The following is an 88,575-nucleotide window of genomic DNA, read 5'->3' on the forward strand; positions in this document are numbered from 1 at the left end:
CGTCATTCCCGCGCAGGCGGGAATCCAGACCTATCGGCGTATAAACCTGTCAAGGAAAAAGGCTTCCTAAAATCTACGTTCTGGATTCCCGCCTGCGCGGGAATGACGGGATTTAATAAACAGTTGTATTGACAGGTTTATCTAGATACAGAATCAAAGAGACGCGAAAATGCCCGACACGCACACCATCCGCTCCGCCGAATTTACCGCTTCCCGCGCATGGGGCGCACTCAACATCGCCAATATGAACGGCACCATCGTGCGCCTGCACTGGACGGACCAGCCCTACAAATGGCACGTCAACGACGGCGAGGAAGTGTTTGCCGTGATGGACGGCGAAGTCGATATGCACTACCGAGAAAACGGCGAAGAACACATCGTTCGGTTGATAAGCGGCGATATCTTCTACGCAGGAATCGGCACGGAACACGTCGCCCATCCATGCGGCGAAGCACGGATTTTGGTGATTGAGAAAGAAGGCAGTGTTTGAGGTCGTCTGAAAAGAGGTTTCAGGCTGCAATGGAATTGTAGGTTGGAGTAAGAAGAGATGACGCAGTTGTTTTTACATTCAGATACATCAAATGATAAGGCACTGATTTCAATATATGAGAAAGCTGTTTCAGAGGCAGTAGAGCTGTATATTTTCTCTGCGTATCTCACTCATTGGGATGTAAAAAATAAGCTCAATAGCAAATTGCAAGAGTTTAAATTTATTTTTGGACAAGATTTCGGATTGTCTAAAAAAGAGGCTATTCGGAAAGTGTTGAAATGGCTTCCGTCCCATTTGAAATTCACATTGATGGTAGCTCAAGGCATTCAGGGTTTTCATCCTAAAGCTGTATTTTGGAAGAATGATAAGAATGAGTATTATGCTTTAATCGGTTCTTCAAATTTGACTCATGCTGCGTTTAATAGCAATTATGAAGCAAATATTTTGACTAAAATTTCTGAGCAGGATTTTATAAAAGTCAAATCTTGGGCTAATGAAATTGCGATGAAATCTATTCCAGTATCGGAAGATTGGCTTAAGGGATATAAAGAAGCTGAAATTAGCTATAAGAAATCAGCTTCTAGTAGATCAGCAATAGACGGATTATCTTTGAAAATACCACCTTATAATCACGAATTGATTAAAGCACGGAGAGAACAGATGAGAAAACATCAAACTGTGCGTGAAGAATTAAAAAATCTTATTAATCAATGTGCTAGTGGAGGGATAGGAAATGATGATTTTTATGTGGAATTTAATAAATTATGGTCTTTAGGTAATCGTTTTCAAGATAAAACATGGACGAGGAAGGGTAAGTCTTCAGATTTTCGAAAATTATGTTGCGCTATCCAAGCAGTTTTTGATGCACCATCTGCTGATAAAGATAGTGTTGTTGCCAAACAAATTGATTGGCTAAAAGAATGTGGAGTTTCTACTCGTCGTTCGGTTTTTTCTGAAATGCTTTGCCAAGAGTATCCTGATAAATATCCATTACTCAATGACCCCGTAGAAAAATTTTTAAGAGACAAAGACAACAAGTTTCGTTCGGCGCATGGAGCAAGTGAAGGTTCCAAATATATTGATTTGAGTATGAAGTTAAGAGCTGTATTGGTCAAACAATCAAAAATTAAAAATTTGGCTGAATTAGATGTTTTAATCCAAGACAAGTATCGGAAATAATCCTTGATTGGATGAAGTTAAGGTGGAGGTGGGCTAGGTTGGATCTAGAACCAACCTACCTGCTGGATTCCTGCCTACACGGGAATGACAGCAGATATATGTTTTTATTGATTCCGCCATACACAAAATACACATAAATACACATAATCTTTTTCAGACGACCTCTTAAAACGTCGTCTGAAAAACCAACCCACACAACTATATTTTTATTTTAACCACAGGTTAACCACTATGTTTTCCAACTACCTACTCAGCTTGGCAATATGGATACCCATCGCTGCGGGCGTGCTGGTTTTGGCGACGGGGCCGGACAGCCGTGCGCCGCTTGCCCGCGTGCTCGCTTTAATCGGTGCGCTTGCCGGTTTCTTGGTAACGCTGCCCTTGTTTACGGGTTTCGACCGTTTGAGCGGCGGCTATCAGTTTACCGAGTTCCACGAGTGGATTCCGCTTTTGCGAATCAACTACTCGCTGGGGGTGGACGGTATTTCGGTGCTGTTTGTCATTCTGAACGCGTTTATCACGCTGATGGTGGTGCTGGCGGGTTGGGAAGTGATTCAGAAGCGTCCGGCGCAGTATATGGCGGCGTTTTTAATCATGTCGGGCCTGATTAACGGCGCGTTTTCAGCGCGGGATGCCCTGCTGTTTTATGTGTTCTTCGAGGGTATGCTGATTCCGCTCTACCTGATTATCGGCGTGTGGGGCGGTCCGCGCCGCGTGTATGCGTCGGTGAAGCTGTTTCTCTATACGCTGATGGGTTCGTTGTTGATGCTGGTGGCGATTGTGTATCTGTCTTACCAAGTCGGCGGCTTTTCGATTGAGGATTTCCAAAACATCAAACAGATTCCGCTGGGCGTGCAACAGCTTTTGTTTGTGGCGTTTTTCCTGTCGTTTGCGGTGAAAGTGCCGATGTTCCCCGTGCACACTTGGCTGCCGGATGCCCACGTTGAGGCGCCGACGGGCGGTTCGATGGTATTGGCGGCGATTACGCTGAAATTGGGCGCATACGGCTTTTTGCGCTTCATTCTGCCGATTCTGCCCGATGCGTCGCGCTATTTCGCGCCGGTCATCATTGTGTTGAGCCTGATTGCGGTGGTGTATATCGGCATGGTTGCGCTGGTGCAGACCGATATGAAAAAACTGGTGGCGTATTCGTCCATCAGCCATATGGGTTTCGTTACCTTGGGGATGTTCTTATTCATTAACGGCCAGTTGAACGACTGGGCGTTGAAAGGCGCGGTCATCCAGATGATTTCGCACGGTTTCGTGTCGGCGGCGATGTTTATGTGTATCGGTGTGATGTACGACCGCCTGCACACGCGCAATATCGCCGATTACGGCGGCGTGGTGAACGTGATGCCCAAGTTTGCGGCTTTTATGATGCTGTTTGCGATGGCGAATGCGGGTCTGCCGGCGACTTCGGGCTTCGTGGGCGAGTTTATGGTGATTATGGGCGCGGTCAAAGTGAATTTCTGGGTGGGCGCGCTGGCGGCGCTGACGCTGATTTACGGCGCGTCTTACACGCTGTGGATGTATAAGCGCGTGATTTTCGGCGTGGTCGGCAATCCGCACGTTGCCGATATGAAAGACATCAACTGCCGCGAATTTGCGATTCTGGCGATTTTGGCGGTTGCGGTATTGGGTATGGGCCTGTATCCGCAGGCGTTTATCGAAGTGGTGCATCAGGCGGCAAACGATTTGATTGCCCATGTGGCGCAAAGCAAGATTTGAGGTGTGCGAATGAACTTGATTGATTTGAACTTAATGCCTGCCATGCCCGAAATCGTGCTGTTTGCGCTGCTGTTGGTGGTGTTGCTGGCGGACTTGTGGATTAGCGATGAAAACCGCTATCTGACCCATCTGATGAGCTTGGGCACCATTATTGTCGTGACAGGTGCGCAGCTTGCAGTGTGGGAGCAGGGCAGTGTGTTGGCATTTAACGGAATGTATGTCGCCGACGGTATGTCGCGCCTGTCCAAGCTGGTGCTGTACGGGCTGACCTTCGGGCTGTTTATTTACAGCAAGCCCTACAATCAGGCGCGCGGTATTTTTAAAGGCGAGTTTTACACTTTGTCGCTGTTTGCGCTCTTAGGCATGAGCGTGATGGTGAGCGCGGCGCATTTCCTGACCGCCTATATCGGTCTGGAACTTTTGTCGCTGTCGCTTTACGCCATGATTGCCCTGCGCCGGGATTCCGGACGCTCCGCCGAAGCCGCGCTCAAATATTTCGTCTTGGGTGCGCTGGCTTCCGGTCTGCTGCTCTACGGTATTTCGATGGTGTACGGCGCGACGCATTCGCTCGACTTCGCCACTGTTTTGGCATCGTCTTATAGCGAAATTGCCAACGAGTGGCTGTTGAAACTGGGGTTGGTGTTTATCGTTGTGGCGGTGGCGTTCAAACTGGGCGCAGTGCCGTTTCATATGTGGGTGCCCGACGTGTACCATGGCGCGCCGACATCCGTCGCCGCGTTTATCGGTACGGCGCCTAAAATCGCCGCTGTGATGTTTGCTTTCCGTATTTTGCTGACCGGCTTTGGCGAAGTGCATCAATACTGGGCGCCTATGTTTGCCGTTCTTGCCGTCGCATCGCTTGTGGTCGGTAATCTTGCCGCGATTATGCAGACCAATATCAAGCGTATGCTTGCTTATTCGACCGTGTCGCACATGGGCTTTATCCTGCTGGCGTTTATGGCAGGCTCAATCGGTGCTACCGCAGGTCTGTATTACGCCATTACTTATGCGTTGATGGCGGCTGCGGGCTTTGGCATATTGATGGTCTTGTCCAACGATAATATCGAGTGTGAAGAAATCAAAGATTTGGCAGGTTTGAACCAACGCCATGCTTGGTTTGCCTTACTGATGCTGCTGGTTATGTTCTCTATGGCAGGTATCCCGCCGCTGATGGGTTTCTATGCCAAATTCGGTGTGATTATGGTGTTGCTGAAATTCCATCACGTTTGGTTGTCGGTTTTCGCCGTCGTTATGTCCTTAATCGGCGCGTTCTACTACCTGCGTGTGGTTAAAGTCATGTATTTCGACGAACCCGCCCATGACCAGCCCGTCGGCAGCAATTACGCCGCCAAACTCTTCCTAAGCGTCAACGCGTTCTTGCTGGTTTTGTGGGGTGTGATGCCGCAAACGATGATTGACTGGTGCGCAAGAGCTTTGGAAAACACTTTGTAAGGCGATGAACCGAAACGGCAGCCGTGTCAGAGGCTGCCGTTTTTGTTAAGATACGCCGTCCCACTATTATTTTTCAGACGACCCTTTGAAGCAAAGAGGTCGTCTGAAAACAGAAAGACACATACATCATGACCGCATCCATGTACATCCTTTTGGTATTGGCACTCATCTTCGCCAATGCCCCCTTCGTGACCACCAAGTTTTTCGGCGTGATTCCGCTCAAGCGCAAACATTTCGGGCATCACCTCGTCGAATTGGCGGCAGGCTTCATCCTGACCGCTATCCTCGCCTACATCCTCGAATCCCGCGCCGGCGCGGTACAGCATCAAGACTGGGAGTTTTACGCTACCGTAGTCTGCCTTTACCTGATATTCGCCTTCCCCTGTTTCGTATGGCGTTATTTCTGGCACGCGCGCAACCGCGAATAAGCTTTTCAGACGACCTTAGCGTTATTTTTGACCTAAGACTTCGCTGTCTTATCAGAATGTTGGTCAACCATGCTGTTCATCGGGTTTGTGTTAAAACAGCTTTTTAGAATCCAGCAGCAGGGTAACGGGGCCGTCGTTGCAGAGTGAAACCTGCATATGGGTTTGGAAGCGGCCGGTTTCTACCGTCAGACCGTGGGTGCGTAATAATTCTGCGGTGCGTTGATACAGGGATTCTGCCTGTTGGGCGGGGGCGGCAGCGGAAAAAGAGGGGCGGCGGCCGCTGCGCGCATCAGCGTGGAGGGTGAACTGTGAAACGAGCAAGACGGATCCGCCCGTGTCTTTAAGCGACAGATTTAATTTTCCGGCTTCATCTTCAAAAATGCGCAGATTGGCTATCTTGTCGGCGATATAAGAGGCATCGGTTTCGTTGTCATCGTGTGTAATGCCTAAAAGAATCAAGAAGCCGTGACTGATTTTGCCGCTGGTTTCGCGGTGTCCTTCGCTCAGGACGTCAACTTGGGCATGGCTTACTTTTTGAATAACGGCGCGCATGTGGTTTCCTTGAATAAGATAATGCAGCAAGGTGGATGGTTTCGCTGCCTGATGTTGATTTGTCTGGGAAAGGTCGTCTGAAAACGATTGGCTCTAATCTAACAGAATATTTCTGTTGGTCTAGAGCCATTTGTTTTATAGTGGATTAACTTTAAACCAGTACGGCGTTGACTCGCCTTAGCTCAAAGAGAACGATTCTCTAAGGTGCTTAAAGCACCAAGTGAATCGGTTCCGTACTATCTGTACTATCTGCGGCTTCGTCGCCTTGTCCTGATTTAGTACTATCTGCGGCTTCGTCGCCTTGTCCTGATTTAAAGTTAATCCACTATAACAGTTTGGATTTGATAGCGGGATGCCGTCAGGTTTAACGGCTTGCTTCTTTCTGCCATTTTGCTAACAGGGGGCGCAAAGCATCGGGATTTTCATAACAGCCGTTGATGGCTGCCTGCAACCAGCGGCAGGCAGTAGGAATATGGCTGGTGACGCCTTGCCCGTGGTAATAGAGTCGTGCCAAATAGTATTGCGCTTCGGTATGGCCTTGTTCCGCCGCGATTTCAAACCAGTGGGCAGCAGATTGGAAATCGGTTTCGACGCCTTGACCGTAATAATACAATTTGCCCAATGCGGCGGCGGCATTTTTGTGATGGAATTCGGCGGCTTTCAAATACAGTTTTCTGGCGCGGTCGTAATCCACTGCTGTCTCTATGCCGTAATGACATGCTTCGGCATCGCGGAAGGTTTGTTCCGTTTTTTGGAAAAACAGGGCAGCTTCCCTGATTTGTTCATACTGCTGGGGATTGTGCAGCGCGGCATCACTGAGTAGCTTTTGGATGGCGGTGGCGCAGCCGAGTGTTGCAGCGCGGTGGTAATAGTCGTGCGCTGCGTGCGGGTCGGCTTTGACGCCGAGTCCGTAGCGGTAGAGGTCGCCCATTATGCGCAAGGCTTCCGGATGGCGGCGGTCTGCAGCAAAACGGGTGTGGCGCATGGCTTGGAGCGGGTCGCGTCCGATCAGTTTGCCTGTCAGACTGTGTTGTGCCAAGGCAGCCGCGGCGTCTCCACTGCCTTTCGTGGCAGCTTTCCGATACCAAATCATGGATTCCGCATGATTTTGCGCAGCAAGCAAGTCGCCCAACATAACTTGTGCAGCGATAAATCCTGCATCCGCTGCCTGCCGTAAATGGATTTCGGCCTGGGCGGCGTTGGCTTTTACGCCGATACCGCGGTAGTACATTTTCCCCAATTGCCAATGTGCGGGGGCAAAGCCTTGTTCTGCCGCTTGTCGGTATAACTTGATCGCGTTTTCAAAATCAGGTTTCAGGCTGTGGCGGTAGGCAAGGCAGTATTGGGCTTCGGCGGAATTTTGCGTCAAGGCAAGCTGCGCCCAGTAGCGCATTTGGGACTCGTTTCGATCTTGGTAAAAGTGCATCAGGATGTGCTGCGCTTCCAGCATGCCTGCCTCTCCCAAGCGGATATATGCGGATAAATGGTGAGCGGTCGGGATGCCTTGCTGTTCGCGGCTTTGCAATAGCGAGAATTCTTCCTCGGGTGTCAACTCGACAGGTTTGGGTTGCGGTTTGGGTGCGGTTAAGCGCGTCAGACCGGAGGCGTAGGTGATTTTGTTGACTTGATAGGCAGTACCGGCGTACCGATTGCCTGCTGTCTGTTGGGACAGCAGTGCAGGGCTGACTGTGTCGGCGGTCATTCTGTTTGCCGGCTTGACAGAGAGCGTACGGGAAGAGTCGGGTACTGCGGTCATAAGGTGAGATCGGAAAACGGACTGGGATGGTTATTATACTGTTTTCTGTAATTTATTGTTAATAATATGACGAGAATATCGTTAGTTATTTGCAATCGTGGGAAATGGAATAAATACAGTGAGTTATATTTTCTTTTGATATTTTATGATGGGGACGTCAGGTTGTAGGGTGAATATTTGGGTGTGTTGTAAAATTCAAATATAAACAATAAGATAAATCGGTTTTGATTTGAAAGGGAACTAGGTGTAATTGGCAATGGGTAGGGGGTGTGGTCGGAGCAGTGTGAAGCTGTTGGAGGTGTCGGCTTCAATCAATTGTAAAGATGGAAAGGGGCTGTCTTTTGTTTACAACAATCCGAAGGCTGCGGAGATGGGAATATTGTACGGCGAATAGGGGAGCGGACTTTAAAGCGATACGCCATTCTCTTGTTTAAGCCCCAAAGAGTGTATAGTGGATTAAATTTAAATCAGGACAAGGCGACGAAGCCGCAGATAGTACAGATAGAGACCTTTGCAAAATTCCCCAAAATCCAGATAGTACGGAAAGGCGAGGCAGCGCCGTACTGGTTTAAAGTTAATCCACTATAATTTTTATCGCGTCTGTCACCAGTGATGACAAAAGGTCGTCTGAAACTTGATTTTTCAGTTTCAGACGACCTTTTTAGCAGAAGAAAGGCTTATTCGACTTTAAGCTTTGTTTTCCGGGGTTTCTTTTTTAACTGGTTTCTTGCCATCCTGCGGGGAATGGTAAGCGTAGTAGTCATACATACTGTTGGCTTCACGCTTCATGCCGTTTAGGATGACGCCTTTGATATTGATCTTGTTCTGACGCAGACGGTCGGCACTGATCTCAAGCTCTCTGGTGGTGGTGTTGCCGTAGCGGCTGACCAGCAGAACCGTACCTGCATGTTGTCCGACGATGGTTGAATCGGTAACCGCGAGAACAGGCGGGGTGTCGATGATTACATAGTCGTAACGTTTTTGAGCGTGTGTCAGCAGTTCTGTGAAACGGCTGTCCATCAGCAGCTCGGACGGATTTTTCGGATAACCGCCGTTGCTGATGAGATGCAGGTTTTCAATGTGCGTCTCGCAGACGGCTTTGGCAGGGGAGGCATGGCCGGAAAGGATGTCTGCCAAGCCGTATTCGGGTGTCAGTTTGAACAGTTGGTCCAAATAACCTTTACGCATGTCGGTATCGATCAGCAACACGCGTTTGCCTGATTGTGCCATTACGGTGGCGAGGTTGGCGGAAATAAAGGATTTACCCGCTTCAGGGGCTGCACCGGTAATCATGAGGACATTGTTGCGCGCATCCAGCATGGAGAAGTAGATGTTGGTACGCAGGGCGCGGATGGCTTCGACGGCGACGTCGGAGGCATCTTCGTTTGCCAGCAGATAATTGGAGCGGCCGTTCAGGGATTTGAATTTGCGTTTCAACAGGTCGCGTTTTTGCTGGGTTTTGGAGTAGGGTACGAGGGCGGCGACTTCGAGATTGAGGTTTTCAATCTCTTCAGACGACGTGATGCCTCGGCGCATACGGCCTTGCAGCATGACCCACATGGAGGCGAGCGCACCTGCGGCAAGTGCGCTTAATGCGGTAATGACGGCTTTGCGCGGGGCGATCGGTTGTTCCGGCGTGTAGGCATGGTCAACGACGCGGACGTTGCCTTGCGCGCTGGCTTTCATGATGTTGAGTTCTTGTTGTTTCGCCAAGAGTTGGACGTAGGTCGCTTGGTTGGTTTCTACGTCGCGGGTCAGGCGGATGACTTCCTGTTGGGTGTTAGGCAGACCGGCAATTTGCTGGTTGATTTTGCTCTTGGCTCGTTCGAGTACCGCCAGTTTGTCCAAAACGGCTTTATAGGAAGGGTGTTCCGGAGTGTACAGTTCTGCCAAACCTGCTTCTTCGGTTTTGAGCAGGGTAATTTGGGTTTCGATGCTGGTCAGGCTTTCAAGCGCGCCTTTGGACTCAAGCGGAATGTCGAGCGAGCCGGCGCGTTCGCGGTAGGCATTGAGTTTGTTTTCTGCTTCTTGCAGGGTCTCTTTCAGACGAGGCAATTCTTCGCTGATGAACGCCAAGCCGCTGGAGGCGACTTGAATGTCGCGTTCGCGGTTTTGCGCGACGTAGTTGTCAGCAATGCTGTTGAGGACGGCGCTGGTTTTTTTCGGATCAACATCGGTGTAGGCAAGATTGATGATGGGGCTGGTTTTGCCTTTGCTGATCACCGAGAGTTGGTTTTTGATGTTTTCGATGGCGCTGAGTTTGGAAAACTTGGTCAACTCGAAATCCTGATCTGTTTCGGCAAGGATTTGGTCGACTTTCAGAACGGTTTCGTTATTGATTTTCAGCGGCGTGCCGACGCGGCCTTCTTTGGCTGTACCGTTTGGGAGCGTCAGGATATAGTTTTTGCTGTCTTTGACGGTCAGTTTGAAGGGTTTGTTGATCCATTCTTCAGACACGGTAAATGTACCGATTTTTAAAATCGGATCGTCGTTGCCGCTGAGGTTGTGAACCATGTTGCCGAAAACCGGGAAGTAGGTGGCTTTGACTTCTTGGTCAAGCTGAAGCTCGTCAACGGTTTTGCCAATTACCATGCGCGATTGGACCAATTCGATTTCGGCTTCGGAAGGCGCCGGCTCGTTGGAAAGCATATTGTTGATTTCGGACAGAATCTGGTTTTGTTTGGTTTCAATTTCCAACATGGCGTCAGCACGGTAAACAGGTGTGGACGCAAAGCTGAAAACGGCACCGAGCAAGCCGCCCGCAATCAATGCGGTGGCGATTTTGGATTTGTGCAGCCACAGATTGTGCAGTTGTTGGCCGAAATCGATTTCGTCGTTGTTGGAGGATGCTGATGACGGATATTGTTTATACATCAGTAGGCTTTCTGTTTGGATTTAATTGATTGAATCCGGCATAAGTGAGTGTTATGCCGGGGTTGGTCCGTTCAATTTTTCAGCCCAAGTCTCGGCTGCGCTTTGTATTTGTTGGAATACGGCTTCAAACATTTCGCTGCTTTGTTTGAACGGGTCGGGTATGTTTTTCTTGGGCAGCCATTGGGCGAGCAGGATGGTTTTCCCGCGCGCGGAAGGCAGGATATCGGCAACCATGTCGATATGCGCCGGCTCCATCACCAAAATCAGGTCTGCTGTATCGCACATTTCAGGGGTCAGCTGGCGGGCGGTGTGACCGGCAACGACTACGCCGTGCTTAAGGGCTGTTTTGATGGCTTGGAAGTCGGCATCTTTCCCCGCCAATGCATTGATGCCGGCGGAGCTGACGCGGAGTCCGGGCAGTTTCTTCTGCAAAATGCGCTCCGCTATCGGGGAGCGGCAGATATTGCCCATGCATACTACTAAAATATTTTGAAACATAAGAGAAGCGATATTTTTTTCTTGTGTATGGTCAAATCATTATAAAACGGTTTGCGGTCGGTATTTTGTCGGCCTGAAAGGATTTTGTTTATACGTCATCAGACGATAAATAACCGACCCGCCGTTTTGCCTGACAGCAGGTGCTGTCAGGCGTCGTCAGGTTATTTGAAAGTGCTGTCGATAGCGTTGACGTTGCTGACGAAGCTGGTCAATTGCGACACTACGCGGTTCCAACGGGTAACCGGAGCGGCAGTCACATAAACAACGTCGTTCGGACGCAGGTCGAAGTCGCTGCTCAAGGCGTAAGCGGTCGCGTCTTTCAGGTTAAGTTGGTAAATGTGGATAGGTTTAACCGCATCTTCAGGCGCACGGCGGATGACGAATACGCCGGTTGCGTCTGCCAAGGCTTGATTCATGCCGCCGGTTTCACCCAAGGCTTGAGTGAGGTTCAGACCGTGGTTGCCGATAGGCAGGGTGGCTTGGCGGCCGACTTCGCCCATAACGTACACTTTGCTGTTGCTGTTGTTCGGCACGTAAACGATGTCGCCGTTGCTTAAGAGGTGGTTTTGCGACATATCGCCGTACTGCATGATGCTTTGCAGGGAAATGGTGCGGTCAACGCCGTTGTGCGTCCATTTGATGTGGTGGGTGTCGGCATTTTGCGCCACGCCGCCCGCTTGGTTGACGGCATCGAGGATGGTCATGGGGACGTTGGTAATCGGCAGTTGTCCGGCTTGTCCGACCGCCCCGGCAACGGATACGCGTTGCGAGCGGAATTCGGTTACGTTGATGGTAACTTGGGGATTTTTAAGATAGCGTTTCAGACGACCTGTCAGGATGTTTTGCAGCTCGTCTATGGTTTTGCCTTGCGCTTGGATTTTGCCGACCAGCGGATAGGTGATGTAGCCGCCTTCGTCCACCCAGGCACCGCGGCTGACTTGGTTGGTTTGCGGGTTGCTTTGTTGTACGGGTGAATTGAGGTCGTTATGCGCCCAAACCATGATGTTCAATACGTCACCTTTGCCGATGTGGTAGCGGTAGGCGGCTTTGCTGCGCTCAAGCGCACCGTTGTTTTGTGACAACACCGGCGGTCTGCGCATTTTTTCAACGAGGCCGAAGGTGATCGGATAGATGGCGACGCGCTTGTCGAATTTGGTGTCTGCTACGGTTTCGCCGTTTTCGTAAACGATGGTTTTGTTGCGTGTGTTGATGGTGGAGCCGGGGATGACGGTGCTGCTGTTGCAGGCGGTCAGTGCCATCAGAGACAGGCTGATGAGGGCAAGCTGTTTTTTCATGTCGGTATCCTTGTCAGTCTTATCGGGGTCGTCTGAAAACTTTCAGACGACCTTTTTGTGGAATGTTTTGCTTTATCGGTAGGGTGTTTAATGTGTCTGCTGCCAAACCAAATCGCAAATATCGTCTTTGGGATTAAAGCCGGTAGGGGCTTCGAGCAGCAGGGCGCGCAGGGTTTGTTGGTCTGAATTTGAGCACGCTAAGTCCATACGCATAATTATGTCATTTAATTGCGCCCATGGCAGCATTACTTCGCTGGCGGTCATAATTCGGGGATGAGTGGTTTTTTGTACTTCGTCTCCAATAAGCAACTCTTCGTAAAGTTTTTCGCCCGGACGCAGTCCTGTAATTTTAATTTCGATATCGCCGTCGGGATGTTGGGCATCTTTCAATTTCAGGCCGCTAAGCGTAATCATTTGTTTGGCTAAGTCAATGATTTTAACAGATTCGCCCATATCCAACACGAATACGTCGCCTCCTTTGCCCATTGCGCCCGCTTGAATGACGAGTTGGGCGGCTTCTGGGATGGTCATAAAGTAGCGGGTGATGTCTTGGTGGGTCAGGGTGATGGGACCGCCTTCAGCGATCTGTTTTTCAAACACGGGAACGACGGAGCCGGAGGAACCTAAAACGTTGCCAAAACGAACCATACAGAAGCGGGTGTATTGGTTGGGCTCGGCGGCAAGCGCCTGCAGGCACAGTTCCGCCATGCGTTTGCTCGCGCCCATGGTGTTGGTCGGGCGCACGGCTTTGTCGGTGGAGATGAGCACGAAGGTGCTGACGCCGGATTCGACGGCGGCTTGGGCGCACAAGAGCGTGCCGAAGACGTTGTTGCGGATGCCTTCGACGGTGTTGAACTCGACCATGGGGACATGTTTGTAGGCGGCGGCGTGATAGACGGTTTCAACGCCGTACGCGGTCATGACGCTGATCAGGCGTTCTTTGTTTTGTACAGAACCAAGCAGGGGCACAACTTCGATTTGACTGCCGGCGGCTGCCTGAGTTTCACGCAATTCTTTGTCTATACTGTATAGGGAGAACTCGGACAGTTCGAACAGCAGTAATTTGGACGGGCGGCATTTCAGGATTTGGCGGCAGAGCTCGGAGCCGATGGAACCGCCTGCACCTGTCACCATGACGGTTTTGCCGGTGATGTCTGCGCCCATGAGTTCGGGGCGTGGGGCTACCGGGTCGCGGCCGAGCAAATCGACGACGGAGATTTTTTTCAATGCGCTGACTTTGATTTTGCCCTCTACCAAGTCTTTCATGCCGGGAATGGTCAGCACTTCGCATGTGTATTGTTCCAGATTTTGGATGATGCGGCGGCGTTCTTCCTGAGTGGAGCTGGGGATGGCGAGCAGGATTTTTTCCACGCCGTAGCGGTCGATGAGCGATTGGATGTCGTCAGGACCATAGACGGTCAGGTCGTAGATGACGGTGTGGCGGATTTTGGGGTTGTCGTCAACGAAGGCGACGGCGGAATATTCGTTGACCTGTTTGATGGCTTCCAGCAGTTGGCGACCGGATTGTCCTGCGCCGTAAATGATGACGGGCGCCATTTGTTTCTTATGTCGGTCGGTCAGGATGGCGCGCAGAATCATACGCGAACTGGTGATACAGACGACCAGCAGCAAGAAATAAACGACAGGCAGGGCAAGGTGTAGCTTACGTTCGAAAACCAAGGTGGTCAGGCAGAACAAGACGGCTGAAATCAGGCTGCCGAATGCGGCGGCGGTCAGGACACGGGTGCTGACGAAGCGGGTAACGGCGCGGTACAGCCCCAGTCTGACGAATAGGGCGATGGTCAGTACGGCAGTCGAGCCGAACGCCAGCCAGTTTGCCAGACTTGCCCATTCGTCGGAGTATTGGATTCGGAGGCTTTGCGCAAACCAAAAGGCGATGAAAATCATCAAAACGTCGTGGATGACGAAGAAGGTTTTTTTGACGTTGCGGGGCAGGGATAACAGGGTTTCCAAATTCATTTTGGTATGTTCTGAATAATGTTATGGGTGGGTTTCAGACGACCTCGGTCATGCAAAGGTCGTCTGAAAAGACGTTTGTTGCTACGGAGCATTGGTTTTCCGTATGTGTCGGCTGTTTGCCGATTCCCTTTTTTATAGTGGATTAACTTTAAACCAGTACGGCGTTGCCTCGCCTTAGCTCAAAGAGAACGATTCTCTAAGGTGCTTAAAGCACCAAGTGAATCGGTTCCGTACTATCTGTACTATCTGCGGCTTCATCGCCTTGTCCTGATGTACTATCTGCGGCTTCGTCGCCTTGTCCTGATTTAAAGTTAATCCACTATAACCGGCTGAAGCAGTAAACCGCCGCCGTCCCGATGATACGGGCGCGGCGGTTTTTACTTTACGCCGTGGCTTCTGACAATACGGCTTCGATGTGTTCTTTGCAGAACGCGATTTCGTCGTCGGTCAGCGTCGGATGCACCAAAAACATCAGGCTGGTGTCGCCCAGTTCGACGGCGTTTTTCAGTCGCTCTTTGGGTCGCCACGGCGTGTTGTCGAAGGCTTTTTCTAAATAGACTTCGGAGCAGCTGCCTTGATAGCAGGGGACTTTGCGTGCGTTCAGTTCGTTCACGATGCGGTCGCGTGTCCAGCCTTCTTTGAGGTGTTCGGGTTTGACGAAGGCGTAGAACTTGTATTGTGCGTGTTCGATGTAGTCAGCGATTTCAATCAGGCGGATGCTGGCGAACTTGCCCAAACTTTCTGCCAGCTTGGCAGCGTGTGCTTGGCGGCGAGCCGTCCATTCGGGCATGCGTTTGAGCTGGATGCGGCCAATGACCGCCTGCATTTCCATCATGCGCCAGTTGGTGCCGAAACTTTCGTGCAGCCAGCGGAAGCCGGGGGCGTGTTCGCGGTGGTACACGGCGTCATAGCTTTTGCCGTGGTCTTTGTACGACCACATTTTGCTCCACAGCTCTTTGTCGTTGGTGGTCACCATGCCGCCCTCGCCGCCGGTGGTCATGATTTTGTCTTGGCAGAACGACCATGCGCCGACGTGTCCGATGGAGCCGACGGATTTGCCTTTGTATTTCGCGCCGTGCGCTTGGGCGCAGTCTTCGATCACCCACAAATCATGTTCTTTTGCCAAGTCCATGATGCCGTCCATTTCGGCGGGCATACCGGCGAGGTGGACGACGATGATGGCTTTAGTATTCGGCGTCAGCGCGGCTTTGATGGTTTCGGCGCTGATGTTTTGGCTGTTCAAATCCACATCGGCAAACACGGGGTTTGCGCCTGCGGTAACGATGCAGGAAGCGGAGGCGAGGAAGGTGCGCGAGGTAACGATGACGTCGTCGCCTGCGCCTATGCCCATTGCTTTGAGCGCGACATCGAGTGCCAGCGTGCCGTTGGAAAGGGCGACGGCGTATTGCGTACCGGCAAAGGCGGCAAATTCTTTTTCAAATTCGCGGCATTCGGTGCCCGTCCAATAATTGACTTTGTTGGACAGCAGGACTTTGGAAACGGCATCGGCTTCTTCTTGGGTGAAGCTCGGCCATGGGGAAAGGGATGTGTTAAGCATTGGCTTTTCCTGCGAAAAGGCTGGTGGAGTCTTTGGGGGCGACATCTTCCAGCAGTTGGCGGTTGATTAAGGTGTATTTTTGACCGTCGATTTCGACGTATGCGCCGTCGTAAGGCGGGAACCAGAATGCGCGGATTTTTTTCTCCACATCGTCGCCGTCACGGATTTGCTTCATGGCTTCCATCTCGTCGCGGCTGACGTAGCGGCCGCCGATGTTGGGCATGGTCGGCAGTTTGGCTTGCGCTTCGATGGCGCGGGCGATAATGCGTTGTGCGAACGGCTCCAATGCCTGCATGGTTTTGCGTTCGAGCGATTGGGCGGTTTCGGCGGCGGGGTCAATGGGGAAACGGTCCACTTCGATGATTTCGCCGGTGTCGATGGAGGCATCGACGTAGTGGGCAGTGCTGCCCCACTCGGACAATTCGTCCATGATGGCGAGGTTGTAGCCGCCCGTGCCTTTGTATTCGGGCAACAGGGCAGGGTGGAAGTTGATCGTGCCTAAGCTCGGGATGGTCAGGAATTCGTCGCGAAGTTTGCGCCAGTAGAGTACGGACAAGCCCAAATCGTATTTCAGACGACCTTCCTTCATCGCTTCCAAGGCGGTATCGAAAGTATAGAGCGGTAAGCCCAATTCTTTGGCGGCGGCGGTCGTCGGCGAGCCTTGCAGGTGGCTGTCGGTCAGAACGCCGACGATTTCGATGCCGTCTTGTGAGGATAATAGTCGGAGCAGGTTGGCGGAAATCTGTTTACGCCCCATGAATAATATTTTTGTCATGAAATAGTCCTTTTTAGTATCGTGAGTGTACGTTTGATTATGTAATGTTTAAATGCTTGAATTGCCCAAAGATGCTAAATCTTGAAGGGAGTCAATCCAAAAGTTGGGATGGTATTCTGTGCTAAAACTTTCAGGCAGGTGACGGTGGATGTTTTGTCCGGAGGGACGCAATCCTATGGTTATCCAGCCCAAAGCGTTCGGCGCGATAAAGTCTTTGGAAATGTTGTCGCCGATATAGATGAAGCAGTCTGCCTTTGCGGCATATTTGTCTTGTAAATAGCGGAAGCGTTTGTCATCGGGCTTTTCCGAAGCGCAGGCTTCGGAGACGAGGATGTTGTCAAACAGGGAATACAGACCCAAGGCTTCCAGTTTCAGACGCTGGGTCAGGCTTCTGCCGTCGGTAATCAGTGCGCGTGCGGCGAAGGGCGCGGTCAGCTCGGACAGGAAATCCTGCGAGGCATACGGCGTCAGCGTCGGGCGGTGCAGCCGGTATTGCCACAGAAGAACCTGTTTCTCTGATTCGTTGAAACCGCAGTGGCGGCACAATCTGTCCAGCCAGTCTTTGCCGTCGGGGTCGATGCTGCGCCATAGGTCGTCTGAATTCCAATCGGGATACAGTGCGACAATGGTATCGACGACCGAACGGATGCCGGACAGCTTGTATTCGTATTCCGAATACAGGGTATCGTCCAAGTCGAAGACAATGACGGCGGTTTCGGGATTAATCGTTTTCATGAACCAAGACCTTGGCATCGTAGCGCAGCATGATGAGGTTGTTTTCCCAGTCGTCTGAAAACGGGATTTCTCCGTCGCCGAGATATTCGCGCATCAGCCAGCCCGGATAATTGCCGCCTGCGGCATACGTCAGCGGGAAGCCGCCGCCGAAGCGGGGGTTGATTTCCACGCCGTAGAATTCGCCGGTTTCTTCGTTGCAGAAGAACTGCGCCGTGATGCAGCCGCGCGCGCCTTCCAATACCGACATTTTTTCCAGCAGCGTTTGGTAGAGGCTGTTTTTGCGGGTAACGCCTTTGCTGACTTCGCCGGAGCGCACTTCCAAGCGTTTTCGCGGGATGGCGCATTTCAGACGACCTTCATGGTCGTAATACATATCGACGGTAAACTCGGCAAATTCGTTTTCGATGTTGATAAGTTCGCAGAACATCAGCTTGGGGTCGTCCACGATTTCAGGTGTCAGGCAGGCGGGCGTGTCGATTCTTTTGGCACCGATGGCGCGGCTGCCGTCGTAAGGCTTGGCGAAGCAAGGGAAAACCAAATTCTCGCGGTCGTAAATTTCGGGCGAGCGTATGCCGTAGCGTGCAAACAGGTCGGCGGTTTTCCGTTTGTCGCGGCATTGCGCGATGAAGTCCGAATCGGAAACGACGATGTGGATACCTGCCGCTTCGAAGCGTTCGCGTTCGTCTGCCAGCTTTTGCAGTTCGGTGTCTATGGTGGGGATGATTAAACCGATGTTTTCGCGTACCGCCAAATTGAAAATGCTGTCGATATACGAATCGTCATTGATCAACGGTACTTCAAACGAACCATCCGAAACATGGCAGGCGGAAGACATGCGTGGTACCAAATCCGTCGTCAAAATCTTGACGTCGTCTGAAAACTTGGCAGCTTCAGTTTGAAAATCCTGTACCAATTCGACGCGCCTTCCCGCGGAAAGGATAAGTACGTTATTTTTTCGCATCAGTGTCATTTCCTGTGAAATAGGGCATGGTGGCTTCCCCTTCCGCCGAAATGCCTTCTTTGATAAAGACTTTTTTGACTGTCAAAAACAGGATTTTCATATCCAGCCAAAAACTGTAATGGTCGATATACCAAATATCGTGTGCGAACTTTTCGTCCCACGAAAGCGCGTTGCGCCCGTTAACCTGCGCCCAACCCGTTACGCCCGGTTTCATTTCGTGGCGGCGGTTTTGAAATTCGTTGTAAAGCGGCAGGTAGCTCATCAAAAGCGGTCGCGGACCGACCAAGCTCATCTCTCCTTTTAGAACGTTCCAAAGCTCTGGAAGTTCGTCCAAACTCGTCGCGCGCAGTTTCTTGCCGAAAGGGGTCAGCCGCTCGCTGTCGGGCAGCGGGTTGCCGTCTTTATCGACCGCATCGCGCATGGAGCGGAATTTGATCATTTTGAACGGTTTACCGTCTTTACCCGGCCGCTCTTGGGTGAAGAATACCGGTTCGCCCAGGTTTTTGCGGATGAGGTAGATTAAAATCAAAAATACGGGCGAGAGGAAAATCAGTCCCGAGGCGGAGGCGACGATGTCAAACAGGCGTTTGAAGAATTTACTCATGGGCTAATCTTTCAATCAGGTTGACGATTTTTTGATACGCCACATCGCGCTTGAAGCGGCGGACGATTTCGTCGGATTGAACGGGGTCGTTTTTGCGCGCCAGAATGTCTTTGGCGGCTTGGACGAAGCTGTCCACATCGCCGGAACGGTAGTCCGCATGCGGCAGCAGGGGCAGGACTTCGGCAACTTCGTCGTTGACCTGGCTGTTTAAAATCGGTTTTTGCAATGCCATGTAGTCGGACAGTTTGTTGGTTATCGACGCCATGGAGTAGGAATGGATGGCATTGACGGAGATGTCGCAACCTTTGGCAACCGACATCATCTCGGCGTAGGGAATGTAGCCGTAAAACTTGATGCCGTCGCAGGCGTATTGTTTGAGCCTGTCCAAATCGGGGCCGCCGCCCATGATGTGCAGCTCTACATTTTCGCCGTCGTCCAACAGTTTGCGGATGCCTTTGCACACGGTTTCCACGTCATAGCTGTAACTGAGCGTACCCAAGTAGAAGAAACGGGTTTTGTTGTCGCCGAAGTCTTTTGCCGGTGCAGCATCGAGTTTTGGAAAATCCGCACCGATATAGACGACTTCGCCGGGCACGTTCGGATTGGCTTCTTTGGCGCGGTCGAGGTAGGTCTGCGACACGGCAACCAATGCGTCGGCGTAGCGGTAGGCTCGGTTGGCGCGGGAGGAGAAGGGCAGCAGGTTGTGCGGGATTTTTTTCAAAAACGGTACGACCGAGGAGAAGGATTCCGGCCATACGTCCTGCACGTCGATAATCAGTTTGTAGCCCAAACGCGCTTTGTGTTCGCCCAAAAGCAGGTTGGTGGCAATCAGCGGGTAGGCGGAAAAGACGACGTCTTGTTCGCCCGGACGGCAGTTGTTCAGCCATTGCTCAAAATTTTTGACGAACACATGATGGCTTTTGACGCGGTCTAGCGAGACGTTTTTGCCGTAGCCGCTCTCTTCCAGCAGCATGACTTTCAGACGACCTCTTGAGGCGGATTCGGCATCTTCAGGTCGTCTGAAAGATTTGTCGTAGTGTTTGAAATTGCTGGTAATCAGCAGCACGTCATGAGACTGCGACAACAGCTCGGCAAGATACCAGAAGCGGTTGAAATGCGGCTCGGACGGCAGCGAACAGTAGGGGGCGACGATGGTGATGTTCATATTTTCAGACGACCTCACATATCGTAAGCGGCCATTGTGGTGCGATAGATTTCATCATCGGAACACAAGGTCTCAACGTGTTTATGCAGGGCTTTGCCCATTTTCTCGCGCAGCTCGGGCTGCTTGATGAGTTTATCGACGGCTTCGATAAAGGCTTCGTCTTCGCCGAAGGGGAAACAGTATCCGGTTTCGCCGGTAATGACCATTTCGGAAATGCCGCCCATGTTGTAGGTAACGACGGGCGTGTCGTAGAGGCCGGCTTCAAGGATGTTGTTGCCGACGCCTGCGCCGTGGTCGCCGATACAGTGCGGCGTGTTCACCAAAATATCCACGTCTTTGAAATAGCCGGTCAAATCGCGCACGCCGCCGAGGAAGGTAACTTTGTCGTCTATGCTCAGACGCTTCGCTTGCGCCTTCAGATTGTCCATCTCTTCGCCTATGCCCGCCACGTTCAGGCGTACGGGCATATTGCGGTCAATCATTTTCTTAAAGATGTCCAACATCACATGCACGGCGCGGACGGTATCCAAGCGCGACAGGGTGCCGAGCATGACGTAGTCTTTGGCGGTTTTTTCAGGAACGTAATCGACTTTGTGCAGGGCGTTGTAGGTGTAGGCAATGCGGTTGGCGGGGAAGCCGTGACGGATCAGTTTTTCCTGCTCGTGTCTGCAGTTGCCGATAATATATACGCCCAGTTTGTCGAAAAGTTTGGCGATTTTGGGATAGGTTTCCGCTTCCAAGCCGCGCGCGTGGTAGAACACTTTGGTTTTGGGCGAGGAAATTTTCGCGGCAATGGCGCAGGCGGGAACAATACGCGCCATTTGGCAGTGGATGATATCGGGTTTTTCTTGTTTCAACATCTTCATGTAGGCGAACATGCCCTTGATGTAGCCCAAGATGCCGCCCTGATAAAAATCAATAGGACGCCATTGAATGCCCAAGGCTTGGGCTTCTTTGATCAGAGGGCCATCGGAAGAGGCAAGGACGACCTCGTGGCCGCGCTGCCTGAGCAACCGTCCTAAGCGGAAGGTCGCGTTTTCAGTGCCGCCGAGGCCAGACATGGAAGTAGTCAAAACAATTTTTTTCATAGCGTGTTTTCTATTAATGGGTATATCGGTACGCGTTATACGCCGCATCGCGCTGCGGCAGGACGCTGTACAGGAAAATCAAAAAGCAGGGCAGCCAAATGAAGGGCATACGCAAAATGGTGGACGGGATGAAGCCCGCCAAAATAAACAGACCGATTGCCGCCAAGCCGATGGCTTTTTGTTTGTTTCGCAGGTTTTGGCTTAAAAAGACGTTCATTGCATACCAAATGATGTAGCAGATGAAGCCGATTAAGGAAATGATGCCGAAGCCCAAATACAGTTCGATGATGAAACTGTGCGGATTTTCAAAACCGAGGCTGTCGCTCAAATGCCCGCCGAAGTATTCCTGAAAGTTTTTAGGACCGTAGCCGTAAAGCAAAAGCGGCGGATTGCTCCAGAAGTAGTTGTAAATTTCTTGGCGGTAGCCGACCGAGTTGTCGCTTTCCAAGTCGAACAGGAATAAATACAGGCGGGAAGAAATGTTTTCCAAAAAGACGTTGCTGTTCATTGAAAGCAGAAAGTCGGCAATGTATTGCTTCGGAATCATCGACAAAATCGCGCCTGCAACGCCGACGGTCAGCAGGGAGAACAGTCCGTTATTGCGGTAAATCAGGTTCAATAAGAACAAAATGATGTAACACATCGTCGCCGTGCGTGACGCACTGGCAAAAATAATCGCACCCAAACTCAAAAACAAAATCCAGCCGAACAGATGTTCTCTTTTGCTGACGCCGATATTGAAAAATATCAAAACGGCAGGGGCGAAGCAGAGGGCGGTTGTGCCCAAGTTGTTGGGGTTGAAGAAAAAGCCCTTAATAATACCTGCTTCAATCGCCAAAATTTCGTTTGAGTTGACAAACTGTGTGCCGGTCAATACTTCGATAACGGGCGGAATAATGATAAAGGCGCAAAAGAAAATCAACAGCCTGCGTATGAAGCGCAAGGGGTTTTCGTGTCGGTTCAAAATCAGATACAGCAGATAAAACAAGCCGGCAACCGACAGGAAGAAAAAGCTATCCATGACCCTGACCGAATCCATCGGCGTGATGAGCAGATGGATCGCGCTCCAGCCGGTCATCAGCCCGACAGCCACCAGCATGAGTCCTGCCTTGCTGTTGAATGTTTTGTTTTCTATGAAAAAAATCAGCAGGGTGGCAGGTACCAGTAAGAGGGTCAGCGGATTGTCGATACGCGGAATCCCCAGTTTATACGACAGCATCGGTCCTAACATGTAGGCGGTAACCATCGTATAAAGCATAGTAATGTATATATTTTGTTTTTTAATTTTCACGTTGCTTCCTGAAATTTAGGTCGTTCCAAGAGCTTTATTATATGCAGAAATGATTTGTTCGGTAACAGGACGCTCTCCAAATTCTTTCAGACAGTTTTCGCGCAACAGGCGCGGGAGGTATTTTTTTCGGTTTCGATAGAGGGAGATAAGCGCCTCTGTCAGCGATTTTTGGTCTCCGACGTCAACCAAAAGTCCATTGGAAGGATTCACAATAGTCTCGGGTCCGCCACAGCGTGTCGCGATGACGGGCAATCCTTGCGCCAAAGCCTCGATGAAAACGACGCCGAAAGTTTCGTGGCGGCTTGCCAATACGAAAGCATCGCTGTGATGCATCAAATCCAAGACTTCTTCGTTTTTCAGACGACCTTCAAAGATAACGTTGTCTTCCAAGCCCAAATCTTTTGCCAAACGGTGTAGCTTGAATTCTTCGTAGCCGCCCCCGCCGATTTTCAGCTTCAGGTTCGGATAGGCTTTGACTGCTTCGGCAAAGGCGGGCAACAGAATGTCGTAGCCTTTTTTATGTTGCAGGTGTGCGACCGAGCAGAAGGTAAAGTCTTCGTTGGCGGGTTTGTCGGCAAGGTCGATAGGCGCTTCAAAGCTGGCGGACAGGATATTGGGAACATATTGCCACTCCAATCCGCGGTATTCTTCTTTCAACAGTTCGGCAAAGTCGCGGCTGACGGCCAAGCGGCAGGCGGCGTTTTGGGCGGCGGCATACATCAGCGGGCGCTGCCAGTTGCGGATAAGTTTGCGGGCATAGGTGGTGCTGTGTTCGGTAATGACATACGGGATGCCGGTGGCTTTGTGGATCTCGTAAGCAATAATGCCGCCGCTGTTGACGCAGTGTGCATGCAGGACGTCGGGCATACCGTGGTCTGCGACATATTGGCGGAACAGTTTCATACTGGCGGCGATTTCCCGTTTGCGGTCGATATACGGAATGCGCGGGAAGAAAAACATGCTGTCGTACACATAAGTCGGTACGTCTTTTTCGATGTAGGTCCTTATTCCGTAATTTTTCGGGTTGAACGCAGTTTTCGCCTGAGTTCTGAACGAACGGAATATCGGTGCGATAACGCCCACTTTGACTCCGGACCTTTGCAAGGCTTGTGCCTGCAGGCGGAAGAAGATTCCGTTGACGTCGTCCGGAGTGGATGGATACCAAGAAGGAATGATTAATGTATGCATGATAATACCTGTGTCAGATGTGTCAGCGTACAAGCCGCATAGGTTGCGGACAGAGCACAAAATCAAAGATTCTCGGTGAGTAAGCGTTTTGTGGCGGCAGAATCAAAACTGCGCGCGATATGGTTGTTATTGTGTTGAATGTTTTTTATTCAGACGACCTTTCACTGCCGATAAAGCGGAAGAAAGTTGCGTTTTGTATTTCAAAGTCAGGGCAATCAAACCTGCCAGCCAGATTAAAGCAAAAATGTAATAGTTGCCGGTGTTGCCGAAGTAGGTATAGCTCAGGCACAAAAGCAGGCAGAGTGCGGTATTGATATAAATTTGCCGGCAGGGCAGCTTTTGCCACATCCTTGAAGACAATTCGGTCTTAATGAGCATAAACACCCAAAAAGAAGTCGCGCTTGCCATTGCGGCGCCCCGTGCGCCCAGTATTGGAACCAGCCAATACAGCAGGCCGAAGTTCAGCAGGAATGTCGCAATATTGACTGCGGTAATCAGCCAGGTTTTTTTGACGACGTTCAAACCGATGCCGGTCACTTCCGTCAGCGTATAAAACAAAGGAAACATCATGCACGACAGTAAAATAAACTGTACCGATGCATATTTCCCGGGAAGAATCCAAGTGACCACCGGCGAAAAAATACCGATAAAGCAAACCATCGCGCTGATGAGCGCAGTCATCGACAGGGTAATGCCGCCGATTTTGTCGAGGTTGGTGTTGTCTTCAACCCATTTGAACACCAATGGCGCCCATATGGTCGAGAATACGCTTTGGAAAATCAGGGCGACAGCGCCGAAGCTGACCGCCATCGAGTAAATACCCAGTTGCTCCAAACTTGCCATCTGTTTCAACACAAAGCGGTCGATGGAAGTCAGTCCCCAGTAGGCGAGATTGCCGAAGGCTAAAGGCAGTCCGTATTTCAACCCCATTTTGTGCAGCTTTGCCGACCAAGGCGAACGGATGGCGGCGGCCAAATCGGTTCGGGTTTGGTAGATCAAGACAGCGACGGTCAGTATTTGGGCAACGGTATAGGCAAAGACCAAGCTGGTGGTGTGGGTGGGGATGCCGATTAGGATGAAGAGCAAAACCAAAACCAAAATCAGGAATTTCGGTGTCAGCTGGCTGAGCGAGAAAGCAATTGCCTTTTCCTGCATCCGTAGGATGAGCGAGAAAAAGCGGGTAAACAGGGTGGTCAGTAAGAAGACCAAAAATAGAATACCCAGTTTGGCATTGTTCAAGTCAAAAATGATTTCAGACGGCCAAGAGGGATTCCACAAAAGTATCAGCAATCCCCCAACAATGCTCAAAACAAACGGAGACAGGCTGAAGGATTTGAACAGCGCAGCTTTGTCTTCTGCAGCGTAGTATTCGCGGATATACGCCTGATCCAAACCCAGCCCCAAAATCAGGATGGTCAGAGCGGATATGGTTTGCAGTAAGACGATACGGCCGATGTCTTCCGCAGGGTAGTACCATGAAATCAGCGGAAGCGAGAGGATGCCGAAAGCCGCGCTGCCTATCGGGCCTAAGGCATAGCCGAGTATTTTTTTTATATTCATAAATAGGAGGGATTTGTTGCAGCCAAGATTTTCAGACGACCTGAAAACGCAGCCGCATCATGCAAATAAGAGCTTTCTTAGGTCGTCTGAAAACAAACGACCTAAGAAAGCCGACTGCCTGCCGAAACTTGTCGGCAAGCAGTCTGCCTGAATCGTCAAAGGTGTTACGCCTTCACGACTTTCGGGTTTTTCGCAGGGAATTTGCCGCGCGTATCGACAATCAGTTTGGCGTGTTCGGCAATCATGTCGTAGTCAAACTTGTCGTGGTCGGTCGTCAGCACCACGCAGTCGTATTTCGCCACGGTTTCCGGCGTCAGCGGTTCGCTCTTCAGGTCGAAGTAGTGATGGCCGGGGATGTATGGGAATTCAAGCACGTGCGGGTCAGAGTAGGAGATGTTTGCGCCCAGTTTGTGCAGGCGATCCATCACTTCCACAGACGGGCTTTCGCGCATGTCGTCCACGTTTTTCTTGTAGGCGATACCCAAAATCAGGATTTTGCTGTCTTTGATGGAACGGTTGTGTTCGTTCAAAGCCAGTCCTACTTTGCCGATGACGTAGTCGGGCATGTGGGAGTTCACTTCGCCTGCCAACTCGATGAAGCGGGTGTTCACGCCGTATTCGCGCGCTTTCCAAGTCAGGTAGAACGGATCGATGGGGATACAGTGTCCGCCCAAGCCCGGACCGGGATAGTAGGCAACGAAACCGAACGGTTTGGTTGCTGCAGCGGCGATGACTTCGTGAATATCGACATCCATTTTGTCGGCGACGATTTTCATCTCGTTCACCAAACCGATGTTCACGGCGCGGTGGATGTTTTCCAGAAGTTTGGTCAGTTCGGCAGCTTTGGTGGAGCTTACCGGTACGACTTTGTCGATGGCTGGCTGATACAGCGCGATACCGACTTCCAAACAAGCAGGGGTATGACCGCCGATGACTTTCGGGATAGTACGGGTTTCAAAATTCGGGTTACCCGGGTCTTCGCGTTCCGGAGAGTACACCAAGAACACGTCTTTACCGACTTTCAAGCCGCCTTCTTCAACGCGCGGCAGCAATTCTTCTTCGGTTGTGCCGGGGTAGGTGGTAGATTCCAAAGACAACACTTGACCGGCGCGCAGGTAAGGTTTCACCGCGTCGGTGGTGTCGATAACGAAGCTCATGTCCGGCTCGCGGTATTTGTTCAACGGAGTCGGTACGCACAAAATCACGGCTTCCACTTCGCCGATGCGGGAAAAGTCGGTGGTGGCTTCAAAAAGGCTGTTTGAGGCGGCGGCGATTTTTTCGGCAGGAATATGCTCGATGTAGGTTTCGCCTTTGTTGAGTTTGTCGACTTTGGTTTTGTCGATGTCGAAGCCCAAAACCTGATAACCGATGTCTACATAGCGGAGCATCAGCGGCAGGCCGACGTAGCCCAAGCCGACGATGCCGATTTTGGCGGTTTTATCTGCAAATTTCTGAATGGTAATATTTTTCATGACAAGTCTCATGTGATGGAAAAGGGCGTGCTGCACAATGCGAAATGCCGCAGCAGAACCCCGACCGGCAGTCATAAAAACAGCGTGGTCGGAATCCGTTTTGTCGGTGTCAAAAATAAATCTTTCCCTAAGATTGGTTTGGGACGTAAAAGTTTAGTATGCGCAAATGCAGCATTGCCCGACTATGATGGAGTGTTGGGAAATGTTTATGCAAATATTATAATCAACCTGAGCTGTAAGATTTTGAATTGTATTATTTTTAAAAATAACTATACCTTCCGTGATTAAATATAATCTCGGAAATACAAATAATTAATAAAAGTTGATCTTAATATATTTGCGTAATTTAACCTAAAATTAATATTACTAGGGTATATGTTGATGCGGTATTTGTAACGCTGGCAAGCAGATCGGGCGATACGGTCAAATATCGTTGTTTCTGACAAAAAGGTTATCTGAAAACCGAAAATCAGTTTTCAGACGACCTTTGTTGTTTATGAATCAGCTTATTTTTTACGCAAAACCCATTTTACGTCCTGTCCGATCAGCTCTACCGAACGGCTTTCCCACTCGCCTTCCGAAGTCAAAACGGCAGGGTTGGCGGGGAGGGCGAGCAGGCTTCTGCCTTCGCCTAAGATTTTCGGCGCTTGGTACAACACGATTTCGTCTGCCAAGCCTGTTTCGATAAAGGCGGAGGTCAACGTCGCGCCCGCTTCGACCATAATCTCGCCGTAGCCCAGTTCTGCCAACCGGGGCAGCAGTGCGGAGAGGTCTATGCGCCCGTCTGCGTTTTCAGACGACCTCAAGATGCGGATATGATTGAACGCGCGGTATGGTTTGAGGCCTTCTTCGTCATCGACGGCGGTTACGATGACGGTGGGACTGAGGTCGTCTGAAACCATGTGGCTGCCAAACGGCGTTTGCAGTTTGCTGTCCAACACGATACGCGCAGGTTGGCGCAGCGTCGGGAAGGCGCGGACATTAAGGCGCGGATTGTCGGCGAGCACTGTGCCGATGCCGGTCAAGACAGCGCAGCTTTCCGCACGTAAGGTTTGTACGTCCGCCCTTGCGGCTTCGCCGGTAATCCAGTAGCTGCGTCCGTCTGCAAGCGCGGTTTTGCCGTCCAAGCTGGCGGCGCATTTGACGCGGACAAACGGGCGGCCGCGTTCGATACGGGAGAGAAAGCCGCGGTTGAGTTCACGCGCTTCGGTTTCCAATAAGCCGCTTTCGGTACGGATGCCTGCGGCTTCCAGCATTGCCAAACCTTTGCCTGCCACCAGCGGATTGGGATCGGTCATGGCGGCGACCACGCGCGATACGCCCGAGCCGACAAGGGCTTCGGCGCAGGGCGGTGTGCGACCGTAATGGCTGCATGGTTCGAGCGTCACATAAGCCGTCGCCCCGCGTGCCATTTCGCCTGCCTGCCGCAGCGCATGCACTTCGGCATGCGGTTCGCCCGCTTTGACATGAAATCCCTGCCCGACGATTTGGCTGCCGTGTGCAATCACGCAGCCGACGCGCGGGTTGGGTGAAGTGGAAAAACGCCCGAGCCGCGCAAGGGCAAGGGCGTTTTGCATCATTTGGGTATCAATACAATCAAACATAATGTGGATTTCTTAAAGTTTTCCGTTTTCAGACGACCTTTTTTCGCCGTATTCCGTTCGTCGAAGCATTAACGCGACAAACTCAATTCTTTCAATACTTCCGACAATTCCTTCTGACCCGCGTGATGGCTGTACGCGCAAACGGTATAGATATTGGCTTCGTGAATAGCGATGCAGTATTGGTTGAACTTTCCTTGCCGGTCTTCGCGGTCGGTTTGGTAATTCATGCGGTTGTCGGTGGCGATGCCGACGCGGACATTTTGAGTCTCGTCCGATTGCAGCGCGGTTTTGAGTTCGGCGAAATAGGCTTTGGCATCCGTTTGGGCAGGACCGTTGTTTGCCGCATAAATGGTAATGCGCGCTTCAGGGTCGTGTTGGAGCAGAATCAGGCTGGAGGCGGGAACATTTTTCGGATGGCGGGCGGAATCGGCGATGATGTCGGTGAAGTGGCTGTTGTGAACGGAGATGGAAATTTTGCCGTCCATGCTCGTCAGCGTTTGGACCGTATCGGAGGCGGCTTTCGACACCGCATCGCCCTGCTCGGGGCTGCAGGCGGCAAGGCAGAATAATGCGGCGGCTACGGATAACACTCTTTTCATAAACATCCTCTTCATCATCAACACACCGCTTTCAGACGACCTATTTCCCGTCGGTCTGCACCAGCGTGGCGATTGCCTGAGTAAACTCGGACACGTCGTTGAAACTTTTATAAACGGAAGCAAAACGGACATAAGCGACCTGATCGATTTTTGCCAATTCCTCCATCGCCATTTCGCCCACCATGCGCGACGGCACTTCCTTTTTACCCGACTGATACAGACGCTGCTCAATCAGCGCGACCGTTTCGTCGATTTTTTCCTGAGCAATCGGACGTTTGTGCAAAGCCCGTTCCAAACTGGTTTTCAGCTTGTGCGGATTAAACGCCACGCGCGTACCGTTGGATTTGATGACCTGCGGCATCCGCATTTCGACCGTTTCAAACGTACTGAACCGCTGCCCGCACTCCACGCAACGGCGGCGGCGGCGGATACTGTTCGTCTCTTCCAAGAGCCGCGAATCGGTGACTTGAGTATTGGGATGCTGACAAAACGGACATTTCATAAGTTTTTGAATTTATTTGTTTGTGAAACGGAATTGTAGCCGATTGAGCTATTCCCGTATAGTCGGTGGGTTTATTATGGGTTGAAGAGGTCGTCTGAAAACCGTTTTCTGCTTTTCAGACGACCTTTTGCGTTTTATACGGATACGCCGACGGCGCGGGCGATTGCCAAGCCTTCTTCTGCGCTCATGTAGACGGGGTGTTCAGGACGGTCGCTGCGGACGATGTCGCCTTGTCGGAACATGACCAGTTCGTCCACTGCCAATTGCGACCAGGTTTCGTCGCGGGTCAGCGGTAATGTGGCGATGACGGCGACTTTGTCGTTGGGGGTGGTGACTTCGGAAAAATCGACCATGACGTCGTCGTCCAAAAGCCGTGCTTTGCCGAACGGGGCTTTGCGTACGATGTAGTGCAAAAGCGTGCTGGCGTGGGCAAACAGGTTGTCGCCGTTGGACATAACGAAGTTGAACAATCCGAAACGGCGGATTTCGTGGGTCAGCGCGGCGAGGGCGTCGAATAGGGTGTCTGGATCGGGTTGGGTGGCGAAGCGGCTGCGCAGACGGTTGAGGATGTAGCAGAAGGCGCGTTCGGAATCGGTGGTGCCGACGGCATGGTAATACTCGCCTTGCTCGGGGTAGAAATCCATCAAATGTCCGTTGTGTGCAAACAGCCAGTATTCGCCCCACATTTCGCGCATGAAGGGATGGGTGTTTGCCAGCGAGGTTTGTCCTTGCGAGGCTTTGCGGATGTGGGCGATGACGTTTTCGGATTTGATTTGGTAGGCACGGACGAGGTCGGCGACGGGCGAATCGGCGCTGGGCTTGTCGTCGTGGAACAGGCGTACGCCTTTGCCTTCGAAGAAGCCGATGCCGAAACCGTCTGCATGGTGGTCGGTAATGCCGCCGCGACGGCGGAAGCCTTCAAAGGAAAAGACGATGTCTGTGGGGGTGTTGCAGTTCATGCCGAGCAGTTGGCACATGGTGTTGACCTTTGTTATTTTGATATGGGGATTGGGCAAAACAGGGGGAAATCGGCGCAATGTATAAGTGTTTTGCGTGATAGATGGGATTATGGTCTATCGGAAGGGGTGTTTCAATAGGAAAGGGAGGGATATTGGGGGTAAATTCGGTGTGATTGTCTTTTGCTGCGTCTGATGGTGCGGAAAGGTCGTCTGAAAATGGGAAACTGTTTTCAGACGACCTTTGTTTAAGGAAGATGCTTCGTTCTTTATTGCGTGAGCTGCCTTTGTTTTAAACGGAAGCCATCAAGATAAAAGGGATACAAACATGATCGGTATTTAAAAAAGGTCGTCTGAAAACCGTATGGGCTTTCAGACGACCTTTCAATATTGTGCCTTGATGCTTACAAGGTGCCGTAAGAGTGCAGGCCGCTCAGGAACATGTTGACGCCGATGAAGGCGAAGGCGGTAACGAAGAGTCCGATGACTGCCCACCATGCGAGGATTTTGCCGCGCCAGCCTGCGACAAGGCGCAGGTGCAGCCAGACGGCGTAGTTGAGCCAGACGATGAATGCCCAAGTTTCTTTCGGGTCCCAGCTCCAGTAACGTCCCCATGCTTTGGCAGCCCACAGTGCGCCGAGGATGGTGGCGATGGTGAAGAATAGAAAGCCGACGGCGATAGCTTTATACATGACTTCTTCGATGACTTGCGAATGCGGCAGCCATGATTTTTTGCCGGCGTTTTCGGTTCTCAATGCCCAAAGTTCGGCGATGCCGAGCATGGCGGCGATACAGAATGCGCCGTAGCCGATAAAGTTGGCGGGGACGTGGATTTTCATCCACCATGATTGCAGGGCGGGAATCAGGGGTTGGATGGTGTGCGCTTCGCGGGAAAAGCTGTACCAAAGGACGAAGCCGACAACGATCGCCATGAAGCTGAAGACGAAGCCGCCGAGTTTTTGTACGGCGAAACGGGCTTCGTAGTAGAGATACATCAGGGCGGTGATGACGAGGAAGAGGATGAAGACTTCGTAAAGGTTGGAAACGGGGATGTGTCCTGCGTCAGGGCGCAGGAGGTAGCTTTCGTGCCAGCGCACTAAAAGTCCGGTAAAGCCTGCGACGGCGGATACCCAAGCGAATACAGAACCCATGCCGAGCAGGGTGTTGGTGGCGACGTTTTTGCGTTGTGCCAACACGGCGCCGGAGATGTAGGCAAAAAGTGCGAAGAAGATGAAGGCGCATTGCCACATAATCGCGGACTGGCTGCTGAGGAAGTATTTGAGCAGGAAGTCGTCGGCATGTTTGATTTCGCCATCGTAGAGCATGACTGCGCCGTATGCGAGGACGGCACACAAAGGTACAAACCAGCGCATGGGTTTGAAAAACCAGCCTAAAAAGACGGTAATGCCCGCGCTTGCCCACAAAATCACCATTTCGTAGATGTCCATGGTGTGCTGGATGCGGGTTTGGGCGAAGAATGCGCCGGCTGCGGTCAAGAGGGCGAATATGCAGTCGACCGTATTCAGGGACTTGAGGAACGATTTGTGCGTCAGCAGTTCGTGTTCGGGTAGGGGGTTATGGTTATGCGTCATGGTTCAAATCTTTCGCCAGTCGTTGCAGGCTTTGTGTATGTTGCGGAAACTCTTTTTGCAGGTCGCGCTCGTTGCGGCTGGAAGACATGGCAAAGCGGATACGGTCGTCTGAAAACAGAACCCACGCGCGTTTCTCGCGGATGTAGAACATAAATATCGTGCCGAGAACCAGCAAAACAGAGCCTAAATAGACTAAAAATGCACCGGGCGAACGGGTCATTTGCAAGCCGGAGGAGCGGACTTCTTCAAAGCCGTCCAGTTGTAGGAGCATGGGGGCGGGGTATTCGGTCAGGCCGGTATAGGCGTCCATGCTGTGCAGCAGGAAGCGGTTGCGCGCTTCGTCTTGAGGCCATGCGGGCAGCTTGTATTTTTGGATGGTTTCTTCCAATACGGCGTTCATGACGCCGAACAGCATTTCGTAAAAATATCCCTGCATTTTTTCCTGTTGCTCTTTGGGGATGTTTTTGGTGATAAATTCGTCCAACGCCAAATAGCCGCCTTTCGCAAAAATGCCCAAGGTGTTTTCGGCGGCAAGGGTGAATTGCTCGCGAATGTTGTCGGGCGCGTTCAAGGTCGCGTTGCGGATGACGGCTTTGCGTGCGGCTTCGTCTTTCAAGAGTTCGCGCATCGCCATGAAGGTATCGGGTTTGGAGGTTCTATCGGCAGGAATGCGCAGCCAACGGTATTGTTGTTCCAGACCTGTGCGCGTGCCGGTAATGAAGAAATAATCCTGTTCTTGTTTAACAGGCAGCATGTAGTTTTTATATTCCACAGCCTGACCCGCTTTGTCGCGGATTCGGTAAACAACGGACGGACCGATGTTGGTGTATTTTTTGTTCTCTTGGGACACGGCGCGCACGTCGTTAATCGCTGATTGCAGGGTTTGCTCTTTTTCAGACGACTTGCTCATGTCTTCCACGTTCATAGACGTGAATTGGTCAAACTCCAGTTTGTAGGACGTATTACCGATGTCAAGCGGGAAATCGCGCATAGATGTCGCCCTGAGCGTTACCGGTTCGCGGCTTGGGTTGCCCAAATTCCAGGCTTTGAACTTCAAATCGGAGCCGCCGTCGGCAAAGCTCGCTTGATAGATGGTAATGCCGTGCAGCGTCAGCGGATGGTTGACGCGGATGGTGTGTTCGGATTTTTTGCCACTTTCCTTGTCGGTAATTTCCAAATCGCTGGCAAAATCACGCGGCATCCCGGTATTGTAAAAGTCGATGTGGAATTTCTTCAGCTTCACTTCAAACGGCAAATCCTGAACCAGCATCCCGTTGTCGGCATTGAGGAAGACCACGTCCGCACTTTGCCCTTCGGTAATGTTTACATTGCCGCGGAACGACAGGTTCGACGTACCCAAAATGCTTTCCGGTTTGAAGTCTTTGGCATAGACGGAATGGTTGTCCGGCACGATTCGTCCGGTCAGCATACCGATTTTCAGCAGCAGGTTGCTGTCTATCAAGCCGCCCAAACAAATCACAATCAGCGCGGCATGGGCAAAAATATAGCCCCACTTGTTCATCGCCCCTTTTTTGGCGGCAACCAAAACCGAACCGTCTTCGCGCGTTACGGTTTTGCAGTTGAAGCCTTGTACTTCGAGATAACGCTGGGCGATTTCAGACGACATCTTGCCTTCCAACACAGTCGAATGGCGCATCGCCGCCAATGATTTTTCTTTAGCGTTTTCACGGAATGATTTGATTTCACGGAGAAAAGGCGGAACATTGCGAATCAGGCACAAGCTGGTCGATATCACCAAAAACATCATGATGACCACAAACCAAGCGGACGCATAAACATCGTACAAGCCTAAAAAGTTGAAAATCTGCGACCAAAACGGACCGAATTTCACAACATAATTGACCTGCGGCTGGTTTTGCTGCAACACCGTCCCGATAACCGAAGCGACGCCCAAAAGGCTGAGCAAGGCAACGGCAAAACGCATGGAGCTTAAAAAAGCGAACCAAGGTTTGTGGATAAGGGGGACGGATGAAGGGGATTTGCTCATAGCGGTTTGATTCTATATGGAATACAAAGACTGTCAGGATTCGGAAGAATCCAAACATTGGAAACGACGCGGACAGGCAGATATGATGGAGTAAAAAGCCCGGAGCCGCCATTTGAAAAAACTTATTGCCTTAAGAGCGGCAGCTACCATCGCACAAGGTCGTCTGAAAACAACCCAGCCCGGAAGAGCAGGAGTTTTCAGACGACCTCTTATTCACGTTTGCCGCAAAAGCGGACAAACAGTATAAATCCGGCAGAAATCAATGCAGACCTTGGATAAAGTTGGCAACTGAATTCAACTCTTCTTCGGTCATGCGTTTGGCGATGTCTTCCATAATCGCATTTTTGCGTTGTCCGGTTTTATACGCCTTCATTTGATCGACCACATAAGCCATATGTTGGCCGCCTAAGCGTGGATAAGCGACGATTTCAGTGCCGCCGCCCGGAATACCTGCGCCGCTAGGACCGTGGCAGGACATACATGCAGGGATCTTTTTATCCACCAAACCGCCGCGGTAGATTTTGCCGCCCAAAACAGGATCATTTTGTTTAGGGTTGGCTTCACCGGGTTTAGGCTGCTGTTTGGCATAGAATGCAGACACATTCAGGATGTCTTGTTCGGACAGGTTCATCACCATAGGTTTCATCACAGCGGCAGAGCCGTGTGTACGTTTGCCTTCTTTAATGTCCAAGGTTTGACGGTAGATATAGCCAGTATGTTGTGCGGCAAGCTTAGGATATGCAGCAATACCGCTGTTACCGTCTGCTGCATGACATGCCGCACAAATGGTAGTAGCCACTTCTTTGCCTTTTGCAATATCCGCTTTCGGGGCAGCGACAGCCGCACCGGCAGCCAAAACCAAGGCCGCTAAAGTCAATCGTTTCATGGAGTGCTCCTGATTACAGCATTGCATACCGCGACAATGCCTTTTTTATACTCAAAACGCCGGATAAATTTTACCCGATAAAAACCGATAATTCTATAAACGTGCTATTCTATACTAGATTTACATTAAATTACTACCATGTTTCGCAACATGGACACGGCAAATTCTGCCACTCCATCCTAGGAAACAAGGAAATACGGATGAACCTCTTTCAGAACGCCAAATTCTTCACCACCGTCAACCATCTCAAAGACCTGCCCGACACGCCCGCAGAAATCGCATTTGTCGGACGAAGCAATGCAGGCAAATCCAGCGCGATTAATACCCTGACCAACCATGTCCGGCTCGCTTACGTCTCCAAAACGCCGGGGCGTACCCAACACATCAATTTTTTCGAATTGAGCAACGGCAGCTTCATGGTTGATTTGCCGGGCTACGGTTATGCACAAGTTCCAGAAGCCATCCGTACGCATTGGGTAAAACTCTTGGGCGACTACCTTCAACAACGACGCCAACTTATCGGCTTGGTGTTGATTATGGATGCGCGCCACCCGTTAAAAGAGCTGGATTTGCGGATGCTGGACTTTTTTCACATCACCGGCCGTCCCGTTCATATTTTGTTGTCGAAAGCCGACAAGCTGTCGAAAAACGATCAAATCAAAACTTTGGGCGCAGTTAAAAAATCGCTCAAACCCTATATGACCCGTCAGCGCATCAGCGTGCAGCTGTTCTCCAGCCTTAAAAAGCAAGGCATAGAAGAAGTCAACCAAGTTGTCGGAGAATGGTTTGCTATGCATCAAGAAGAAATCGACAACTTAAATATTGAAAATCCGGAAAATTCTGAGTTATTGTAATCGGTCGTAGTATTCTCTGTATTGACGGGACGCAAATCCGTTCGTTGTAAGGTGGGGTGGATGAACAAAAATCATCTTAATACTGCTCATGTTGTGAACGATATAAACCCGAAAGGTCGTCTGAAAATGGTTGAATCATTTTCAGACGACCTTGTTGTTTTTACAATCTATGGTTTGATTGATGGAGTGAGTGGAAAGGGTAAATTTTAGCGTGGTGTGAGATAGTTTGAAATCAAGGGGTAGGGGGGGTGAGTTTGATGAGTAGTGTAGATGGTATGAAACTGATTTTCAGCATTTGAAAAGACTCTCCGTTTTGAACTCGAACGAGGCGATGCCATACCGGTTTAAAGTGAAATTTTCTATTTTGTTTAACATGACAGTGAATTGAGATTGCGCTTCCTCATATAAAAAGGTCGTCTGAAATTCCTGATTCGGGTTTCAGACGACCTTTTGACGGGTTCAATTAGAACAGCGAGTCTAATTGTCGGTTGTTATTAACATTGCTTGGCTGTACCGGTGTTTCCTGCAAATCATTGCGACCGCGGCTGCCGCTGTCCCGATCGTTGTCAGGTGTCGGTGCAGTGTTTGCATTGGCCGGACGTTGTGGGCGCGGAGTTTGTTGTGCAGGACGTGGAACGGTACCGCTATTGTCCAACGTGATATCGGAGCTGGTGGTCATGCGTTCCTTCATATAGTATTCGCCGCCGCTGTTCACGATGCCTGAAGGTGCTTTCATGCCTTTGATTTCCACGCCTTTGAGTGCGAAGCGCATGTACTCCACCCATACCGGCACGGCAATCGTACCGCCGTAACCTGCGCGACCCATGCTGCGCGGTTTGTCGAAGCCGATATATACGGCGGTAACAACATTCGGGTTGAAGCCGACAAACCATGCATCTTTATTGTCGTTCGTCGTACCGGTTTTACCGGCGATATCGGAACGACCGAGTGCGGAGGCACCTCGTGCTGTACCGACGCGGACGACGTCCTGCATGATTTTATACATGATGTATGCGTTGCGCGGGTCGATGGCTTGAGGGGCGTTTTCACCTGCAACAAGAGGCTGCATTTGCGCTCTTAGGCGACCTTCGCTGTCATAAATCTTGTCAATGACGTATGCGGAAATTTTGTAACCGCCATTGGCAAAGACACTATATGCTTCAGCGACACGCAATGGTGTTGTTTCACCAGTACCGAGCGCCATAGACAGGCTGGCTGGAATTTCGGACGGTTTGAAGCCGAAACGTTGGATGTATTGTTGCGCGTATCCAATGCCGATAGACATCAAGATTCGGATAGAAACCATGTTTTTAGAGGCTGTTAATGCTTGGCGCAGGGTAATATAGCCTGCATAACGACCATCTGAGTTTTTAGGATTCCAAGCAGAACCATTGGCACCTTTACCCGGCAGGGAGAGTGGTGCGTCGTTGATCATGGTTGACGCAGTCATACCTTTGGCGAGTGCCGCTGAGTACACGAAAGGCTTGAAGGTAGAACCTGGTTGGCGCATGGCTTGGGTGGCTCGGTTAAATGTTTTGCTGTGGAAGTCATAACCGCCAACCAATGCACGCACGGCACCTGTTTTCGCGTCTAATGAGACCAGAGCGCCTTGCAGTAGAGGCTCCTGAACGACAGACCAATTGTTGCCGCCGCCTTTGACACGGATCACGGAACCGCGACGAATACGGTCGTCCCCCATTTTTTCGTTATTGACTGCACGCGCGGCAAAACCGAGTGCATAGCTGTTCAGATTGAAGCGTTTCCCGCTAGGTAGTTGAATCAGAACACCTTTCTTAGAGGCTTCTAAAACAACTGCCGGAACCATTTTGTCGACTGTATATAAAGTAGAAAGATACTGGCTGACAGTTTCTTCTACGTCATCTGTTTTGCTGAGGTCGATGTAGTTCTCTGCACCGCGATAACTGCTGCCTCTGTCGAAATTACGCAACGTTTTTCTAAGCGCTTCAGTGGCAACACGTTGGTTGGCGGTATTGACGGTTGTGTAGACTTTAAAGCCTTGGGTGTAGGCATCCTCGCCATATTTTTCATACAACTCTTGGCGTGCCATTTCAGCAACATATAAAGCGTTTTGATCGATGTTTTGCACAAAACGTTCATAATGCAGCTCTTCTTTCAAAGCCTGCTCGCGTTGTTGCTCAGAAATCATATTTTCTTCCTGCATATTTCGCAGGATGTAAGCTTGGCGTTGTTTTGCACGCTCAGGGTTAACGATGGGGTTGTATGCCGAAGGCGCTTTGGGTAAGCCTGCCAGCATGGATGCTTCAGCCAAAGTCAAATCTTTCACGTTTTTGTTGAAATAGATTTGAGCGGCAGAGGCAAAGCCGTAAGCCCGTTGCCCCAAATAAATTTGGTTGAAATAGAGTTCTAAAATCTGATCTTTGCTGAGCGTCTGTTCAATTTTATAAGCCAATAAGGCTTCATTGAATTTACGGGTAAACGTACGTTCGTTACTCAAGTAGAAGTTCTTTGCTACCTGTTGAGTAATGGTACTGGCACCTGATTGCAAGCCGCCGGCGACTACGTTACCGATGGCGGCACGGGCAACACCTACTACGTCTACGCCCCAGTGGTCGTAGAAACGTTTATCTTCTGCGGCGATAACAGCATCTTTCAAAACCTTTGGAAAATCTCCGATTTTCGTGAACTCCCGGCGCTGTTCGCCATAAACCCCAATAATCTGACCGTCGGCAGAATATACTGTGAGAGGCATTTTGGGTTGGTAGTGTTGTAAAGAATCAAGAGCAGGCAACTTGGGGTATGTGACCAAAATCGCAATAGCGAGCAAGCCGACACCGAAGAGTGCCAATCCTAATATCAAACCAAGACAGGTCGTTATAATCTTTTTAATCATGACTAAGTAATAATTTTTGCCATCACTGGCATTAAATAAAGTAAAATAGAAACCGATTTCTGTGAAACACAGTATTTACTGTGCAAAGAAAAAGAAATCCTTTACGGATATCGAAACAGTTACTCACTCCTAACAATACAGGGAAATTATATGATTAGCTTATCAAAAAGCCCTAAAAGCAAAACCAGCAAAGCAAGTAAAGCTTCCGGAGGGTTAAGCAACCGTGCCGCTATCGGCATCGACATCAGTCAGCATGCCATTAAGATGGTTCAGCTGACAGGTCGTAGTTTAAACCAAATTCAGCTAGAAAAATACGTTATTACCAAATTACCTAAAAATATTGTAAAAGGTAACAAAATCCAAGATTACGACCAACTTGTCACCTATTTGCAACATACTTATACGCAATTGCGCAGCTCTTGCAAGAACTTTGTTGCAGCTGTGCCACAAAGCTTGGCTACGATAGAGAACATCACTTACAACCCACGCGACACCGAACTTGATTTGGATGCGTTTGCCGAATCTGAAATTTCAGCAATCGGTCCTATTGATGAAATGAGTTATGATTATCAGGTGACTGGTGTGTCCGTTTCTCCTGCCGGTCAGCAGATTACGACAGTGGCTGCTAGAAAAGACGATATTGAGCCTGTTATTGAAATGTTTGAAAGTGCGGGGCTTGATCTGTCTGCGTTGGATTTGGATCTTCTGGCTCAGAGAAATGCGTATGCTTTTTGGATTAATAACCATGCGCCTGAATTAATCAATGAGAAGGTTGCTGTATTTGGTATTCATGCTACCCAAATGTACGCATTGGTGATGCAGAACGGGCAGATTTTGTATAAACAAGAGACTCCTGTCAGTACGGAGCAATTGAATCAACTGATTCAGCGTACTTATCAAGTTACGGAAGAAAAAGCGGCACAGATGATAGCTTCGGCCAGCAAACCATCTGATTATCAAACCCAAGTCGCAGATCGCTTTAACATTCAGGTTGCACAAGAAGTCCAACGCGTATTGCAGTTTTACTACACTACGCAGACAACAGAGACTTTCTCAAACATTAAACATATTTTATTGACGGGGTTTGCATCACAACAACCTGGATTGGCAGAGAGTATTTTTTCCCAAACCAATACTGCGACACAGTGCGTTCACCCAGTTTTATATGCTGAACGAAACAATAAAATTGATTTGCCACAGCTGCAAATTGATGCGCCGTCTTTAACATTAGCATTCGGATTGGCATTAAGGGGACTGTAATATGATTGAATTTGTTAAGATTAACCTTCTTCCTTATAGGGAAGAAATCAAACAGCGCAAAAAGCAACAATTCAAAGTATTGATGCTTTCGGCATTGTTGATTGGTGCAGGCATGTCGGCATTGACATATTTGACGATTAATAATGCGATCAGCAGGCAGGAAGATCGTAATGCTCTTCTAGAGGGGGAAATTAAAAAGCTGGATGAATCTTTAGGAGAAATCCTAAAACTGCAGCAAGAAAAAGAAAATTTCCTATCAAAAAAACAAAAAGTAGAAGAGTTGCAGGACAAACGTTCGCAAGCTGCTTATATCATCGACAGCTTAAATGTAGTTACTCCCGATAACTCTTATTTGACAGCCTTAGAAGCGGAAAGTTCGACATCTTATAAAATGACGGGTCGAGCAAATAGCGATAATAAGATCGCGATGCTTATGCGTTCTTTGCCAAGTACAGGAGTGTTTGCTCAGCCAGAACTTTTGAGTATTAAGAAAATTGATAATTATCAGGAATTTACTCTGAAGGTTTTGTTGAATAGTTCAAGTCGCCCATCAGTACCCGCACAAAATCCAGTCATTAACGCGACTGAGGCTGGCGAACAGAAGCAAGAGGTAAAATAAATGTCTGTAAATAAATCAAAAAATATTGATATCCAAAACCTCTATTTATTAAATATGCCTGCTAAGTTGTTTATTGCAGGGTTGGCAATAGCGGGGGTCTTGGCGATAGGGTATGTTGGTATTTTCAAAGAGCAACTCGAAACACTTTCTACGCAGGAAGCTAAAGAAGCCGAACTAAAGGAAACATATACGAAAAAAAGTATTGAGGCTGTTAATTTGCATAATCTTCAGGCGGAATTGGCATCTATCCGTTCAGCTTTTGATGTTTTGTTGAAGCAATTGCCAACAGATGCAGAGATTCCTAATTTGATCCAGGAATTGCATCAGGCTGGTTCTGCTAATGGTTTGCGTTTGGATAGCGTTACCCCGCAAGCGCCGGTTAATGATGGTCCAATTCAAAAGTTACCCTATGAAATTTCCATTACGGGTAAGCATAATCAGATTAGCCAGTTCGCTCGCGATGTCGGAGGTTTATCGCGAATTATTACTTTGGAATCTTTAAAGCTTTCCCAAGCAGCAGATGGAAAAGGTGGTAAAGAGGGTAAAAGTGATATCTTAACGCTTAGCGCTACGGCAACAACTTACAAGGCTCGTCCTGCGGAAGAAGTTGCGGCTGAGCTTGCTGCCAAACAGAAAGAAGCTCAGGCTAATGGTAGCGAGACGCAGAACGGTGCTGAAGTTGACAATAAATAAAAGTTATTAGGGAAATCATGAAAAATACTATCTTACTCGTAGGTGTTTTATCTTTAGCAGCATGTTCCCCCACTCATGATGATTTAAATATGTGGATAAAACAGACGCAAGATAAAGCTAAAACTAAGGTTACTCCATTTCAAGCGCCGACGATTACTCCGCCGGCCGCATATACGCCTCCAGCATATAATGGATTAAATGCGTTTGACTATCGACGTTTGGAAAATGCTCCTAAGGGGAATAATGCTCCTAATCTGAATCGTCAGAAAGAAACATTGGAGGCATTCAGTTTAGAAAATATGCGCTATGTCGGTATTTTACGCGGCAATAACAAGACATCTGGCTTTATTGATGTAAATGGACATGTTTATACCGTTATGCCGGGCAACTATATCGGTCAAAATTACGGTAAAATCCAAACGATTACCGAGGATAAAATTACTTTGACTGAATTAATAGAGGATAGTTCTGGTAACTGGATATATCGAAAGGCAGAATTGCCATTAAGTACACAGTCAGATGAAGGTTCAAGTGGTGCTTCGACAGCTGAATCTCGAAGCGAATCTGCCGCAATTCCAAATTAAATTTAAGGGGTCTCACTTTATGAAAACTAAGCACATGACAAAATTTTTTGCCAGTATTGGTGTAGCCATGGCTGTGCAAACTGCTTTTGCAGGTAATATTACTGATATTAATGTATCTACTCTTCCTGATAGCCAAAAAATTATCAAAATCCGTTTTGATCGTGACGTAACCAGTCCGAGCGGTTTTGTTACTTCAGCTCCGGCAAGAATCGCACTTGATTTTGCGAATACTACAATTCGATTGCCTCAATCAGTATTAGAGTATGCTGATCCGTTGTTAAATCAGATTACGGCCGCGCAAAATAATGACCGTTCCCGTATTGTGTTGGGTTTGAATAAAACTGCCCAATACAATACTGAAATTCATGGTAATGAAGTTTGGGTTTTTGTCAGCGAGTCAGCTGACCGAAATTCAGCAATGTCTGTATCAAATAATAAACCTTCTATGCAGGATTCTGTTCCGTCAGAAAAAGCAAAGCAAGTCGCTAATTCTGCGAATATCGACTTCCGTAAAGGCTCACGCAATTCAGGTGTTGTTGAATTAAGCGTTCCGACTTTTACTGGGCAGCCTGATATCAAGCAACAGCGTGATCGTGTCATCATTACATTGAAAAACTACCCGTTACCAACACAAGCACAACGTAGTTTGGATGTAGGTGATTTCAACACGCCGGTAAAAAATATCACTTTAAAACGTATCGGTAATGATACTCAGCTGATCATTCGAAATAGTACAAACTGGGAAGTTCGCACTAAGCCAGCGGCAGGACATTTCACTTTTGAAATTTTACCTAAAGCTGCTGACACAGAGTCACGTGGTTTGAAGGGCAGTAATTCAAATAAATCGTTCAATGGTCGTAAAATTTCTTTAGATTTCCAAGATGTTGAAGTCCGCACTATTCTGCAGATTCTTGCAAAAGAGTCAGGTGTCAATATTGTGGCTAGCGATACAGTAAACGGTAAAATGACTTTATCGCTCAAAGATGTACCTTGGGACCAGGCATTGGACTTGGTGATGCAAGCCCGCAATTTGGATATGCGTCGCCAAGGTAACATCATCAATATTGCGCCGCGTGATGAGTTGTTGGCAAAAGATAAGGCATTCTTGCAAGCGGAAAAAGAAATTGCAGAACTTGGTCCTTTGTATTCACAAACTTTCCAATTGAAGTATAAAAATGTGGAGGAGTTCCGTAAAATTCTTCGTTTGGAAGACAATGGAAGTAGCAATTCCAATGGTCGCAATACCTTGTTGAGCGGCCGAGGTAGTGCTTTGATTGATCCTGCAACAAATACTTTGATTGTTACAGATAATCGAAATGTCATCGAGAAATTCCGTAAATTGATTGATGAGTTGGATGTTCCTACGCGTCAAGTTATGGTTGAAGCACGTATTGTAGAAGCAAAAGACGGATTCTCACGCGATTTGGGTGTTAAGTTTGGTGCTGCCGGTGCAAGAGGACGAAACTCTTGGGGTAATGATTGGTCAGCTGCTCAGGGTAACCACAATACTAACGCTTCAGTATTCCGCGGAGAGTCTGCTTACCCAACTTGGTCTTTGCAGCCTAACGTGAGCCTGCCAGCTACGGCAGCAACAAATAGCATTGCCTTGGTACGAGCCTTGTCATCTGGTGCATTAGGTTTGGAAATCTCTGCTTCTGAAGCAACTGGTAAGAGCAAAACCATTTCTAATCCGCGCGTTCTGACTCAGGATCGTCGAGAAGCTACGATTGAATCCGGTACCGAAATTCCTTACCAAGAAGCTTCTTCAAGTGGTGCGACTTCGGTTTCATTCAAAAAAGCGGTTTTGGGTCTGACAGTTACCCCTAATGTAACTCCGGATGGTCAAATCATTATGACCGTTAAGATAACTAAAGATACTCCGGTCGACTGTACTGTAGATTCTTTGATAACCAAATGTATTCAGACTAAGAACTTGAATACTCAGGCTATGGTTGAAGATGGTGGTACTTTGATTGTTGGTGGTATCTATGAAGAAGACAATAGCGATACTATCAATAAAGTTCCATTGCTTGGCGATATTCCTGTAGTAGGAAACTTGTTTAAATCACGAGCTAAGAAAGAAGAACGACGCGAATTGTTGATTTTCATAACGCCTCGCATCATGGATGGCGTGGGTAGTAATTTGCGTTATTAAGTAAATGAGTTAAAAACGGGCAGATATCTTTTTGATATCTGCCCGTTTTTTTATTTATTCGATTTGGGAATCGGGATTTGTACGTCTAATATAACAGTCAAAGAATTTTAGGAATTTGAAATAAAAAACGATTAAGGTCAATGGGTTACAAATTGATGCGTGGTGCTGGTAGGCATGAGTTTGGATGTGTACCACAAATGGTCCTTAGTATCGTATAAAATGCTTTTATGGAAAAAATCAACGGTAATTTAATATTAATTGGTTTGATGGGTGCAGGTAAGACCACTTTGGGTCGGTATATTGCCCAAATGTTGGATCGCCCGTTTTATGATAGCGATCATGAAATTTGTACCGCATCAGGTGTCCCAATTCCTCTCATTTTTGAAATGGAAGGGGAGCAAGGGTTTCGTAATCGAGAGTCTGCTATGCTAAAGAAGCTGACTGAAATGAAGAATATTGTCCTTTCGACAGGAGGAGGGGCGGTTTTGCGTGAGGAAAACAGGCAAAATATGCGTCGGAATGGTACGGTCGTGTATCTTCATGCTTCGCCTGAAGTTTTGTTAGAGCGAACCCGTTATGACAATAGCCGCCCTTTGTTGCAGGTAGAGAACCCGCTTGCTAAGTTGCAGGAACTCTATAATACCCGTGATCCTTTATATCGAAATACTGCACACATTGTGATTGAGTCCGATAGTTGTGCCAAAACTGTGAAGCGCTTATTTGAGGCATTAAATCAATAATGGATTTGTGATCAATAACTCAACGATAAAGTCTTTTCAGACGACCTTAAATGATGCCGGTGTCTAGAGAATAACAAGGAATCAAGATGCGAACCCTGACTGTCCAAACTCCTTCACATCAATATCCCATTTTTATTGGGAATCATCTTATTGAACAGGCTGATGTTTTATTAAAGCCATATTTAAGTAACAAAGTGGCCATTGTTACGAATGAGACGATTGCGCCCTTATATTTAAAATCTTTTCAGACGACCTTGGATAGATTGGGTATTCCTAGTTTCAGTATTATTCTGCTAGATGGGGAAGAATATAAAAATTGGCAAACGCTCAATCTTATTTTTGATGGCTTAATGCAAAATAGGGCAGAGCGCAAAACGACCTTGATTGCATTAGGGGGAGGGGTTATCGGCGATATGGTTGGCTTTGCTGCGGCGACTTATCAACGAGGCGCGCCATTTATCCAAGTGCCGACTACATTATTAAGTCAAGTTGATTCTTCAGTTGGCGGTAAGACGGCAATTAATCATCCGCTTGGAAAAAATATGATAGGTGCCTTTTATCAGCCTCAGGCAGTGTTAGCGGACTTATCTACACTCCAAACGCTTCCGCAGCGCGAATTATCTGCCGGTATGGCGGAAGTCATTAAATACGGTGCGCTTGGCGATATTGAGTTTTTTGAGTGGTTAGAACAGAACATGACCGATTTGATGATGCAAGATCAGGAGAAACTTGCGCAGGCTGTGTATCATTGTTGCAAAATGAAAGCGGAGATTGTGGCTCAAGATGAGACAGAGCAAGGTATCCGTGCATGGTTGAATCTGGGGCATACTTTTGGGCACGCTATCGAGGCAGAAATGGGTTATGGCGTGTGGTTGCATGGAGAGGCGGTGGCAGCAGGATGCGTGTTGGCCGGAAGATTATCGGAGAAACTGGGTAAAATCCATGAGACGGATACGCATCGTATTGCGGCATTGCTTGAGGCTGCAAAATTACCGTCAGCACCGCCGAAGTTTGAATTTGAAAAATGGATAGAGCACATGAGTCATGATAAAAAAGTGAGTGGTGGTGTCATGCGCTTTATTGGTTTGGATCGTTTGGGTAAGGCAAATATTACGAAGGTTACGGACATGGAAATTTTGCGTCAAACCTTGAGTCCGTATCTATGAAGGTTAAGTAATATCTTCAGAATTAGTCCATAACTTCATATGAAACAGAACAAGTGAAAACTACGATATAAGAGGCTGCCAAAATAATTTCGCTATGGCAGCCTCTTAAAAATAAGGGGAATGTGATGAAGTTGTGAACAAAGAGGATTGAGTGAGACAGATTTGTTTTTTGTATCGGGCACTTGGAAAATTGATTATTTGGAACGTATGCAGAGTTGTTAATCTACGCTGACGTTAATAAATACAAAAAAAGACCTTGTTTTAACAAGGTCTTTTTTATCTGGTGGAGGTAAGCGGGATCGAACCGCTGACCTCTTGCATGCCATGCAAGCGCTCTACCAACTGAGCTATACCCCCGAAATTTGGTGGCGAATCAGGGACTCGAACCCCGGACACAAGGATTATGATTCCTCTGCTCTAACCGACTGAGCTAATTCGCCGTTTCGTGAAGTCGCTATTATATGTTGTTTTGAGTTTTTGGCAAGTTTTATTTTGTGCTTTATGTTTTGTTTTTGTTTTTTAATGGAATAAAACATAGATGAGGTCGTCTGAAACTGTGTTTCAGACGACCTTTGTGTTGTTAAGGGAGGGCGGCGGGAAGTGGTCAGAGTTTGTGGCAGATGTCGCCGAAGCGGAAACCTGTCCAGTCTATGTCGATGTTTTTGCCAAAGGCGATGACTTTGAAGAGTTCACCCATTTCGTGCTGGTCGGTCAGTTTTTGTACGGCAGTGCTGACACGGAGGTAGTCTGCTGTGCCTGGAGGTGCGGTTTGTGCCAGCAGGTCGGTAATGCCTAGGTTGAATAGGAAATGGGACTGAGGTAGGTAGCCGATGAGGTCTAGTCCGCCGTCAGTGCCTGCTTGGGCAATGTCGGTAAAGTTGACATGGGCGGTCAGATCGGTCAGACCGATATGGAAAAACGGATCGTGAATGGTGTGGTGGCGGTAGTGGGCGATGAGCGTGCCTTCGTCGCGTTGCGGGTGGTAATACTGGGCGGCGTCAAAACCGTAGTCGATAAATATCATGCTGCCGCGTGTGATTTTCTGCGCGAGGGTGAGAATAAAGGCGTATTGGGCGGGGTGTAGCTCGCTGGTGTAGGGGTGTTTGGTTTTGGGAAAATAGGTGGCGGTTAACTGGAGGAGGTCGGGTTGTTTCAATGGTCGCGGGCTTTGTTCAAGTTGTCCGTCGGGGTTAATGGAGACGCCGATGTGTTGAAAGGTGTTTTGGGTGCGGCAGATGATTTCGACAGGCATGGCATCGAGGACTTCATTGCCGATGATGATGCCGTCGAAGGATTCGGGCAGTTCGGTCAGGTGAATGACTTTTTGTGCCAGTTGCGGGGTGGTGTGTTCGGCGATGAATTGGCGTTGGCGCTCGGCAAGCTCGGGGGAAAGTTCGATGATGTAGTAATGCTTGAGGTCGTCTGAAAGGCTTTTCAATAAGGTGGCAGCGAGATGACCTGTACCTGCACCGAATTCGTAGATGTTGCCGGCGGTTTGCGGGAGTAGTTCGGCAAGTTGTCGGGCGAAGGTTTGTCCGAACAATGGGGTGAGGGTGGGGGCGGTAATGAAATCGCCGTCTGTGCCGATTTTATGGCTGCCTCCGGTGTAGTAACCGTATTCGGATGTGTAGAGTGCAAGCTCCATGAATCGTGAGAAAGGAATCCAGTTATTTTGGGCTTTTATTTCCTGTGTGATGATTTCAAATAGTTTGGAACTTGAGGCTTGTGCGGCAGGGGAGGGGAGGGGGAGGTGTGCCTTCATAACTGTTAGATAATGTAAAATTTGTGAATTTATTTGTCTATTATAACGTGAACGGAAAAGGGGCGTTTTTTCATTTTTTTATACCATATATTGTGTATAAATGAGATTTTTAATACTACATATTGTGTTTTTAAAAACCAAATCGGGTAAAATGGGTGGTTCGGCTTGTGTGCTTGTTTGGTTAAAATACTGTTTTTTAATGATTTTGTTGTTGCATATGTACTGGGATTTTAGAGTAAGGCGATTTGACCGAGGCGTTAAAATTTTTTATAGTGTGGGCTAGTGGGGCGATGTGGGTAAAAGTGTCTGCATTGCCCAAAAAATTCCGATTTAAACCGATAGGACGAAATTGTGTTTGGTGGCGCTCACGAATTGAGTATTGACAGCAAAGGGCGGTTGGCAATTCCTGCCAAGTTCCGCGATATTTTGCTGCGCCATTATACGCCGTCGATTGTGGTTACTTTGGATTCCCGTGAAAAATTGTTGATGTATCCGGAAGCTGAATGGGCAAAGGTTGTCGAGCAGCTTTTGCGCCTGAAAACAGCGGGGAACCAGATGTTGCAGCGCTACCAAAATTTGCTGCTGCACAATGCGGATACGCTGGAATGGGATAGTGCCGGTCGTGTGCTGATTCCTGCCAATCTGCGCAAACGAGTGGATTTTGAAAAAGACGTTACCTTGGTTGGTCGCGCCAACCGTTTGGAATTGTGGGGTCGTGATCAATGGGAAGCTGAAATGACTCAGGCTTTGGATGATGATCCTGAAGAGTTGGCATTCCAATTAAGTCAAACGGATTTGCAATTGTGAGTAATGCTAAATATCAACATATCACCGTTTTATTAAACGAGGCGGTTGATGCTCTGGCGGTTCGTGAAGACGGTATTTATGTGGATGGGACGTTCGGCAGAGGAGGGCACTCCCGATTGATTTTGTCCCGTCTGGGCAGTCAAGGTCGTCTGATTGTGTTTGATAAAGACCCGCAAGCGATTGAGGCGGCGCAAAAGCTGGCTGAGCAGGATGGGCGCGTTACAGTAGTCCATGACGGATTTTCCAGTTTTCAGACGACCTTGGATAAGCTGGGTATTGAAGAGATAGACGGTGCGTTGTTTGATTTGGGGATTTCGTCCCCGCAGATAGATGACGGCGCACGGGGTTTCAGTTTCCGTTTTGATGCACCTTTGGATATGCGTATGGATCCGACGCGCGGAATGTCCGCTGCAGAATGGATTGCAACAGCATCAGAACAGGATTTGCACGAGGTTATCAAGAATTATGGTGAAGAGCGGTTTAGTCGCCAGATTGCGCGCGCCATTGTTGCGCAACGGACAGAAAGTCCGATCGATACAACCCGCAAGCTGGCGCAGCTCGTGGCGCAAAACGTCCGTACTCGTGAGCGGGGGCAAGACCCTGCGACGCGCACCTTCCAGGCAGTTCGCATCTTTATTAACCGCGAGCTCGAAGAGGTAGAGGCGGTTCTGCCGCAAGTGATGGGTCGTCTGAAACCAGGCGGGCGTTTGGCGGTTATCGCGTTCCATTCGCTTGAAGACCGCATCGTGAAACAGTTTGTCAAAAAGTATTCGCAACATCCTCCTTTGCCGCGTTGGGCGGCAGTGAAAGAAGCGGATTTGCCTCTGCCGCTGTTAAAGGCGGTGGGAAAGGCGATAAAGCCGGGTGTTGAGGAAACCGCTTTCAACCCGCGGGCGCGCAGTGCAGTTTTACGAGTCGCGGAGCGGACGGGCGGTGAGATTACAGAATAAGCATTATGTGGGGCAGGTGTCCTCGGAACAAACAGATTGAGGTCGTCTGAAAATAATGAATAAATTAAATATCCTTTTGTTGGTCTTGGTATCGGTATCTGCTTTTGCGGTGGTCACTGTGCAAGACCAATCGCGTTTGCACTTCATCGCTTTGGATAAAGCGCAAAAGCAGGAAATCAAGCTTGATCAGGACTATGCACGCTTGAAATTGGATCAGGCGCGGCTGGCAAACCACAAGCTGATTAAGGTGGCGGCTGAGAAGCAGCGCCTCAAACCGCCCGGCGCGGATAATACCGTGATGGTGGAACGAAAAAAATAATATAGCCGGCTTATCCGGTACTGTAAAACTGGTGCCGTTAGATAAAGACACGGTTCGGGTGATTATGAATTGAGAATTTAAGATGTTGATTAAAAACGAATATAAACCGAGCATGCTGCCCAAGGCCGCCAAAGCTAAAAAACCCATCACAAGTGATGGGCGGATTTCTTTGGTTTTGTGGCTGATTGCGGCCGCGTTTGTCGGACTGCTGGCTCGCGGCATCTATTTGCAAACCACACAGCATGAATTTTTGAAAAATCAGGGTGACCAACGTTTTGTCCGCACCCTGACACTGCCTGCGTCACGCGGCATGATTACAGACCGTAACGGTGCGACTTTGGCGTTGAGTGCGCCGACTGAATCCTTGTATGCCATGCCTTCCGGTATGGAAGAAATGCCGACTGCCGAACAATTGACCAAGCTGGCAGCAATTGTTGATATGCCTGTTGAAACATTGCAGGACAAATTGGCGAAAAAAGATAAAGACTTTATCTATTTGAAACGTCAGCTCAGCCAAGAAAAAGCCGAAGAAATCAAAGTCTTGGGTATTAAAGGCTTGGCATTCCAGAAAGAACTGAAACGCCATTATCCGATGGGCAACCTGTTCGCGCACGTTATCGGTTTCACCAATATCGACGGTAAAGGTCAGGAAGGTTTGGAATTGTCGCGTGAAGACAGTCTGCATGGTGCGGACGGTGCGAAAGTAGTTCTTCGCGACAATAAAGGCAATATCGTTGATAGCTTAGATTCGCCACGCAACAGCGATCCGAAAAACGGTCAGGACATGGTTTTGTCTTTGGATCAACGCATCCAGACGCTTGCCTATGATGAGTTGAATAAAGCAGTGGCTTATCACAAAGCCAAAGCCGGTACTGTTGTGGTATTGGATGCGCAAACCGGCGAAATCTTGGCTCTGGTCAACAGCCCTGCCTACGATCCTAACCAACCGGGCAGCGCAGATAGCGAACAGCGCCGTAACCGCGCCGTTACCGATATGATCGAGCCGGGTTCTGCCATGAAGCCGTTTACGATTGCAAAAGCATTGGATTCCGGCAAAGTCAGTTTGGCTGATCGCTTTAACACTATGCCTTACAAAATTGGTCCGGCTACTGTACGCGATACCCATGTATATCCTACTTTGGATGTGCGCGGCATCATGCAAAAATCTTCCAACGTCGGTACCAGCAAACTGTCTGCAAAATTCACTCCTAAAGAAATGTATGATTTTTATCATGATTTGGGTGTGGGCGTGCGGATGCACTCCGGTTTCCCGGGTGAGACAGCTGGTCTTTTGAGAAGCTGGCGCAGATGGCAGCCGATTGAACAGGCAACCATGTCTTTCGGTTACGGCTTGCAATTGAGCCTACTGCAGTTGGCGCGTGCTTATACCATGCTGACACATGACGGCGAATTGTTGCCGGTCAGCTTTGAGAAACAGGCGGTTGCGCCCAAAGGCAAACGCGTGATTAAAGCTTCGACTGCGCGTGAAGTTCGTGATTTGATGGTTTCTGTAACCGAGCCCGGTGGTACGGGTACGGCGGGTGCGGTAGATGGTTTCGACGTCGGTGCGAAAACCGGTACGGCGCGTAAGTTGGTCAACGGTCGTTACGTCGATAACAAACACGTTGCCACTTTCATCGGTTTTGCCCCTGCCAAAAATCCCCGTGTGATTGTGGCGGTAACCATCGATGAACCGACTGCAAACGGTTACTACGGCGGTGTAGTGGCAGGTCCGGTCTTCAAGCAAGTCATGGGCGGTAGCCTGAACATCTTGGGCGTTTCTCCGACCAAACCTCTGACTAATGTTGCAGCCGTCAAAACACCGTCTTAATCCGAGTATCAACGAGATTATTTTATGTTCAGCAAGTTAACCCCTTTAGCTGAAACCAACATTCCGCCTCTGCTGTGTGCAAACGCAGCAGGGCGTTTGTTGCATTCAGACAGCCGTCAAATTAAACAAGGTGATATTTTCGTTGCCTGTCAGGGCGAATATACGGACGGTCGCAGTTATATCCCCGCTGCCATTGCCAACGGCGCGGCTTTTGTTTTTTGGGACGACGACGGCAAATTTGCGTGGAATCCCGAATGGAAAGTCCCCAATCAAGGCATCAAAGATTTGAAACACCGTGCCGGTATATTAGCGGCGCAAGTGTACGGCAACGTTTCAGACGACCTCAAAGTCTGGGGTGTAACCGGCACCAACGGCAAAACCTCCATCACACAATGGCTGGCGCAAGCCGCCGATTTGTTGGGCGAAAAAACCACCATCATCGGTACGGTCGGCAACGGCTTTTGGGGCGCATTGGAAGAAACCACGCACACCACCCCCGCCCCCGTCGATGTCCAAACCCTGCTCTACCGTTTCCGTCAACAAGGCGCAACAGCCGCCGCGATGGAAGTCTCCAGCCACGGTCTTGACCAGTCGCGCGTCAACGGCGTGCCATTCCGCAGCACAATCTTCACTAACCTCACCCGAGACCACCTCGACTACCACGGCACGATGGAAGCCTATGGCGCCATTAAGTCGCGCCTGTTTTACTGGCACGGTTTGAAACACGCCGTCATCAACGTAGATGACGAATATGGCGCAGAACTCGCAGGTCGTCTGAAAAAAGACTGTCCTGATTTGGCCGTTTACAGCTACGGCTTTAGAGAACACGCCGACATCCGCATTGTTCATTTCACCGCCTCTTCAGACGGCATGGAAGCCGTATTCCAAACCCCGTGGGGCGAAGGCCGCTGCCGCACTCGCCTGCTCGGACGCTTCAACGCGCAAAACCTTGCCGCCTGCATCGCCTTGCTTTGTGCAAACGGCTATCCGCTTGATAAAGTATTGGATGTGCTGGCAAAAATCCGTCCCGCCTCAGGCCGCATGGACTGCATTATGAACAGCGGCAAGCCCTTGGTCGTCGTCGATTACGCCCATACACCTGACGCATTGGAAAAAGCACTCTCTACCTTGCAGGAAATCAAACCACAGGGTGCGGCTTTGTGGTGCGTATTCGGCTGCGGCGGCAACCGCGACCGCGGCAAACGCCCACTGATGGGCGCAGCAGCCGTACAGGGTGCAGACAAAGTCGTCGTAACCAGCGACAACCCGCGCTTGGAAAATCCGCAAGATATCATCAACGACATCCTGCCTGCCGTGCCCGCGCCCGAATGCGTCGAAGCCGACCGTGCCGTAGCTATCCGTTACGCAGTCGAACGTGCTGCTTCAAGCGACATCATCCTGATTGCCGGTAAAGGACATGAAAACTATCAGGATGTACAAGGCGTGAAGCACCATTTCTCCGATTTTGAAATCGCAGAAAAAGCATTGGCAGAACTCAGGTAAAAATATTTTCCAGATAATTCCTTAAGGCCATTGGCAAATAGGAAATTACACATTACTCCATCTCACTTTTAATAGGCAAAAATATGCAACGTTATACTCCTTTATTCAATGCCTTGCTTGCAGCCGTCCCTTACTTAACCCGTGAAGATTTACCCAAAGCTCCTCCGGCTGAAGATGAGGATTTGGTATGTCATTGGTTATTTAAGCATTTAGGTTGGTATCACGAATCAGGTGAATGGCATTATGCTGATCATCAATTTATGGAGTATATGGAGTGGAAAGAACCGCATTTAAAATTAGGGAAGTTTTATCCTATACAAAAGCTAGGCATTGAAATAGATGCGACAGGAATTGATGACGAAGTATGCAAACGTACATTAGCAGAATTTTGCGCTCACGAAGGTATTCCCGTGCCGGATGATCAAGGTGAATTGGAAGATCTTTTTGAGAGTGAAGAGATGGAAATGTTTGCAATGTTCAATGATAGTAACTATGTCTTAGAGGCTTACGATGCATTACTTAAGCCTCATGGGCTTCGGTTAATAGACATTGGTTATACCGAAAATGCCTTCCTACTGATGGTAAAAGATGATGAGGCAGTGGGAAATGTGGAGCAGGCACTGATCGATTTGGGATATGTCGATGTTGAAGAGTAATTTTTGAGTATATACAGACAGAGAGGAGTCACCTTAGGGCAGAGAAGTTTTGCTGTACTTCGTATTCGACTTATCGATTCCACTATAAATTTGACAACAATGTAATCAATTTTCAGACGGCCCGGCAGCCTTAAGGTCGTCTGAAAACGTTTATCCCCCACAAAATAAAAGCAACACAACCCACGCATTACGGCACGTCAGCCATTAAACCCATCACAGTTGTTTCAGACGACCCTGATTTGGAATTTTAAAGGTCGTCTGAAAAACAAGGAGACCGATTTGATGCTGAAAATGCCGATAAAAACCTTTTTAATCAGTGCAGCCATGATTTTATTTGCGGGCTGTACCACCAAACAACTGCCGCGCCCGAACGCCGAAATTGCCGAGCTGAGGGCGAAAGAACCGCCGTCGGCGCAAAGCCTGCCCAATCCTGTTAAAGGCAAGCGTTTTGACGACACTTGGGGCGCGGCGCGCAGCCAGGGGCGCAGACATGAAGGTGTGGATATTTTCGCCAAGAAAAACACGCCGATACGCAGCACGACGCCCGGTATCGTAACCAAAATCGGGCGCAATCGATTGGGTGGCAAAGTCATCGGCATCCAAGGGCCGGGCGCATGGCACTACTATGCCCACCTCAACAAATTCGCCAGCATCCGCCTGTATGAACGCGTGAAAGAAGGACAGGTCATCGGCTATGTCGGTAAAACCGGCAATGCCAAAACTACGCCCGCCCATTTGCATTACGGCGTTTATTTGCCAAGTGGTGCGATTAATCCGTATCCGTTGATTAATCAGGACAAATAGGTCGTCTGAAAAAAGAGTGAAGAGATGAACGCAAAGATAAAAGCAGCGAACATTATAGGTATGGAGGCAGTGTTGGCTGCTGATGTACTGGGTGTTTGTTCTGATTTTATCGAATGTTTTCGGACGTAAAGTATTTCGCGAATAATTACGTAAATATTTCTGATGGGTATTCTGGGGATTTTGCCGTGATGGCGGGTGACTCAATACTGAGCCTAAACTGCATGATGAGGCGAATACAGTAGCCTTTCAGGCTGCCTGAAAATTTGTTTAGCTATATAAATAAGGAAAATTCAGATGAACGTCAAATCTCTCATTCTTAGTGCTGCAGCTGTTTTTATGCTCAACGGCTGTACTGGTCTACTGTGGGAACAGGAAGGCTTCTTTGCCGGCAGCCGCGGCATGACTCACAAGGAGCAGAAAATAACAGTTAAAAAAGCAGGGACAGACCAAATCCGTGCTTTTGCAAAAACCCAATCTGAGAGTAAAACCCTGCCGCCCAACCGTCTGTTAATGATGGGTGACAAATACTGGTATCTTGTTGATGAAGATGATTCCAAAGCACTGGTGCCGGTTTTGGGTAGCAAGCTCTCCCAACGTTTTACCATCAGTCAAATACATCCCAAAACAGGCAAATCGGTAAATCAAATCAAAGAGCTGCATGTCGGTATAGAGGAAGACAAATTTACTATAGATAGTCTATGTTTGAATTACAGCATCAGTCCTAACCTTCCTGATTCAGAGCAACAGCGGGAGCAAAATATGTTGGAACAGCAATCGTTCAAACATGAGGGAAATAACTACCAACGCTGTTTCGGTCAGGTCTGGGGTCAAGTATACAACAAACCAGACAATCTACCAGCCGAATATCGTTTTGAACAAAGCATACCCGTCCAGCTCTATACTGTTTCCAAAAAGGACGTTAAGAAAGTAAACGGTAAAATCGTTGCACGCAATATCGTCCTTACGCCTTTGACCTTGGCAGGTGATATTGTTATGTTTCCATTATATGTCGTACTTTTGATTTCTGAGTTTTAACTGACTGCAATTATACCCTCCGCGCTACTCTGACTGAAAAAACGGCAAACCTATGGTGTTGTGTTTCTCCGATTATCAGGAGGGTGAAAAACGGTGGTTGAGTGTAATCAGGTCGTCTGAAACAAGAGTGAAGCAATGAACGCAAAAAAATTGGTCAAGGCAACGAACATCATCGGTATGGTGGCAGTAACACTGCTGGTGTACTGGGTGTTCGCGTTGATATTGATTCAAGTTTTCGGACTCAAGGTGTTCCGCGAACACATTACAGAAATTTTCCTGATGAGTATTCTGGGGATTTTTGCTGTCATGGGCGGTACGTTGATGTTGAACATCATGTTGAATCTGACCCGTATTGCCGAGCGCGGGCAGGAAGAAGAAGTCCGTGGCGGTAGGAAAACCTTATATCTGCTGTTGGCGGTATTTCCTTTGTTAGCGGCATTGTTGTTCGGTGGCAATTACCTGACAATTCAACAAAAACGCGATATCTTGATCCAATCGTCGGAGCGTATCGTCAAAGACAATCCTGCTCAAATAGATGCGTTGATAGATTACCGTTTCGACTTGGCGTATATCAGAAAAACGTCGGAAATCCTGGATTTGATGGCTAAAGACGATTCATCTTTTAAGTCTGCCGTGATTATCGTGCCGGATAAGATCGACAACAAACCGGTTTATCTAGCTTTTTCAGCCGACTCCTCCCGTCTTACCCTGAGTGACGAAGCCGTGCCTGCCGCCAATCAGAATGCAGAAGGTAGCGATAATTTTGTCGTGAATCGAAATGGTGAGAAAGTAGCGGTCAAGAAAACCGACTATGTCTATTCCCCGGATTTGAAAGAGCGTGAATACCTGCAAAAAGTATTTGCCGGACAAACACAGGAAATGCGCTATGAAGCGGAAGATGGTCATTACAGCCTCTGCCACCCTTACCGTAAAAACGGTAAAACCATCATCTTGTGTTTCTCCGATTATCAAGAGTATGGAAAAATCGGTAGTTGAGTGTGGGAAAATCGGTTTCAATAGTAAAGGAATACGTCAAGTGAATGATTTACAAGAAGTATTGCTGAATAAGTATGTAGAGATTTTAAACAAACCGGAACATCAGAACTTGTTGCGTGCAATTAGCAATAAAGACAATAAATTATCCAATATCCATTTGGGCTTTGTCCCTGAGCATTATGAAAGCGCAGAACATAAAATTCTGATTGTCGGTCGAGAAACACGAAGTTGGTACGATAGCAAGAAATTTGATGAATATCATGCCGAAAATGTAAGGCAACTGATGTCGTTAAGCAAAGATTTTATTTGGCGGAATTTGACTGGGGATTTAAAAAGAAACACAAAAGGAGCAACATTTTTCAATTTCGTCCGCAAGGTTGCCAAGCGAAGTGGGAATGAAGGCATCTTGTGGGCTAATATTTTTGCGGTGGACTATAAAACTAAACATCCTAAACATTCGGATTGGTTCGAAGATATAAAAACACTTTCCTGTAAATTGTTACGTGCCCAAATTGAAATTTTAAAGCCACAGATTATTCTTTTCGTGAGCGGAGACGGCGGCGTAGCGGCGCGGAGGGAGTGCTTTCCTGATTTGTCCGGCTCAGGTCAAGGCATAAACGGCTTGAATAAGGGAAAACTGGAAAAATTTTCTTTTGAAGGTAATAAGGAAATAATATGTTACCGAGCACCTCATCCCAGTACCAGAAATCGAGAAGGAAGGCGTGCTTTAAAGGTGCTCGTCGAAGAGTTGCTGCCTTCTGCCAAAGTGTAAAATGCCTTTGCAACAAAATGCCTGTTTGAAAAAAACAAACGAAAGAAACCATGAAACCACTAGACCTAAATTTCATCTGCCAAACCCTCAATCTTCCGACGTCGTCTGAAAACAAACCTGTTTCGCGCATCGTAACCGACAGCCGCGACATCCGCGCGGGCGATGTGTTTTTCGCATTGGCGGGCGAGCGGTTTGACGCGCATGATTTCGTTGAAGACGTATTGGCTGAGGGTGCGGCGGCGGTTGTGATTTCGCGCGAAGATTGCGCTGCTTTGGACGGCGCGTTGAAAGTCGATGACACGCTTGCCGCCTTGCAAACGCTGGCGAAGGAGTGGCGTGATAATGTGAATCCGTTTGTGTTCGGCATTACCGGTTCGGGTGGCAAGACGACGGTGAAGGAGATGCTGGCCGCGGTATTGCGCCGCCGTTTCGGCGATGATGCTGTGTTGGCGACGGCGGGTAATTTCAACAACCATATCGGGCTGCCGTTGACTTTGTTGAAATTAAACGAAAAACACCGCTATGCCGTGATCGAAATGGGTATGAACCATTTCGGCGAACTGGCAGTTTTGACGCAAATCGCCAAACCCGATGCCGCCTTGGTCAACAACGCTTTGCGCGCCCATGTCGGCTGCGGTTTTGACGGTATGCTCGATATTGCCAAAGCGAAAAGCGAGATTTATCAAGGCTTGGGCGAAGATGGATTGGCTTTGATTCCGTGCGAAGACGAACATGCCGCAGTGTTTCAGACGAGCTCCCAAGGTCATCAACAACAGACATTTGGCGTCGATAGCGGCGATGTCCACGCGGAAAATATCGTGCTGAAACCTTTGTCGTGCGAATTTGATTTGGTGTGCGGCGACGAACGCGCCGCCGTGGTGCTGCCTGTTCCCGGCCGCCACAATGTCCATAACGCCGCTGCTGCTGCCGCGCTGGCTTTGGCGGCTGGTTTGAGTTTGAACGATGTGGCGGAAGGTCTGAAAGACTTCAGCAATATCAAAGGTCGTCTGAACGTCAAAGCCGGCATCAAAGGCGCGACCCTGATTGACGATACTTACAACGCGAACCCCGACAGCATGAAAGCCGCGATTGACGTGTTGGCGCGTATGCCTGCGCCGCGTATTTTTGTGATGGGAGATATGGGCGAATTGGGCGAGGACGAGGCCGCAGCCATGCACGCCGAAGTCGGCGCGTACGCCCGAGACCAAGGCATCGAAGCAGCCTATTTTGTCGGTGATAACAGCGTCGAAGCGGCGGAAACATTTGGTGCGGACGGTTTGTGGTTCGCCGCCAAAGACCCGTTGATTCAAGTGTTGAGCCACGATTTGCCCGAACGCGCCACCGTGTTGGTGAAAGGTTCGCGCTTTATGAAGATGGAAGAAGTGGTCGAGGCATTGCTCGATAAAGAGGTCGTCTGAAAATGAACAGGAGCGGCTTTGTGAAAGCCTTATTGCTGATTGTCGCGCTGGTTGGTGCGTTTTATGCCGGAATGCGGACGCAGGCGTATCTTTATGAAGACCTTTGTCTGGATTTGGGCGGCGGCAAGCATCCGGGCAATTATCCGATTTGCGTGATTGAGAAAGACGCGAACGCCGCCTCCGCTCCATAACGCCGCCAGCGGTCTGGATAACGGATAAAAGTTCCCTAAAAACTTGAATATAAAGTGAACTTCATTAAGCCCTGACTGTCATAACCTGCTTGATAATCTACAAAGGTCGTCTGAAAATTTTCAGACGACCCCAAAACCAAACTTTAAAACGGGCGATAAGCCCAATGTAACAACAAAAACAAAAGGAAGCCCCATGTTTTTATGGCTTGCACATTTCAGTAACTGGTTGTCCGGTCTGAATGTCTTTCAATACACCACATTCCGCGCCGTCATGGCAGCCTTGACCGCCTTGGCGTTTTCCCTGCTGCTCGGCCCATGGACCATCCGCAAACTGACGCAATTAAAAGTCGGGCAGGCAGTGCGCACCGACGGGCCGCAAACCCACCTCATCAAAAACGGCACGCCAACCATGGGCGGTTCGCTGATTCTGACCGCCATCACCGTGTCCACAATCTTGTGGGGCAACTGGGCAAACCCGTATATTTGGATTCTTTTGGGCGTATTGCTCGCCACGGGCGCACTCGGTTTTTACGACGACTGGCGCAAAGTCGTCTATAAAGACCCCAACGGCGTTTCTCCCAAATTCAAAATGGTGTGGCAGTCGAGCGTCGCCATTGTCGCCGCGCTTGCCCTGTTTTACCTTGCGTCCAATAGCTCCAACAACATCCTGATCGTTCCCTTCTTCAAACAAGTTGCCTTGCCGCTGGGCGTAGTCGGCTTTGTCGTCCTGACCTATCTGACCATCGTCGGTACTTCCAACGCCGTCAACCTGACCGACGGCCTTGACGGACTTGCCGCCTTCCCCGTCGTCCTCGTTGCCGCCGGTCTCGCCATCTTCGCCTACGCCAGCGGACATTCGCAATTCGCCCAATACCTGCAACTGCCTTATGTCGCAGGCGCGAACGAAGTCGTGATTTTTTGTACCGCCATGTGCGGCGCGTGTCTTGGATTTTTGTGGTTTAACGCCTATCCTGCGCAAGTTTTCATGGGCGACGTCGGCGCGCTGGCTCTGGGTGCGGCACTCGGTACCGTTGCCGTCATCGTCCGCCAAGAGTTCGTCCTCGTCATCATGGGCGGTCTGTTCGTCGTCGAAGCCGTGTCCGTCATGCTTCAGGTCGGCTGGTATAAGAAAACCAAAAAACGCATCTTCCTGATGGCGCCTATCCACCACCACTACGAACAAAAAGGCTGGAAAGAAACCCAAGTCGTCGTCCGCTTCTGGATTATCACCATCGTCTTGGTGCTAATCGGATTGAGTACGCTGAAAATCCGCTAAGTTTCTTCCCTTTTCCAACGTTCACATTTTCAGACGACCTGATGAGATTCATCGGGTCGTCTGAATTTTTAAGCGGATAGGGCAGATGAATGGATGCCACGAGTCCATGCGGTGTCGGGGCGGTGGTGACTAAAATCCGCCACATTCATTTTCAGACGACCCCTTGCCATATCAAGCTGATATAATCCCCGCCAATCATAATTTACATGGAGTCATCATGCAGTTCTCGGCATTCGGCGAAAAATTCACGCAACACAGCGGCATCCTGCAACTTATGGACGACCTCGGCGACGCGCTTAAAAGCGACAAGCCCGTCAACATGCTCGGCGGCGGCAATCCGGCGCGAATTGCCGAAGTCAACGCCGTGTTCGCCGACGTATTTTCCAAGCTGGCAGCGGAACACGCCGTCGAGAACATCGGCAACTACTCCAATCCCCAAGGCGATGCCGCGCTAATTGACGCGCTGACCGCCTTCCTCAACCGCGAATACGGCTGGAACCTGACCGCCGACAATATCGCTCTGACCAACGGTTCGCAAAACGCGTTTTTCTATCTTTTCAACCTTTTCGGCGGCAAATTCAAGGTTTCAGACGACCTTTCCGTAGAGAAAGCCATCCTGCTGCCGCTCGCGCCCGAGTACATCGGCTATGCCGACGTGCATGTCGAAGGGCAGCACTTTGTTTCCGTGAAACCCAAAATCGAAGCTGTCGAACACGAAGGCGAAGCAGGTTTCTTCAAATACCGCGTGGACTTTGACTCATTGGAAAGCATGCCCGAGCTGAAAGAAGGCAAAATCGGCGCGATTTGTTGTTCGCGCCCGACCAACCCGACCGGCAACGTGCTGACCGACGGTGAAATGGCGCGGCTGGACGCTTTGGCGCAAGAACACGGCATTCCGCTGATTATCGACAACGCCTACGGAATGCCGTTCCCCAACATCATTTACAGCGACGTGACGCTGAATTGGCACGAAAACATCATCCTCTGCTTCAGCTTTTCCAAAGTCGGCTTACCGGGCGTGCGCACCGGCATCATCGTCGCAGCCCCCGAAGTCGTCAAAGCCGTCAGCAGCCTGAACGCGATTGTGAACCTGTCGCCCACCCGTTTCGGCGCAGCCATCGCAACACCCCTATTGCAAGACGGTCGTCTGAAACAGCTTTCAGACGACGTCATCCGACCGTTTTACCGCAATCAGGCGCAAACTGCCGTCTCGCTGCTCAAGCGCGAGTTGGGCGCGTATCCGCTGAAAATCCACAAGCCCGAAGGCGCGATTTTCCTGTGGCTCTGGTTTGAAAACCTGCCCGTTTCGTCGCAAACCCTGTACGAAATGCTCAAAGCCGAAGGTACGCTGATTATTCCGGGCGAACATTTCTTCGTCGGCATCGACACACAAGATTACCCGCATGCCCACGAGTGCATCCGCATGAGCATCGCGCAGGACGCGGAAACGCTGGAAAAAGGCATCGCCGCCATCGGCAGGGTGGTGCGCGGGTTGTATGATGCGGGTAAACAGTAAAGTTGAGAGCCATTCAGTCAAAAGGTCGTCTGAAAACAGTTTCAGACGACCTTTTTCTATTTCATGTGTCGAATAATAATAAAAATCTAACAAAAATAAAAATTCAATTAATAATAACAATATTAAATTGAAGTCATAGTTTTAATAGGCAAAATCTTTCTGTATAGTCTTATTCATAGCTTAAGAAAAAGGAAAAACAAATGTCGATACAAGAAATTTATGAATGCCAAGAAACCAGCTACGAATATGCCTTTCGGCAAATCGTTTTATAAACCACCAACCATTTCACAAAGGAAATCATCATGACTACCTCCAAATGCCCTGTAACCCACCTGACCATGAACAACGGCGCGCCCGTTGCCGACAATCAAAACAGCTTGACCGCAGGCGCGCGCGGCCCGTTGCTGGCGCAGGATTTGTGGCTGAATGAAAAACTTGCCGACTTCGTGCGCGAAGTCATCCCCGAACGCCGTATGCATGCCAAAGGTTCGGGCGCGTTCGGTACGTTCACCGTAACGCACGACATCACGAAATACACCCGCGCCAAAATTTTCAGCGAAGTCGGCAAGCAAACCGAGATGTTCGCCCGTTTCACCACCGTGGCAGGCGAGCGCGGCGCAGCTGATGCGGAACGCGACATCCGCGGCTTTGCGTTGAAGTTCTACACCGAAGAAGGCAACTGGGACATGGTCGGCAACAATACGCCCGTTTTCTTCATGCGCGACCCGCGCAAATTCCCCGACCTGAACAAAGCCGTCAAACGCGACCCGCGCACCAATATGCGCTCCGCTACGAACAACTGGGACTTCTGGACGCTGTTGCCCGAAGCCCTGCACCAAGTTACCATCGTCATGAGTGACCGCGGCATCCCCGCCAGTTATCGCCATATGCACGGCTTCGGTTCGCATACTTACAGCTTCTGGAACGAAGCGGGCGAGCGTTTTTGGGTGAAATTCCATTTCCGCAGCCAGCAAGGCATTAAAAACCTGACCAACGAAGAGGCCGCAAAAATCATTGCCGACGACCGCGAAAGCCACCAGCGCGACCTGTACGAAGCCATCGAACGCGGCGAGTTTCCGAAATGGACGATGTACATCCAAGTCATGCCTGAAGCCGATGCGGAAAAAGTGCCGTATCATCCCTTCGACCTGACCAAAGTTTGGCCGAAAAAAGACTATCCGCTGATTGAAGTGGGCGAATTCGAGTTGAACCGCAATCCCGAAAACTTCTTCGCCGATGTGGAACAATCCGCCTTTGCACCGAGCAACCTGGTGCCCGGTATCGGCGCCAGCCCCGACAAAATGCTGCAAGCCCGTTTGTTCAATTACGCCGACGCGCAACGCTACCGCCTAGGCGTGAACTTCCGCCAAATCCCCGTCAACCGCCCGCGTTGCCCCGTCCACAGCAACCAGCGCGACGGACAAGGCCGCGCCGACGGCAACTACGGCAGCCTGCCGCACTACGAACCCAACAGCTTCGGCCAATGGCAGCAACAGCCCGACTTCGCCGAACCGCCTTTGAAAATCAACGGCGACGCGGCGCACTGGGACTACCGCCAAGACGATGACGACTACTTCAGCCAACCGCGTGCCTTGTTCAAGCTGATGAACGACGCGCAGAAACAGGCTTTGTTCGACAACACTGCCGCCGCCATGGGCGACGCACCTGACTTCATCAAATACCGCCATATCCGCAACTGCCAACGTTGCGACCCTGCCTACGGCGAAGGCGTGGCGAAAGCCTTTGGACTGACCGTTGAAGACGCACAAGCCGCCCGCGCGACCGACCCGGCATTGGGTCAGCCCGGTTTGCTGTAAATGGGAGGAGCTATGTGGATAGAGATTGAAGAATTGTTATCCCACGCAATCCGATACCGTAAACCGTAAACCGTAAACCGTAAACCGTAAATTATTAATATCAGAGAGATACGCAAAACAAAAAGGTCGTCTGAAAATTTTCAGACGACCTTTTATTTCAAATCTTCAAAAGATTATTTTTTGTTCAGCGAGTCGCGGATTTCGCGCAACAGCAATACTTCTTCGCTAGGCTCTGCAGGTGCTTCTTCAGCAGGCACTTCGGCTTTTTTCATAGAGTTCAATGCTTTGATAACGGCGAAAATCGCAGCAGCAATGATCAGGAAGCTGATAACGGAGTTGATGAACAGGCCGAGGTTCAGGGTAACGGCACCGGCTGCTTGAGCGGCTGCCAAGTTGGCATAGCCTTCTGCGGGCGCTTGCGCACCGTTTTTCAGGGTGATGAACAGGTTGGAGAAGTCAACGCCGCCGATCAACAGGCCGATAGGGGGCATGATTACGTCGTCAACCAAAGATTTAACGATGCCGCTGAATGCAGTACCGACGACCATACCGACTGCCAAGTCGATAACGTTGCCGCGCATAATAAACTGTTTAAATTCTGAAGCAATAGACATAAATGTCCTCCTGTATGTTTGTGGATAATAAAGTGAAATTTTTAAAAAAGCGCATCCGAAGCGACGGACAAGCTTTTCCAAACCGGCAGGCATGGTATCGTGTTATTCGTTAAACAAATTTTATAAAAGTTAAAATTTGTATATATGACAAAATTCCCGAAATATGCCGCCTTTTATATGAAAAAAGAACCGTCTGAAATCGGAGTGTAACTTTTTTACACCACTTATTCAGACGGATTTTTGCGTAATAAGTTGTCTTTTTCTACGAAATATTACAAATAATTACGCCTCTTCATCGTTCAGGGCGTTGATGCTGTAACCGCCGTCAACGTAAGTGATTTCGCCGGTAATGCCTGAAGAAAGTTCGGAGAGCAGGAAGGCGGCAGTGTTGCCGACTTCGTCGATGGTTACGTTGCGGCCGAGCGGGTTGTGGGAAGCGACGTGTCCCAAGAGTTTGCTGAAATCGGCAATGCCGGAAGCAGCGAGGGTTTTGATCGGACCGGCGGAAATACCGTTGCAGCGGATGCCTTCTTTACCCAAGCAGGCGGCGGTAAAACGGATGCCTGCTTCGAGGCTGGCTTTTGCCATGCCCATGACGTTGTAGTTTGGAATCGCACGAACCGCGCCCAAGTAGCTCAGGGCGACGATGGCGGAGTTTCTGCCGCGCATCATCGGACGGGCGGCTTTTGCCAATGCGGGCAGGCTGTATGCGGAGATTTCGTGTGCGGTGTTAAAGGCTTCGCGGCTGATGCTGTCGAGGAAGTCGCCGCTCAAGGCTTCTTTTGGTGCGAAACCGATGGAGTGGACGAGGCCGTCCAAGCCGTCCCAGTGTTTGCCCAAATCGGCGAAAACTTGGTTGATTTCGTCATCGCTGGCGACATCGCAGCGGAACACGAGTTCAGAACCCAATTCGGCGGCCATTTTGCGGACGCGCTCTTCCAGTTTGTCGACAACGTAGGTAAACGCCAAATCCGCGCCTTGTTCGCGGCAGGCTTTGGCAATGCCGTAAGCGATGGAACGCTCGGAAATCATGCCGGTGATCAGGATTTTTTTACCTTGCAGAAAACCCATTTTTTGTCCTTTAAAGTGTGGTATTGCGGTTTGATGAAATTGGGCATTATAGCAAACTGGGGCGGTTTCGGTATAGAAAACAAGAGATAACCTGTCGTCCTGACGGTTTTTGCATTTTTTCAGACGACCTCTTTGTGCTGTTTGCTCCTGCTTTCGAATGCCCGTTTAGTGCCTTATGTTCAAACTTGCTTGTCCGCTTCATGCCGCTTCAGGCGCATAGCGAAAAACACCATCACCGCGCCCAACACCAGCGCGCTGCCCATCGCCAGATGGATGCCGTCGAGTATGGCTTGTTGCGGCGAGGCTGCGGAGGACAGTTTTTCGCCGATATTGGTTGCGCCGACGAAAAATGCCGCGCCGATTGCACCGGCAATCGGGTTGATGGTAGTCAGAATCGCCGCGCCGTGGGGATTGAGTTTTTTCGGCAGCGCGTTCAAGCCGTGGGTTTCGCCCGTTACGCAGGCGGAGACGGACACCGCCATCAGCGTGAACATGGCAGTCAGCATCATGACTTGCGTGTCAATCCGCAAAAACAGCCACAACACCGCCAGCGACACCGTCAGCATCACCGTGGCGGGCAACACGACAAACCGTCCGCCCTTCTTGTCCAGCAGTTTGCCGAACAAAGGCGCGGCAACCGCTTGGGCGATGCTCGCGGGCATCAGAATCAGCCCCGTCGCCGTGCCCGTCAGCATCAGCACCTGCTGCGTATACATCGGCATCATCAGTTCCAAACCTAAAAACAGGAACACCGCGCCCGCTAGAATCACGACGCAGTGGCGGAACTGCTTATATTCAAACGCCCGAAGGTTCAGCAGCGGCGTCGCCAAGCGGGACTGACGGTATGCGAACCAGCCCACCAGCGCGACGGAGGCGGCAAACAGCAGGATAAATTCCGCCAGCGGCAGACGGGCGAAATTACTGCTCGCATACACCAGCCCGCCCAAGCCCGCAATCGACAGTACGGCAGACAAAATATCAATCTTCGGACGGCTGATGTTGCTCAAATTGACCGTCAGATACTTGCCCACCAACGCCATCGCCGCCAGCATAAACGGCGCGGTAAAGCCGAACAGCACGCGCCAATGCGTGTGGTCGATGATGATGCCCGACAGCGTCGGCCCTATCGCGGGCGCAGCGGTGAACATCATGGTAATCACGCCCATCGCCGTCCCGCGTTTGTTCGGCGGGTAAATCGACAAAATGCCGTTAAACAGAAGCGGCACGAAAAACGCGGCAGACACCGCCTGCACCATCCGCCCCGCGACCAGAATCCCGAAAGTCGGCGCAAACGCGCAAATCAGCGAACCCGCCAGAAACGTCGCCTGCGTAAACAACACCATCTTGCGCGTTTCAAACCACTGAATCACGCCCGCCGTAATCGGCGTGAACGCACCCATCACCAGCAAAAAGCCCGTCGTCAGCCATTGGACGGTGGTCTTGTCGACACCGAAATCCTTCATAATCGGCGTGAGCGCAACATTTAAAAGCGTGTCGTTGAGATAGCCGAAAAACGCGCCGATAAACAGCGTCGCCACAATGGTTTTAGAAGGGAAATCGGGATTGTCGGCGTGGTATTCGTGAGCCGTATCGTCTGTGTCAATATCGGAAGTAGGCATAGCATCATATTGAAATATTTGAAGAATGCGGATTTTAACATGGGATATGTAAAAAAATGTTTATTTGGTTTTCCGCAAAACTTTTATATTCCGATATAATGACGTTTTCAAAAAATCATATTTCAAATAATTACGTTACGGACAAACATTATGGAAAATACTCAACACGTTTCGCGATGGCGTTTTGCTGTCAAAAGCGCCTCGCTGCATCTGCTTGTCAGTCTTGTTTTAGCGGGCTTGGCGGCATTGCTGGTTTTTGAAGTCTGGTATCCCTTTCCCTATGCTGAGCTGACCGGCGGCTTGGATTTGTATAAGTTGGTCGTATCGGTTGACATCGTATGCGGTCCGCTGTTGACCCTGATTCTTGCCAGCCCCAAGAAAAAAATGCGCGAGCGCGTGGTCGATTATTCCTTAATCGGCGCCATTCAGCTTGCCGCTTTGATTTACGGCTTGTACAGCGTATCCCTTGCCCGTCCTGTTGCCGCAGCTTTTGAGCGCGACCGTATCAATATTGTGACTGCCGCTGAAATCGATAAGGCGGATTTGGCAAAAGCCAAAGATGGCTTCAAAACCCTGCCTTGGTTCGGTATAGAGCGCGTAGGCGTACGCGAGGCTGCCAATGTCGATGAAGGCAATGAAAGCTTGAGCTTGTCGCTGACGGGTATCGAACCGAGTATGCGTCCGAATTGGTGGCTGCCCGACGGCCCTGCCGAGCGCGAAAAAATCCGCCGCGTGATGAAGCCGTTGTCCGAATTGGCTGCCGCCCGCAATATGTCTGAAGCGGATATCGTCAAATCAGCCAAAGTATCTGCATCCGGCAAACCTTTGTTCTTCCTGCCCCTGACCAGCGGGCGCACGAAAGATTGGGTAGTCATCATGGATGAAAACGCAGATTTTGTGGGTTATGCGCCGATAGACGGTTTTATGACGAAAAACGCCGCTACGGCCAAAAACAAAGAGCAGGTTATTTAAAGCCGATTGGGAGGTCGTCTGAAAGCCAATTTCCTTGTTTTCAGACGACCTTTTGCCATCCGTCTTCCAAACTGTTAAACTATTTACATTACTTTTACTTGAGACATACGCACACATGAAAGACCCAGAGCAGAGCAGCATGACCGCCCGCCATTTTTCGTGCGTATCGATATGAATCAGGCAGCTTGAGCGTTTCAGGCTGCCTTTTCGCGTTTGAACACAAAGGAATACAAAAATCATGGATTTCAGTTGGTTGGCAGAGCCGCATACTTGGATAGGCTTTGCCACGCTTCTGGTACTCGAAGTCGTCTTGGGGATAGACAACCTCGTTTTCGTCGCCATTTTGGCGAATAAGGTCAAACCTGCCCAACGCGACCGCGCGCGTATTACCGGTTTGGGGCTTGCGGTCGTTATCCGCATCATCATGCTCGGCTTCATGGCGCACATCATGACCCTGACGCGTCCCCTGTTTCATATCCGCGGGTTGGACGTTTCCGGCAAAGACATGATTATGCTCGCGGGCGGTATCTTCCTGCTCTACAAAGCCACCACCGAGCTGCACGAACGCCTTGAAGGGCATAACCAGTTTGCCGTTGCCGACAGCCAGAAAAAACACGCGCCGTTTTGGGGCGTGGTTGCCCAAATCCTGATTCTTGATGCAGTATTTTCCATCGATTCGGTTATCACGGCCGTCGCGATGGTCGATCACATCGTCGTTGCTATGGGCGCCGTTGCCGTTGCCATGACCGTCATGATTTCCGCCAGCAAACCGTTGACTGAGTTTGTGGACAGACATCCTACCGTCGTCATGCTCTGTTTGGGTTTCCTGTTGATGATCGGTTTCAGTCTTATTGCCGAAGCCTTCCATTTCCATATCCCCAAAGGTTACCTCTACGCCGCTATCGGCTTCTCCATCCTGATTGAAGCGTTCAACCAAATTTCGCAGCGCAACAGCCGAAAAAACGACTACATCAGCAGCTCGTGGCGCAAACGAACCGCCGAGAACGTCTTGGGTATGATGGGCATACGCGAAAGCGTGCTCGCCAAAGCGGGCGACGAAGCGGAGGACGACGGGCATTTTGAGGAAAACGAAAAATCCATGATACGTAGCGTCCTGACGCTTGCGGAACGTCCCATCCTCGGCGTCATGATTCCGCGTCGCGACATCGAACGGCTGGACATCTCTCAAAGCCGCGAAGAGCAAAACGCCCAGCTGCAAAATACCCCATACAGCCGCCTGCTTGTTGTCGGTAAGGCTGGTGTGGATGAACCGTTGGGCTACATCAACAAAAAAGACCTGCTCGCCCAACTGCTCGAAACAGGCGAGCTGAATATCCAAGCCGTCCTGCGTCAGCCGCTAGTCCTGCCGGACAGTACGACTGCGTTAGGCGCGATTGAATTGTTCCGCCAAAGCAGCGCGGATTATGCTTTGGTGGTCGATGAATTCGGCGCGGTTTTGGGCATGGTTACCATGAAAGACTTGCTGGAAACCATCGCGGGCGAATTTCCCGAAGAGTTTGAACGCCAAGAAGAATCCGCTGTCCAAGAAAATGCCGATGAAAGTCTGACCGTGGACGGTTCGTTTGAATACGTCGACCTCGCCCCGCAACTGAACCTCCCGCCGCAGGAAGAAGATGCCGACTTCCACACCGTCGCGGGACTGATTATGGAAGAGCTGCAAAGCATTCCAGATGTCGGCGACTTTGTTGATTTTCACGGCTGGCGTTTCCAAGTCGTTGAAAAAGACGGTCAACGCATTGAGCGTGTAAAAATCACCAAACTGCCCGAAGAAGGTTAAATCGGGATAGGAAGTAAAAAGGTCGTCTGAAAACCTGAGATTTGGGTTTTCAGACGACCTTTTGATATTGAAATCGAAGTGCGAGAATGTCACGACACCCTGTTTCAAGAAAACATCAATCCTGTCCGGGCATTATCAGTTCGCTTAAGCCGGGGAGGTCGGCGAAGCTGCGTTCGCGGACGATTTGGCAGAAGTTGTCGAGATAGCTTTTGTCTGCGTCTTCGGTGCGCGTGGCGGCGTAGAGTTCGCTTTGCAGGCCGTTGGCAGTGATTTGGCGGTGGACGACGTAGCCTTTTTCGAGATAGGGCATCACGGTCCAGTAGGGCAGGGCGGCGATGCCGCGTTTGCTGGCGACGAGTTGGATGATGGCGATGGTCAGTTCGCTACGGCGGCGCGGCGGGTTGATGCCTTTGGGCAACAATATTTTTTTGGGCAGGTCGAGCATTTCGTCGGGAACGGGATAGGTGATGAGGGTTTCGCCGATGAAGTCTTCTGCTTCCCAAACGGTTTTGGCGGCAAGCGGGTGGTCTTGGGCGCAGATGCCGACCATTTCGTAGGCAAACAGGGGGCGGAAGCTGATGCCGTTTTGCTTTTCGGCTTCGGATACGATGGCGAGATCGGCGCGGTGCTGCAGCAGGAGTCCGACAGGGTCTGCCTGAAAGCCGGAAACGATGTCCAATTCGACTTGCGGCCACATGGGGCGGAATTCGCCCATCGCGGGCATGAGCCAGTCGAAACAGGTGTGGCATTCGACTGCCAGCCGCAATTCGCCTGCTTCGCCTTCAATGATGCGGGCGAGGTCGCGCTCGGCGGCGGAAACTTGCGGGAGGAGTTCGCGTGCTAGCCGCAACAGGCGTTCGCCAGCGGGCGTGAAGCGCAAGGGTGTGGATTTGCGCTCGAACAGGGGCGTGTCGTAATAGTTTTCCAGCGCGCGGATTTGGTGTGAAAGGGCGGATTGGGTCAGGAAGACGCGCTTGGCGGCAAGGGATACGCTGCCGGTTTCTTCGAGTGTCAGCAGGGTTTTGAGATGGCGCAGTTCGATGATGGAATCCATTGGTTTCACGCTTTCAGACGACCTTTTGAGATGGGCAATATTAAAATATTTCATGCCGGGGTGTAAATGCGGGCGCGTGTTGAACGGTATGGGGATTGGGCGCGTCATGGTTTGCGGTTAGAATGTGTGTCCGATTTTGTATGAATGCGGTGAATTGATTTGAAACTGGGATGGCGTAGCTTCGTCTTGTTTTATGAAATTCAATCCGCTATGTGTTGAAAGGAATGATATGGCGAAACGCAACGATATTTTGGCGTGGTGCGACGAGGTGTTGCAGGTCGGAATGTTCAAAGACTATGCGCCCAACGGTTTGCAGGTCGAGGGCAGGGCGGAAGTCGGCAAAATAGCGACATCGGTAACGGCAAGCAAGGCGGCGGTCGATTTTGCTGCGGAGCAGGGCGCGGATATGCTTTTGGTGCATCACGGAATGTTTTGGAAAAGCGAGCCGGTAACGATTACGGGCTGGAAAAAAGCGCGCATCGAAACATTATTGCAACACCAAATCAATATGGCAGGTTATCACTTGCCGCTGGATGCACACCCTGTGCTGGGCAACAACGCGCAGCTTGCCGATAAGTTGGGTTGGGAAGTCGAAAGGCAGTTCGGCGAACAGAACCTGTTGAATATAGGTCGTCTGAAAACGCCGCAGACTTTGGCTGAATGGCTGCAACACGTTGCTACAACGCTGGGGCGGCAGCCCGTAGCCGTCGGCGATATGTCGCGCGAAATCAAACGCATTGCATGGTGTACCGGCGGTGCGCAGGGATTTTTTCAGACGACCATAGACGAAGGTGTCGATGCTTATCTGACCGGAGAAATCTCGGAAGCGCAGTTTCATCTTGCCAATGAAACAGGCGTTGCCTTTGTCAGCGCGGGACACCATGCGACGGAGCGTTACGGCATCCGCGCCCTGGGCGAAGCCGTAGCCCGGCATTTCGAGTTGGAAATCTGTCATTTCGATGAAGATAATCCCGCCTAAGTCTTGATAATCGTCATGAAAATTTACCTTAATTTAAATAATGCTTTGAGTATCACGGCAAACTAGGTAGAATTACATCGTTTAATGGCTCGGTATTCCCAAAATTTTAGGACGACTGAATAATGGATAATCAAGAAATCAATAGCGGTCGCCGCCGCTTTCTGACGCTGGCTACATGCGGCGCGGGCGGTGTGGCGGCTTTGGGCGTAGCTACGCCTTTCGTGGCAAGCTTTTTCCCATCGGAAAAAGCCAAGGCCGCAGGTGCTGCCGTCGAAATCGATGTCAGTAAAATCGAATCCGGACAAATGTTGACTGCCGAATGGCAAGGTAAGCCGATTTGGGTGGTTAACCGCACAGATCAGCAGCTCAAAGATCTGAAAAGTTTGAACGGCGCGGTTGCTGACCCTAATTCGGATGCGGATCAACAGCCCGAATATGCTAAAAACGAGACCCGTTCGATTAAGCCGAACATCCTTGTAGCCATCGGTATCTGTACCCATTTGGGCTGCTCGCCGACCTACCGTCCCGACGTTGCCCCTGCCGATTTGGGAGCAGACTGGAAAGGCGGCTTCTTCTGCCCTTGCCACGGTTCGAAATTCGACATGGCAGGCCGCGTGTATAAAGGTGTTCCTGCACCGACCAACCTGGTTGTTCCGCCCTACAAATATCTGAGCGATACGACAGTCTTGGTAGGCGAAGACTAAAAATAAGGAACGATAATTATGGCAAACCAAACCAATAACAAAGCAAAAGCATTGTTAGACTGGACGGACGCTCGTTTCCCTCTGTCTAAAATGTGGAATGAGCATTTGGCTCAATACTACGCGCCGAAGAACTTCAACTTCTGGTACTACTTCGGCTCTTTGGCTCTGCTTGTCCTCGTAATTCAAATCGTCAGCGGTATCTTCCTGACCATGAACTACAAACCGGACGGCAACCTGAATGCCTATCACCTGCCTGCTGCCTTTACCGCAGTAGAGTACATTATGCGCGACGTGTCCGGCGGCTGGATTATCCGCTATATGCACTCCACCGGCGCATCTTTCTTCTTCATCGTCGTATACCTGCACATGTTCCGCGGCTTGATTTACGGTTCGTACAAAAAACCGCGCGAATTGGTGTGGATTTTCGGTTCCTTGATTTTCTTGGCATTGATGGCTGAAGCCTTTATGGGCTACCTGCTGCCTTGGGGTCAAATGTCCTTCTGGGGCGCGCAGGTGATTATTAACCTGTTCTCCGCCATTCCTGTCATCGGTCCTGATTTATCCACTTGGATTCGTGGCGACTTCAATGTTTCCGACGTTACTCTGAACCGCTTCTTCGCGCTGCACGTTATCGCTGTGCCGATAGTGTTGCTCGGTTTGGTCGTGGCGCACATCATCGCCTTGCACGAAGTCGGCTCAAACAACCCTGACGGCGTGGAAATCAAGAAACTCAAAGATGAAAACGGTGTTCCGCTCGACGGCATTCCTTTCCATCCATACTACACCGTCAAAGACATCTTGGGCGTTGTCGTATTCCTGATTGTTTTCTGCTCCGTATTGTTCTTCGCTCCAGAGGGCGGTGGCTACTTCCTTGAAGCCCCGAACTTTGACGCGGCAAACGCGCTGAAAACACCGCCGCACATTGCGCCGGTATGGTACTTTACCCCGTTCTACGCTATTTTGCGTGCGATTCCTTCATTCCTCGGTACTCAGGTTTGGGGTGTAATCGGTATGGGTGCGGCAGTGGTCCTGATTGCCCTGTTGCCTTGGTTGGATAAAGGTGAGGTGAAATCTGTCCGCTACCGTGGTCCGATTTTCAAAATTGCATTGGTTTTGTTCATCATTTCCTTCATCGGCCTGGGTATCTTGGGTGCGTTAGTAGCAAATGACACCCGTACTTTGGTTGCGCGCATTCTGTCTGTCGTCTATTTTGCATTCTTCTTAGGTATGCCGTTCTACACCAAACTGGATACAAACAAACCGGTTCCAGAACGTGTAACCATGAGCACCACTAAACAAAAAATCATGTTCTTTGTTTATGTCGGTATTACCGCAGTAGGTGCTTACCTGTTTGCAACCAATATCTGATGAGGGCAGCGAAAATGAAACATACCCTGAAAAACTGGTTTGCTGCCTTGTTATTGGCAGTGCCTATGAGTGCCGCCGTCGCCAGCGGTGGCGGACACTATGAAAAAGTCGAGATTGACCTGCGCGACCAAGTCAGCTTGCAGCGCGGTGCTCAAATTTTCACCAACTACTGCTTATCCTGCCACTCGGCAAGCGGTATGCGCTTCAACCGTCTGAAAGACATCGGTTTGACTGACGAAGAAATCAAGAAAAACCTGATGTTTACGACAGACAACGTCGGTGATGTCATGCTGGCGGCGATGAATCCTAAAGATGCTGCCAAATGGTTTGGTGCGGCTCCTCCGGATCTGACGCTGATTGCCCGCTCTAAAGGCGCGGATTATCTGTATGCCTATATGCGCGGCTTCTATAAAGACCCGACCCGTCCGAACGGGTGGAACAACGTCGTATTCGATAAAGTCGGTATGCCACACCCATTGTGGGAGCAACAAGGCGTTCAAGCGGTTGAGTTGGATGCCAAAGGTCAACCGGTCATGGTTAAAGATGAGCATGGCGTATCGAAACCCAAACTTTATTGGGAATCTACCGGCGCACACAGCCGTCGTTTGCCAAACGGTAAAGTCATCCAAACAGAGTACGATGCTTATGTACGCGATTTGGTGAACTATTTGGTTTACATGGGCGAACCGGCGCAACTTCAGCGCAAACGTACCGGTTATATCGTGCTGATGTTCTTGTTTGCAGTGATGCTGCCTTTGGCATACTTCCTGAAAAAAGAATATTGGAAAGACGTGCATTAAGTCTTGTAATGAAAAAGGGCAAACCCAATCGGGTTTGCCCTTTTTTTAACCATTTATCCAGTTTCAGACGACCTTTATTTCATGGAGAATTGAAATAAAGATGTTTGATCGAGGGTGTGTGCTGCGTATATTGCTTGTTCCTCTATCAAGATGATTTGATCGCTTTATTTGGGATGGATGTTAATCCAATTTGGCGATTATGTTATAAAGGAAGCGGGGAAGAGGGGGATTTATAATCGCTTGCTTGAATACTATTATTAACTATTAAGAGTGTTCAGACTGCAAGCCGTACAAATTTCAGAAGACCTTTTGTCCTTGAATGGAACAATGCCAGCTTTATGTTTAAATTTGCTCAATAGAAAAGGTTGGGTAGGGCAGGCTTGAGAGTTGTTCAGGCAGTCGAATTTATGAGAATCGTGGTTCATTTATGCACTGAAGAAAAAGAGAGGATGCCAAAGTTGGTCATGACTTAGGTGCTATCTTGGCAATGTTTATATATAGAAAAGGTCGTCTAAAAAGTAGGAATGCTTTTCAGACGACCTTTTAGCTTGCTATCGGTAATTATTGTGCTTTGGTCTCGGTTACAAAACCGACTTTGGTAATACCTGCTTCACGCGCGGCTTCGAGTGCCTTGTTGACGTATTCGTACTCGACTGCTTTATCAGCCGCAATCGCTATGATGGTATCCGCATTTTCCTGCTTCTCGGTTTTCAAACGTGAAATCACCGTATCAATATCGACTTTAGTAGCAGAATCACCACCGACATAGTAGCTGCCGTTGGCATCTATCGTCAGTCGCAGCGGATCTTTAGGCTGCTTCTCCTTCTGCTTTGCCGCTTTTTCCGAAGCGGTCGGCAATTCCAAAGGAATCGAGTGGGTCAATACAGGCATGGTGATCATGAAAACAATCAACAACACCAGCATCACATCGACCAAAGGCGTAACGTTGATGTCCGACATCGGTGCATCATCGCCGGAATTCATTGAGCCGAATGCCATAATTTAGTCCTTTTGATTCAACAGGCGGACGTGCAGATCATGTGCAAAAGCGTCCATATCTTGAGAGAGGGTTTTCTTGCCGCGGTTGAGGAAGTTGTATGCCAAGACAGCAGGGATGGCGACAAACAAACCGATGGCGGTTGATACCAATGCCTCACCGATCGGACCGGCTACCGCAGCGATGCTCATTTGACCGCTTTGACCGATATTGATTAAGGCGTGGTAAATCCCCCAAACCGTACCGAACAAGCCGATAAACGGGGCAGTTGAACCGATGGATGCCAAAGCAGTCATGCCGTAATCAAACTGGCGCATGTTTTGTTCCATGCTGTTTCGGATTTGAATGACGAGGTATTCGTTCAAAGGCAGCTCAGTAGTGAGTGTTTTCGCGTTGCTTTGATGATAACTCTGATAAGCACGCAGGGATTCGTCCGCTACGCGGCTCATGGGCGCATCAATATCTTTCACTTTTTGCACAGCTTCGGTAAGCGTAAAGGCGTTAAGCATTTGCGTTTTAACGAGCGCGTTGGCGGTTTTGGCTTTTTTTAGTTTGATGGAGCGCAGGATAATCAGACACCAAGTCACGATACTCATTACTAACATCAACACGAATACACTGATCAGGACAAAATCGCCTGATTCGAATATTGTTTTTAAATCCATAATTTTTCCAAATTTTCCAAGTAAATTAAAACTTTTGTCGATAAAGGTGTTGCGCCCGATTACTCAAGAGTAAAAGAGACCGGGACTCGGAATTCAGTCCAGACAGAGGCATTGCAAGCACCATTTTTAACTGCTTTACGGGCAGCTTGGTCAAGAGCATTAGAGCCACTGCGTTTTAAAATTTTAACTTCAGCAACTTTTCCTCCTGGGCCAACCAAGACACTCAGCATAACTGTACCTGTATCTCCGTTTTCTGCCGCTATAGGCGGATATGGCGGTTTAGGAATATGGCAAGTGCCGCCTTTAACGGGATTGGCTCTACTACTACCCGGTCCTGTTCCAGGGCCATTTCCACCGCCGGAACCTCCTCCACTGCCACTACCTGAACCATGTTCGCCTTTGTTGCCACCACTGCCGGGGCCGCTGCCTTCACCTTGTCCGTTACCAGGGCCTTTGTTGCCTCCGCCGTTTCCTTTGCTGTCGCCATGAGGAGCCTTACCTTGTCCGTTGCCTTTACCGTTTTCCGCAGTATTCGGCCCGGTTTTACTGCTGCTGGTATAGTCCGAGGCTTTAGGTGCAGGCTTGGATTCTGGTTTGGGTTGGGGTTTAGGCTCTGGACGTAGTTCGGGTTTAGGTTCAGGCTTCGGTTCCGGTTTGGGTTCGGGTTTTGGCTCAGGCTTTGGTTTTTCAACCGGCTTGGGCTTCTCTTTCGGCTGCTGGATATCAGCATCCGCTTTTTTTGTTATGACCGGCTTAAACTGTGGTTTGGGCTGTTCGAGCGGTTTGGGTTTAGGCTGTGGCTTAGGTTTTTGCGGTTCGGGCGTTTTTTCGGGAGCGGCAGGCGCACCTTCGCCTTCGGGGGTGCCGTCTCCACCTCCGTCGCCACCACCCAAATCCGCCAAATCGACAAACTCAATATTTGCCATTTCCGGTATAAGCGGTTTGTATGTTTCCCACAAAAGCGCAATCAAACCCGCGTGAAGCAATGATACGGTAATGACGGCTACTGGGATTAAAATTCGGTCTTTATTCATAATCGACGCATGATAATAGCAACAATTTTTGTTTGCAACCTATTTTTTCATTTGTTTTTTAAGTGAATATTTTTTTCGAAATATTCCCAAGGATTAATATGTACAATGCAATGTTTTGATATTGCTATTCATTATCACAACGAAACAAAAGAAAAAGAGGAAGCGATGCCTCAGTCAACTGAATTGGAAATTGTTCAGCCGGAAAAGTTCATAAATTTACAATTTTGTGTGCAAATCAAGTGATGTTGATAGAGTATTTTAGAGAAGAAAAAGCTGAAAAAAGATTATTTTATTGATGGGTTTGTGTTTTTAGATTGATTTTCGTCGTTATTGAGGAGCGATTGGCGGGCGTTTGAATAGAACAATAGATCTATTTGCATACTTCCCGAAGGTCGTCTGAAAACTGAAAACCTGATATTTGCGAAATGCCATGATTACAAGAGTTACCAGGCATTTCTATTTTTGATTGTGCAGATTTTTAATCAGAACACCCAAAACATCAGCAGGGCGGGTTATGCCGATTTGTCGTCTATTTTTTCTACAATGATGTCGATTTTGGGTTCGTAAAGTAAATCGTAGGTTGGTTTATTGAGCAGATCCTGCAAAGTAAACCCGTCCAAATGCGCAAAGAAAGCCTTAATTGCTCCGCCCAAAATGCCGGTCAGGCGGCAGGATGGGGTAATCAGGCATTCGTTGTTTTCTCCCATGCATTCAACAACTTGCATGGGCTCAAGGTGACGCACGACCGCACCAACGTTAATTTTATCGGGAGTATCTGCCAGGCGCAGTCCGCCTCCTTTTCCCCTTATACTGGTCAGAAATCCGCCTTTGACAAGTGCGGTGACGACTTTCATCAGATGACTTTTGGAAATGTTATAGGCTTCGGCAATGGTTCCGATATTGACTAACGAATCGTCGTTTACGGCCGCATAAATCAATACCCGCAGACCATAATCCGTATGTTGCGTCAGATACATGGTTTTCTCTGTTCAGAATATAATTATTTTTTGGAACGGCGGCAGTGTCCATAGTGGAGAACTGTCGCCGTTATGTGTTTGACTTTATATATGATTAAGTTTCATAATATCCGAAACATTTAAATTAATCCAGTGCAGTTTGATAATTTGTTATCATTATAATCAAATATTATGAAGCCGTTAAAACGCCATCCAGCACTTATCGAACTTTCCCGCGAACACCATCACGCCCTTTCGCTCTGTGTCCGCCTCCTGCGTGCGCCCGCTGAAAGCCATCAAACAGAGCTTGAAGCCCATTTCCTTGAATTGGAACCGCATTTTGTCGAAGAAGAAACCATGTTCGCCCCGCATTGGCAGAATATTCCCGTTGCGATGCGCGAACGTTTCGAAGCCGAACACGCCAAACTGCGCAGTATGATGGCAAATCCTGAATATCTTAACGAAGCATGGAATAAGGACTTTGCCGTTACCCTACGCGACCATGCCCGTTTTGAAGAACGCGAACTGTTTCCCGCAGTCGAGCCGTTTTTGCCGGAACCCGAAGGAATCTGATAAAAAAGGTCGTCTGAAAAGTCCAAAAGCACGATTTTAGTGTTTTCAGACGACCCTCCTGTCTATTCAAACCTAAAACAAACCATTCCAAAAAACAAACCAAGGAACTACCATGACCGCCTTTTTCAAACACCCTGTTTGGGCAATGGCATTCCGCCCGTTCTACTCACTGGCGGCACTATACGGCGCGCTGTCCATCCTGCTTTGGGGCTTCGGCTATACGGGTACGGGAGAGTTGCGCGGCTTTTACTGGCACGCCCATGAAATGATTTGGGGCTATGCCGGACTTGTTGTCATCGCCTTTCTGTTGACCGCCGTTGCCACTTGGACGGGGCAGCCGCCTACGCGTGGCGGCGTTTTAGTCGGATTGACCGCACTTTGGCTCGCAGCGCGGATTGCTGTTTTCATCCCGGGTTGGGGTGCAACCGCAAGCGGCATACTCGGTACGCTGTTTTTCTGGTACGGCGCGGTTTGCATGGCATTGCCTGTTATCCGGTCTAAGAACAAACGCAACTACGTCGCCGTATTCGCTATCGTCGTCCTAGGCTGCACGCATGCCGCATTCCACTTCCAACTGCATGCCGGAAACGCAGCCGCACTTCTCAGCGGGTTGCAATCCGGTCTGATTATGGTCGCGGGCTTTATCGGCCTTATCGGTATGCGGATTATTTCTTTCTTTACCTCCAAACGCCTGAACGTTCCGCAAATCCCCAGCCCGATGTGGGTCGCTCACGCGTCCCTCTGGTTGCCCATGCTGACTGCCATGCTGATGGCGCACCATGCCCTGCCTTGGCTTTCATCTGCTTTTGCCTTTGCAGCGGGCGTGATTTTTACCGTACAGGTTTACCGCTGGTGGTATAAAGCCGTTTTGAAAGAGCCGATGCTGTGGATTTTGTTTGCGGGTTATTTGTTCACTGGTTTGGGGCTGATTGCCGTCGGAGCTTCTTACTTTCACGTCTCGTTCCTTAATCTCGGCGTACACCTTATCGGTGTCGGTGGTATCGGCGTCCTGACCTTGGGGATGATGGCGCGCACCGCGCTCGGGCATACCGGCAACTCTATCTACCCGCCGCCTAAGTCCGTACCCATTGCCTTTTGGCTGATGATTGCTTCCACGGTTATCCGTATGGTCGCGATTTTTGTCGGCGGTACCGGTTATGTTCACAGTATCCGTACTTCCTCAGTCCTGTTTGCACTGGCGCTGCTGCTTTACGCATGGAAATACATCCCTTGGCTCATCCGTCCGCGTGCGGATGGCAAACCGGGTTAATCGAATCAAGCATATCAAACGAAAGGTCGTCTGAAACCTGTTTTAAGGTTTCAGACGACCTTTTTATATGGGAATCTGCTTTAAACCGGGACGGCGTGGTTTTACCGAAGTCCGTATCGTTTCAGTGCGTGTTATTGCTCGATACCGTTTTCACGCAATAGCTGGTGAATTTGCTGTTGGGCTTTATCTTCTTTCAGCAGCTGGGTGAGTTGATCGCGAATCAGATCAAATGGCGGTGCTTGAGGGTCTTTTTGTACTTCGCTGATTTTAAACAGGAAGAACTTGTTTTCAATTTCAACCGGATCACGTGTGACTTCTCCCCGATTCATGGGTCCCAAGATGCCTGCAAGCGGTTGGCGCAGTTTTCTGGCCATAACGAAGTCGTCGGATGCGGGTTGCTGATTCGGATATCGTTTCGTCAATTCTTCAAATGACAAGCCTTTCAAGAGCAATTCTTGTGCTGCTCGTGCTTCTTCGGGCGTGTCGAAGCTAACCTGCTGAATCTTGATCATACGGGTTTGCTGATCGTAAAACTTCAATAATTCAGCATTGCTGATTTCGGCAGTGCGCTTCAGATAGTCGGCATATTGCGCCGCGTAAAATTCCGCTTCCATAGTGAGGAATTGGTTGCGGACCTCGGGGTCTTTATCCAATCCGGCTTTGAGCGCGGCATTTTTGAGAATTTCTATGCTTTGCAAGTGTTTGACAACTTCTTGGCGGACCACTTTGCCATCAGGCTGCTGTTTTGAGTCAGGATGCTGTTCGGCTTGCTTGAGAATGCGGGCGACTTCGCCGTCTATACGCGCTGGGTCAATATCAGGCGCTTTGGCGACGGCGAATCCGGCAACAGCCGTCGCCATGATGACTGCGGCGGCAGTTTGGTGTTTCATTGTGAAAACTCCGTAGGCAGTTATTTAATTGCGGCTTTTTGCAGCAGAGCTTGGAGCGCTTCATCGACGCGGGATGTTTGCAGGTCTCTGGCTATGTCGTTTTTGGATTCGTCATAAGTCGGTAGTTTCACGTCACGACGGTCGTTGACATAGAAAACAGCATATACGTCACTGTCTTGCAAAGGCGTTGTAGTGTGCGCGCCTTTTTTCAAATCTTTAACTGCGGCATAGAGCGGGGGAACGGCTTCTTGCAAATCTTTTAAGGGAACATAACCTTGTTGGATGCCGCCCGCTTGTTTGGCGCGTTCATCTATTGAATATTGTTTCAGGACGGAGGCAAAGCTTTTCTTGGCATTTAAATCAGAAATGGCTTTTTGAGCATCAGCTTGGGTACGGGTAATAATTTCGCCCAGTTGTACTTCTTGAGTGCCTTTGTAGAAGTTGCTGAAATTATCGTAAGCGGTTTTAACGTCTTTTTCTTGAACAGGATTTTGACGGAGGACGTGAATCGCATAAGCTTGTCCAAGTAAATCGCTTTCAAATGCAGCCCATTCGGTTTTGAAATGTGCTTTTTTATCGGCACCTTGTTTTTTGGCATCGGTACGGGCGTGTTCCAAAGCTTGTTTGAATTCGGCGCTTTGGTCGAGTTTCAGGCGTTTGGCTTCTTGTGATACGACGGTGTTGATGACTTGGCGCTCGGTCAGTTCTCTGCGCAGCTCGGGAGAATCGGGAATTTTGTTGTTTGCTGCACGCAGCGCGGCAACTTGGGCATCAATGACGCTGCTGTCGATGGCTTGACCGTTAACAGTAACCAAAGTTTGGGCAGAAAGGCTGCCGGAAACCAGGGCAGTCATCAGCATAGAGATGAGATGTTTTTTCTTCATAATTTTCTCTTTTTATGTCCAGTATGTTTGTAATTAGTGGAAGTATTCGTCAGGGGTAGCCGCTTTGATACTTAATGCGTGAATCAGTCCTTCTGAAAACAGATCGTGCAGTAAAGTTTTAATGGTGCGTTGGCGGTTGAGGCGGCTGATGCCGCCGAAAGCTTCACTGACGACCACGACGGTATAATGCCCGCCTCCTTTGTTTCCCGCGTGACCCGCATGCAGATGGCTGTCATCCTGAAAGTCAAAAAAAACAGGATTCAGCGTTTTCAGACGACCTTCAATGGCTTCGCGCATATCCATTATTTGAATACGGCTTTGAACGGTTTGATCAATACTTCTTCGTAGACGCCCGCATCGACGTAAGGGTCTTTTTCCGCCCATTCTTGAGCGGCATCCAAAGATTCAAATTGAGCCACAATCAAGCTGCCGGACACGCGCTCCGGATTGTCGGGAAGAGGGTTGGGGCCGGCGGTCAGAAGACGTCCTTCTGCCTTCAAAGCTTCCAGACGTTGCAGATGAGCAAGGCGTGCTGCCATGCGCGCTTCGTGGACATCGTCGGCATCAGTAGCCAGTAGCATGTAATATTCCATCAATTATCCTTCTTGGGTAAATACCGGCTCAAATAAGAAAATTGAGCGATAAAGAAAACAAACAAAAAGCCGGTAGAGCCGAACATTTTGTAATTTACCCATTGTTCTTTGAAGTGGGTGAACACAAACCAGTTGGCAATACCTAAAAATATCATGAATGCGACCCAGGCATAAGTCAGTTTGCTCCAAACATGTTCGGGCAGCTCCAACTCTTTGCCCATAGTCGCTTTTAGTCCGTTTTTTCCACTTAAATGGCTGATCAGTAAAACCAATGCGCCAATCCAGAATAAAACGGTTGGTTTCCACATGATAAAACGGTCATCACGGAGTAGAATGGTTGCGCCGCCGAATACAACAATCAGGATCAGGCCGACCCATTGCATCGTATCGAGTTTTTTGTATTTCCAGTAAGTAAAACCAGCCTGCAAAATGCCGAATACGACGGCAACTGCAGTGGCAGTAATCATGTTTTTCGTTATCGTGTAAGTCAGGAAAAACAAAATGACTGCTAATAAATCGCTTAAAACTTTCATAATCAAACAAAGAAAAAAAGATGAAACCAATCGGTCAAACGCTAATCATACAGGCAGCCTTACCTTTTTGCACCACCTTGAAACGAAATTGCCGATGCAGGCGGGCGATAATCTAAAAAAGGGGTTTGAAAAATGCTGTTGGGATGATAAACTATGTTATCAGTAAGATTTGTAAAAAAGAAACACAGAAATTACAAACCTGTTAATTTCTCGTTTGTTTCATCACTTAATTCATCGGATTACTTGGCAGACTGCGACTTTAGAAGATATCATAACGTAATATATCGTAATATACGGTTAAGTATGTAGCAGTTCTAGCAGGATTGTCATTTTACACAGGGGACAAGTTTTGAAAAACCATCACAAAATCAAATTAATCGCGGCATCTGTGGCCTTGGTAGTGTCGTTTGGTGCGAGTGCCGGGCTTGGCGGGTTGAACGTCCAATCACACCTGGGCGAGCCGTTTTCAGGCAGTATCACCGTAACCGGTGACGAGGCTCAAGCGCTGTTGAAAGGCGGAAAAGCAACTGTTTCCAATAGCAATTTGCGTACCAGTGTTCATAAGTCAGGCGACAAAGCAGTCGTGACCATCCGCTCAAACAAAGCGATTAAAGATCCTGTGTTGATTTTCCAAGTCGGCGCAGGTTCGCAATCACGCGAATACACAGCCATCATTGATCCTGCGGGCTATTCCGGCAAAACGGATGGTTCAAGCCGCGCACGCAGTGAATCTGCATCTAATTCCAATTCTTCGGCTGACAACAATTCATACCATTCTCAATTTGATCGCCAAGCCGCGCGCGACCGCATCAATCGTGCGATACAAAACGGAAATCAAAGCGAAGCCGGTCGCAAGGAAGCTGCAAAAAAAGATAAAAACAATACCAATAAAGCAGCGCAGGCTCAGCCATCAAGACAACAGCAACAACCTGCTGCCCGTGCCAATGGAACCGAGATTCGTTATGGCAAGCAGCATCTGGTTCGTCAGGGTGAGACTCTGACTGAAATTGCCACCAAAATCCGCCCGCAAGGCATGACTGTTGAGCAAACCATACAAGCATTGGTTAAGGCGAACCCCGGTGTTTTCATCGGTAAAGATGCAGACCGTATGCTTGCAGGTAAAGTGTTGTACATCCCGATGCATAGCGATATGAAATCGACTGCGTCCAAGCCTGCTCCAGTCAAACCTCCGGTTCAGGAAGCCAATAAACCTCAAGCTCAAGGGTCGTCTGAAAAGGCGGGTAACACAACAACTCCTACAGTAGCCCCTAAAGAGGTTCCGGTAGAAAGCCCTAAAGTAGAAAATAAAAAAGAGGATAAAAAAGCTGAGCCGGTACAAGAAGCCAAGCCCGAAAATAAACCGGCGGTAACGGCGGCGAGCGCTCCAGAGCAAAATAAAGCCGAAGCAAGCGCAGCATCTGCAGAGCAAGTGAAAGTCCTGCCCGAGCCAGATGCATCGTCTGCAGTAGTAAACGCGGAACCCCAAGAAATTTCTCAGGCACAAGCTGACGTAGAAGCGCGTATTGCCTCGGCAGTTGCCACAGAAAAACAACAACAAGAGGAAGCAGTTTCAGAAGACAGCGGTTTATGGCGCTGGTTGTTGATTGGTGGCGCAGCCTTTGCAGGTTTGTTCCTGCTGTTGTTCTTGTTGGGCAAACGTAAGAAATCCGCTGTCGCGCCTACGTCTGTTGTTGGTGCGATAAATGAAGATGAGCAGGATGAAGACGATCTCGATATCAGTATCGAAGATGATGTGTTCCCTGCCGCTGCTGCACCACAACTGCAGCCACAACCACAAGCAGCAGTTCCGCAAACTGTAGTAGAAGCTCCCAAACCTGAAGAAGATGGTTTGGAAATTGAAGATGATTTCGATGATGAAGTATTCTTTAATGAGCCGACTCCTGTTGCCGAACCTGCACAAGAAAACGTCGATCTGGACCTGAACGAACTGGACAATACTCAAGCCAGCATCGTGTCTAGCGCCGTAACCATCGACGAAGAAACCGAAAAACGCCGTGATATCGATTGGGATACTGTCGAATCTACCGAAAGCGTATATGAGCCTGAGCCGGAAAATCCATATCAACATGTTGCTGTTGTAATGGAAGACAGAGCTGCTGAAGTAGAAGCAGTAGAAAAAGAGGTTGCTCATGAGGAAGAGGCCCCATACGTTTCCTCTTTTGTAGCACCATCTGTTTCAGACGACCTGTCAGAAGCTCAGCCACAAGCACCGGAAGAAGAGCCAATCCCATTCGAAGTGGAGATTGAAGAGCCTAAGTCGGAAACAATTGACGTAGTAGAAACAGAAGAAGCCGAAACCAAATCCGAAGAATCGGAAGAGGGTTGGGATTTCTTTGCGGAAGAGCCGAAAACAGTTAAAGCCATCGAGCCTTTCCCTGAATTAGGTGCGCAAGAAGAAACGTCGTCTGAAGTTGAAGTTGCTGATATACAAGAAGAAGCTTTGTCTGAAGTTGAAGCAGCAGACAAACAGGCAGATAGCTCAGAAGAAGCACTGGATTTCGTTGTTGAAGAAACAGAGCAGCCACAGCCCGAAGCCGATACTCAACCGTTTGAGATTAAGCAAGACGAACCTTTGGCATTCCAAGATGGCGAAGATTTCAGTATTGAAAATACTCAAGAAGCCAGCGCTGACGAAACCATCGAATGGGAAAATCTGGGTGTGGAAGATACTGCAGACAGCAGTAATGAACATTCCGGTTTTGAATCAGGCTTCATCTCCGAGTCCGTCGGTATGACGGCTCCGCTGGAGGCTAAATATGACCTGGCTAAAATGTATGTTGAAATCGGCGATCCCGATGCTGCCCGCGAGACGTTGACTGAATTGCTGGAAGACGCAAGCGGTGAGATCCGTCATAAAGCCGAAGCATTGATGAACGAATTGAATGCCTAATATCAGCAAGTAAATCGAAATTAAACAATGCTAAAATAAAAGATGCTGTGAAAACGGCATCTTTTATTATTTTCAGACGACATATGACTGCATACACCGAATCATTATCCACAAAAACCATACAAAGATGGGCATTAACCCTGTCTTATGACGGCAGTCGATTTTACGGTTGGCAAAAACAAGCCGACGGTTTGCCCACTGTCCAGACGGTATTGGAAAGCGCACTCAGCCAAATTGCAGGCGAGACTATCCGAACCATTGTTGCCGGACGAACCGACACGGGCGTACACGCGACTGCGCAAGTCGTCCATTTCGATACCTCAGTAATTCGTCCCGAGCAGGCGTGGGTGCGGGGCGTCAATGCTTATCTTCCTGAAGGTGTGGCTGTATTGTTCGCGCAGCAGGTTGCCCCACATTTTCACGCCCGCTTTGATGCATACGGTAGAAGGTATCGTTACCTTTTGGAATCATCTCCCGTCCGCTCCCCGATATTGCAAGGTAAAGTAGGGTGGACGCACCTCAAACTTGATCCTGAAAAAATGCAGCAGGCGGCATTATTATTAGAAGGCGAACATGATTTCTCCAGCTTTCGTGCTGCCGAATGCCAAGCAAAATCACCCGTTAAGACCCTGTATAGTGCAAAAATCAGCGGTACACCGCAATTCTTAAAACTAGACTTACACGGCAATGCCTTTTTGCATCATATGGTGCGTAATATCATGGGGGCATTGGTTTATGTTGGTAGCGGCAGGCTTAGCGTTTCCGGATTTCAGGACTTAATCGAAGAGCGCAGCCGATTAAAAGCCCCGCCGACTTTTATGCCTGATGGGCTGTATCTGACCAGAGTGGATTATCCGTCCGAGTTCGGTATCATTCGTCCTGAAATGCCGGCATGGTTGTGAGGTCGTCTGAAAACAAAGTGTCCGCTTATAGGGAATCTTTTTTAGTAATGTCCCGTTTGTGGATAAAGCACACACTACATGAGTAAGGTATAGCAATCCGATACAACATAGATATTCTGACCAGTCCTTTGGAAAATTTGGTTTCCTAGCTTTGTATGTGCAAATTGTAAAAGGTCGTCTGAAAACGCTACACAGATTTCAGACGACCTTTTCTTTGGAGGAGCAGCATAGGTAATGCTGATGCTACGTCAGTGAAATCGTAAATCAAAAGAGGAGAATGCATACTTCCATCTTAAAAGAGTGGGTATTTCCAATGTGCATGACTGGCTAAGCCTATAAATTGCACGCTTTAAGAGAGTACATACTGATTCTCTCTTAATTTACTCGTTTACCCGAGTTAGCCAAAAAACAACAGCCAATCTCCAAAAACGACCGTTTAGGAAAAGTGTGTTGTAAAAATGCAAACAGCGGGCAATTCAATATTACATCATGATTTATAAGGAAAATATTGAGAATGCCTTGTTGTAATGCGGGTGCTGTGAGGTCAGGCGGTCAGTAGGGGTAGTGAATAAAGTTTGTTTTTTTAGAGAGGAACAATTATAGTGAGAGTCATGGAATCGCTGATTCCAGCGATAATGTAAAGCCTAAGCGGATTCTATCCGGGTCTGCTTAAGTTATTTCTTCACGATAGAAAAGGAATACAGCAATGAAAAAATCTCTGATTGCTCTGACTTTGGCAGCTTTGCCTGTTGCAGCTATGGCTGACGTGACTCTGTACGGTCAAGTTAAAGCCGGTGTTGAAGTTTCTCGCACTAAAGAAACTGTTAATCACGTAAGCACCAAAAATAAAACTGCAACTGAAATTGCTGACTTTGGTTCCCGTATCGGTTTCAAAGGTCACGAACACCTGAGCAACAACCTGAATGCTATCTGGCAAGTAGAGCAAAATACTTCTGTTGCCGGTACTGACAAAGGTTGGGGTACTCGTGAATCCTTCATCGGTTTGGAAGGCGGCTTCGGTAAAGTTCGCGCAGGTAAACTGAACACTGCTCTGAAAGACAACAGCGACAGCGTAGATCCTTGGGAATCTAGCGACGCGAATGCATCAGTTTTGCAATTCGGTAAACTGAAACGTGTTGACGAGCGTAAAGTATCTGTACGTTACGACTCTCCAGTATTTGCTGGTTTCAGCGCAAGCGCTCAATACCAACCACGCGACAATGCTAACCCTGAGGACAGACATGTTCATGACGTGAAAACCCGTCACTCTTTCGACTTGGGTCTGAACTATGAAAACTCTGGTTTCTTCGGTCGCTACGCTGGTACTTTTGCAAAACGTAAAGTTTTGAGCGACGATCATCTGGAACTGTTCAACAGCAACACTACTTTGGGTTCTGGCGTTTACAAAGACTACCAAGCACACCGTCTGGTAGGTGGTTACGATGCTAACAACGTACTGGTTTCTGTTGCCGGTCAATACGAAGGCTTTAAAGCTGACGTAGCTGATGCTAAGAAAAACGAACGTACTGAAGTTGCTGTAACTGGCGGCTACCGTATGGGTAACGTAATGCCTCGTCTGTCTTACGCTCACGGCTTCAAAGCTAAAGAAAACGGCGTGAAACAAGGTAACAGCCAATACAACCAAGTAATTGTTGGTGCTGATTACGACTTCTCTAAACGTACTTCTGCTCTTGTTTCTGCCGGCTGGTTGAAAGAAGGCAAAGGTGGCGACAAAACTCAATCTACCGCCGGTCTGGTTGGTCTGCGTCACAAATTCTAATCTAGTACGATTAGTTTAAATAAAGGGCCTGCTTTATGCAGGCTCTTTTGTTTTTTGAATGATGTGTGTTGGGTTGGATGTGTATCGGTTTCGTATTATCTGTACGGTCTGTGGCTTCGCAGCCTTGTCCTGATTTAAATTTATAGTCAATTAAAATCAAAATAGGACAGTAGCGCATCGTCAAATCGGGCGTAATCAGACAATACGGTTCGCAGATACCGCTTAATATTCGCCCA

81 protein-coding genes, 2 tRNA genes and 1 pseudogene are annotated in these 88,575 nt (G+C 49.2%); 42 read left to right on the forward strand and 42 right to left on the reverse strand.

What is annotated here, in order from left to right; translation table 11 throughout:
* Positions 1-169 precede the first annotated feature (169 nt).
* From HMPREF2572_RS07165 to HMPREF2572_RS07185, 5 genes are all read left to right on the forward strand, one after another.
* Positions 170-490, forward strand: coding sequence for a cupin domain-containing protein (locus tag HMPREF2572_RS07165; RefSeq protein WP_009175032.1), 321 nt, complete (start codon positions 170-172; stop codon positions 488-490).
* A gap of 57 nt (positions 491-547) precedes the next feature.
* Positions 548-1,669 (forward strand): phospholipase D family protein, encoded by a 1,122-nt coding sequence (locus HMPREF2572_RS07170; protein ID WP_070497260.1) that lies wholly within the window; start codon positions 548-550, stop codon positions 1,667-1,669.
* A gap of 231 nt (positions 1,670-1,900) precedes the next feature.
* On the forward strand, positions 1,901-3,397 hold the full coding sequence (locus tag HMPREF2572_RS07175; RefSeq protein WP_070497262.1) for an NADH-quinone oxidoreductase subunit M: 1,497 nt from the start codon (positions 1,901-1,903) through the stop codon (positions 3,395-3,397).
* A 9-nt stretch (positions 3,398-3,406) separates the two neighbouring features.
* Positions 3,407-4,849, forward strand: a complete 1,443-nt coding sequence (gene nuoN, locus HMPREF2572_RS07180; RefSeq protein WP_070497264.1) for an NADH-quinone oxidoreductase subunit NuoN — start codon at positions 3,407-3,409, stop codon at positions 4,847-4,849.
* A gap of 128 nt (positions 4,850-4,977) precedes the next feature.
* Complete coding sequence (locus HMPREF2572_RS07185; protein WP_070497266.1) at positions 4,978-5,277, forward strand: DUF2818 family protein; 300 nt, start codon at positions 4,978-4,980, stop codon at positions 5,275-5,277.
* 90 nt (positions 5,278-5,367) lie between these two features.
* Here HMPREF2572_RS07185 and dtd read toward each other — a convergent pair whose 3' ends face one another.
* The 17 genes from dtd to HMPREF2572_RS07270 form a co-directional block, all read right to left on the reverse strand.
* Positions 5,368-5,829, reverse strand: a complete 462-nt coding sequence (gene dtd, locus HMPREF2572_RS07190) for a D-aminoacyl-tRNA deacylase (protein ID WP_070497268.1) — start codon at positions 5,827-5,829, stop codon at positions 5,368-5,370.
* Positions 5,830-6,193: 364 nt separating this feature from the next.
* The gene (locus tag HMPREF2572_RS07195; RefSeq protein WP_070497270.1) at positions 6,194-7,531 is read right to left on the reverse strand and encodes an SEL1-like repeat protein; all 1,338 of its coding nucleotides are present in this window, start codon (positions 7,529-7,531) and stop codon (positions 6,194-6,196) included.
* Between the two features lie 741 nt (positions 7,532-8,272).
* A complete protein-coding gene (locus tag HMPREF2572_RS07200) occupies positions 8,273-10,459 on the reverse strand; it encodes a polysaccharide biosynthesis tyrosine autokinase (RefSeq protein WP_070497273.1) in 2,187 nt (728 codons plus the stop codon).
* A gap of 51 nt (positions 10,460-10,510) precedes the next feature.
* Positions 10,511-10,957 carry an arsenate reductase/protein-tyrosine-phosphatase family protein gene (locus tag HMPREF2572_RS07205; RefSeq protein ID WP_070497275.1) on the reverse strand — a complete coding sequence of 149 codons (447 nt, stop codon included), beginning with the start codon at positions 10,955-10,957 and terminating at the stop codon, positions 10,511-10,513.
* A gap of 161 nt (positions 10,958-11,118) precedes the next feature.
* A complete protein-coding gene (locus HMPREF2572_RS07210; RefSeq protein ID WP_070497277.1) occupies positions 11,119-12,252 on the reverse strand; it encodes a polysaccharide export protein in 1,134 nt (377 codons plus the stop codon).
* A gap of 87 nt (positions 12,253-12,339) precedes the next feature.
* The gene (locus tag HMPREF2572_RS07215) at positions 12,340-14,232 is read right to left on the reverse strand and encodes a polysaccharide biosynthesis protein (protein ID WP_070497279.1); all 1,893 of its coding nucleotides are present in this window, start codon (positions 14,230-14,232) and stop codon (positions 12,340-12,342) included.
* Positions 14,233-14,614: 382 nt separating this feature from the next.
* Positions 14,615-15,790 carry a DegT/DnrJ/EryC1/StrS family aminotransferase gene (locus HMPREF2572_RS07220; protein WP_070497281.1) on the reverse strand — a complete coding sequence of 392 codons (1,176 nt, stop codon included), beginning with the start codon at positions 15,788-15,790 and terminating at the stop codon, positions 14,615-14,617.
* Positions 15,783-16,565: a formyltransferase family protein gene (locus HMPREF2572_RS07225; RefSeq protein WP_070497283.1), complete on the reverse strand. Its 783-nt coding sequence runs from the start codon at positions 16,563-16,565 to the stop codon at positions 15,783-15,785. Before HMPREF2572_RS07225 ends, HMPREF2572_RS07220 begins: the two co-directional genes overlap by 8 nt.
* 48 nt (positions 16,566-16,613) lie before the next feature.
* Positions 16,614-17,300: an HAD family hydrolase gene (locus tag HMPREF2572_RS07230; protein WP_070497286.1), complete on the reverse strand. Its 687-nt coding sequence runs from the start codon at positions 17,298-17,300 to the stop codon at positions 16,614-16,616.
* Positions 17,287-18,261: an ATP-grasp domain-containing protein gene (locus HMPREF2572_RS07235; protein ID WP_070497288.1), complete on the reverse strand. Its 975-nt coding sequence runs from the start codon at positions 18,259-18,261 to the stop codon at positions 17,287-17,289. The genes HMPREF2572_RS07230 and HMPREF2572_RS07235 overlap by 14 nt, the downstream gene beginning before the upstream one ends.
* Positions 18,248-18,865 carry a sugar transferase gene (locus HMPREF2572_RS07240; protein WP_070497290.1) on the reverse strand — a complete coding sequence of 206 codons (618 nt, stop codon included), beginning with the start codon at positions 18,863-18,865 and terminating at the stop codon, positions 18,248-18,250. Before HMPREF2572_RS07240 ends, HMPREF2572_RS07235 begins: the two co-directional genes overlap by 14 nt.
* On the reverse strand, positions 18,858-20,030 hold the full coding sequence (locus tag HMPREF2572_RS07245) for a glycosyltransferase (protein ID WP_070497292.1): 1,173 nt from the start codon (positions 20,028-20,030) through the stop codon (positions 18,858-18,860). Before HMPREF2572_RS07245 ends, HMPREF2572_RS07240 begins: the two co-directional genes overlap by 8 nt.
* Before the next feature lie 14 nt (positions 20,031-20,044).
* Positions 20,045-21,118 (reverse strand): glycosyltransferase family 4 protein, encoded by a 1,074-nt coding sequence (locus tag HMPREF2572_RS07250; protein ID WP_070497294.1) that lies wholly within the window; start codon positions 21,116-21,118, stop codon positions 20,045-20,047.
* A gap of 13 nt (positions 21,119-21,131) precedes the next feature.
* Positions 21,132-22,409 carry an O-antigen ligase family protein gene (locus HMPREF2572_RS07255; protein WP_070497296.1) on the reverse strand — a complete coding sequence of 426 codons (1,278 nt, stop codon included), beginning with the start codon at positions 22,407-22,409 and terminating at the stop codon, positions 21,132-21,134.
* Between the two features lie 15 nt (positions 22,410-22,424).
* A complete protein-coding gene (locus HMPREF2572_RS07260; protein WP_070497298.1) occupies positions 22,425-23,597 on the reverse strand; it encodes a glycosyltransferase in 1,173 nt (390 codons plus the stop codon).
* A gap of 126 nt (positions 23,598-23,723) precedes the next feature.
* Complete coding sequence (locus HMPREF2572_RS07265) at positions 23,724-25,157, reverse strand: lipopolysaccharide biosynthesis protein (protein WP_070497300.1); 1,434 nt, start codon at positions 25,155-25,157, stop codon at positions 23,724-23,726.
* A gap of 164 nt (positions 25,158-25,321) precedes the next feature.
* Entirely contained in the window at positions 25,322-26,629 is a 1,308-nt protein-coding gene (locus tag HMPREF2572_RS07270) for a nucleotide sugar dehydrogenase (RefSeq protein ID WP_070497303.1), read from the reverse strand.
* Between the two features lie 15 nt (positions 26,630-26,644).
* Here HMPREF2572_RS07270 and HMPREF2572_RS13445 point away from each other — a divergent pair, with 15 nt between their 5' ends.
* Positions 26,645-26,917: a hypothetical protein gene (locus tag HMPREF2572_RS13445; protein ID WP_083294185.1), complete on the forward strand. Its 273-nt coding sequence runs from the start codon at positions 26,645-26,647 to the stop codon at positions 26,915-26,917.
* A 218-nt stretch (positions 26,918-27,135) separates the two neighbouring features.
* Here HMPREF2572_RS13445 and ribD read toward each other — a convergent pair whose 3' ends face one another.
* The 7 genes from ribD to HMPREF2572_RS07305 all read right to left on the reverse strand — a co-directional run bounded on the left by ribD (position 27,136) and on the right by HMPREF2572_RS07305 (position 34,776).
* The gene (ribD, locus tag HMPREF2572_RS07275; RefSeq protein WP_070497305.1) at positions 27,136-28,233 is read right to left on the reverse strand and encodes a bifunctional diaminohydroxyphosphoribosylaminopyrimidine deaminase/5-amino-6-(5-phosphoribosylamino)uracil reductase RibD; all 1,098 of its coding nucleotides are present in this window, start codon (positions 28,231-28,233) and stop codon (positions 27,136-27,138) included.
* A gap of 68 nt (positions 28,234-28,301) precedes the next feature.
* The gene (locus HMPREF2572_RS07280) at positions 28,302-28,832 is read right to left on the reverse strand and encodes a hypothetical protein (protein WP_101810826.1); all 531 of its coding nucleotides are present in this window, start codon (positions 28,830-28,832) and stop codon (positions 28,302-28,304) included.
* A 40-nt stretch (positions 28,833-28,872) separates the two neighbouring features.
* A complete protein-coding gene (nrdR, locus tag HMPREF2572_RS07285) occupies positions 28,873-29,334 on the reverse strand; it encodes a transcriptional regulator NrdR (protein ID WP_016687167.1) in 462 nt (153 codons plus the stop codon).
* Between the two features lie 134 nt (positions 29,335-29,468).
* Entirely contained in the window at positions 29,469-30,311 is an 843-nt protein-coding gene (locus HMPREF2572_RS07290) for a class II glutamine amidotransferase (protein WP_070497310.1), read from the reverse strand.
* Positions 30,312-30,694: 383 nt separating this feature from the next.
* Positions 30,695-31,882 (reverse strand): c-type cytochrome biogenesis protein CcsB, encoded by a 1,188-nt coding sequence (gene ccsB, locus HMPREF2572_RS07295; protein ID WP_070497312.1) that lies wholly within the window; start codon positions 31,880-31,882, stop codon positions 30,695-30,697.
* Positions 31,872-33,890, reverse strand: coding sequence for a cytochrome c biogenesis ResB family protein (locus tag HMPREF2572_RS07300; protein ID WP_148132303.1), 2,019 nt, complete (start codon positions 33,888-33,890; stop codon positions 31,872-31,874). Before HMPREF2572_RS07300 ends, ccsB begins: the two co-directional genes overlap by 11 nt.
* 259 nt (positions 33,891-34,149) lie before the next feature.
* On the reverse strand, positions 34,150-34,776 hold the full coding sequence (locus HMPREF2572_RS07305) for a c-type cytochrome (RefSeq protein ID WP_016687613.1): 627 nt from the start codon (positions 34,774-34,776) through the stop codon (positions 34,150-34,152).
* A 200-nt stretch (positions 34,777-34,976) separates the two neighbouring features.
* Here HMPREF2572_RS07305 and yihA point away from each other — a divergent pair, with 200 nt between their 5' ends.
* Together yihA and HMPREF2572_RS14590 are read left to right on the forward strand one after the other, a co-directional pair.
* Positions 34,977-35,630 carry a ribosome biogenesis GTP-binding protein YihA/YsxC gene (gene yihA / locus HMPREF2572_RS07310; RefSeq protein ID WP_070497315.1) on the forward strand — a complete coding sequence of 218 codons (654 nt, stop codon included), beginning with the start codon at positions 34,977-34,979 and terminating at the stop codon, positions 35,628-35,630.
* 60 nt (positions 35,631-35,690) lie between these two features.
* On the forward strand, positions 35,691-35,840 hold the full coding sequence (locus HMPREF2572_RS14590) for a hypothetical protein (RefSeq protein ID WP_168161780.1): 150 nt from the start codon (positions 35,691-35,693) through the stop codon (positions 35,838-35,840).
* Between the two features lie 253 nt (positions 35,841-36,093).
* Here the strand turns inward: HMPREF2572_RS14590 and HMPREF2572_RS07315 are convergent, their stop codons facing one another.
* The gene (locus HMPREF2572_RS07315; RefSeq protein WP_070497316.1) at positions 36,094-38,502 is read right to left on the reverse strand and encodes a penicillin-binding protein 1A; all 2,409 of its coding nucleotides are present in this window, start codon (positions 38,500-38,502) and stop codon (positions 36,094-36,096) included.
* Positions 38,503-38,652: 150 nt separating this feature from the next.
* Between HMPREF2572_RS07315 and pilM the strand changes: the two genes are divergently transcribed.
* The 7 genes from pilM to aroB all read left to right on the forward strand — a co-directional run bounded on the left by pilM (position 38,653) and on the right by aroB (position 45,719).
* A complete protein-coding gene (gene pilM, locus HMPREF2572_RS07320) occupies positions 38,653-39,762 on the forward strand; it encodes a type IV pilus assembly protein PilM (protein ID WP_070497318.1) in 1,110 nt (369 codons plus the stop codon).
* Between the two features lies 1 nt (position 39,763).
* Positions 39,764-40,381: a PilN domain-containing protein gene (locus HMPREF2572_RS07325; RefSeq protein ID WP_070497321.1), complete on the forward strand. Its 618-nt coding sequence runs from the start codon at positions 39,764-39,766 to the stop codon at positions 40,379-40,381.
* Positions 40,382-41,074, forward strand: coding sequence for a type IV pilus inner membrane component PilO (gene pilO, locus HMPREF2572_RS07330; RefSeq protein WP_070497323.1), 693 nt, complete (start codon positions 40,382-40,384; stop codon positions 41,072-41,074). It abuts the gene before it with no gap.
* A gap of 17 nt (positions 41,075-41,091) precedes the next feature.
* Positions 41,092-41,658, forward strand: coding sequence for a pilus assembly protein PilP (locus HMPREF2572_RS13450; protein WP_083294186.1), 567 nt, complete (start codon positions 41,092-41,094; stop codon positions 41,656-41,658).
* A 19-nt stretch (positions 41,659-41,677) separates the two neighbouring features.
* A complete protein-coding gene (locus tag HMPREF2572_RS07335; RefSeq protein WP_070497403.1) occupies positions 41,678-43,813 on the forward strand; it encodes a type IV pilus secretin PilQ in 2,136 nt (711 codons plus the stop codon).
* A gap of 227 nt (positions 43,814-44,040) precedes the next feature.
* Positions 44,041-44,553 (forward strand): shikimate kinase, encoded by a 513-nt coding sequence (locus HMPREF2572_RS07340; RefSeq protein WP_070497325.1) that lies wholly within the window; start codon positions 44,041-44,043, stop codon positions 44,551-44,553.
* Positions 44,554-44,639: 86 nt separating this feature from the next.
* Positions 44,640-45,719, forward strand: a complete 1,080-nt coding sequence (aroB, locus tag HMPREF2572_RS07345; protein ID WP_070497327.1) for a 3-dehydroquinate synthase — start codon at positions 44,640-44,642, stop codon at positions 45,717-45,719.
* 281 nt (positions 45,720-46,000) lie between these two features.
* Here the strand turns inward: aroB and HMPREF2572_RS07350 are convergent.
* The 3 genes from HMPREF2572_RS07350 to HMPREF2572_RS07360 all read right to left on the reverse strand — a co-directional run bounded on the left by HMPREF2572_RS07350 (position 46,001) and on the right by HMPREF2572_RS07360 (position 47,481).
* Positions 46,001-46,076 (reverse strand) — tRNA-Ala (locus tag HMPREF2572_RS07350).
* Positions 46,077-46,082: 6 nt separating this feature from the next.
* Positions 46,083-46,159: transfer RNA gene (locus HMPREF2572_RS07355), tRNA-Met, on the reverse strand.
* Positions 46,160-46,323: 164 nt separating this feature from the next.
* Positions 46,324-47,481, reverse strand: a complete 1,158-nt coding sequence (locus tag HMPREF2572_RS07360) for a class I SAM-dependent methyltransferase (RefSeq protein ID WP_070497329.1) — start codon at positions 47,479-47,481, stop codon at positions 46,324-46,326.
* Between the two features lie 351 nt (positions 47,482-47,832).
* On the opposite strand from HMPREF2572_RS07360, the gene mraZ reads away from it, so the two are divergent.
* From mraZ to katA, 15 genes are all read left to right on the forward strand, one after another.
* A complete protein-coding gene (mraZ, locus tag HMPREF2572_RS07365) occupies positions 47,833-48,288 on the forward strand; it encodes a division/cell wall cluster transcriptional repressor MraZ (protein ID WP_016687214.1) in 456 nt (151 codons plus the stop codon).
* Entirely contained in the window at positions 48,285-49,238 is a 954-nt protein-coding gene (gene rsmH, locus HMPREF2572_RS07370; RefSeq protein WP_070497331.1) for a 16S rRNA (cytosine(1402)-N(4))-methyltransferase RsmH, read from the forward strand. Before mraZ ends, rsmH begins: the two co-directional genes overlap by 4 nt.
* A gap of 55 nt (positions 49,239-49,293) precedes the next feature.
* Positions 49,294-49,557 carry a cell division protein FtsL gene (ftsL, locus tag HMPREF2572_RS07375; protein ID WP_003761340.1) on the forward strand — a complete coding sequence of 88 codons (264 nt, stop codon included), beginning with the start codon at positions 49,294-49,296 and terminating at the stop codon, positions 49,555-49,557.
* Between the two features lie 82 nt (positions 49,558-49,639).
* A complete protein-coding gene (locus HMPREF2572_RS07380) occupies positions 49,640-51,388 on the forward strand; it encodes a peptidoglycan D,D-transpeptidase PBP2 (RefSeq protein ID WP_070497333.1) in 1,749 nt (582 codons plus the stop codon).
* Positions 51,389-51,412: 24 nt separating this feature from the next.
* On the forward strand, positions 51,413-52,891 hold the full coding sequence (locus HMPREF2572_RS07385) for a UDP-N-acetylmuramoyl-L-alanyl-D-glutamate--2,6-diaminopimelate ligase (protein ID WP_070497335.1): 1,479 nt from the start codon (positions 51,413-51,415) through the stop codon (positions 52,889-52,891).
* A gap of 83 nt (positions 52,892-52,974) precedes the next feature.
* Positions 52,975-53,547 carry a hypothetical protein gene (locus HMPREF2572_RS07390; protein WP_049223492.1) on the forward strand — a complete coding sequence of 191 codons (573 nt, stop codon included), beginning with the start codon at positions 52,975-52,977 and terminating at the stop codon, positions 53,545-53,547.
* Between the two features lie 282 nt (positions 53,548-53,829).
* Positions 53,830-54,351 carry a M23 family metallopeptidase gene (locus tag HMPREF2572_RS07395; protein ID WP_070497337.1) on the forward strand — a complete coding sequence of 174 codons (522 nt, stop codon included), beginning with the start codon at positions 53,830-53,832 and terminating at the stop codon, positions 54,349-54,351.
* A gap of 294 nt (positions 54,352-54,645) precedes the next feature.
* The gene (locus HMPREF2572_RS07400; protein ID WP_070497339.1) at positions 54,646-55,386 is read left to right on the forward strand and encodes a hypothetical protein; all 741 of its coding nucleotides are present in this window, start codon (positions 54,646-54,648) and stop codon (positions 55,384-55,386) included.
* A 135-nt stretch (positions 55,387-55,521) separates the two neighbouring features.
* Complete coding sequence (locus tag HMPREF2572_RS07405; protein WP_070497342.1) at positions 55,522-56,382, forward strand: peptidase; 861 nt, start codon at positions 55,522-55,524, stop codon at positions 56,380-56,382.
* Positions 56,383-56,422: 40 nt separating this feature from the next.
* The gene (locus HMPREF2572_RS07410) at positions 56,423-57,154 is read left to right on the forward strand and encodes a uracil-DNA glycosylase family protein (protein WP_148132304.1); all 732 of its coding nucleotides are present in this window, start codon (positions 56,423-56,425) and stop codon (positions 57,152-57,154) included.
* A gap of 50 nt (positions 57,155-57,204) precedes the next feature.
* Positions 57,205-58,572, forward strand: a complete 1,368-nt coding sequence (gene murF / locus HMPREF2572_RS07415) for a UDP-N-acetylmuramoyl-tripeptide--D-alanyl-D-alanine ligase (protein WP_070497345.1) — start codon at positions 57,205-57,207, stop codon at positions 58,570-58,572.
* Positions 58,573-58,574: 2 nt separating this feature from the next.
* Positions 58,575-58,763: a hypothetical protein gene (locus HMPREF2572_RS07420; RefSeq protein ID WP_070497347.1), complete on the forward strand. Its 189-nt coding sequence runs from the start codon at positions 58,575-58,577 to the stop codon at positions 58,761-58,763.
* 193 nt (positions 58,764-58,956) lie between these two features.
* The gene (gene mraY, locus HMPREF2572_RS07425; RefSeq protein WP_049229010.1) at positions 58,957-60,039 is read left to right on the forward strand and encodes a phospho-N-acetylmuramoyl-pentapeptide-transferase; all 1,083 of its coding nucleotides are present in this window, start codon (positions 58,957-58,959) and stop codon (positions 60,037-60,039) included.
* A gap of 217 nt (positions 60,040-60,256) precedes the next feature.
* The gene (locus tag HMPREF2572_RS07430; protein WP_070497350.1) at positions 60,257-61,555 is read left to right on the forward strand and encodes a valine--pyruvate transaminase; all 1,299 of its coding nucleotides are present in this window, start codon (positions 60,257-60,259) and stop codon (positions 61,553-61,555) included.
* Positions 61,556-61,857: 302 nt separating this feature from the next.
* On the forward strand, positions 61,858-63,372 hold the full coding sequence (gene katA / locus HMPREF2572_RS07435) for a catalase KatA (RefSeq protein WP_070497352.1): 1,515 nt from the start codon (positions 61,858-61,860) through the stop codon (positions 63,370-63,372).
* A gap of 173 nt (positions 63,373-63,545) precedes the next feature.
* Here the strand turns inward: katA and mscL are convergent, their stop codons facing one another.
* The 3 genes from mscL to HMPREF2572_RS07450 all read right to left on the reverse strand — a co-directional run bounded on the left by mscL (position 63,546) and on the right by HMPREF2572_RS07450 (position 66,676).
* Complete coding sequence (mscL, locus tag HMPREF2572_RS07440) at positions 63,546-63,986, reverse strand: large conductance mechanosensitive channel protein MscL (RefSeq protein WP_070497354.1); 441 nt, start codon at positions 63,984-63,986, stop codon at positions 63,546-63,548.
* 282 nt (positions 63,987-64,268) lie between these two features.
* Positions 64,269-65,057 carry an enoyl-ACP reductase FabI gene (gene fabI / locus HMPREF2572_RS07445; protein WP_003761373.1) on the reverse strand — a complete coding sequence of 263 codons (789 nt, stop codon included), beginning with the start codon at positions 65,055-65,057 and terminating at the stop codon, positions 64,269-64,271.
* 179 nt (positions 65,058-65,236) lie between these two features.
* A complete protein-coding gene (locus tag HMPREF2572_RS07450; protein WP_070497356.1) occupies positions 65,237-66,676 on the reverse strand; it encodes an MFS transporter in 1,440 nt (479 codons plus the stop codon).
* Positions 66,677-66,826: 150 nt separating this feature from the next.
* Here HMPREF2572_RS07450 and HMPREF2572_RS07455 point away from each other — a divergent pair, with 150 nt between their 5' ends.
* Together HMPREF2572_RS07455 and HMPREF2572_RS07460 are read left to right on the forward strand one after the other, a co-directional pair.
* Complete coding sequence (locus HMPREF2572_RS07455; protein ID WP_070497358.1) at positions 66,827-67,648, forward strand: fimb protein; 822 nt, start codon at positions 66,827-66,829, stop codon at positions 67,646-67,648.
* A gap of 238 nt (positions 67,649-67,886) precedes the next feature.
* Complete coding sequence (locus HMPREF2572_RS07460; RefSeq protein ID WP_070497360.1) at positions 67,887-69,446, forward strand: TerC family protein; 1,560 nt, start codon at positions 67,887-67,889, stop codon at positions 69,444-69,446.
* A 115-nt stretch (positions 69,447-69,561) separates the two neighbouring features.
* Here the strand turns inward: HMPREF2572_RS07460 and HMPREF2572_RS07465 are convergent, their stop codons facing one another.
* The gene (locus HMPREF2572_RS07465) at positions 69,562-70,500 is read right to left on the reverse strand and encodes a LysR family transcriptional regulator (RefSeq protein WP_070497362.1); all 939 of its coding nucleotides are present in this window, start codon (positions 70,498-70,500) and stop codon (positions 69,562-69,564) included.
* 229 nt (positions 70,501-70,729) lie between these two features.
* Between HMPREF2572_RS07465 and HMPREF2572_RS07470 the strand changes: the two genes are divergently transcribed.
* The 4 genes from HMPREF2572_RS07470 to HMPREF2572_RS07485 all read left to right on the forward strand — a co-directional run bounded on the left by HMPREF2572_RS07470 (position 70,730) and on the right by HMPREF2572_RS07485 (position 74,351).
* Complete coding sequence (locus HMPREF2572_RS07470; RefSeq protein ID WP_070497364.1) at positions 70,730-71,479, forward strand: Nif3-like dinuclear metal center hexameric protein; 750 nt, start codon at positions 70,730-70,732, stop codon at positions 71,477-71,479.
* A gap of 122 nt (positions 71,480-71,601) precedes the next feature.
* The gene (petA, locus tag HMPREF2572_RS07475) at positions 71,602-72,183 is read left to right on the forward strand and encodes a ubiquinol-cytochrome c reductase iron-sulfur subunit (RefSeq protein WP_003761390.1); all 582 of its coding nucleotides are present in this window, start codon (positions 71,602-71,604) and stop codon (positions 72,181-72,183) included.
* Positions 72,184-72,201: 18 nt separating this feature from the next.
* Positions 72,202-73,551, forward strand: a complete 1,350-nt coding sequence (locus HMPREF2572_RS07480) for a cytochrome b (protein WP_070497366.1) — start codon at positions 72,202-72,204, stop codon at positions 73,549-73,551.
* Between the two features lie 14 nt (positions 73,552-73,565).
* On the forward strand, positions 73,566-74,351 hold the full coding sequence (locus HMPREF2572_RS07485; RefSeq protein WP_210385297.1) for a cytochrome c1: 786 nt from the start codon (positions 73,566-73,568) through the stop codon (positions 74,349-74,351).
* A gap of 561 nt (positions 74,352-74,912) precedes the next feature.
* Here HMPREF2572_RS07485 and HMPREF2572_RS07490 read toward each other — a convergent pair.
* From HMPREF2572_RS07490 to HMPREF2572_RS07505, 4 genes are all read right to left on the reverse strand, one after another.
* Positions 74,913-75,350, reverse strand: a complete 438-nt coding sequence (locus HMPREF2572_RS07490) for an ExbD/TolR family protein (protein ID WP_070497370.1) — start codon at positions 75,348-75,350, stop codon at positions 74,913-74,915.
* Between the two features lie 3 nt (positions 75,351-75,353).
* On the reverse strand, positions 75,354-76,013 hold the full coding sequence (locus HMPREF2572_RS07495; RefSeq protein ID WP_070497372.1) for a MotA/TolQ/ExbB proton channel family protein: 660 nt from the start codon (positions 76,011-76,013) through the stop codon (positions 75,354-75,356).
* A 59-nt stretch (positions 76,014-76,072) separates the two neighbouring features.
* Entirely contained in the window at positions 76,073-77,047 is a 975-nt protein-coding gene (locus HMPREF2572_RS07500; RefSeq protein WP_070497374.1) for an energy transducer TonB, read from the reverse strand.
* 512 nt (positions 77,048-77,559) lie between these two features.
* Complete coding sequence (locus tag HMPREF2572_RS07505) at positions 77,560-78,024, reverse strand: Rrf2 family transcriptional regulator (protein ID WP_070497376.1); 465 nt, start codon at positions 78,022-78,024, stop codon at positions 77,560-77,562.
* 171 nt (positions 78,025-78,195) lie between these two features.
* Here HMPREF2572_RS07505 and HMPREF2572_RS07510 point away from each other — a divergent pair, with 171 nt between their 5' ends.
* Together HMPREF2572_RS07510 and HMPREF2572_RS07515 are read left to right on the forward strand one after the other, a co-directional pair.
* Positions 78,196-78,576, forward strand: a complete 381-nt coding sequence (locus tag HMPREF2572_RS07510; RefSeq protein WP_003759365.1) for a hemerythrin domain-containing protein — start codon at positions 78,196-78,198, stop codon at positions 78,574-78,576.
* Positions 78,577-78,688: 112 nt separating this feature from the next.
* Positions 78,689-79,846, forward strand: a complete 1,158-nt coding sequence (locus HMPREF2572_RS07515) for an NnrS family protein (protein ID WP_070497379.1) — start codon at positions 78,689-78,691, stop codon at positions 79,844-79,846.
* A gap of 131 nt (positions 79,847-79,977) precedes the next feature.
* On the opposite strand, the gene HMPREF2572_RS07520 is transcribed toward HMPREF2572_RS07515, so the two are convergent.
* Genes HMPREF2572_RS07520 through HMPREF2572_RS07540 form a run of 5 tightly spaced genes read right to left on the reverse strand, consistent with a single transcriptional unit; the run spans position 79,978 to position 82,746 of the window.
* Positions 79,978-80,736, reverse strand: coding sequence for a peptidyl-prolyl cis-trans isomerase (locus HMPREF2572_RS07520; protein ID WP_070497381.1), 759 nt, complete (start codon positions 80,734-80,736; stop codon positions 79,978-79,980).
* Between the two features lie 20 nt (positions 80,737-80,756).
* The gene (locus HMPREF2572_RS07525) at positions 80,757-81,620 is read right to left on the reverse strand and encodes a peptidylprolyl isomerase (protein WP_070497383.1); all 864 of its coding nucleotides are present in this window, start codon (positions 81,618-81,620) and stop codon (positions 80,757-80,759) included.
* 33 nt (positions 81,621-81,653) lie between these two features.
* On the reverse strand, positions 81,654-81,923 hold the full coding sequence (locus tag HMPREF2572_RS07530; protein WP_070497385.1) for a BolA family protein: 270 nt from the start codon (positions 81,921-81,923) through the stop codon (positions 81,654-81,656).
* On the reverse strand, positions 81,923-82,213 hold the full coding sequence (locus tag HMPREF2572_RS07535; RefSeq protein ID WP_070497387.1) for a YciI family protein: 291 nt from the start codon (positions 82,211-82,213) through the stop codon (positions 81,923-81,925). The genes HMPREF2572_RS07530 and HMPREF2572_RS07535 overlap by 1 nt, the downstream gene beginning before the upstream one ends.
* Complete coding sequence (locus HMPREF2572_RS07540; protein ID WP_070497389.1) at positions 82,213-82,746, reverse strand: septation protein A; 534 nt, start codon at positions 82,744-82,746, stop codon at positions 82,213-82,215. The genes HMPREF2572_RS07535 and HMPREF2572_RS07540 overlap by 1 nt, the downstream gene beginning before the upstream one ends.
* Between HMPREF2572_RS07540 and HMPREF2572_RS14595 the strand changes: the two genes are divergently transcribed.
* The 4 genes from HMPREF2572_RS14595 to porB all read left to right on the forward strand — a co-directional run bounded on the left by HMPREF2572_RS14595 (position 82,715) and on the right by porB (position 88,339).
* On the forward strand, positions 82,715-82,912 hold the full coding sequence (locus HMPREF2572_RS14595) for a hypothetical protein (RefSeq protein WP_168161777.1): 198 nt from the start codon (positions 82,715-82,717) through the stop codon (positions 82,910-82,912). The two genes, HMPREF2572_RS07540 and HMPREF2572_RS14595, sit on opposite strands and share 32 nt — an antisense overlap.
* A 183-nt stretch (positions 82,913-83,095) precedes the next feature.
* Complete coding sequence (locus HMPREF2572_RS07545; protein ID WP_070497391.1) at positions 83,096-85,657, forward strand: motility hub landmark protein FimV; 2,562 nt, start codon at positions 83,096-83,098, stop codon at positions 85,655-85,657.
* 83 nt (positions 85,658-85,740) lie between these two features.
* A complete protein-coding gene (gene truA, locus HMPREF2572_RS07550; RefSeq protein WP_070497393.1) occupies positions 85,741-86,559 on the forward strand; it encodes a tRNA pseudouridine(38-40) synthase TruA in 819 nt (272 codons plus the stop codon).
* A 706-nt stretch (positions 86,560-87,265) separates the two neighbouring features.
* The gene (porB, locus tag HMPREF2572_RS07555; RefSeq protein WP_070497395.1) at positions 87,266-88,339 is read left to right on the forward strand and encodes a trimeric porin PorB; all 1,074 of its coding nucleotides are present in this window, start codon (positions 87,266-87,268) and stop codon (positions 88,337-88,339) included.
* 146 nt (positions 88,340-88,485) lie between these two features.
* On the opposite strand, the pseudogene HMPREF2572_RS15210 reads toward porB, so the two are convergent.
* Positions 88,486-88,575 (reverse strand): annotated as a pseudogene (locus tag HMPREF2572_RS15210) (IS630 family transposase); the annotation flags it as partial.

Source organism: Neisseria sp. HMSC064E01, assembly GCF_001808875.1.
Classification (GTDB): Bacteria; Pseudomonadota; Gammaproteobacteria; order Burkholderiales; family Neisseriaceae; genus Neisseria; species Neisseria sicca_A.

Coding starts and splice junctions, on each gene's coding strand:
- HMPREF2572_RS07165 (WP_009175032.1), top strand. CDS start 170: ATGCCCGACACGCACACCATCCGCTCCGCCGAATTTACCGCTTCCCGC.
- HMPREF2572_RS07170 (WP_070497260.1), top strand. CDS start 548: ATGACGCAGTTGTTTTTACATTCAGATACATCAAATGATAAGGCACTG.
- HMPREF2572_RS07175 (WP_070497262.1), top strand. CDS start 1,901: ATGTTTTCCAACTACCTACTCAGCTTGGCAATATGGATACCCATCGCT.
- nuoN (WP_070497264.1), top strand. CDS start 3,407: ATGAACTTGATTGATTTGAACTTAATGCCTGCCATGCCCGAAATCGTG.
- HMPREF2572_RS07185 (WP_070497266.1), top strand. CDS start 4,978: ATGACCGCATCCATGTACATCCTTTTGGTATTGGCACTCATCTTCGCC.
- dtd (WP_070497268.1), bottom strand. CDS start 5,829: ATGCGCGCCGTTATTCAAAAAGTAAGCCATGCCCAAGTTGACGTCCTG.
- HMPREF2572_RS07195 (WP_070497270.1), bottom strand. CDS start 7,531: ATGACCGCCGACACAGTCAGCCCTGCACTGCTGTCCCAACAGACAGCA.
- HMPREF2572_RS07200 (WP_070497273.1), bottom strand. CDS start 10,459: ATGTATAAACAATATCCGTCATCAGCATCCTCCAACAACGACGAAATC.
- HMPREF2572_RS07205 (WP_070497275.1), bottom strand. CDS start 10,957: ATGTTTCAAAATATTTTAGTAGTATGCATGGGCAATATCTGCCGCTCC.
- HMPREF2572_RS07210 (WP_070497277.1), bottom strand. CDS start 12,252: ATGAAAAAACAGCTTGCCCTCATCAGCCTGTCTCTGATGGCACTGACC.
- HMPREF2572_RS07215 (WP_070497279.1), bottom strand. CDS start 14,232: ATGAATTTGGAAACCCTGTTATCCCTGCCCCGCAACGTCAAAAAAACC.
- HMPREF2572_RS07220 (WP_070497281.1), bottom strand. CDS start 15,790: ATGCTTAACACATCCCTTTCCCCATGGCCGAGCTTCACCCAAGAAGAA.
- HMPREF2572_RS07225 (WP_070497283.1), bottom strand. CDS start 16,565: ATGACAAAAATATTATTCATGGGGCGTAAACAGATTTCCGCCAACCTG.
- HMPREF2572_RS07230 (WP_070497286.1), bottom strand. CDS start 17,300: ATGAAAACGATTAATCCCGAAACCGCCGTCATTGTCTTCGACTTGGAC.
- HMPREF2572_RS07235 (WP_070497288.1), bottom strand. CDS start 18,261: ATGCGAAAAAATAACGTACTTATCCTTTCCGCGGGAAGGCGCGTCGAA.
- HMPREF2572_RS07240 (WP_070497290.1), bottom strand. CDS start 18,865: ATGAGTAAATTCTTCAAACGCCTGTTTGACATCGTCGCCTCCGCCTCG.
- HMPREF2572_RS07245 (WP_070497292.1), bottom strand. CDS start 20,030: ATGAACATCACCATCGTCGCCCCCTACTGTTCGCTGCCGTCCGAGCCG.
- HMPREF2572_RS07250 (WP_070497294.1), bottom strand. CDS start 21,118: ATGAAAAAAATTGTTTTGACTACTTCCATGTCTGGCCTCGGCGGCACT.
- HMPREF2572_RS07260 (WP_070497298.1), bottom strand. CDS start 23,597: ATGCATACATTAATCATTCCTTCTTGGTATCCATCCACTCCGGACGAC.
- HMPREF2572_RS07265 (WP_070497300.1), bottom strand. CDS start 25,157: ATGAATATAAAAAAAATACTCGGCTATGCCTTAGGCCCGATAGGCAGC.
- HMPREF2572_RS07270 (WP_070497303.1), bottom strand. CDS start 26,629: ATGAAAAATATTACCATTCAGAAATTTGCAGATAAAACCGCCAAAATC.
- HMPREF2572_RS13445 (WP_083294185.1), top strand. CDS start 26,645: ATGGAAAAGGGCGTGCTGCACAATGCGAAATGCCGCAGCAGAACCCCG.
- ribD (WP_070497305.1), bottom strand. CDS start 28,233: ATGTTTGATTGTATTGATACCCAAATGATGCAAAACGCCCTTGCCCTT.
- HMPREF2572_RS07280 (WP_101810826.1), bottom strand. CDS start 28,832: ATGAAAAGAGTGTTATCCGTAGCCGCCGCATTATTCTGCCTTGCCGCC.
- nrdR (WP_016687167.1), bottom strand. CDS start 29,334: ATGAAATGTCCGTTTTGTCAGCATCCCAATACTCAAGTCACCGATTCG.
- HMPREF2572_RS07290 (WP_070497310.1), bottom strand. CDS start 30,311: ATGTGCCAACTGCTCGGCATGAACTGCAACACCCCCACAGACATCGTC.
- ccsB (WP_070497312.1), bottom strand. CDS start 31,882: ATGACGCATAACCATAACCCCCTACCCGAACACGAACTGCTGACGCAC.
- HMPREF2572_RS07300 (WP_148132303.1), bottom strand. CDS start 33,890: ATGAGCAAATCCCCTTCATCCGTCCCCCTTATCCACAAACCTTGGTTC.
- HMPREF2572_RS07305 (WP_016687613.1), bottom strand. CDS start 34,776: ATGAAACGATTGACTTTAGCGGCCTTGGTTTTGGCTGCCGGTGCGGCT.
- yihA (WP_070497315.1), top strand. CDS start 34,977: ATGAACCTCTTTCAGAACGCCAAATTCTTCACCACCGTCAACCATCTC.
- HMPREF2572_RS14590 (WP_168161780.1), top strand. CDS start 35,691: ATGAACAAAAATCATCTTAATACTGCTCATGTTGTGAACGATATAAAC.
- HMPREF2572_RS07315 (WP_070497316.1), bottom strand. CDS start 38,502: ATGATTAAAAAGATTATAACGACCTGTCTTGGTTTGATATTAGGATTG.
- pilM (WP_070497318.1), top strand. CDS start 38,653: ATGATTAGCTTATCAAAAAGCCCTAAAAGCAAAACCAGCAAAGCAAGT.
- HMPREF2572_RS07325 (WP_070497321.1), top strand. CDS start 39,764: ATGATTGAATTTGTTAAGATTAACCTTCTTCCTTATAGGGAAGAAATC.
- pilO (WP_070497323.1), top strand. CDS start 40,382: ATGTCTGTAAATAAATCAAAAAATATTGATATCCAAAACCTCTATTTA.
- HMPREF2572_RS13450 (WP_083294186.1), top strand. CDS start 41,092: ATGAAAAATACTATCTTACTCGTAGGTGTTTTATCTTTAGCAGCATGT.
- HMPREF2572_RS07335 (WP_070497403.1), top strand. CDS start 41,678: ATGAAAACTAAGCACATGACAAAATTTTTTGCCAGTATTGGTGTAGCC.
- HMPREF2572_RS07340 (WP_070497325.1), top strand. CDS start 44,041: ATGGAAAAAATCAACGGTAATTTAATATTAATTGGTTTGATGGGTGCA.
- aroB (WP_070497327.1), top strand. CDS start 44,640: ATGCGAACCCTGACTGTCCAAACTCCTTCACATCAATATCCCATTTTT.
- HMPREF2572_RS07360 (WP_070497329.1), bottom strand. CDS start 47,481: ATGAAGGCACACCTCCCCCTCCCCTCCCCTGCCGCACAAGCCTCAAGT.
- ftsL (WP_003761340.1), top strand. CDS start 49,294: ATGAATAAATTAAATATCCTTTTGTTGGTCTTGGTATCGGTATCTGCT.
- HMPREF2572_RS07380 (WP_070497333.1), top strand. CDS start 49,640: ATGTTGATTAAAAACGAATATAAACCGAGCATGCTGCCCAAGGCCGCC.
- HMPREF2572_RS07385 (WP_070497335.1), top strand. CDS start 51,413: ATGTTCAGCAAGTTAACCCCTTTAGCTGAAACCAACATTCCGCCTCTG.
- HMPREF2572_RS07390 (WP_049223492.1), top strand. CDS start 52,975: ATGCAACGTTATACTCCTTTATTCAATGCCTTGCTTGCAGCCGTCCCT.
- HMPREF2572_RS07395 (WP_070497337.1), top strand. CDS start 53,830: ATGCTGAAAATGCCGATAAAAACCTTTTTAATCAGTGCAGCCATGATT.
- HMPREF2572_RS07400 (WP_070497339.1), top strand. CDS start 54,646: ATGAACGTCAAATCTCTCATTCTTAGTGCTGCAGCTGTTTTTATGCTC.
- HMPREF2572_RS07405 (WP_070497342.1), top strand. CDS start 55,522: ATGAACGCAAAAAAATTGGTCAAGGCAACGAACATCATCGGTATGGTG.
- murF (WP_070497345.1), top strand. CDS start 57,205: ATGAAACCACTAGACCTAAATTTCATCTGCCAAACCCTCAATCTTCCG.
- HMPREF2572_RS07420 (WP_070497347.1), top strand. CDS start 58,575: ATGAACAGGAGCGGCTTTGTGAAAGCCTTATTGCTGATTGTCGCGCTG.
- mraY (WP_049229010.1), top strand. CDS start 58,957: ATGTTTTTATGGCTTGCACATTTCAGTAACTGGTTGTCCGGTCTGAAT.
- HMPREF2572_RS07430 (WP_070497350.1), top strand. CDS start 60,257: ATGCAGTTCTCGGCATTCGGCGAAAAATTCACGCAACACAGCGGCATC.
- katA (WP_070497352.1), top strand. CDS start 61,858: ATGACTACCTCCAAATGCCCTGTAACCCACCTGACCATGAACAACGGC.
- mscL (WP_070497354.1), bottom strand. CDS start 63,986: ATGTCTATTGCTTCAGAATTTAAACAGTTTATTATGCGCGGCAACGTT.
- fabI (WP_003761373.1), bottom strand. CDS start 65,057: ATGGGTTTTCTGCAAGGTAAAAAAATCCTGATCACCGGCATGATTTCC.
- HMPREF2572_RS07450 (WP_070497356.1), bottom strand. CDS start 66,676: ATGCCTACTTCCGATATTGACACAGACGATACGGCTCACGAATACCAC.
- HMPREF2572_RS07455 (WP_070497358.1), top strand. CDS start 66,827: ATGGAAAATACTCAACACGTTTCGCGATGGCGTTTTGCTGTCAAAAGC.
- HMPREF2572_RS07460 (WP_070497360.1), top strand. CDS start 67,887: ATGGATTTCAGTTGGTTGGCAGAGCCGCATACTTGGATAGGCTTTGCC.
- HMPREF2572_RS07465 (WP_070497362.1), bottom strand. CDS start 70,500: ATGGATTCCATCATCGAACTGCGCCATCTCAAAACCCTGCTGACACTC.
- HMPREF2572_RS07470 (WP_070497364.1), top strand. CDS start 70,730: ATGGCGAAACGCAACGATATTTTGGCGTGGTGCGACGAGGTGTTGCAG.
- petA (WP_003761390.1), top strand. CDS start 71,602: ATGGATAATCAAGAAATCAATAGCGGTCGCCGCCGCTTTCTGACGCTG.
- HMPREF2572_RS07480 (WP_070497366.1), top strand. CDS start 72,202: ATGGCAAACCAAACCAATAACAAAGCAAAAGCATTGTTAGACTGGACG.
- HMPREF2572_RS07485 (WP_210385297.1), top strand. CDS start 73,566: ATGAAACATACCCTGAAAAACTGGTTTGCTGCCTTGTTATTGGCAGTG.
- HMPREF2572_RS07490 (WP_070497370.1), bottom strand. CDS start 75,350: ATGGCATTCGGCTCAATGAATTCCGGCGATGATGCACCGATGTCGGAC.
- HMPREF2572_RS07495 (WP_070497372.1), bottom strand. CDS start 76,013: ATGGATTTAAAAACAATATTCGAATCAGGCGATTTTGTCCTGATCAGT.
- HMPREF2572_RS07500 (WP_070497374.1), bottom strand. CDS start 77,047: ATGAATAAAGACCGAATTTTAATCCCAGTAGCCGTCATTACCGTATCA.
- HMPREF2572_RS07505 (WP_070497376.1), bottom strand. CDS start 78,024: ATGTATCTGACGCAACATACGGATTATGGTCTGCGGGTATTGATTTAT.
- HMPREF2572_RS07510 (WP_003759365.1), top strand. CDS start 78,196: ATGAAGCCGTTAAAACGCCATCCAGCACTTATCGAACTTTCCCGCGAA.
- HMPREF2572_RS07515 (WP_070497379.1), top strand. CDS start 78,689: ATGACCGCCTTTTTCAAACACCCTGTTTGGGCAATGGCATTCCGCCCG.
- HMPREF2572_RS07520 (WP_070497381.1), bottom strand. CDS start 80,736: ATGAAACACCAAACTGCCGCCGCAGTCATCATGGCGACGGCTGTTGCC.
- HMPREF2572_RS07525 (WP_070497383.1), bottom strand. CDS start 81,620: ATGAAGAAAAAACATCTCATCTCTATGCTGATGACTGCCCTGGTTTCC.
- HMPREF2572_RS07530 (WP_070497385.1), bottom strand. CDS start 81,923: ATGGATATGCGCGAAGCCATTGAAGGTCGTCTGAAAACGCTGAATCCT.
- HMPREF2572_RS07535 (WP_070497387.1), bottom strand. CDS start 82,213: ATGGAATATTACATGCTACTGGCTACTGATGCCGACGATGTCCACGAA.
- HMPREF2572_RS14595 (WP_168161777.1), top strand. CDS start 82,715: ATGACTGCTAATAAATCGCTTAAAACTTTCATAATCAAACAAAGAAAA.
- HMPREF2572_RS07540 (WP_070497389.1), bottom strand. CDS start 82,746: ATGAAAGTTTTAAGCGATTTATTAGCAGTCATTTTGTTTTTCCTGACT.
- truA (WP_070497393.1), top strand. CDS start 85,741: ATGACTGCATACACCGAATCATTATCCACAAAAACCATACAAAGATGG.
- porB (WP_070497395.1), top strand. CDS start 87,266: ATGAAAAAATCTCTGATTGCTCTGACTTTGGCAGCTTTGCCTGTTGCA.